Consider the following 114,006-nt stretch of genomic DNA (forward strand, 5'->3'; position numbering starts at 1 on the left):
GAGGCGGGCGCTCCCCCGTCGACCCGAGTCAGTCATTGGGACTGAGATCAGTCGCGTCACAGCAGATATACGTCGCAAACCTCTATCGAGAGTGGATAGATCGGCCGCTCTCGAGAGGTGTGAGGCCGGGCTCCAGGCGGTCGCCCGGAGGCTGATCACGGAAAGTCCGATCCATGAAACGTCTTATCGACGTGTAAGCCGTCACGGTGCCGGCATGGCCGCCCCCGGTCATCCGGATCGCGAACACTCCGTCGCGCGGTCGAGCGCCGACCCTCGGTCTGCTTCTTGCCCGTGGCTGATCGAACGGACCCACCACGTCTGACGCACTCGGAGATCCTCGATGAGCCGATCCCTGCATACGGATGAGGAGATCGCCCTTCTTCTGGACGAGGCCGCGGGCGGCGTACCGATCGTCGCGATCTGCGCGAGCGCCGGTATCTCAGTCGGCACCTTCTATCGGTGGCGACGCCGCCTCGGTGGGCTCAAGCCTGCAGGCGTGGCCCGGCTCGACCGGGTCGAGCAGGAGAACGTCGCCCTGCGGGCCGAGGTGCAGCGCTTGCGCGCGGCGATGACGGTTCAACCGTGGCGAGGCGAGGCGGCCCGCCCTGGCATCTCCCCGCGCACAGCCTCGCGCCAGAGGCCCCATTATCGTGGTGGCGAGACCTGCATCGGCCGCTTCGCCTTCGTGCGAACCGCCACCTAGGGGCGTTACCGGGTTCGCGCGTCACTGTACCGGCGGGAACCTGCATGGGAACGCGCCCCGACCGTTGCCGGGAGGGCGCGCCCGATGGCGTCACGTCCCGGAGAGGGCCGTCTTGGGCATCAGCATGTGCACGCCCTTGTTGCCGTCCACCGTCTGGGTAATCCGCAAGTTCCCGGCGAGCGAGCACAGCATGTAGGCTTGATTGCGGGTGAGACCGGTGCGGGCGCAGACCAGGCGAACCATCTCCCGCACGGCTTGCCGCATGGCCTCGTCCAGGCTCTCGTGAAGGCCGATCGACATCAGGTCGGTGGGGGTCTCGGCGAAGGGCCATGCGCCCGGGATGTCCTTGCGTACGGTGAGCCGGAACGTGCCGGTCAGCCCCGTTTCCAGGGCCGTGATGCAGACCTCGCCGTCGCCCTGCACGCCATGCCCGTCGCCCGCGTAGAAGCCGCCGCCTCGGTTGAAGACCGGCAGATACAGGCTCGTGCCGACTCGCATCTCCTTGTTGTCCATGTTGCCGCCGAAGGCGCGCGGCACCGGCGAGCCGACACGGCCCCAGACGGCGGGTGGGGCGGTGCCCAGGATGCCGAAGAACGGGTCCAGGGGCAGCTCCGTCCCCCAGGGCAAACGGCAGATCCCACGGGCGGTGTCGATGTCGGCGTGGATCGTCTCGTAGTCGGTGAACTCGTCCGGCAGGGTGCCGAGCAGCGGCAGGATCGACACGAAGCCCCAGTCCAGGCGGAACTTCAGGTCGAGGATGTCGACCTGCAACATGTCGCCCGGCTCGGCGCCGGTCACATGGACCGGCCCAGTCACGAAATGCGGGCCCCCGCCGGGCTTCAGCGTCTCCAGGGCGTGGAGCAGGTCGGCCGGCACCCGGGCCGGGTCGGGATGGAGCGACTCGCGCCCTCCGGCCGGGTGCGAGTGAAGGGTGACGGTGTCGCCGGACTCGACCGTCAGCACGGGTGGTAGGGCGGCGTCGAAATAGCCGAGCACCATGGTCTCGGGGGTGGCGGGGATTTCGTGATGGGCGGGCACGGGATCTCCTGGGCTGTTCGTCAGACCGCGATGTGACGGGTGAGGGTCTCGTGGTTCAGCGTCGCGGGTTCGCCGCGCGCGACGACGCTGCCCCGGGACAGAACCACCACGGCGTCGGCGACCCGCAGCGCGAAATCGAGATACTGCTCCACGAGCAGCACGGTGATCCGACCCTTGAGCCCGGCGATCACCGTCTCGATGGCAGCGACGACGGAGGGCTGGATGCCCTCCGTCGGCTCGTCGAGCAGAAGGGCGCGAGGCCGCGTCGCGAGCGCCCTGGCGATGGCGAGCTGCTGCTGCTGGCCGCCCGAGAGATTGCCCCCCGGACGCTGCCACAGCCCGCGAAGCGCCGGGAACAGGGCGACCGCCTCGTCGACCGCGTCGGTCCGTTCGAGGCCGTGGGCACGAGCCGCCACGCGCAGGTTTTCGGCGACGGTCAGGTCGGGAAAGATCTCGCGCCCCTGCGGCACGTAGGCGAGCCCTGCCCGGGCGCGCCGGTCCGCGGACAGGCGCGTCAGCTCCACGTCGTCGAGGGCGACCCGACCCCGGCTCACCGGGATCAGGCCGGTGAGGCAGCGCAAGAGCGTGGTCTTACCGGCGCCATTGCGGCCGAGCACGGCTAGGCACGCCCCCGGCTCGACCGCGATGCCGACCCCGCGCAGCACCTGCGCGCTGCCGTAATGCTGATCGAGCCCCTCGATGGCGAGGCGTGCGGGTGCGGTGACGTGCGTCATCGGCCGAGGAAAACCTCGATCACGCGGGCATCCTCCCGGGCGCCCTGCATGCTGCCTTCGTAGAGCGTGCGGCCCTCGTGCAGCACCGTCACCCGGTCGGCGATGGCCTCGACGAAAGCCATGTCGTGCTCGATCACGAGGATCGCCCGGTCCGGCCGGCGCAAGCCCCGGATGAGCGCGGCGGTCTGGGCGGTCTCCGAATCGGAAAGCCCCGCCACGGGCTCGTCGAGCAGGAGAAGCGCGGGCTCGGCGGCCAGCACCATGCCGATCTCCAGCCATTGCTTCTCGCCATGCGCGAGGCTGCCGGCCGGCACGTCGGCCCGTGGCGCGAGGGCGATCTCTCCGAGGACGGTGGCGATGCGCGCCGGCCGGTCGCGGGGGCGGAGGGCAGGACCGCAGCCGATCTCGAGGTTCTCGCGCACGGTGAGCGCCGGGAAGACGCTGGGCTTCTGGAACTTCCGCCGCACGCCGGCCCGGGCGATCTCGGCCTCCGAGCGCTTCGTCAGGTCGATATCGTCGCCGAGCATCACCCGGCCGGAGACCGGCTTGGTGACGCCCGAGATGACGTCGAGCAGCGTGGTCTTGCCGGCGCCGTTCGGGCCGATCACGGCCCGCACCTCGCCGGGATCGACCGCGAGGGAGACGTGATCGAGCGCGGTGAAGCGGCCGAAGGCGACCGTCAGGGCATCCACGACGAGGGCGCTCATCGGGTTGCCCGCAGCCAGCTGGGGCGCAGGCGCCATCCGACGAGGTCGAGCAGCCCGTTCGGCAGGACCAGCACGACGAGCAGCACCAGCCCCGACAGGATGAAGGGCCATGCCTCCGGCATCGCGGCGCTCAGCCAGAACTTCAGGCCGTTGACGAGGACCGCGCCGATCACCGCCCCGCCGAGCCGCCCGAGGCCGCCGATGGCCACCCAGACGGCGATCTCGATCGAAAGATCGGGCGCCAGCACCCGCGGGTTGATGATGCCGACCTGCGGCACGTACAGGATGCCCGCCAGCGCGCCGATCATGGCCGAGAGGCACCAGATCCCGAGCTTGAGCCGCGTCGTGCTGTAGCCCAGGGTACGCAGCCGGGTTTCGTCGTCGCGACAGGCGAGCATCCGCCGCCCCACCGCGCTGCCGACGAGGAGCCGCGTGCCCGCGAGCACGGCCGCCAGGGTCAGGAGCGCGGCGACCGCCAGCCCGGTCACGACGGCCGGCGAGCCCGTCGGCCAGCCGAACAGCAGCGGGAAGCCGGTCATTCCGTTGTTGCCGCCGAGCCCGGTATCGTTGCGGTACATCAGCAGCATCGCGACGTAGACGAGCGCTTGGCTGATGATCGAGAAGTAGACGCCGTTGACCCGCGAGCGGAACGAGGCGAACCCGAACACGAAGGCCACGAAACCGGCGAGGCCCAGAGCGAGGACGAAGGCGTAGGGGGCTTGGTCGAGGCCCGCCCAGTAGGCCGGCAGGCTCTTCCAGCCCATGAACTGCACGAAGTCCGGCAGCACGCCGGTCTCCGCGACGCCATGGGCCAGCAGATGCATGGCGCAGACATAGCCGCCGATGGCGAAGAACAGGCCGTGCCCGAGGCTGAGGATCCCGAGATAGCCCCAGACAAGATCGAGGGCGACGGCGAGGATCGCGAAGGCGGCGAGCTGGCCCAGGGCGTTGACGAGGTACGGGGCGGGTGGCGCGACGAGGAGCCCTGCCGCGGCCGCGAGGCAGAGCCCAACGAGGACCGCGACCAGGGGATCGCGCACGCGGCGTCGCGCTGGGCCGGCCGCCGAAGCCGCGGCAGTCAGCGTCGCGCCGCTCATCGCCGCCGCCTGACCGCGAATAGACCCTCGGGCCGGCGCTGCAGGAACAGGATGATGCCGACGAGGACGATGACCTTGGCGGCGACCGCCCCCGAGATCGGCTCGATCAGCACGTTGGCGCCGCCGACGCCGAGAGCCGCCACCACGGTCCCGGCGAGACTGCCGACACCGCCCAGAACCACGACCATGAAGCTATCGACGATGAAGCCGGAGCCCATGCCGGGATTGACGCTGTAGATCGGGCAGAGCGCCACCCCGGCGAGGCCCGCCAGGCCCGAGCCCAGCCCGAAGGCGAGGCGGTCGACCCGGCGCGTCGGAAGGCCGAGGCAGGCGGCCATGTCGCGGTTCTGGGTCACCGCGCGGATGTCGAGACCGAGCGGGGTGCGGCGAAGGATCAGCAGGGTCAGCGCCAGAGTGGCCACCGCGAAGCCGATGGCGAAGAGGCGGTTCCAGGTCATGACGAAGTCGGCGTAGAGCGGGACCCCGCCGCTGACGTAAGCCGGCATCACGAATTGCAGGTTCTGGGTGCCGACCGTGATCCGCACGAGGTTCACGAGGAACAGGCTTACCGCCCAGGTGGCGAGGAGGCTCATCAGCGGGCGTCGGTAGAGATGGCGCAGGATCAGCGCCTCGACCGCGATTCCCACACCTGCGACCGCGACGAAGGCCACCGGGATGGCGGCGAACAGATAGAGGTCGGTGAAGCCGGGGGCGAGCCGGCGGAACACCTCCTGCACGCCGTAGGTCGCGTAGGCGCCGAGCATGATGAATTCGCCCTGGGCGAGGTTGATCACGCCCATGAGCCCGAAGATGATCGCGAGACCCGCCGCTGCCATGAACAGGATGCTGGCGAAGCTCAACCCATTGTAGACGACTGCGAGACCGCCCCCGATCGTCACTGCCCGGGAGGCCTGCGCGAGGCCCTCGTCCAGGGCCGCCCGGAAGCTCGGATCGGAAACGTAGGCAGGATCGCTTTTCAGCGCCGCGAGGCGCGCCAGGGCGGCCCCGGACGGGTTTGCGGCCACGGCCGCGATTGCCCCCCGCCGCCGGGCCGGATCGGCCGAGGAGAGGGCCGCCGCCTGGGCCAGGCCGGCGATCGTGCCTTTCAGCGCAGGGTCGGTCTCCGCGTCGCGTGCGCGGTCGAGCACGGATGCCGGAACGGTGGCGATGCGCCGTTCCAGGACGGCAAGGCCGGCGGCGCGGCCGGCCGGATGCGGGTCGGTCAGCAGCGCGACGGTACCGCGTGCCGTCTCGACGGCGGCGCGCTGGCGAAGGCCGAGGACCGGTGCGCGGGCTTCCGCCGGGCAAGCGAGACGGCGCTCGGCCAGCGTCCTGAGGAGATCTCCGGCGAATACGAGATCGGCCGCCGGCAGATCGCCAGCCGCCTGGACGAGGGCCTCGGTCCCACGGATCTGCGCTGGGCCGTCGCCGCAGAGATCCGCCGCGAAGGCCCTCCGGTCGAAGGGGGCGGCCACGGTCGGGAGAACCGAGATCAACAGGCACCCGAGCGCGAGGAGCGTGCGGACCGAGGATCGTTCGGGATCAGCCATAGGGGCTGAACGGAACCGGTTTCGGGGCGTCCGGGGATTGCCAGAGGACGTCGAAGCCGCGCTTCTCGTTGACCGAGCCGATGAAGACGCCGCGGGACACGTAGTTGTTCTCGCCCGTCATGGTCAGCGTGTAGCCGGACGGATCATCGAAGCTCAGGCCCGCGAAGGACTTGCGCACCTCCGGCACCGCGAAGGAGCCGGCCTTGGCGGCGGCGCGCGCCCAGAGATGGACGCTGTCGTAGGCCGAGACCATCGGATCGATCACCGTGTCGGCGCTGAACGGGACATTCTTGGCCTTCACGTAGGACGCCCAATCGGCGAGAAACTTCGTGTTCCGGTCGCCCTTGGCGGCCTGGAGATAGGCCCAGCAATTCAGGTGGCCGACGAGCTTGGCGGTATCGAGCCCCTCGAGATCCGCTTCCACCATGTCGAGGCCGAGGATCGGCACATCGGTGGCGCTGATCCCCTGATTGGCGAACTCGCGCAGGAAATCCGGGATCGAGGACCCGACCACGGTGAGCACCACGATCGGCTGGCCGCCCGGCTGGCTCGCGAAGCTGCGGACTTGGTTCACCAGCGTCTGGAAGTTCGAGAAGCCGAAGGGCACGTACTCTTCGCGCCACGCGCTCTCCGGGATGCCCTTGCTCTTCCAGTAGCCCTTCAACTGCTTGTTGATCGTGCGGGGCCAGACGTAGTCCGAGCCGATCATGAAGAACCGCTTCGCGCCGACCCCTTCCGACCCCATCAGGTAATCGACGGCGGGCAGCACGGAACTCGCGGGCGGCGAGTTCACGTAGACGACGCTCTTGGAATTCTCGTCGCCCTCGAAGTGGAGGGGGTAGAACAGCAGCCCGTCGTTTTGCTCGACGACCGGCAGCACCGACTTGCGCGAGACCGAGGTCCAGCAGCCGAACAGGGCCGCGACTTTCTCCTGCTGGAGCATCTGCCGGCCGATCTGGGCGTAGAGCGGCCAGTCCGAGGCGGGATCGGAGGTCAGCACCTCGATCTGGCGGCCGTTGACGCCGCCGCGTCCGTTGATCTCGTCGGCCGCCATGCGGACCACGTGGTTCAGCCGGCCCTCGAGGTTGGCCATCGTGCCGGAGGACGAGAACAGGCAGCCGAGCTTCACGGTGTCAGCCGCGAAGGCGGGCCGGATGAGAGCCGGCGCCGCCAGCAACGCTGCCGTGCCAACGAAGCTGCGCCGCGTGAGATGCGTCATGGACCCCGGAGCTCCGATGGATAGCGGCCGGATTGTCGGCCCACCTCCGCGCGGCGGGAAGGCTAAAGAGGCTGCAAGCCAGCGATGGCGTTGCGCATTTTGGCAGCACTTGCGTGAATCGCGGGCGCTATTCGACCGCGAACGTCAAAATTGCCATCACGGATGTAGTGTCCCCGAAAACCCTCATCTCGGCGCATCGTTCGGTCGACGACGGTGCGCAGGCAAGACGTTGCCGCGCGCCATGCTCGACCTGAAGTGCGGATGGAGCACTCATCCCGACGCCACGGCCGTTGCGAAATCTTTCGGAATGACGATCCCGCCGCCTGTCAGTGCAAGTCCGCGCACGGCGCATGCAGAGAGTGGCTTGAGCGTCCGGAATGGGCAGAGTTTGTCGAAAAACACGGACGGCGCACCTCGAGCGTTATCCGAAGCGGAGCATGGGCGAGATTCTGTCTCCCAGCGGTTGTGCGATCCCGCTTCCGCAATATGTTCTGTGTAATCCGACAGCAGGATCTTCTCCGGACAGCGCTCTTCGTGGCGCTGCCGCGACCGCATCCCGAGTTTTTCAATGAAATCGGCGCCAGGCGGCCACATCGACAGGTGCCTCGAACGCAGTGTGATTCACCGGGAGCCGATGGCCCGCCGGGGTACGGACGATCTGCGGGGGCCGATCAGCCGCGATCGCCGGCGGAAGCACTCTGGGATCAATGGACAGATCGCCTTTCGTGTCCGGATGAATCGCCGCAGCACCTTCAGCCGCCGGACCGCTGTCGGCAAGATCCGCCAAAGATTGCCCGACGTCGGGCGCGAATGCCGAGACATGGATGTCCGTCGTCAGATGATGTGAGACGGTTCGAGGCGCTCAGGAACGGGGCCTCTGGTCCACCTGGGTGGCCGCCAGGCAGCGTGCCGTGGTGGCGCGAGCGGCGGCCCATGAGGGTCTGGCCTTTGATTTGCGCCCGGTCCTGCAGGATGGCCTCCCCCGCGACCGCGGAAGACGTCGGCGGGAGTGAGGTCGCCCGGGCTCTCGCGAGACCGAGCGTGGGGGCCGTGCTCGACGAAGGCCGCGACCCGCGCCTCCAACTCGCCGCGCAGGCCCTCCAGCACGATGCGGGTCTTCTCCTCGGCCGAGAACTGCCGACGCGTGGCGCGGCGAAGGTCCTCGACCGCCGCGTCTGTCGGCTTTCCGCCGGCCCGGACGACCGTTTCATCTTCGCTCCTGGGCCTACGATGAACCCAGCCATCCTCCGTTCGTGAAGACCCTTGATCTGTCACGGGCGTCCTGACGGCGGACACGTCCTCGTCGCGCGCCTTCAGGAGGCGCGCATCCGAGACTTCCATGCCGTCGAAGCGCGCGCGCCATGTGTGGGCGGCCTCGTAGAGGATCCGTTTATCGGGTCCTGATCGAGATCCTTCGTCAAGTATTCAGCAGCAAGATCCCTCATTTTCCACACTATCGGAATCCCAGGCCACGGCCCAGGCCGTCGCCGGCCCCGGCCGCTTGTCCGGATCTACGAGGGAAGATTCGACTTCATGGAATGTCCGGCGGTGGAAGAGCCGGAGCCTTGCCTCGCCTCGAAGGGCTCAGCCCGGGATGGTCGAGCGTGCCGCCTTCAGCAGTTCGTCGGCCAGCGCCTCGTCGTCGACGCCCCGTGCCAGCACCACAGCCCCGACCATGGTCGACAGCGCGATCAGGGCGCGCTGCCTGCGGCGCTCCTTCGACGCTCTGGGCAGCCTGTCCGCGATGAGGTCCGCGAGCCCCCTGACTCCCTGCGTGAACCGCGCGCGCAGGGCGCTTCCGGGCGGCTCACGCCCGACGTCGTTCACCAGTGCCGCGACGGGGCAGCCTCTTCCCGGCATCCGGACGTGCCCCAGAGAGAGGTAGTTCTCGATGAAGGCGTCGAGGTTCGCGCGATACTCGTTGCTGATCGCGGCGTCGAACGCCTCCGCGGCGAGCGCATCCTTGTTGGCGAACTGACCGTAGAAGCCGCCATGGGTCAGGCCGGCGGCCGCCATGATGTCGACGACGCCGATACCGTGCAGGCCGCGCTCCCGGAACAAGGCCGACGCGACCTCGACCACGCGCTGGCGATTCAGCTTCGCTTGCTCCTGCGAGACTCGTGGCATCGTACCGTCCTCCGCTCCGTCCTCTCACATAGATGCGCAATATCATTTATTGAAGGGCGGGTGACGCTCGGTTGCTCGAGGCCCGGCGGAAGGCGGCCTCGCGGTCGCGCCGCGGCCGCCGGTCAGGGCTGTCGACCGGCCCGCGCGAGGGGGCGAAGCGCGAGCCGGTCGATGCACCGCGCGCCCCAGACCCGAGCACGCGATAGCGGGGCATCGGTCGGGTTTGATGCCAAGGTTGATGCCAGGTCACGGCTCGGCCGGCACGGGCACGGGGCCGGATGCGATCTGCGTCGCGCGCGCGTCCCGCCTGACCCGGAACCAGAGGGCGTAGAGCGCCGGCAGGAACAGCAGCGTCAGCAGGGTCCCGACCCCGACGCCGCCGATCAGCACGTAGGCCAGCGCCCCCCAGAACACCGAGTGGGTGAGCGGGATGAAGGCGAGCATCGCGGCGGCGGCCGTCAGGATCACCGGTCGGGCCCGCCGCACCGTCGACTCGACGATGGCCTCGTAGTCCGACAGGCCGGCCGCGCGGTCGTGGTGGATCTGATCCACCAGGATCAGCGTGTTGCGCATCAGGATGCCCGACAGCGCGATCAGGCCGAGGATCGCGTTGAAGCCGAAGGGCTGGTGGAAGACGAGCAGCGTCGGGACTGCCCCGACGAGGCCGAGCGGCGCGGTGGCGAACACCATGATCATGGTGGTGAACGAGCGGACCTGCAGCATGATGACCGTGAGGGTCGCGATCAGCATCAGCGGGAAGACCGTCACCAGCGCCGTCATCGCCTTCTCGCTCTCCTCCACCGAGCCGGCCGTGTCGATGCGGTAGCCGGCCGGCAGCTTCGCCTTGATGGCCGCGAGTTCGGGAACGATCTGCGCGTGGATGTCCGGCGGCTGCTTGCCGTCGATCACGTCGCCCTGCACGCGGATGTAGGTCTCGCGGTTGTAGCGCTTGAGCACCGCGTCCTCGCTGCGGCTCTCCAGATGCGCGACCTGGGAGAGCGGCACCTGTCGGCCGTCCTGCGTGGCCAGTGTCAGGTCGCCGATGTCGCCGAGCGAGCGACGCTCGGGGCCGGGGCTGCGCAGGAGCACGTCCACGGACCGCAGGTTCTCGCGGACCTGCGTCGCCGGCGTCCCGTTGAGGTAGCTCTGCAATTGCTGGCCGACCTCCTTCGGGGTCAGGCCGATCAGGCGCAGGCGCTCCTGGTCGAGGGCGAGGTGCAGGGTCGGCGTCCTGTCGCCCCAGTCGAGGTGGACGAGGCGCATGTTGGGGTTGGCCATCATGACGTCGCGCACCTCCGCGGCGATGCCCCGGATGACGTTGAGGTCGGGCCCGACCACCCGGAAGGCGACGGGAAAGCGCACCGGCGGCCCGAACACGATCTGCAGGACCCGGACCCGTGCCTCCGGGAAGAGGCCCTCGTCCACGAGACGGCGCACCTTGCCGCGCAGCACGTCGCGGGCGCGGGCGTCGGCGGTCTGGACGACGATCTGCGCGAAGGCGGGATCGGGCAGCTCCGGGTCGAAGGACAGGACGAAGCGCGGCATGCCCTGGCCGATATAGCTCGTGATCTCGCCCGCCTCGGGCAGCGCGCGCACGGCCGCCTCGACCTTCCGGACGCTGGCCTCGGTGGTCGCGAAGGCGGAGCCGGTCGGCAGCGTCACCTCGACGATGAGTTCGGAACGCTCCGAGTTCGGGAAGAACTGCTTCTCGACCTTGCCCATGCCGGCTGCGGCCGACGCGAATAGCGCCACGGTAATGCCGGCGGCTATCCACTTGTGATCGACGGATAGGCGCACGACCCGGCGCAGGCGCTCGTAGTTCCGTGTGGCGTAGATCGCGGCGTGACCGCCCGCGACCGTCTTGATGTCGGGCAGGAGCTTGACGCCGAGATAGGGCGTGAACGTCACGGCCACGATCCACGAGACGATCAGCGAGAACGCCACCACCCAGAAGATGTTGCCGGCATACTCGCCCGCCGTGGAGGCGGCGAAGCCCACGGGCAGGAAGCCCGCGATGGTGACGAGCGTGCCGGTCAGCATCGGCGCGGCCGTGGCGCTCCAGGCATGGGTCGCCGCCGAAACCCGGTCGGCGCCCTCCTCCATGCGCACCACCATCATCTCGATGGCGATGATGGCGTCGTCGACGAGGAGGCCGAGCGAGATGATCAGGGCGCCGAGCGTGATGCGGTCGAAGTCGCGGCCGGTGATCATCATGACCACGAACACGGCCGAGAGGGTGAGCGGCACCGCCAGCGCCACCACGACGCCGACCCGGAAGCCCAGCGCCACGAGGCTGACGAAGATCACCACCGAGAGCGCGGTGAAGAACTTCACCATGAACTCGTGGATGGCGTCGTCGATGACCTTCGCCTGGTCGGTGATCTTCGTGAAGGTGATGCCGGTCGGGAGGTCGCGATGGATCGCGACCTCCTCGGCGTTCAGCGCCTCGCCCAGGCTGAGTCCGTTGAAGCCCGGCTTCATCACGAGGCCCAGCACCAGGGCCGGCGCGCCGTCGTTGCGGATCGCGAAGGTCTTCGGGTCCTCGTAGCCGCGTCTGACCGCGGCGATGTCGCCCAGCTTGAGGCTGCGGTCGCCGACCGCCACCGGGAGGTCGCGGATCGCGTCGAGGCCGTCGATGGCGCCGTCGAGGCGCAGGTACACCCGCGGGCCGTCGGCCTCGACGAAGCCGGCCGGCGTCACGTCGTTCTGGTTGGCCAGCGCCGCCAGGAGCTGCTGGCCGGTGATGCCCAGCGTCGCGAGGCGCTGGTAGGACACCTCGACGAAGATCTTCTGCGCCTGCTCGCCGAGGGTGTTGATCTTCTCGACGCCGGGCACGCGCAGCAGCCGCTGGCGCAGCTCCTCCGCGCGGAGCACGAGGTGCCGGTGCGGCAGCCCCTGGGCCTGGAGCGCGTAGAGGGCGAAGTAGACGTCCGAGAACTCGTCGTTGAACAGCGGCCCGAGCACGCCGCGCGGCAGGCCGGAGGCCTGGTCGGAGAGCTTCTTGCGCGCCTGGTAGAATTCCGACTGGAGCTTGGCCGGCGGCATGCTGTCCCGGAAGAAGACCTTCATCAGCATCAGGCCGGGGCGGACGGTCGTCTCGACCCGGTCGTAGTAGGCGAGTTCCTGGAGGCGCTTCTCCAGCGGGTCGGCGACCTGTCGCTGCATCTCGTCGGTGGTCGCGCCGGGCCAGGCGGCCGAGACCGCCATGGTCTTGACCGTGAAGGTCGGGTCCTCGGCGCGCCCGAGCTTCTCGAAGGCGAAGATCCCGGCCGCGGTGACGGCGAGCAGGAGGAACAGCGTGACGGCGCGCTCGCGCACCGCCAGGGCCGAGAGGTTGAAACCGGAGGCGCTCATCGGCCGGCCTCCACGACGCTGGCGTTGGCCTGACGGACCTTCTCGCCGGCCTTCAGCAGATGGGCGCCGAGCGCGACGATCCGGTCACCGGGCATCAGGCCGGAGGCGACCTCCGCGCTCTCCTCCGACAGGCGCGCGATGGTGACGGGTTGCGCCGCGACGGTCTGGGTCTCGGCGTCGTAGCGCCAGACGGCCGAGCCGCCGCCCTGGTCGAACAGGGCCCCCAGGGGGACGGAGACCGAAGCCAGCGCCTGAGCCCGCACAGGGGTCAGCTGGAGTGTCACCGTCGCCCCGAGGGGCGCGGTCTCGCCCCCGCCCGACAGGATGTAGCGGGCGCGGTAGGTGCGGGTCGCCGGATCGGCCGTGGCCGACAATTCCCGGAGCTTGGCCGGGTAGGTGGTCTCGCCCTCGGCGTAGAGGGTCGCCGACGCCGTGCCCTTCGCGCGTTGCCGGCTCCCCTCCGGCAGGAACACCTCCGCCTCGCGCGCGCCGTCGCGGGCGAGCTTCACCACCGTCTGCCCGGCGGCGACGACTTGGCCCGGCTCGGTCGGCACCTCCATCACGACGCCGTCGGCATCGGCCTGAAGCTCGGAATAGCCGGCCTGATTGGCGATCTGGCTCGCCTGCGCCTCGGCGTTGGCGAACTGGGCGATGGCCGCGTCGGCGGCCGCCTTGTTCTGGTCGTAGGTCTGCTTCGAGGTCCAGCCGTCGCCGACGAGCTTGCGGCTGCGCTCCTCGTCGGCCCTGGCCTTGATCATCTGCGCGCGGGCCGCCTCGACCGAGGCGCGGGCCGCGTTGAGCGCCAGGGTGAAGTCGGTCCGGTCGAGACGCATCAGAGGCTGGCCGAGGCGCACGTGGTCGCCCGGGTCGACCAAGCGCTCGAAGATCTTGCCGCCGACCCGGAAGCCGAGGTTGCTCTCGGTGCGCGCCCGGATCACGCCGGTGTAGCGCGCCACCGCCGCCGCGGCGGGCGCGACCGCGACGGTCTGGACCAGCGGCGGCTCCGGCGTGACGGCGGTCTCGGCCGGCGAGCATGCCGCGAGCGCCAAGCCGGCGAACCCGATCACCCATCGCGCATCCATGGCCGTAACTCCGTCGCCAGCTGGTCGTCGTAAAAATTACGAACATCATTTATTATCGCGTGTCCGCACGGTCAATGGTGTCCGCGCCGCTCGCTTCGCGGGCGGGCGTCGGTGACGGCCAGACGGCGTGCGGCCGTTGGCGGAAGTTTGCCGGCGGGTTCATGTGACCGGCCGGCTTCGCACTCCGCCGACGGTGAGGATCCGCGCGCTTCACGGGCCCGAGCGGGCGCGCCGCTCTCGACCGGAGGCGTCCGGCAGCCCGCCGCCCGTGCGGCTCGCTCGAGACATCCTCGGGTACGGTTCGAGACCAACGCTGGCCCGGGTCGGGCGACGCGCGCGACGGCGACAGCCGGCATCTCAGGACCATGCCTGACGCCGCGCTCGATGAAGCCGATCTCGCCCGCTTTCTCGGTGCCTTCTACAGCCGCGTGCCCGGCGATGCGTTGATCGGATCCGTGTTCGCGGCCGCGATCTCCGACCCGGACTGGCCGCGGCACATGCGGACCGTTCAGGCGTTCCGGTCTCCGGTCTCTCTCAAGTCAGTCCGGTACACGGGCAATCCGTTCGGCAAACATCTCGCGCTGGGCAGTCTCCAGCCCGAGACCTTCGCGCGGTAACTCGGCCTGTTCGAGGAAACAGCCGCCTCGGATTCGATCCATGATAGCTCAGTGCATCAGTGTTCAGCTTTCAGGTGAACCGATCCGCCCTCAACTTGGCCCGAGCCGCGTGAGCGGCCTCGAAGGGACGGCACGGGTCGAGTGGGAACTTGGCCGCCCGCACCGGCTGCGCGAGCGGCAATTGTGATGGCGGCCTCATAGGTTGGCGACCAACCCTGCCTTCAGGTTTACTGTTGAGGCGTCGGTCCGTCCTGGGGGGTAATGGCCGGCGGTCCACGCCCGTCTGAAGCTCGCCCCCCCCCTCAGCAGTTCGGGCGGGCGTGGATGGCCAGGCATGCAGCCGAAGCAGGTAATCTGCAGGTGCGGCCCGCGAATCTGTTCGTGCCGGCCTCGTCCGGTCGTCCACGTCCGCCCGCAGATTTGCCCCTCTCAGCTGTCGAGGGCGGGCGTGGATGCTCACGGCCAAGGTGACACCGAATTTAATCGCGCTTCAGTCCAGGCCGACCATAAGTTGACCCGTCGGCCAAGGCTGACGCTCCACACCCGACCTGAGCGTGCCCCTCAAGCTGCTGGGCCGGGTGTGGATGCGCCTCGAAGCGGGAGCCGTTTCGCATTTCGCGCTCCTGACTCCGGAACCATCGATCGGCGACGCTGCTTCGTGAGACGTCACCGTTCGGGTGACCGCACGAGAGGAACGTCCCTTGCGCACATCAGTCATCACTGCGGCCCTGCTGGCCGCGTTCGGCGCTGCCGCTCTCACGACGCCCGCTTCGGCAGCCCCGCTCAGCCCGGCTCCCGCCGCGACTGTCGCCGGCGCCCAGGAGGGCATCACCAACGTTCGCTGGCATCCGATCCGCCGCATGCATCGCGCGGAACGTCGCTTTGTGCGTCGCCACTTCCGCCATCGCAGGTAGAAGCCCGGCAACCTCACCGGAGGCCCGGCTGCGGGTGACGCCGCTGGGCCATTCTCTCGCGAGCTGACGCACATCGTCAACGCATTGCTGACAGCGTCGGCAGGCCCGCCCGTGCGGCCAAGGCTTCGGAGACCCGCCCCCGATCTCGTGAACCAGCGAGGATCGCGTCTGCGTCGATACTCAGCACCTCGTACCGAGCGAGATCGAAGCGGGCGAGGCGGAGCATCCGGACCGCGAGGAAGGCGTCCATCCGGCGCATGTCCTCGCCTCGCAGTGTGCCTCCACATCCGCGGCGTCCGATCCTCTTCCCACTCGAAGGTCAGTCCGCAGAGAGTTGCGCCGGGGAGTGCCCCGCCGGCCACGCCGCGGCGCGGGATCGGTGATAGACGGCATGCCCGGCGCGCCGCCCGCCAGCGGTACCGGCCCGGATTGGGGCTACCATCTGCACGCCAATTTCGGGCTTCCAGGGCGGCCACCCACCGACCACTGCGTACGAGAGGGCTGAGCCCACGATGCGAACTATCGTTTATGCCGATGGCGGTTGCGACCCGAACCCCGGACCGGGCGGTTGGGGCGTCGTCATCGCGGCCCCGGACGGCACGGTCGAGCTGTGCGGCGGAGAGCCCGGCACCACCACCAACAACCGGATGGAACTGACGGCGGCGATCAAGGGCCTCGAGCATTTCCCCGCCGGGGCCGCGATCGAGATGCGGTGCGACAGCCAGTACGTGGTCAAATCCGTGACCGAGTGGATGCGCGGCTGGAAGGCAAGGGGCTGGCGGTCGACCACAGGCGACGTGAAGAACGTCGATCTCATGAAGCGCCTCGACGAACTGAACGCGGCACGCGACGTGAAGTGGACCTGGGTGCGCGGGCATGCCGGCGACCGCCTCAACGAGCGCGCCGACGCGCTCGTCCACAGGGGCCGTCGCGAAGCGAAGCTCGGCAAGCTCGAGTCGCGCAGCAGTGCCGCGCCCGTACCGGCCCCGACCGCCGCGCCGGCGCCGTCGAGCCGGGGCGCCGACCTGCGCGTCGATCTCGCGCTCGGTCTCCAGATCGCTCGGGCCGCGAAGGCCGCGGGTGTCACGCCCGACGCGCTGGTCGACGACGCGATCCGCTTCTATCTCGAGATCGGGCCGAGCGAGGTCGCACGCCTGCGTTCGGGCCGAGCCGGCGTCAAGGCCGATCCTTGAACCCGAAGCGACTTGTCAAGGCACGACTTCGGGGTGCGCGTCCGGTGCGCGTGCCCTCCGCCGCGTCGGTCCGTTCACGGCGGATGGCGAGGCAGCCGACGTCCTCTCTACTTTCCCTACACGAGTCTGGACGCGGAAATTCGATCGCTTGCGGTTTTCTGGGCTTCAAGAATTTGATCGAACCAAATACTTGGTCGATACGTGAGCGTCGACGCCGATGCGCCCTACCGCATCTCACTGTATTTACGCTCGGAGAGCGTCCCCAGAGCGGTGGAAGGCCCTGGCTCATCGACTTCCAGCTGTCTAAGATGGCAGGAGGTTTGCGAAGAGGCTCCGTTAGCAGCTGTCCGCGGCTCTAGGAATCGACGCCCATGAAAATTGTTCGAGCGACAGATGGCGTTGTGCGGAAAATAGTTCATAGAATGCTCCAGTGGCCATCAAAGACAATACATCTCATATATTCGATAAGGGTCATAAAGAAAAATAGGGAAAAATTAAGATCCGCGCTCGTACGAGATCACAGCCAAAGATTGCCCTTGTTGACAGATGAAGAGCGTCCGTTAGGCCATCGCTTGGCTGAAGATGGCTTCTGTGTAGCCAATTATGTGATGTTCGAGTCTTTTAGGAGCACCGAATTTCAATTCGCGGCGGAAGAAATCTACGATTGCATAGAGGAAAGTTACTTCAAGACAGGCGATAATCTAGACATCATCAGGTTGCTCCGCGCGTATCCCTCTCTGTTGAGTCAGTTCAAGGCCGTTTTTCGGGCGGGACTGGATGCCAGGCTGCTCAAAATTGTCGAGTCCTACCTGAAGCTTCCGGTCGCTTACGGGGGGGTCGATATATTCTTCACCATCGCTGACGGGTCGGAGAGAGGGGCCCGGACGTGGCACAAGGACAGTGAGGATAATCCAATGGTAAAGGTTGCTGTCTATCTCAACGATGTTGATGACAGCGACGGACCTCTAGAGATACTGCATCTGCAGCATCTTTCCGCAGCGTCGAGGAACAAGAGCGGGTTTTTTCACAATCAGCTGATAAAACTACAGGAGGACGGCGAGATCAAATTCGATATCACGTCCTTTACAGGCATGAAGGGCACAGTGATACTTTGTGATACATTCAAGTATTTCCACAGGGGTAAGCCGGCCACAGGGCGGAATCGCAGGGCGCTCTTCTTCAACTATTATGCACAGAAACCCTTGACACCGTATTTCTGCCCGAACCCGCCATTCTCGATCGACAAGATGGAAGATCTGGTTTCGGACTTGTCCCCGGAACAGCGGGCCGCGGCTTTGTGGCGCGAAAACCTGACCGGCATCGACAAGATGGTCACGAAAAGAAGGCCGTACCTCAATATGTGAGGTATCGAGCGAGCCGTAGGTCCGCTCTCGATCACTTCATTTCCGGCACGAAGTCGCGGTTCGTGTCCCGCGTTGCGGGACGGTCGAGGCATGGCAGCGTTCGGTAGTTGCTCGCGTAGCCAGAGCGAGGCGAAGACGCGGCGTCCCTTCCGGGTGGTCTTCCACCCGGCCACGTCCGCCGCGCAGCGCGGCAGGAGCGGGCATCGGCGAGGCACCCGTCGCGTTCGAGCCCCAACGGCCGGGGTGGGCGATCGCGGAGTGTGAGCGCCGGCACTGGATCTACGTGGCAGCCTCGCCGCGATGGCTGTCCCTGGACCTGTATCCGAACGTCCCGGCGCCGCGGCAGTCGCGCGGCTCGGGCACGTTCCGGCCATCGGCACTCAGGCGAGCGTTCGCCGCATCGATCTCTTCCCGGTTACGCTGCTCGAGGCCGCTGTGATGCGCCTTGAAATCTTCGGAATATGCGGACGAGCCGCGTATTCGCGCAAAGTCGATGAGAGCCGACGCCCTGTCCGGATCGTGGCGCAGGGCGGCGGACGACGACCCGGGCATGATGGAGCGCAAGGCCGAAGACGGTCTCGAACAGGGCCCGGTCGGCGGGCACGTCGATGCCGGTCTGATCGGTGCGCTCGGGCCGCCCGGACGAGCGACCGGGCTGCGTCTGATGCGCGCCCGCCCGTGAGTTCGGACGTGCGACAGCCCGTCAGTATCGCGCTCGCTCGGTGCTCGGTCGACATCCAGGCGCGCGGCTGGACGCCGGGGGGGCGCGAAGCCGCACTGAGCCTGGGCAAGCCGCGAGGAGACCGAAGCAGATCGGCAGCCCACTTCGATCACGTCCGCACGGCGCCCCGATGCCGCGTATCCGAACGCGCGGGCTCCTCAATGCGCCTGGACGGTCAGCCGATGGCCCAGAACAGCGGCAGCGCGCCCGCGAGGAACAGAGCTGACGAGACGAGCACGGCGAGGCGCTCGCGATGGTGCAGGACGAAGGCGTGAGGGCTGGCAAACATGGCAAGGCCGGATCGGGAGTGAGGTCACCACGCTCGCTCCTGAACCTTGACGGATCGAGGGCGCTTCGCGCTGTCCACAGGTGATGGCCGATCTCTGTCGCTGCCGCGCCACATCCTTTCGGATGTGCTCGGGCGCACCTCGCGGACGACGGATCTGGCATACCAACTTCGGCGGGCCGTCTTTCCCCCCTCGGCGGCCCGATCCGACGGCGCAGCGACCCCACGGGTCGCTGCGCCGTTGTCGTTGCGATGCGGCTCCGCGCGAGCGGCCCGGTCCGGGTCGCTGCCGCGCGGAGGCGTCTCGGCGGCGAACAGTCTGGCGGTCTCGGCTCCGCCCTTCGCGGCTATGGCCTCGTCGATCCCGGCTCGTAAGCCACGCTCCGAGTGCGGCGGGCGGGGGAGTCGGTAGCCGTACCTGGACGATCGACGCGATCGGGGCGTAGGCGGGGAAGAACCGGCCGAATGGGCGGATCGAAGAGGCGGGATTCTCGAGGGCTCCAGGATCGGGCATGCGACGCCGCGAGATCCGCGGCGGAACGGCCGTCGCGCGCTGTCAGGACCCGACGCGCCGCACGGCCTGCGCCTCGTCCCGGGCTTCCTGCGCCGAGGGCGTCCAGAGGATCGACCGGTCGACCGCGCGGATGTCGCGATGCCCGCACAGGGCCATCGTCATGTCGAGTTCCGTACGGATGATCTCCAGGGAGCGGGCGACGCCCGCCTGACCGTAGGCGCCGAGCCCGTAGAGGAAGGCGCGGCCGATGAACACGCCCTTCGCGCCCAGGGCGACGGCCTTCAGCACGTCCTGGCCCGAGCGGATCCCGCCGTCCATCAGCACCTCGATGCGCGTGCCGACGGCGTCCGCGATCCCGGGCAGCGCGGCGATGGAGGAGGGGGCGCCGTCGAGCTGCCGCCCGCCATGGTTCGAGACGATGAGCGCGTCGGCCCCGGTCGCGGCTGCCCTCTCGGCATCCTCCACGTCCAGGATGCCCTTCAGGATCAGAGGGCCCTGCCACCGTTCGCGGATCCGCCGCACGTCGTCCCAGTCCAGGCGCGGGTCGAACTGATCCGCCGTCCAGGCCGAGATGGAACGGGTATCGCGCACGCCGTCCACGTGCCCCACGATGTTGCGGAAAGTCCGGCGCTCGGTGCGCAGCATGGACCAGCACCAGCGCGGCTTGGTCAGGAGATCGAGGACGGTGCCCGGCGTCAGCCTCGGCGGGGCCGACAGTCCGTTGCGGATGTCCTTGTGGCGCTGCCCGAGGATCTGGAGATCCAGCGTCAGGACCAGGGCCGAGCAGCCCGCCGCCTTCGCGCGGTCGATGAGGCGGTCGTTGAAGCTGCGGTCGCGCATGAAGTACAGCTGAAACCAGAACGGCTTGCTGACATTCTCGGCGACGTCCTCGATGCTGCAGATGCTCATCGTCGACAGCGTGAACGGCACGCCCGCCGCTTCCGCCGCCCGCGCCGCCAGGATCTCGCCGTCGGCGTGCTGCATGCCCGTGAGCCCCGTCGGCGCCAGGGCGACCGGCATCGCGACGGCTTGGCCGGCCATCGTCGTGGCGAGGTTGCGGTCGGTCATGTCGACCGCGACGCGCTGGCGGAGCTTGATGCCGGCGAAATCGGTCTCGTTCGCGCGGTAGGTCGACTCCGTCCACGAACCGGAATCGCAGTAATCGTAGAACATCCGCGGCACGCGCCGCTTCGCGATCCGCCGCAGGTCCTCGACCGTCGTGATGATGGGCGCCATGGGAGGTTCGGCCTCGCGAATGGATGACGGGACCGGGCGCGGGGGAAGCGGGCACGCGCCTGCTGTCCCGTACGCCGCACGCGCTTCAGCTCGCGATGCCCCGTGTTCGAAGCTGGACGGTGCAACGGTTCGCTGGAAAACGAAAGCGCGTCCGGTCGGAATACTCCGTCGCGGCGGGACGAAGGGCAGGATGCACGGCCTGCTCAGCGAGTTCGAACGGTTCGTCCCGACGGGTCGCGAGGCCGCACGCGTCGCCACCATCGCGTTCATGAACGCCGGTCCCGCGCTCGGCGACCTGCCCGCATCGGAACACGGGCCGCGGGCGCCCGGACGTCCCGCGTGCCTGAGGCGCAGGGTGGCCCGCGCGCCCGCGACGGCGTCGTCCTGCGTCCGGCCTCCCACGGGCGAGCGTACAGCGATCTAGATAGCCCGTGACGCTGGTCCGCCTCGCAGAAGAGCGCCGGATCTCTGCCTGAAAGTACACAGTCCGGATCGCGCCTATTCGGGTCTCCGCGTTCCGGATGCGCATCGGGACAGCGTGTCTGCGAGCGGTGTCTCGCCGTGATCGTCTTCGATCTCGCCGCACCGCAGCGAAATCGGTCGAGTGACGATCCGAGAGCTTCTTCTCATCGAAACTGATCGGCGAAGGTTTGCAGGATAGACATCGGCGCGGGGAATAGGGACCATCGTTGCCAACGCCGGGCCCGAGCATCGGCGGTGGGACGGATACGCCGATGAGGACGACGCGCCGCGTTTTCTTGACGGGGACCGCATCCGCGGTCGCGGGCAGCCTGGTGCCGGGGGTGATCCGCTCGGCCTGCGCTCAGGGTGCCGGGGCAACAGTCCGGATCGGCATGGTGCTTCCGGTGACGGGGCCGGGCGCGGATGCCGGCCGCTACGCGCTCGCCGGCGCGAAGATCGCCCTGGAGGCGGTCAACAAGGCCGGCGGGGTGCTCGGCAAGCCCCTGGAGATCGTCACCGAGGACGATCAGACCACCAATCCCGGCGCGGTCTTCGCCTTCTCGAAACTGGCGTCCCAGGGCGACCTCGTCGGCTTCCTCGGCTCGATCCGCTCGACCCAGAACCACGCCATGGCGCCCGACATCCTGAAGACGGGTAAACCGGTCTGTTTCGGCGGCACCGACCCGGTTCTGACGCAGCTCGGCAATCCCTGGCTGTTCCGCTTCCGCCCCAACGACAGCTTCTCGGCCCGGGTGATCGCCGAGCACGGCGTCAACGGGCTGGGCAAGAAGAAGTGGGCGATCATCCACTCCACCGACGCCTTCGGGACCAGCGGTGCCAAGGCGCTGACCGAGAGCCTCGCCAAGGGCGGCGCCGCCGTCGCCCTCGACCAGGGCTACACCAACCAGAGCCAGGACTTCACGCCGGTCGTGCTGGCGATCCGGCAGTCGGGCGCCGACGTGATCGGCTCGTACTTCACCTTCGAGAACGATATCGGCATCTTCGCGCGGCAACTGCGCCAGCTCGGCGTCACCGCGCCCTGGGTCGGTTCGCCGTCGATCACCAACGTGACCGCCCTGAAGCTCGCCGGGCCGTCGCTCTACGGCACCTACGGCGTGGCCGACTACGCTGAGGAATCGAGCGACGCGGCCCGGGCCTTCGGCAAGGCCTACCGGGCCGCGATGAAGGTCGCCCCCGACAACCAGTCGTCCTGGACCTTCGACGCGGTCACGGTGCTGGCCAAGGCGATCAACACGGCGGGCAAGACCGACCCGCAGGCGATCCGCGAGGCCATCCTGGCGGTGCGCGGCCACGAGGGGGCCGAGGGGACCTACAACTTCGACAAGAGCGGCGACGGCCTGCACGGCTACAACGTCGTGCGCAACGACAAGGGCAACATCGTCTTCGACCGGCGGATCGACTTCTACCAAGGGTGAGCCGGCCGACGTGTTCGGGGCGCGTGAACGACATCCGGAGGAGGAGGCGAGAGTGCGGACCGCATGGACCTGATCCTGCAACTCCTCTTCACCGGGATCGGCATCGGCTCCGTCTACGCCCTGGTGGCGCTCGGCTTCGTGCTGATCTTCCGCGCCACCAACGTGGTGAACTTCGCGCAGGGCGAGTTCTCGATGGTGGCGGCCTTCCTGATGGTGGTCTTCGCGGTCGACCTCCAGTGGCCCTACTGGTTGTCACTTCTCCTGACCCTCGGCGGGATGGCGCTGCTCGGCGCCCTGTTCAATCTCGGCGTCTACTACCCGCTGCGGCACCGCAGCTACCTGCCGGTGATCATCTCGACCATCGGCGCCTCGATCTTCCTGGCGAACACGACGCTCGCCCTCTACGGGCCGCAGCCGCAGGTGCTCCCGCCCGTCTTCGAGACGCAAGGGTTCCTGCTCGGGCCGGTCTTCCTCGACAGCCAGTACCTGCTGATCATCGCGGTCACGGCGGCCCTGGTGGCGTTCCAGTACTGGTTCTTCGAGCACACTCTTGTCGGCAAGAAGCTCCAGGCGACGTCCCAGGACAAGGAGATGGCCGCCCTCCTGGGCATCCCGGTGGCCGGCATGATCATGCTGACCTTCGTGTACAGCGCCGTGCTCGGCGGCATCGCCGGCATCCTGGTGGCGCCGGTGCTGTTCGTGTCGATCCAGATGGGAGCCACGATTGCCCTCAAGGCCTTCGCGGCGACGATCATCGGCGGCTTCGGCGACGTCACCGGGGCGATCATCGGCGGCCTCGCCCTCGGCATCATCGAGACCTTCGGGGCGGCCTACATCTCGGTTCCCTACAAGGACGCCTTCGCGTTCCTGGTGCTGGTGGTCTTCCTGGTCGTGCGCCCGCAGGGCCTGTTCGGCGAGCGCGTGGCGGAGAAGGCATGAGCGGTCGCCCCTCCACGGTCACCGGCCCGGCCGCCGCGGCTCCAGCGCCCGCGCCGCGCCGCCTGCCTCTCGGAAGCCTCGCCTACGCGGCTCTGGTCGCCGCCCTGGTGACGCTCGCCGCGACGACGCCGCTCAGCGGCTACGCCCTCAACATCCTGATGCAGGCGGCGACCTACGCGATCGCGGTGATCGGGCTCACCGTGGTGCTCGGCCTGTGCGGGCAGATCAACCTCGCCCAGGCCGCCTTCTTCGGGATCGGTGCCTACGCGGTCGGGCTCGGCACGGTCGACGGGGGCCTGAACTTCTGGATCTGCCTCGTCACCGGCCTGGGTCTCGCGCTCCTCCTGGGCGCCGCGCTCGGCGCCTCGACGCTGCGGCTCGGCGGCCACTACCTCGCCATGGTGACGATCTCGTTCCAGCAGATCCTGACCCTGGTGCTGACCAACTGGATCCCGGTCACGCACGGTCCCGACGGGGTGCCGAACATCCGCCGCCCGACCCTGTTCGCCGACGGGCAGAGCTACCTCGCCCTCTGCGTGCTGGTGCTGGCCGTCGTCGGCTGGCTCGTCTGGCACATGCCGCGGACGCGGCTCGGGCGCGCCATGCGGGCGGTGCGCGACAACGAGCTCGCCGCGGGCGTGTCGGGCATCGACATCTACCGCACCAAGGTCGCGGCCTTCGCCCTCGGGGCGCTGCTGGCGGGGCTCGGCGGCGGGCTGTTCGCCGGCAGCTTCACCTATATCAGCCCGGACCAGTTCTCCTTCGCCGAGTCCATCGTCTTCCTGACGATGGCGCTGCTCGGCGGCGTCGGTTCGCCGGTCGGCGCCGTGATCGGCACCGCGCTGCTGATCCTGATCCCGGAATGGCTCCGCTTCCTCAAGGAGATCCCGGGGCTCTACCTCGCGATCTACGGGCTCGCGGTGATCCTGATCGTGGTGTTCATGCCCGACGGGATCTGGGGCTTCCTCGGCGACCAGGTCCGGCGGCTGCGCCGGGCCCGCCCGGCTCCGCCGCCCGTCGCCGAGCTGACCTTGAGCCAGGGCGAGGCCTCCGCGGCACCGATGCTGGAGGTGTCGGACCTGTCCAAACACTTCGGCGGCCTCAAGGCCGTGGACGCGGTGAGCTTCACGGTGGCGCGGGGCGGCATCCACGCGCTGATCGGCCCCAACGGCTCCGGCAAGACCACGACGCTGAACGTCCTCTCGGGCCTCTACAGCCCCACGGGCGGTACCGTGCGGCTGGCCGGGCGGGACGTCACGCGCCTCTCCCCGCACCGGCGGGCGGCGGCCGGGATCGGCCGCACCTTCCAGAACATCCGACTGTTCCGCTCCATGAGCGCCCTGGAGAACGTCGTCATCGGCGCCGAGCGCCCCAACAACCCGCTCGCCGCCCGAGACCGCGCGAGCCTGGAGGCCCGCGCACGGGCGGCGCTCGCCTTCGTGGGGCTGGATGGGCGGGCGCTGGAGCCGATCTCCGGCTTCTCGTACGGCCACCAGCGCTTGATCGAGATCGCGCGGGCACTGGCCGGCAACCCCGTGCTGCTGCTCCTCGACGAGCCCGCCGCGGGGCTCAACTCCAGCGAGAAGAACGCCCTGACGGTGCTCCTGCGCCGGATGGCCGCCAAGGGCCTGACCATCCTGATCATCGACCACGACATGACGCTGGTGAGCGACGTGGCGAGCCACATCACCGTGCTGAACTTCGGCCGCCGCATCGCCGACGGCGTCACCGCGACCGTGCTGCGCGAGCCCGCGGTGATCCAGGCCTATCTCGGCGAGGACGCCGCCGCCGGCCCTGCGGCGAGCCTTAAGACCGACCTCGCCCCGGTGTGACTCCCGCGATGACGACGCCCGCCACACCCCTTCTCGAGATCCGCGACCTCGTCGTCCGGTACGGGGAGATCGAGGCCGTGCGCGGCCTGTCCTTCTCGGTCGGGGCCGGAGAGGTGGTGACGCTGCTGGGCTCGAACGGCGCCGGCAAGTCGACGACGCTCAAGGCGATCTCCGGGCTGGTGCGGCCCGCCGCCGGCACGATCCTGCTGGAGGGGCGGCCGCTGGAAGGGCTGAAGCCCGAGGCGATCGTGCGGCTCGGTGTCGCCCACGTTCCGGAAGGGCGCCGGGTCTTCCCGGGGCTGACGGTGCGCGAGAACATCATGCTGGGCGCGTCCAACCGCTCCGGCCTCGGCAGGCGGGCGCTGCGCGACGAGGTCGAGGCGATGTTCGACCTCTTCCCGGACATTCGCCGCTTCGGCGACGCCCTGGGCTGGACGCTGTCGGGCGGCCAGCTCCAGATGGTCGCCCTCGCGCGCGGCCTGATGGCCAAGCCGCGGATCCTGCTGCTGGACGAGCCCTCTCTCGGACTGGCCCCGGTGATCGTCCAGGCGGTTTTCGCGATCATCGCCGAGGTGCGCCGCCGCGGGACCACCGTGCTGCTGGTGGAGCAGAATGCCCGGATGGGGCTCTCGGTGGCCGATCGTGGCTACGTTCTGGAGACCGGCCGGCTCGTCCTGCAGGGCGCGCCCGACGCCCTGTGGGCCAACGACGAGATCCGGTCGGCGTATCTCGGCGGCCGGACAAGGCCCGAACCCGCGGTCTGACCGTCCGGCGCCTCGGCGGCTTCGCGTCGCTGAGGTGTGGAAGGCCCCGTGGCCCGGGCGGGGCGCGACGGCAGAGCTGGACTGTGCGGTTTTGCCCCAAGCCGCCCGCCATCCGCGGGGGCGCTCCGGGACCTAGTTCCGCTCCTGTGAGCCTCTGCTCACGAGCCGGGAGCCGGTGCGCGGCCGAGTTTCCGACGCGAACTGCCCGGCTACGACCCGCGCGTGCATGTGCCGGTCCCCCGTCTCTCGAGGCTTCGACGATGCGTTTCCTTCCCGCTGGTGCATTCGCCCTCGTCGTCATGGCAACGCCCGCCTTCGCGCTGGACATCGGAGACACCATGCAAGCCTGGGCCGGAGCGTCGTCGACGGAGAAAGATGATCTGTTGCGTAGAATGGACGGCGCGCGCGGCGGGCGCGCATCACGTGACAGCGTGCGCTCTTGCCTCGACGACACGTCGCGGACCGCGGGCCACGCGAATTTGCCGATCTCGGAGGTGGCGAAGGCCTGCTCCGAGCAGGCCTCGCGAGAGAACATATAGGTCCGTCGCCGTAACGGAACCGTTGCCGATCGTCGCGACGCGGCGGCGGAGCCCGTCGCTGCCGTGACGATCCTCCGCGCCGAGCGACCCGTTCCAGAACCGGTGCATGTCAGCGGGTCACTGGCGGTTCTGTCGTGACCGCGGGGCCCGAGACGGCAGACAATCCGCCTGCCCCGGGCCGGCGCGCTCACGCGTCCTGCGCGGCGCGCGCGCGTGCGGGCAGCACCCAGTTCGGCCTGATGAAGTGGCAGGTGTAGCCGTCGGGACGCCGTTCCAGGTAATCCTGATGCTCCGGCTCCGCCTCCCAGAACGGACCGGCCGGCGCCAGCTCGGTCACGACCTTGCCCGGCCACAGGCCGGAAGCGTCGACGTCGGCGATGGTCACTTCCGCGACCCGACGCTGGTTGTCATCGGTGTAGAAGATGGCCGAACGATAGCTCGGGCCCCTGTCGTTGCCCTGGCGGTTCGGCGTCGTCGGGTCATGGATCTGGAAGAAGAACTCCAGCATGCGCCGGAAGCTCGTCCGAGCCGGGTCGTAGATGATCTCGATGGCCTCGGCATGGGTGCCGTGGTTGCGGTAGGTCGCGTTCGGCACGTCGCCGCCCGTGTAGCCGACGCGGGTCGACAGCACGCCCTCCTGACGCCGGATGAGGTCCTGCATGCCCCAGAAGCAACCACCGGCCAGCACCGCCCTCTCGGTTTCCATCTTCGCTCCTCCTGAGCCGCTTCACTGATCTCGCCAATATGGGGATCCCGAGGCGCTACGCCCTGCGACCTCGTAGCCTGGATCGATATCGCGGCACCTAGCAGACCCGCCTCGGTCGCGGCGTCAACCGCCCACACCGGCGCGTGGATGCGCGCGGGCTGCCAGGGAGAGACGTTCGCTGCCGAGCGAACGTCTCCGAGGCGGCCTCTCAGCTCCTCACGAGCGGCTTGCTGGCCTTGAAGTTCTTCCGCGCCGGCTCGGCCTTGCGGGGATCCGGCTTGTCGGCGAGGAGGCGCTTCACGCGCTCGTTGAAGTCCTCGGGCGTGACGCCCTGCGCTTTGCCGGTTTTGAGTTCGCGCGCCATTTCGGCCTCCGCGTCGTGGCCCAGAGCACGGGATTGCGCGGAGGGATCGCCCTCATATGGGCGCTCGTCGGCCGCGGCGCCACAGACTTGCGGCCCGGAGAGCCCTTCGCACCCGATGGACCGGCGGGCCGGGATGGGGTATGGTCGCGGCGAGGTTGATGACCGGTTCGTAATAACGCTTCAGGACCCGGGGGCGGTACCCGGCGCCTCCACCAGAAGCATCCTGCCCCGGATACCGCGCGGGGACCAGGGTGCGCGTCCGCCGTTGCGGGCTGCGCGCCGCCAGGGTGCTTCTGCTGGGGGTGAAACAGGTTCGACTGGGCGGTAAAGGGATCGCGAGTTCTGTCCTGCTTCGGCAGGATAAGATGCGGCTTTCGGTAAGGACTCGACCGGCTTGGCGCGGGCAACCCTCGTTCCGAGCACCTGGCCAAAACTCTAAATGCCAACGACAACGTCGGCATGGAGATGCGCCTCGCGGCGTAATCTTCCGGGGCGTGGGTACGCCTAGCAACAGAACCCGGGGCTTCGGCCTCGGGACCCGCCTTTATCGTCTGCCCTTCGCAGGTTCGGGTTCGCGGTCGGGCAGATCGGAGCGTTGCTCGAACGAGCGCGAGCCGGGCGGCGGTGGAGGCCGTCGCGGCCGCGGTCGGCGCGATGATGCGGCGCCTCGTGGGAGACGCTCTCGCCGAACCCGCGCGCGGCCGCGGTGCCGCCATTCCGGATATCGTCGCGGCTTGCGAGTTCGCCCATTGCGCCGGACTGTGCCGTGAGCGCCCCGGCGCTACACCCGAGATTCCGGACCTGCGGCGGACTTGGTTCGCCATGGAAAACGGCGAAGCGCTGCGCGCCGTGGCCGATCGCGCCAGCGCCGAAGCGACGCGTGATCGGGGTGCGCCGCGGAGGCGCCGGCCGCCGAGCCTGCGGACGATCATCGCACGGCGATGGCTGCCCGGAGAGCAGCGCACGGTCTCTGCGGGCGGATCTCGTCTCAAGGATGTTCGAACCGTGATCGTGGCATCGGGCGCTTCGCCGGCTGACGTGGCGGTGCGCGGCTGCCGGCGGCCCGGTCGCCCCAATCGTGAACGCATCCACGCTCGCCCGAAGCACCCACGCTCGCCCGAAGGCGGCTCGTGGGCCTTCACCTGGGTCGGTCGCCGCGGCGTCGGATGACCGGCGGCGGGCCGCGGGACCGATCTCGGATCTCGCGCGCCGCGCAGCGCGCGCCGGGACTGCTCTGCCGCCTCGTCCAACCTTCGGCCGATCTACGTTGTCGTCCCGTGTCGGAACGGCGACCTGCCCGGCTTCGCGGCGTAAAAACCGTGTCGCTCCGCGCGGTGCCGAACGCGGGGCTCTCGGTGGCGGCTCCATCGTAGGGCAGCCGGGTGTGGCGGAGGCCGAAGGCATCGCGGGCCGCGGGATAGGATGCGCGATGCGCGGGAACCTGCATCCGACGCAGCAGTTCAGCGCCGGCACGGGCCCGAACAGCCCGCAGCGGCCGTATCGAGCTTGGATCCCGTCAGGCTGTAGCCGAAGTTAATCGCACGGGATCTGAATTATAGTTCACTAATCGAGTTGCCTATTGGCGGATCAAAACATATAGTGCTGTATCGGCGGGGGAGCCAATGCCTGAAATGGCGGAGATCGGTGTCGCGCGCACATGCGGTGACCGACAGATTCGGTCCGCTCGCGGAGCGGCCGCGCGCAACGTGGCCATTATCCAGGCCGGCCTCGCCCGGATCGTCGAGGACGAGATCCTGCCGCGCTTGGCGCTCGCGCATCAGGCCGATCCGCCGCCGCAGCCATCGCCCCCGAAACCGCCGACGCCTGAACGCGTCGCCTCCCTCGCTCGAGCGTTGATGGAAGGCGAACCGCACGGCGAATGGGTCCGCGCCCTCCTGGAGGAGGGGGTCTCGTTGGATGCCCTGCTGCTTGACCTGTTTGCACCCGCGGCACGGCATTTGGGCGAGCTCTGGGAAGAAGATGCCGCGGATTTCCTCGACGTGGCGGTCGCGCTCGGTCGCCTCCAGAATCTGACGCGCGCTCTGTGTGCGGATCTGGAGGGCGTGGACGTGACGGCGAACGGTCGCCGCGTCCTGCTGATGCCCTGTCCCGGCGAGACCCATCTCTTCAGTCTCGCGCTCGTGGCGAGCTTCTTCCGCGAGGCGGGATGGGATGTGGTCCTGACCACAGGCGCGGACGAGGACCCCGCCAGCTTGGTCCGCGCCGAACAGTTCGATCTGGTCGGCATCTCTCTGTCTTGCGACATCCTCCTGCCCGTGATGGCGGTGTCCGTGGCGAAGTTGCGCGCCGCGTCGTGCAACCCGGACTTGCGCGTCATCGTCGGTGGACCGCTCTTCGTGCGGGCGCCTGACAGCGCCCGTCTGGTCGGCGCAGATGCCGTTGCCGCGGACGCGCAATCGGCGGTCGGGATCGCGGAGGCCACCCTGGCGCGATGACGCCATGCGGCCGAGTGCCCGATCCGGCGACTTGGCGCTGTGCGGATCTTGGCGTTGCGCGGATCTCTTCTCATCGGGACGGTGTTAGAATCGTCGCGGTCGAGAGGCAGAGATTCAGAATTTGCAGGCATTCGACGAGCAATTGGTGCACGAATTCGTCCGCGGCCTCGTACAGTCGGCCGTCGCACGCGGCCTCGATCCGACCCTTCGGCTCGAACAGTTTCGGGCATTGCAGCAAGCGGCCGTCGCCATGTCGCGAGATCCTGCCGTAGGTCGCACCAGCGAGCAGCTTATCCGGGCGATCGACTGCGCTCTCCACGACCTGGCTGCGGTGAAATCGTAGGCGGATCGGACGCGTCGCGCGGGTGCGAGCGCACGACCGCGGCAGTGCTGACTGCCTCCGCGCGGAGCGAAACCCGCGATCGACGATCCGTCCTGACTGTGGTCCGCGAGTCTCGCCGCGCGGGCCCTCCCCTCGACGATGGCGTCGGAGCACGGGCCTGACACGACGATGTTCGGCAATCCCGGCCAGCTCCGAAGTCTCATGGGAAGGTTGTCCCGGGATCGGGCGCCGCGACACGGCCTGCCCGCCGTTCTGGCGCAAGGTCTCGGTCCCGCGTCAGCGACCTGCGGGCGATCTTGTGCCGAGCGGCGCCGTCACGCGCCGGCCGGACGTCCTCCAGGCCAGCGCTGACCGGTCGTTGCGGATAACCTGCAAGTACCCTATCGGCCGCGATGATGCCCGACCGATCCCGCCGCACCATCTGGTCCGACAGCCTCATGGCCGAGGTCGGCGCGCGCCTCCCCCTCTTCGATGACCTTTCGCATGACGCGCTCCAGCGTCTCTCGGCCGAGGGCTTCGGGCGCGGATTGCTGACGGCGTCCCTGCGAGCCCGCCTGCGCAAGGCCGGCTTCCCGGATCTCGGTCATCTGGCCCGGTCTTCACCGATCGCGATCGCCGCGACCAGGAAGTTCGGCCCCATCCGCGTCGAGCGCGTCCGGCATTTCATCCTCGACGAACTGGCGCGCTGGCTCCCGGACGCGCGGGAGATTCACACCGCCGAGGCAACGCGGGAGCGGAGGCTCGTCCGGCTGCGCGGGCTGTCGGCCGGATGCCTGCCCCTCGGGGCGGATCAGATCGCGGCGCTCCGCTTCGAGGACGGATCCTGTGCGGACATGGCCACGTGTTCGCGTCTCGGGCTTCTGCGGACAGGCACCGTGACATCCGGTGAGGTGGACCACGTCGTCACGGCGCTCGCCCGTCTTGCTGGCGCGGCCGATCCGATCCCCTCGCACCCTCTGGATGATGCCGGGGCGGCACCGGCGGGCGACGCCGCGGCCGTGGCGGCCCGTCGTGCCGCTCTGCTGGCGGAGCGGGATCGCGAATGGGACGAGGCCGCACCGACCGCCAGCCGGCTTCGGAGATAACCCCTCGTCCGGATCCGGGATCGATCGCCGAGGCCGGATCCCGCCGGATTGCCGGTCGCCGCGCGCCCGGCTCAGATCGCGGCTCGGCCCGACGCGACCCTGCCTGGGCTCCTGACGCGGCGGCTCTCCACGGAAGACCCGGCGATCCGTCCGTCCCGATTCGAGCACGCGCTGCGAGCCCTTGCGCCGCCACCCAAGACAACCATCTAAAGACCATCCAATCGGATGGCCGGGGGATGGTGATATGGTCGGCAAGGTGCACGAACTGCGGCCGAAGCTGCCGGACAGCGAGAAGATCACGCTCAACCTCGGCTTCGTGGACCTCGGCCACATCGACCTGATGGTCCGCGACGGCTTCTACGCCAACCGCGCCGATTTCATCCGAACCGCCGTGCGCAATCAGATCGAGCGCCAGGGCGAGGCCGTCAGGCAATCTGTCAGCCGGAAGCAGCTGAGCCTCGGCCTGTCGCACTACACCAAGCAGGCGCTCGAGGCGGCGCGCGACGCGGGCGCACCGCTCCACATCCAAGTGCTCGGGCTGGCCAGTATCGCCCTCGACGTCACGCCGGAACTGGCCCGCGCCGCCATCGCCTCGGTCGAGGTGCTCGGCGCCTTCCAGGCCAGTCCCGCGGTCAAGGCGGCGCTCGCCGACCGGATGACCTGACGGCTGTCAGCCCGCCCCGCCCGCTCCCCACTCGATCAGGACCCGCCCGATGGATCGCGCCACGAAGACCGCCTTCCGACGCTTCGCGTTCCCGAAGCTCGACCCGGCCCGTGCCGCCCGCGCGTCGGAGGCGATGGCCAGGCTCCATGAGCGGCAGGCCGCCGCCTTCAAGCTGTGGTCGGAGGCGGGTCGGGGCGCGGCCGAGGCGGATGCGCCGACCGCGGACGCGGCCGACATCCTCGACATGGTCGCGCCCTCCGCACCCGGCGAAGCCTGGGTCGCGCCGGAGACGACCGCAGGCCGCTCGGACCGGCGCCCCCAGGCGGAGTTCGGAGGCGACATCGCAGGCAGCGTGATGCGCACCATCCAGGACGCGCTGGCGACGGCCGGCCTGGGCGCGGATCGCGACGGGCGGGACGTGGCGACGCCGGCTCCCGCGCGGCTTCCGGAAGGGGCACGCTTCGAGGCCCGCACATTCACCGGCGCGGCCGGGACCCGGAACTACAAGGTCTACGTACCGAGCGGCTACGCCGGCCAGGCGCTGCCCGTCGTGGTGATGCTGCACGGCTGCACGCAGAATCCCGATGACTTCGCCGCTGGCACGCGGATGAACGCGGTCGCCGAGGCGCGCGGCGTCCTCGTGGTTTATCCGGAGCAGCCGCGTTCGGCCAATATGCAGCGGTGCTGGAACTGGTACGAGCCCGGTGACCAGCAACGTGAGGGCGGCGAGCCTGCCCTGATCGCCGGCATCGTCCGGCAGGTGATCGCGGACTTCTCGGCCGATGACAGGCGCGTCTACGCCGCGGGCCTCTCGGCCGGCGGGGCCGCCGCCGCGATCCTGGCGATGACCTATCCCGACCTGTTCGCGGCGGTCGGCGTCCACTCCGGCCTGGCGTGCGGCTCGGCGCGGGACGTGCCGTCGGCCTTCGCGGCCATGAAGGGGGACGGCGCGCGCGCGACGGGGAAACGACACGCCGTGCCGCTGATCGTGTTCCACGGTGACCGCGACCGCACGGTGCACGCGGCCAACGGCGACCGCGTGGCCGCGCAGGGGCCGTCCGATCCGGACCTCCGCACATCCGTGACAGAGGGGCGGACACCGGATGGGATGGACTATACCCGCACCGTCCGGACGGACGCGTCCGGCCGCCCCATCGTGGAGCAGTGGGTCCTGCACGGCGCTGGGCACGCGTGGTCGGGCGGCAGCCCGGCCGGCACGTTCACCGACCCGCGCGGCCCGGACGCGAGCCAGGAGATGATCCGCTTCTTCCTGGAGCACGCGCGGGGGGCCGGTGCCAGACCCTGAGTGCTGCCGGTCTGTCGGCCGCACCGGCCCTGCCGGATCGCGCGACCGACGAGGGATCCGATCTCGCTGGGCGGGGGAGCGCGTTTCAGGTCCGGACTATCTTTGTCGGTCATCGAGGCGCAGAGTGTCGCCATCACCGGATCGGTTGATCCAGGCTCCGGTGACTGAGGGTTCATGCCCCCGCCTGCAACGGACAGGCGCGCGTGGCAGACCTCATCGAATGTCCCGCCGAGCCGCGCGCGCGACACGCGCGCCGCGGGGGCGGGCGGCTGATCGATCCGCTCACGGATCTGGATGCCGCGGGCTTGGCCCGGAATCTCGCGTCGCGGACCGTCGCGACATTCCGAGCCACTCGATCAAGCTGCGCCTCGAGGACCCGATACCGCAGTCGACTCGGCCCCCTGATCACCGATGGATGTGCGCATGACTGATCGCGAGACGTGCTTGGACGCGCTGGGAACGCTCATCGTCCGGGGGGACCCGGCCGAGCTCGCGGCCGCCCAAGATATCCTGCTGCGGTTCATCCTGCGCGAAGACGGTGCGGAGCGGCGAACAGCGGCCCTCGATGGGCTGCGCGCCGAACTCGCGTGCGAGACGCGGACCGGAGCCCGCTCCCGCGAGCAGCAGGCCTTCCACACGGTCCTCCTCGCGATGATCGAGCGGACCCGCGACATGGCGGGCGCGACGACGGTGTGAACGCCCGCGGAAGCGCGACGCGGTCCGTCGCGGCACGATTGTGCCGCGTGTCCCGTCAGATGCCGATGCTCGCCGCCCCGGCCGCGGCCGCCTGCGGAACGGTGGCGCCGTTCCGCAACGCCATCGCGATGGCGATCGACATGGTGTCGATGGCGAGCGCGCGATCTTGCCCGTAGTCGTAAGAGCTGCTTCTCCCGGAACTCAGCCGCGCGGAGTAGGCGTCGGGGAACGCCCGATCGATCCGCGTTCTGAGGAGCTGAGCGGCCGCGGCGTAGTTGGCTTCGAAATCGCGGCCCTTGCTCGCCGATGCCCCTTCGAAGGTGCCGGCTTCCTTTCGCCTGGCGATCGCATCGGAGCTGCGCTCCTGCGCGCTGCCAAGAAAAAACTGGATCGTTCTGGAGATCAGCCACCGGACGATGGTCATCGAAATCTCCTGGGGTGCTGGCGAATGCGTGCCTGTGCGGATGCATAGCACATCACGGCACGGCCTGAGCTTAAAAATACGGTTCCGGCGATTATTAATGTCCCCTGCATGCTGCGGCGGGATGCTGGCTGGGACAGAGGTGTCCGGCTTTCCCGGTCACGGGCGGGCCCGCCTCGGTCGCCCCGCACATCGATACGGGGACGCTCGGCGGCGCGCCCGCACGCGGGCCGAACCCCGCGCGCCCACCGAAGTCATCGCGCGTCCCGGCCCCGGCCGTGCCCGCACCGCCGTCGGTCACGGCGAAGACGATGGCGAAGACGATGGCGAAGAGATCTGCGGACCCGGATGCAGCAGGGTCGTGACGTGTTCGGTCGCTTGCCACACGGGCCAGGAGCCCTCGCGCACGAACATGGCGAACGCCTCGATCACGTCCGGCCGGTCGAAGGCGCGCACGCCCTCCGGTGCGCGCCCGACGATGCAGGTCGCATCCGCCGCATCGGCGGCGGGCGAGCGGCGATCCAGTGAGAACATCACGCCCGACCGATCGGGCCTGAGCGCGTCCGGCAGGGCGTCGATCTTGCGCCAGAGGCAGAACCACCGGGCGCAGGCCTCCGGGCGTTCGCTGTAGATCCCGCAGCCGGTTCCGGTGCTGTGCCCGCACACGGTTCCCGCCGGCTTGTCGAGGGCGGGAATCGCCAGAACACGGCAGCACATTGTGCAGGAACCGCATGACCGACCGGGGACGGTGCGCTCGGGGGGGCGCGGGGCGCCCCGGCTCGGGCCGCCTCGGGCTCGTGCTTCGCTTGCGATCGGTCTGTCCTCGCTTGCCGTCGTCCGGCGGGGATGATCCTGGTGAGGCGAGGGCGGTGCTGCGAAGCCGTCCGGTCGCTGCACGCCCGCCGACCCTCAGCGCCCTCCATACCGTGCCGACAGCCGCTGTTCACGTCCCCCGTCCAGGTTGGCCGCCGTGATCGCGCCGGCCGGGAGGGCGTCGGCGACGGGGGTGCGAAGCGGCTAACGATCCCGCAGGCGGCGGGTCAGGCGGCCGGGCGCCGCGCGTGCCGCCACGCCGCGATCGCGCTCCGTCGCGCCTCGAAAGCCACGCGCAATCGCGTTCCGGGTGCGCCCTGACGCTCCGCGCCGAAGCCGTGGCGCAGAACGGCATCGGGCCCGAACACCCGTCGCATCTCGGCACGCCAGAGGCGGTCCGCGACGGCGAGCGTGGTCTCGGTTTCCGCGAAGCGTTCGATGTCCATGGCAGACGTCCTCAGCTCATCGCTGCTGCCACAACGCGCGGTCCTGTCGGGAGGTCCCGCGCGGGCGTCATCCCGGCCGCGGTCGCAGGGCGGTTCCGGAAATCGGCGCGTCAGAGGGCCCGCGCGAGGCCCGCTTCCAGATGGAGGGCGCTGGCGGTCTGCTGAGAGAGGCGGACGCCCGTCGGCTCGACCTCCGCATCGGCCTTCACCGCGCGGCGCACGATGGCCAGTGCCTCGTCCTCCGAGGTTGTGATCGCGGCGTAGAACATGACCAATTGGCCCGACAGCTCCGCGTCGTCGGGCCGCGTCACCTTGAGAATGAAGGCCGTCTGATTGGGTTCGATCATCGCCGCGTCGGCCGAGTGGGTGTCCTTCGTCGTCGTCATGGATCGCAACAGCCTCGATCTGGGTCGGACCGGTCGACGTCCCGAGTCCGTTCAAGCGGACGTGAGCTCACCCTCCCGCACGGCGCGCTCGCCGCTCGCGGACTTGATGCGGTAAGTCGGCTCGCCGGACCGGTCGTCCGGCATCAGGCGGACGACCTCGAAGAGGCCGTCGACGGTGCTCTTACTGCCGGCGTAGCTGAGCCCCAGCTGCCGAACGTGCTGGCCGATCTTGAACTTGTGAGACATGGGTCGTCCTCCGGAGTGACAGCGCGCGGGCCGGGTTCGGGCTAGCGGCGTGCACGCGCCTTTCGGGCCGCGAACCGCGCGTCGCGGGCCGCCTTCTGTTCGGCAGCGCGGGCAACCTGCTGCTCCGCCATCTCGGCAGCCAGACGGTCGGACTCGGCCGCGGCGCGGGCCTGCGCGGCCTGGACCTCAGCCTCACGCTCGACCTCGGCGGCCAGACGCACGGCCTCCCGTTCGGTCGCCCGCAGGTCCCGGGCCTGGATGACCGCGCGCCGCGCGGCCTGCCGAGCGAGCACGGCCGGATCATCGGCCGCCGGGCGTGCCCGGAACCGGGCCAGGGTGGCCTGCCGCGCTCTGGCCGTCTCTGCGAGACGATCGACGAGGTGATCGGTTTTCAAAGGCTTCACGAACTCTCCGTAGGCGCACCGGGCGTCAGCCCGGGTGGCGAGACATGGATGAGGCATGGATGAAGCCGCTCCGCGGCAGGAGCGGCTTCGACGCGCATCGCGCGGGGACGCGCGAGGCTCAGGCGGCCTGAAGGCTGCCGGCCGACTGCTTGCCGGTCCGCCGGTCGGTCTCCATCTCGTAGGAGACCTTCTGGCCCTCGTTCAGGCCCTGCATGCCGGCGCGCTCGACGGCCGAGATGTGGACGAACACGTCCTTGCCGCCGTCATCCGGCTGGATGAAGCCGAAGCCCTTGGTGTCGTTGAACCATTTAACGGTGCCGATGGTCATAGGTATTCCATATCAGTGAAGGCAAATAGATAGGGCGGGCGCATGGATCGCACGCGCCCGGTCGCCGAATGTCGAAAATGGGAGAGATGCAGAACGCTCGCCCTGTTGAGGCGATACGGCCGGATACCTGGCCAAAAATCGATCTCACATCTGTAAGCCAACGGCGCATCGATGACAAGTATTTTAAAAAACTGCGCGTTTCACGCCGCGCTGTGCAGCAATAATTGATCCTGAAATTCTGCTCGGACTGCGCGCGAACGGCCCGGATGAACCGCCGCGTCCGCGTCCCTGCGCTCACGCGCCCGGTCGCCCGATTTCCGACAGTGCCGGCCGCCGCTCCCGCCCGACGAGGACGGGTGGCCGAGCGAGCGGAGCGGTCCCGCGGGCACGGCGCCGGCTTGAGCCCGCGATCCGCCCCGCGCGGTCTCCCCGGCGCGGATGCGGCGACGTGGACACCTGTCCGCGGGGCTGTGGGGCACTGTCTTTATCCGCACGCTATCCCAGCTTCGCGCGCCGGCCGTCGGGTTCGACGCGCCGTTCGACCCGGGAGCCCGCTCGCCGATGACTCAGGATCTGCCGGACTTTCCCCCCGAGGCGTTCGCCAAGCACGACCGTCGGCCAGATCCCGCGTTCTACGCGCAACCGCGCTTCGTGACCCATATCGACGACGCCGCGATCGCGGCAGTCACCGACCTCTACAGAGCGATCGTCCCGGCGGGCGGCGACATCCTCGATCTGATGTCGAGTTGGGTCAGTCACCTGCCGGACGAGATCACCTATGCCAGCATCACCGGTCACGGCCTGAACGCGGCCGAGCTCGCCGCCAACCCGCGCCTGACCCGGCATTTCGTGCAGGATCTCAACGCCGAGCCGCGCCTGCCGCTCGACACGGCCTGCGTCGACGCCGCGCTGATCTGCGTCTCGGTCCAGTATCTCCAGCGCCCCGTGGCCGTCCTGTCCGAGATCGCGCGCGTGCTGCGCCCCGGTGCGCCGGCGGTGATCAGCTTCTCGAACCGCTGCTTCCCGACCAAGGCGGTGGCCATCTGGAACGCCCTCGACGGCGCGGGCCACGCCCAGCTCGTCGGTCTGTACCTCCAGCGCGCCGGCTTCGCCCGCGTCGAGGGACGCGTCCTCAACCCCGTGGGAGGCCCCGGCGACCCCGTGACGGCGGTGATCGGCTGGACCGCCGCGACCTGAGGAGCCGGGGCGCAGCACCGGCCTCTCAGGCGAGGCCGCGTGCCGGGAACCAGTTGCCGTGGAAGCCGGGCGGGATCCGGTGTCCGAGGCGGACCCGCGCCACGGGAGGTGCGTCGAACGCGCGCGCGTCGAGGATCGCGAAGTCGGTCGTGTCGCGGGCGGTGTCGATGACGAGCCCGACGAGCCAGCCCTCGTCCTCGCCGGCCCCGGCATGCGCGGGCACGAAGACGAACTCACCCGGGACGTGATCGGGACCGAAATCGTGCACGTGCCGCGCGCCCGTCTCGAGGTCGTGCTTGTAGAGCCGCGTCGCACCGGCGAGCTGCGTGTTGCCGTTGGCGGGGACGCTGACCGTGTAGAGGTAGCGGTGGCGCTGCCCGAGGCGCCGCTCGTCGAGGCGGGGGAATTCCTGCGCCGCGGGGTCGATCACGCGCCGCTCGACCCGACCCGTCGACGGATCGATCGTCCAGCGTTCGAGCCGGCCCGGCGTGTCGAGCCCGCCCCCGGGCGAGGCGAACACCGTCCCGTAGGCGACGACATCGAGGATCACGCGCCCGTCCGCGGCGTCGTAGGCGTTGGCGGCGTGGAACACGAAGCAGGGCTCGACGGCGCACCAGACGATGTCGGCGTCGCTGCCGTGCCGGGGGAGGAGGCCCACCCGGGCCCCGTGGCCGGGGTTCCAGCGGAACGGGAAGCGGTACCCGGCGAGCAGGGCCCGGAACGAGAACGTGACGGGCAGGTCCAGCACGATCACGAAGCGGGCCGTGATCGCGCAGTCGTGGATGCAGGGGCCGTGGGCGACCGCGACCGGCACATCCCGCACGACCTGCCCGCCCGGTGCGAGAACGACGTGGCGCACGCGGTCCCAGACGCGGCCGTCATACGCGACGGCGTGAGTCTCGCCGGTCAGCGGATCGCGGTGCGGATGACCGGTGAAGGAGCCGGTGAGCGTCCCGTCGAACGGGTTGTAGCGCTGCTCCTCCAGCGTCCGCGAGAGCTCGACGGGGAAGCTGCCGGCCTCCACCACCGCGAAGATCCGGCCGCCGATCTCGACGACGTTGGTGTTGACGGTGTCGTTGCCGCCCCGGCGCGGCCCGGGCGCCGCTGGCCGCCCGAGCGCCGCGGCGGCCTGGCGTGAGCCGATCCATCGGTTGCGATACCACCGCGCCCGGCCATCCTCGAGGGCGAGACCGTGCACCATGCCGTCGCCGAGGAACCAGTCGTGGCCCCGCGTCGCCGCTCGGACGGGGTTCGCCCCCATCTTGAGATAGAGGCCGTCGAGGCCGGGCGGGATCGCCCCGGTGACGGGCAGGTTCTCCAGCGTCAGCTCCGCGCGCATCGGTTCGTGGACGCCGACGACGAAGGGATTCACCGTGCCGGGCAGCCGCAGCCGGTTGCAGGCCGCCAGCAGGCCGACGCCGATCTCGGCGGCCGCGCGGAAGGCCGACTGGACTCGTTTCGGCATCGGGCGCGATTCCACGATCGGGCGGCGGGCAGGACGACATCGACGCGACGCCGGCCTTCCCCTGCCACCGAAGGAGGCCGCGCTCGCGTCTTCGCGCACCATACCCGAACGCGGGGACCGCGACGCGCTCGGCCGAACTCCGACGCTCGGCGCGGCCGCGTCCCGTCGATCAGGAGACCGGCATCTCGATCCGACAGCGCACGCCGTCCGCGCCGAGCCTGTAATCGACCGTGGCCTGGAGCGCGTAGGCCAGCGCCTCCTGGATCAGCTCCGTGCCGTAACCGCTGCGCGTCACCTGACCGGGATCGATGGTGACGCCGCCCTCCGTCCAGTCCAGGGCCAGGATCCGGCGGCCGCGCGAATCGAGAAGGATCGCCCAGGTGACGCGCAGCCGACCGGTCGCGTTCTGGAGCGCGCCGTACTTCACGGCGTTGGTGGTCAGCTCGTGGACGGCCAGGGCGAAGTTCTGCACCTGCCGCGCGGTCAGGTGTACCTCGGGGCCGGCGACGGTGATGCGGTCGGACGCGCCGTCCACGTAGGCGGCCAGTTCGGCCCGCACCAGCGCGCCGACCTCGACCGTGTCGCTGCCGTACTGGCTGAGCAGACCCTGCGCGCGGCTCAGCGCCAGCAGCCGCGCCTCGAACGCCTCGACCGGGCTGCCCTGCCGCAGCGTCCTGCCCGCCACGGCGCTGACGACACCGAGCAGGTTGCGCGTGCGGTGCTGCAGCTCGTTGATCAGCACCTCCTGCCGCGCCAGCAGCCTGTGGTGGTCCGTGACGTCGATGTTCACCCCGGACCATTTGCGGATCGACCCGTCCGGGTACGTGATCGGCACCGCGCGGACGTTCGACCACCGCCACGACGCGCTCGGGGCGTGCCACAGGCGGTACTCGTGATCGACCGCCGTCCGCGTCGCGACCGCCTGCCGCCACTTCGCCTCCGTGAGGGCCCGGTCATCGGGATGGATCGCGTGGACCCAGCCGCGCCCGAGCCACTCGTCCGGGCGCTGCCCGGTGAACGCGCGCCAGCCCGGGCTGTCGACCTCGATGACGCCCTCGGCCGACGCCTCCCAGCTGAACTGTCCGAACCCCTCGACCAGCCCGCGGAAGCGCTCCTCGCTCGCGCGCAGATCGTCCTCGGCCCGCTTGCGCGCGGTCACGTCGCTGGCGGCGCCGAACCATTCGCGGATCTCGCCGTCATCGTCGAGGAGCGGCACGGCCCGGGACAGCGCCCAGCCCAGGCTCCCGTCCGCCTGCCTGACGGGATGCTCCAGCTCGAACATCGTCTTGGATCGGATCGCCCGCCGGATCGCCTCGCGCAGGCGCGGCTGGTCGGCGGGATCGATGTAGGCGCTCAGCCAGTCGTCGTTCGGGGTGACGGTATCGGCCAGGAAGCCGCGACCCTCGAGGACGCGCAGCTCGCTCCAGTCCGGGCTCATGCGATAGATGACATCCGCACTGGCGGTGACGAAGGCGCGGAACCGCTCCTCGCTGGCGCGCAGCCGATCTTCGGCCCGCTTGCGCTGGAGGATGTCCTTGAAGAGGACCGCCACCTGCCGCCGTTCCGGCGCCCCGATCGGGAAGGCGTAGACCTCGTACCAGCGCCCGAGCGCGTCGGCGCGGTCCTCGAAGCGCTCGGGTTTGCCGGTGCGCACGATCCGGCCGTAGGTCTCGAACCAGTGCGGCTCGAGGTCGGGCGCCAGCGCCCGGATGGTCTGCCCGACCGCGTCGCGGAGGCCGGTCTGCTGCTCGAAGGCCGCGTTCACCGACAGGAAGCGGTAGTCGACCGCCTGCCCGGCCCCGTCGAACAGGACCTCGATGGTGCAGAACCCCTCGTCGATGGCGTCGAAGAGGTCGCGGTACCGGGCCTCGCTGGTCCGCAGCTTGGCCTCGGCGCGCAGGCGTTCACCGATCTCGAGGCCGGTCATGTGCACCGCCATCACCTGCCCCTCCGCGTCGCGCACGGGCATCAGGAGCGCGTCGAAGACGTCCTCCGCGGCCCCTCCGACGCGGGCGGCCAGAGGTTGCCCGGCCACCTGTACGGCCTCGCCCGCGAAGGCGCGCGCGTAGAAGGCCGCGACCGTCGCCCACCCCGCCGGGAAGGTCCGCGCCAGCGGCCGGCCGAGCCCCGCCGGGTGCCGGTCGCCGTAGAGCCGCGCGGCGGCATCGTTGTAGATCAGGAGGCGCTCGGGTCCGCAGACGAGGGACGCGACCAGCGGGCTGCCGAGCACCTGCTCGACCATGACCCTGAGGCGCTCCGGCCAGCGGGCGGACGCCCCCAGCGGCGTCTGTTCCCAAGCGAAGTCGCGGATGCGCGCGGCCATCTCGCCGCCGCCCTGTGGCCATGCCGACACTGATACACCGCCTCGGTGACGTCACGCGCCAGCATGTCCGCTCGCGGCGCGCGCAGCAATGATGGCGCTTCACCGGACGACGACTTCGACACGCCGCCGAGCGATGACACGAGCGATGACAGCATCCGCGGGAGCCGAGCGGTCTTCAGGAGCCGCGCCGGCGGCCGCGGGCGACGGGTGCGGACGCCGTCCGGCGACACCGCGCCGGTGACGGCCCGGCCGCTCCGGCGGAAGCTGGCCCGCGCCCTCAGGCCGTCGCGGGTCGCGCGAGCCCCAGCTGCTCCTCCACGCACCGACGCATCACGAACTTCTGGATCTTTCCGGAAACCGTCATCGGGAAGGCGTCGACGAACTGGATGTATTTCGGGATCTTCTGGCGCGCGATCTGCCCCTCGCAGAACGCGCGCACCGCCGACTCCGACAGAGTCTCACCGTCGCGCAGCCTGATCCAGGCGCACAGCTCCTCCCCGTATTTCGGGTCCGAGACCCCGAAGACCTGGACGTCCTGGATCTGCGGATGCCGGAAGAGGAACTCCTCGATCTCGCGCGGATAGATGTTCTCGCCGCCGCGTATGACCATGTCTTTGATCCGGCCGACGATGTTGCAGTACCCCTCCGCGTCCAGTGTCGCGAGGTCGCCGGTGTGCATCCATCCGGCGGCGTCGAGGACCTCCGCGGTCCGCTCCGCGTCCGCCCAGTAGCCGAGCATGACCGAGTAGCCGCGCGTGCACAGCTCGCCGCGCTCGCCCCGCGGGGTCACGCGTCCCTCGGAATCCACGATCTTGACCTCGAGATGCGGGTGGATCCGGCCGACGGTCGTGACGCGCCGCTCCAGCGGGTCGTCGCTGGAGCTCTGGAAGCTCACCGGGCTGGTCTCGGTCATGCCGTACGCGATGGTGACGTCGCGCATGTTCATCTGCTCAACGACCCGGCGCATCACCGCGATCGGGCACGGCGCGCCCGCCATGATCCCGGTGCGCAGGGAGCGGAGATCGAACTGCGCGAAATCGGGATGGTCGAGCTCGGCGATGAACATGGTCGGCACGCCGTAGAGCGCGGTGCAGCGCTCGGCCTGCACGGTCGCCAGCGTCGCGCGCGGATCGAAGCCCTCGCCCGGAAAGACCATGGCGCAGCCGTGGGTCAGGGCCGCGAGATTGCCCATCACCATGCCGAAGCAATGGTAGAGCGGCACCGGGATGCAGATCCGATCCTCGGCGGTCAGCCGCATCGCGCGGCCGACGAAGTGGCCGTTGTTGAGGATGTTGTGGTGGGTCAGCGTCACGCCCTTCGGGGCGCCCGTCGTGCCGCTGGTGAACTGGATGTTGGCCGCGTCGTCGAACTGCATCACGTCGGCGAGGTCGTGCAGCGCGGCCGTGCCGGCCGCGTCGCCCCGGGCCGCGACGGCGTCGAAGGCGATCGCGCCCGGGGCCGGCGGTCCGCCGATCTGGATCACCGCGCGCAGGTGCGGCAGACGCGCGGCGGAGAGCCGGCCCGGCTCGGAGGCGGCGAGTTCGGGGGCCAGGGTGTTGAGCATCCCGAGATAGTCGCTGTCCTTGAACGCCGTCGCCGTCACGAGGGCGGCGCAGCCGACCGCGTTGAGCGCGAATTCCAGTTCCGTCAGCCGGTAGGCCGGATTGATCGTCACCAGGATCAGCCCCGCCCGGGCGGCGGCGAACTGGGTCAGCACCCACTCGGCGCGGTTGAGCGACCAGATCCCGATGCGGTCTCCGCGCCGGAGGCCGAGGGCGAGCAGGCCGACCGCGACGGCGTCGGCGCGGTCCCTCAGCTCGCGCCACGTCCAGCGCGCATCCTGCGCGGGCGCGACCAGCGCCACGCGATCCGGCCACNGAACCCGATCCCATCTCGAACTCGGCCGTTAAACACGCCAGCGCCCATGGTACTGTGTCTCAAGACACGGGAGAGTCGGTCGCCGCCAGACCCGCACATCGCAAGCAACAGCCCCTCACCACGTACACCGATCCGGCCCCCGGACATACCGCCCAAGCTCACCAGAGCCGGCGCATCCGGGCCAGCCGCACACACTTGCGGATCATCCGCACACACTTGGCGCGGGGTGGAGCAGCCCGGTAGCTCGTCAGGCTCATAACCTGAAGGTCACAGGTTCAAATCCTGTCCCCGCAACCAAAGTCAGTTGAAAAAGCCGGTCTGCACCATGCGGGCCGGCTTTTAGGAGGCGCCGCCCTGGGTCGCTTCGCTGCGCTCGCGATGACGGAGCGAGCCGGTTCGACCGATGCGTTCGACCGGGAACGGTATCGGCTTCACCGCGCCCCGCCGCTCCGCCGGCTCCGGCGCTCGGCCTTGCGGGTCGCGGTCTCGCGCAGGTGCTGCTCGATGGCGTCGTTGGCCCGCCCGCGCATGTGGCGGATGGCGTCCACGTCGTCGAAGGTCTCGGGGAAGCGCCGGGACAGCCACAGATAGGCGCTGGCGAGCTTCACGGTCCGCTCCTGGTAGTCGAGCGCGCCCGCGAGATTGCCGCGCAGGGCCGGGACCGTGAGGCCGGCGGCGCGCGCCTGGCACCAGCGCTCCAGCAGCCCCATGGCGATCTCGTCGCGCCGGTCGATCGGGCAGACCGAGAAGGCGAACTTCTCCTCGATCGGCAGCCGCGCCCGGTCGACCGTCCGGGCGACGTCCAGCACCTCCTCCAGGGCCGAGGGCTGGAACGGCGAGCCCGCGTAGAAGGTCGCCCGCGCGAAGTGGGTCAGCACCTCGTGCAGGCTGTGCGTGCGCATCTCCTCGGCCACCGAGCGGATCGCCCCGAGATCCGGGCGGACGTAGAAGCGCGTGTCGGCCGCAGGCGCCGTCGGGGCGCCCGAGAGGGCGGTGCGGATCGGCTCGGCGGCGTACGGGTCGGTCGCCGCCACGTAGCCGACATCCTGGTGGCCGTAGCGGCCGGCCCGGCCGGCGATCTGCCGGATCTCCGAATGGGTCAGCGCCCGCTCGGCGGTCCCGTCCCACTTGCGCACCGCCGAGAACACGATCCGCTTCAGCGGCCCGAGATTGAGCCCCATGCCGATCGCGTCGGTGGTCACCAGCACGTCGGCCTCGCCGGAGCGGAAGCGCGCGGCCTCGGCCCGGCGGACCTCCGGCGACAGGGCGCCGTAGATCGTCGCGACCCGGTGGCCCCGGGCGACGAGGATCTCGCGGTTCTCGTGCACGGCCCGGCGGGAGAAGGCCACGACCGCGTCGCCGGCCTCGACCTTCTCCAGCGGCACCGGCTCCTCCAGCAGCAGGAGCGGCGACTTGCGGGTGAAAGGGATCACCTCCAGGGACTCGTCGGCGGCCTCTGCGGCGCGGCGGACATACGACAGGGCGTCGTCGGAGCCGCAGACGATCACGGTCCTGGCGGCGACGCCGAACAGCGCGTTGGTCCAGGCCCAGCCGCGGTCGGGGTCCGACAGCATCTGGATCTCGTCGATCACCGCCACGTCGATCGGACGGGTCAGGTCGGCGGTCTCGATGGTGCGGGCGGTGTGGGTCGGGGCGGCCGCGCCCAGCACCTCCTCGCCGGTGATCATGCCGGCGCGCAGGCCCCGCTCGCGCAGGGTCTCGTAATTCTCCAGCGCCAGCAGCCGGAGCGGCGCGAGGTAGGCGCCCGTCCCGGCCGCGGTCAGGTGCTGCAGGGCCGCGTAGGTCTTGCCGGAATTGGTCGGCCCCATGTGGAACACGATCTTCCGGTCGAGGCGCCGGGCGGCGGTGAACCGCTCGATATAGGCGCCGAAGCCGACCTGATCGCGCAGCCGCTGCAGGCGCGAGCCCTCGCGCGCCACCGCCTTGGCGTGGCGGCGGACGGGGGTGAGCGTGTCGTTGAGGCCGCGGGCGAGCTTCGGGCCGTAGGTGAACACGCGGGACCGGAGGGAGCGGTCCATGTGGGCGATGTAGGCGGCGGCGTCCGCCCCGACCTCGCGCAGGTCGACGAGGAGCTGCGCCCGCAGCCGGTCGACCGGCTTGTGCAGGGCGCGGGTCGCCTGCAGGGCCGTGCGCGCCACGGCCTCGCGCAGGGCCTCCAGGCGGTGGGCCGGGTCGTTCCGGGCGGCCATGCGGGCGAGGATCTCGGCCGCCTCCGGCTCCGGGGCGATGTCGAGCCGCAGGTCCAGGCGGCCGTTGTCGAGGAGCGGGATCTCGGTCCGGATCAGCCAGGTGATCCGGTGGTCCTTGGTGACCACGGCCCGGAGGTTGGGGATCGCCGTCCGGATCGCCGGGATGCCGGTCTCCGCGAAGGCCCGGGCGGCCCGCATCTCGCGGAGCGCGCGGGCGACGCGCTCGTCCTCCACCTCGGCGCCGTAATCGGGCAGGTCGAGATGGGCGAGCAGCCGGTCGAGGTCGACCGCGTCGGGGGACAGGCCGAGGCGGCCTACGGATTCGATCAGGCTCTCGATCGTCGGGCGGAGACGCTTGCGCGCCATGCGGTCACCTTCGGCAGAAGCGTCCGACGCCAACCCCGGTGCGGTCGGGGGCGTTCCGGATCCGATCCATGCGCCGAACTGCGTTCGGGCGCTACGGCGACATCGTCTTGGCGAGCGCAGCGAAGCAATCCGGTCGGCGCTGTGCTGACCGAGGGCGCGCTGCCCTGGGTCGCTTCGCTGCGCTCGCGAAGACGGGATCTCACGGCTGCCGGGCCGCCTCGGCGAGCCAGCCGCAGAAGGCCCGCACCGCCGGATCCTCCACCCGGGGGTCCGGGACGTAGGTGTAGTAGCTCCGCGCTGGCAGGGCGGGGCCCGCGAAGGGCAGGGTCAGGCGGCCGGCCGCGACGTCGTCGGCGATCAGCCGCTCCGGCCCCATGGCGACGCCGAGCCCGTCCAGGGCGGCCTGGAGGGTCAGGTAGAAGTGCTCCAGCGTCACCGTGGCCCGCGGCGCCAGGTCCGGGACACCCGCCGCCCGCAGCCAGTCGGGCCAGACCCGCGGCAGCGTCGCGGCGTGCAGCAGCGTGTGCTGCCGGAGATCCTCCGGGACCCGGAGCGGCAGCCGCCGCAGCAGGTCCGGGCTGCAGACCGGGATGCGCCGCTCGGACAGGAACGGCTCCGCGCGGTGGCCGGGGCGGCTGTCCGGCCCGCCCCGGATCGCCACGTCGAACGGCTCCGCCAGGCCGGCGAGGGGCACGTTCGAGGTCGTCAGCCGCACCTCGATCGACGGGTTGGCCCGCTGGAAACCCGACAGGCGCGGGATCAGCCAGCGCAGGGTGAAGGTGGCGAGCGCGTTCACGTGCAGCAGCCGCGGCCGGCCGCGCTCGGCCTGACGGGCGGTGGCCAGGGCGATGCGGTCGAGGGCGGCGCCGATCTCGGTGGCGTAGGCCGTGCCGGCCTCGGTCAGGACCACGCGCCGGTTGTGGCGCTCGAACAGCGGCAGCCCGAGCCAGCCCTCCAGCATCTGGACGTGCCGGCTGACCGCCCCGTGGGTGACCCGCAGCTCGTCCGCGGCGCGGGTGAAGCTCCCGTGCCGCGCGGCCGCCTCGAAGGCTTTCACGGCGTTGAGCGGCGGCAGGCGACGGTGCACGGGTCAGGTTTCCTCACGCGAGCGTCAGCTTAAGTCGTTTGTCAGCTCCGGGCCAGGGCGCCATCCTGGCGTCGCACCACGAAGGATGGCTGGATGTCCGTCGCGTCCGATCTGACCGCGTCTCCCGAACCCATGTCCCTGTCGGACGCCCGGCGCACGCTGGTGGCCACCGGCGTGAACCACGCCCTGCACGACGGCTACACGGACCTGATCTACGTGCTGCTGCCGGTCTGGCAGGCGGAGTTCGGCCTCGACTACGTCGCCCTGGCGTTCCTGCGCTCGCTCTACAACGGCGCCCTGGCGGCGCTGCAGATGCCGGCGAGCCGCCTCGCCCAGGCCTGGGGTGCCCGCACCGTGCTGGTGCTCGGCACCGTGCTCAGCGCGGCCGGCCACGCGATCGCCGGGGCCTCGGGCGGCCTCGTCGGGCTCGGGATCGGGCTCCTGCTCGGCGGCGCCGGCAGCAGCACCCAGCACCCCCTGGCGTCCGCGGTGATCGCCCGGGCCTACGGGCCCGGCGCCCGCGGCCCACTCGGCACCTACAATTTCACCGGCGATCTCGGGAAGGCGGCGGTCCCGCCCCTGGTCGGCCTGCTGCTGACCCTGACGGGCTGGCGGCACGCGCTCTGGGTGATCGCCGGCGCCGGGATCGCGGTCGCGCTCGCGGTCGCGCACCTGCTGCCGCGTGAGCCGGCGTCACGCAGCGGCGGTACGGCGGCGCGTCCGGCGCCCCATCCGTCCGCGACCGGGCCGGGGCGCGGCACGGGCTTCCGCCTGCTCGTCGCCATCGGCATGCTCGACAACGCCGCGCGGCCGGCCTTCCTGCTCTACCTGCCGTTCCTGCTGCAGGAGAAGGGCGCGGCCCTGACCACGGTCGGCCTCGCGCTGTCGCTGGTCTTCGTCGGCGGCGCGCTCGGCAAGGCGGTCTGCGGGCGCCTCGGGGACCGTCTCGGCGTGACCCGGACCGTGATCCTCACCGAGACCGGGACGGCGCTGGCGATCCTGGCGGTGATCGCGCTGCCGCTGGCCCCCGGGCTGATCCTGCTGCCGCTGCTCGGCGTGATGCTGAACGGCACCTCGTCGGTGCTCTACGGGACCGTCCCGGAACTGGCCCCGGGCGGCCGGGTCGAGCGGGCCTTCGCGGTGTTCTACACCTGGACGCTCGGCGGCAGCGCGCTGGCGGCGCCGCTGCTCTACGGCCGGCTCGGCGACGCGGCCGGCCCGCACTGGGCGGCCGTGGCGGCNGGGCGGCCGTGGCGGCGGCCGGGACGGCGCTCGCCGTGGTGCCGCTGATGCTGGCCCTGGCGCCGCGCCTCAGGGCGGCGCACCGGCAGCGGGCCTGAGGCGCGCCGTCCGCTCGGATCACCCGTCATCGCGCGCGCAGCGAAGCGACCTGGGGCAGCGGGACTTCTCGGCAGCGCGACGCCACCCTGGGTTGCTTCGCTCCGCTCGCGAGGACGTTCGCGTCAGGCGCTTCCGAGGGTGCTGACCCGGACGGCCTCCGACCGGCCGTCCACCGCCACGTCCCGGATCTCCGCCGGCGCCACGCGGGCCGCCGCGTAGACCGCCTCCGACACCACGGCCACGCAGCCGAGGACCTTGGTCAGGCCCTGGAGCCGGGCCGCGACGTTGACGGTGTCGCCGAGCGCGGTGAACCGGGCGTCGGTGGCGTCCCCCATCTCGCCGACGATCGCCGGGCCGGCATGCACGCCGATCCCGTACCGGAGGGTGTGCTCCAAATCGGCCGCCAGGAGCCCGTTCAGGGTGTCGACCGACTCGGCGATGAGGTCGATCGCCTTCAGGGCCTCCCGGGCGGCCGCCTCGGCCTCCGTCTCCAACCCGAACAGGGCCAGCAGGCCGTCGCCGAGGAACTGGTTGGTCGAGCCGCCGGCCTCCCGGACGGCGTCGCCGACCGCGCCGAGGAAGCGGTTGATGATGAACACCGTGTCGTAGGGCAGGCGCTCCTCGGCGAGCCGCGTCGAGCCGCGCAGGTCGACGAACATCGCCACGATGAAGCGCTCCTCGCCGGACTGCGCCCGGTCGAGCAGGTCGGCTTGGCGCATACGCGGCTGCGGCGGCAGCAGCGGCACCACGGCCATGTCGGTCTCGGGCCGGAACTGGCAGGCGAGGCGCACCCCGGGACCGGCCGCGATGCGCTCCAGCACCGCCCGCTCGGTGCGGCCGGGCGCCGGCGCCCCGTCGCTGCCGTCCGTCACCCGGATCCGGCAGGTCGAGCACCGGCCGCGGCCGCCGCAGACGCTGGCATGGGGGATCCGGTTGCGCCGGCTCGCTTCCAGCACGCTCGTGCCGCGGGGCACCCGCACCACCCGCCCGTCCGGGTAGCTGAGACGGATCGTGCCGCGCTTGATCTCGGCGAGCGTCCGCGCGCCGCGGGCCGCGATCACGGCCGCCACGAGGCCCGCGTAGGTCCCGAGCAGCCCGTCCCGGATGGCGGCGAGCCGCGCCACTTGGTCGGGCAGCCCGACATGGACCGGCTGGAGCGCCGCGGCGCGCCACGCCGGATCCTGCGCCAGGGTCAGGACCATCCGGCCGCCCTGCGCGAAGCCCAGCAGCGCCAGCACCGGCACCAGCACCGCGAGCGCCAGCAGCCAGGGCGCCGTGCGGTCGAAGCCGGGCTTCAGCCGCAGCCAGAAATACAGGCCCATGCAGCCGTGTACCCAGGCGACGACCAGGACCGTCACCTGCATCAGGCCGAGGGTCGGCGAGGCGATCCAGAAGGCGTAGAGTTCCTGCGCGTAGCCCTTGTCGAGCCCCTCGGTGACGAAGGAGACCCGGGTCGCCACGATGTGGCTGATGAGCAGCGGCGGGATCAGCAGGCCGGAGACCAGCTGCAGGGCCTCGGACGGCCGCCAGTGGAAGAAGCGGGCCGCGTAGAGGGCCTGGAGCCCGAGCAGCAGGTGCACCACCAGGGCGCCGTAGAGCGCCGTCAGGCCGGCGGGGTTGAGCCAGACGGCCGTCACGAGGTCGAGGCCGTCCTCCATGGCGTCGAGGGAGACGTTGCCCAGGGCGTGGTTCAGCAGGTGCGTCAGCACGTAGCCGAACAGGATCAGGCCGCTGGCCAGCCGGAGACGCCGCAGGTTCAGGCGCAGGCGCGCGGCCCGCGGGGCCGACCGGGGTTGCGCGCCCGACTCGGCGGACCGGAGCGTCGCGATCGAGGCTGTGCGCACCATGCTGGAGGTCCGAGGGGATCGGTTCAGGGGCCGCCATTCACGGGCCCCTCGTACCAGCAAGACTTCCGCGGCGTCCGATTTATTTCTAATCGCCCGCGATCCGCGGGATCCCGGCGACGCCGATCGCGCGGGCCGCCCGCGCCGGAGACCCGATGCTGGACACCTTCTTCGCCCGCGGCGCCGCCGCGGTGGCCTCCGACCTGATCGGCGCCCGCCTGTTCGTCGGCGCGGCCGGCGGGATCATCGTCGAGACGGAGGCCTACGACAGCACCGATCCGGCCTCCCACAGCTTCCGCGGCCCGACCCGGCGCAACGCCAGCATGTTCGGCCCGCCGGCCCACGCCTACGTGTACCGCTCCTACGGGATGCACTGGTGCCTGAACCTCGTCTGCGAGCCCGGCAGCGCCGTGCTGCTCCGGGCCCTCGCGCCGACCGAGGGGCTGCCCGCCATGCGGGCGCGCCGCGGCCTGGAGGATCCGCGCCTCCTCTGCGCCGGCCCCGGCCGCCTCTGCCAAGCCCTCGGCGTCACGGACGCGCTGGACGGGGCGCCCCTCGCGCGGGCGCCGTTCCGGTTCGAGCCCCGCGATGCGGGCGATTCCGGGGCCGTCGCGGTGGTGAGCGACCGGCGCATCGGCATCACCCGCGGCGCCGAGACGCCGTGGCGCTTCCTGCTCGCCGGCTCCCGGTTCGTGAGCCGGCCGGCGCGGAAGGCCGCCGGGTGAGGGCGCCCGCCGCGCGTGCGGGTCGGGGAGCCTTCGCAGCGGGTGCTCCCTCGGCTAGGACAGCGGGGCACGCAGCCCTCCGGGCGCCTGCGGCGAGCCCGGGGGGACCATGGCGGCCAGGGATGAAGCGACGTGGCGGGTCGGCGTCCTGTTCTCCCGCAGCGGGGTGAGCGGCATCACCGAGACCGAGCACTTCCTCGGCACCGCCCTGGCGATCGAGGAGATCAACCGGGCCGGGGGCGTGCTCGGGCGGCCGATCGAGCCGATCTGCTACGACCCCGCCGGCGACACCGACGCCTACCGCACCCTGGCCCGGCGGATGCTCGCCGAGGACGGGGTCGAGGTGGTGTTCGGCTGCTCGCTCTCGGCGAGCCGGAAGTCGGTCATGTCCACCGTGGAGCGGCACAACGGCCTGCTCTGGTACCCGTCGATCTACGAGGGCTTCGAGTACTCGGAGAACATCATCTACACCGGGGCGACCCTCAACCAGAACGTCTTCGCCCTGGCCGACTACCTGCTGCAGGAGCACGGCAACCGGATCTTCCTGATCGGGTCCGACTACATCTACCCGCGGGAATCGAACCGGGTCATGCGCGACCTGATCGAGGCGAAGGGCGGGGCCATCGTGGGCGAGCTGTACGCGGCCCTCGACGCGGACGACGCGGCCCACGCCGCCATGATCGCGGCGATCCGCGACGCCGCTCCGGACGCGGTCTTCTCCACCGTGGTCGGGCGCGGCGCCGAGCGGCTCTACCGCGCCTACGCGGATTCCGGCATCGACCGCGCCCGCTGCCCGATCGCCAGCCTGACCCTGGCGGAGGGCCAGATCCGCGCGATCGGCCCCGAGCACTGCACCGGCCACGTCCTGGCGGCGCCCTATTTCGGGGCGCTGCCCGGCGAGGAGAACCGGCGCTTCGTCGCCGCCTTCCAGGCCCGGTTCGGGGCCGAGCGCCCCACCAGCATGTGGTCGGAGACCGCCTACGCGCAGGTCCACCTCTTCGCCCGGGCGCTCGCGGAGGCCGGCACCCTCGACGCCGAGCGCCTCGGCGCGGCGGCCCTGCGCCAGCGCCTCGCGGCGCCNCCCTGCGCCAGCGCCTCGCGGCGCCGGAGGGCGAGCTCGCCTTCGACGGCGAGACGCGCCACATCTGGCTCACGCCCGGCATCGGCGTCGCCCGCGCGGACGGGCAGTTCGACGTGGTCTGGCGGGCGCGGCGGCCGGTGCGGCCCGACCCGTACCTCGCGTGGTCCCGGTTCGAGACGAACTGGCTGGAGGAGGGGCTCGCCGCGTGACCGGCCCCGCCCGCAAGATCCTGGACGACCTGCGGCGCGCCCGCGCCCTCGTCATCCATCCCCGGGACGAGGAGGGCGCCGCGCTGCTGGAGCAGCTCCGCCGCCTCGGCTGCGCGGTCTCCCTGGCGTGGCCGCCGCCCGCCGCCCTGCCGGCCGACATCGACACGCTGTTCATCCAGCTCGACGACGCCCAGGTGATGCACCTGCTGCCGTCGATCGAGGCGATCGAGCCGGCGGTCATCGCCATCGTGGCCTACGAGAGCCCGACCTCGCTGAAGGCGATCGCCGACGTCAACGCCCACGGCGTGCTCAACAAGCCGCTCCACCCGCGGGGCGTGCTCACCCAGTTCGCCCTGGCCCGCTACCGGCGCGGCTACGAGGGGCGGCTGACCAGCAAGATCAACCGGCTGGAGGAGACCATGAAGGGCCGCCGCACCGTCGAGAAGGCGGTCCGGCTGCTCGTGGACCTGAACCGGATCGACGAGGACGCCGCCTACAAGATGCTCCGCGACCGGGCCACCGCCGCCCGGGTGCCGATGGCGAGCGTGGCCGAGAGCGTGGTCTCGGCCCACGAGGCGATGAGCGGTCTCGGCCTGCGCATCGCGTTGGCGGAAAAGACCTGATCGCAGCAGCCTGCCGCATTTATGGTCTTGCGGTCCGGAGTGCGGCGCGTATCGTAGTCTTACCGGGCAAGGTTGCCCCGCAGCAGCAGTGCTGCACGACATCACGGCTTTGAAGCCTCTGGTTCGCGGACGATCTTGTCTGCGCCCAGGGGCTTTTTGCGTTTTGGAGCTTTCATGGTCCAAGCGAACGATCCCGCGCGCCCGCCGATCCGGGTCTCCTGCATCCAGTGCGAGCCGGAATTCGGCGCGGTGGCGGCGAATCTGGCGCGAGCCTCCGACCGCGTCCGCGCGGCCGCCGCCGAGGGCGGCCGGCTGATCGTGCTGCCGGAACTCGCCAGCACCGGCTACGTGTTCGAATCCGCCGCGGAGGCCGCCGCCCTGGCCGAGCCGGTGCCGGACGGACCGACGACCCGCGCCTGGGCGGCGCTCGCCGCGGAACTCGGCGTGCACATCGTGGCGGGGATCGCCGAATCCGCCGGCGACGTCCTCTACAACGCCGCCGTGATCGTCGGGCCGGAGGGCTATATCGGCACCTACCGCAAGGCGCATCTCTGGGACCGGGAGAACGTGTTCTTCGCCAGGGGCGATCTCGGCTTCCCGGTCTTCGACACCGCGCTCGGCAAGGTCGGCGTCGCGATCTGCTACGACGGCTGGTTCCCCGAGACCTTCCGGCAGCTCGCGCTCGCCGGCGCCGAGATCGTCTGCATCCCGACCAACTGGGTGCCGATGCCCGACCAGCCCGCGGGCGAGGCCGCCATGGCCAACACCCTGCACCGGGCCGCCGCCCACTCGAACGGGATCTTCATCGCCTGCGCCGACCGGGTCGGGATCGAGCGCGGCCAGCCCTTCGAGGGGCAGAGCCTGATCATCGGCCCCAAGGGCTGGCCGCTCGCCGGCCCGGCGAGCCGGGACCGCACCGAGACGGTCTCGGCGCTGGTCGACCTCGCGGAGGCCGGCCGCAAGGACCTCAACGCGTTCAACTCGCTCCTGCGCGACCGCCGCGCCGACATCTACGGCTGAGTCCGCTTCGCACCGTCGTCATCCAAGGAGTTCGTTCATGGTGAAATGGTCCCTCGTCGGCGCCGCGGCGCTCGCCCTCGCCGCCGCACAGGCCGCCACGGCCGCGCAGGCCGCCGACGGCAAGCCGATCGTCATCGGCATCCCGATCGGCCTGTCGGGCGCCAACAGCGTCGTCGCCCCCTCGGTGGTGCAGTCGGCCGAGCTGGCCGTGGAGGAGATCAACGCCAAGGGCGGCGTGCTCGGCCGCAAGCTCGTCCTGGAGGTGGCCGACGACGCCTCCGGGGCGGCCGGCGCCCAGAAGGCCTTCGACAGCCTGATCTACCAGAAGAAGGTCGACGTCCTGATCTCCATGGAGACGAGTGCGGCCCGCAACGCCGGCCTGCCCGCCGTCACAAAGGGCCGGGTGCCGTACATCTACACCTCGTTCTACGAGGGCCATTCCTGCAACAAGAACATGTTCGTGGATGCCTGGGTACCCGAGCAGCAGGTGCCGCCGGTGGTGGACGCCTTCAAGGCGAAGGGCGCCAAGACCTACTTCCTGATCGGCAGCGACTACGCCTTCGGCCGCGGCATGCTGGGCTTCGCCAAGAGCTACGTCGAGAAGACCGGCGGCAAGGTGGTCGGCGAGGAGTACCTGCCGATGGACGGCAGCGACTGGACGGCGATCATCTCCAAGCTGAAGGAGGCCAAGCCCGACGCGCTGATCACCTCGACCGCGGGCGGCGCGCCGAACGTGACGCTGACCAAGCAGCTGCGCGGCGCGGGCGTGTCGCTGCCCTTCGCCAACCTCGCGCTGGACGAGGGCACCGCCAAGAGCATGGGCGCCGACGCCGAGGGCGTCTACCTCTCGGCCTCCTACGTCACCGGGATCGACAGCCCGGAGAACAAGGCCTTCCTGGCGGCGATGCAGAAGAAGTTCGGCGCCGAGCTGCGCACCCCGAACGACCTCTCGGTGCCGGAATACGAGGCGATCTACCTCTACAAGGCCGCCGTCGAGAAGGCCGGCGGGACCGAGACCGCCAAGGTGCTCGAGGCGCTGCCGAGCGTGAGCTTCACCGGGCCGCGCGGCACGATCGCCATGAACAAGCAGCACCACGCGCCGCTGACGATGTACCTCGGCCAGATCCAGAAGGACGGCACCGTGAAGGTCGCCGGCACCTTCAAGGACGTCGATCCCGGCGCGCAGTGCCCGAAGCTGCAGTAAGAAGGGGCGGGGCCGGGGGATCCGAAGATCTCCATCGCCCGTCGAGGCTGCCGGATCCACGCTGCTGTCCCCGCTGCGCGGCTGCGAGACGAAGCGCGGGTCCCCTCTCCCGGACGGGAGAGGGGGCAGGTCGCGTCCTGCCACCACCGCCGGTGTCCACCGGAGATCCGTGATCACCGTAGCCTCCGCGGGGCAGGGGGCGCGTCGCCACCCGCCGCGCCCTCTGCCGTTCCCGCGCACCCGGAAACCCCGATGCTGCTGACCCTCGACATCCTGACCACGGCGGCGATCCTGTTCATCGTCTCGATCGGCCTCCTGGCGATCTTCGGCGTGCTCAAGATCATCAACTTCGCCCACGGGGCGTGGCTGACGGTCGGCGCCTACTGCGCGGTGGTGACCGCCCGGCTCGGGCTCAATCCATGGCTGGCCCTGCCGCTCGCCTTCATCGTCGGCGCGGCGCTCGGCGGGCTCGCCGAGCACTTCATCATCCGCCCGCTCTACCGGCGGCCCCTCGACGCGATCCTCGCCACCTGGGGGCTCGGCATCGTGGTCGGCCAGCTCATCACGCTGGCCTTCGGCCGGGACGTTCAGCTCACCCCGAACCTCTACGCCGGGACCGTCGAGGTCCTCGGCGTCGACTACTCGGCCTACCGCCTCGTGGCGCTCGGCATCGCGCTGGCGATCGGCACGCTGTTCGCGCTCACCATCGAGCGGACCCGGCTCGGCCTCTCGGCCCGGGCGGTGATCATGAACGAGACCCTGGCGCGCAGCCTCGGCATCGACACGGGCCGCGTGCGCCTCGTCGTGTTCATGCTCGGCGCCGGCTTCGCGGGGCTCGCGGGCGTCCTGCTGACGCCGCTCACCAGCGTCGATCCGAACATGGGCGTCTCCTGGCTGATCGGCGCCTTCATGCTGGTGATGGTCGCCGACGCCTCGTACGTGGCGCTCGCGGCGGCCTGCCTCGTCTTCGGGGCCGCGCAGGTCCTGATCAGCACCTTCGTGAGCCCGATCCTGGGCAGCATCGCCGTCGCGGTGCTCGCCGCCCTCGTGCTGCGGATCAGCCCGAAAGGTTTCTCCCGTGCTTGAAACCCTGCCCGTCGCCGAGCGCGCCGCCGCGGCGCCCGGACGCCGCCTGTCCCGCGCCGCGCCCTTCGTGGTCGCGGCCCTGGCGGCGCTGGCCCTCTGGATCGCGCCGCTCTTCCTCGACACCTTCGCGGTCAACGTCCTGACCCGCTCCATGATCTACGCCGTGCTGGCCGTCACGGTGGACCTGCTCTGGGGCTTCGCGGGGATCCTGACCTTCGGGCAGGCGGCGTTCTTCGGCATCGGTGCCTACGCCACCGCGATGATCCTCGCCGCCTACGGGGCGACGCCGCTGGGAATCGCCGCGGCGGTCGCGGCGGCGCTGGTCGCGCCGGCCCTGCTCGGCCTCGCGGTCGGCTGGCTGTCCTTCTACCACCGCTCGACACCGCTCTACGCCTCGGTCATCTCGCTGGTCGTCCCGATCGTCGTGGTGCAGCTCATCTACTCGGGCGGGGAATGGACCGGTTCCAGCAGCGGCCTCGTCGGCTTCGACGTCCTGCCCTTCGAGATCGAGGGCTATTTCCGCCTCGCGGCGCTGTTCCTGATCGTCGTCACCCTGGCGGCCTGGATCCTAGTCCGGGCCGATGCCGGCCGCGCCCTCGTGGCGCTGCGGGACAACGAGGCGCGCTGCGCCTATCTCGGCCTCAACCCGCGGCGCCTGCAGATCCGCCTGACCGCGTCGCTCGCCGCCGTGGCGGGGCTCGCGGGCTTCCTGTTCGCCAACGCCTCGGGCGTCGTCGCGCCCGAGAATGCCGGCTTCCTGTTCGGCACCGAGCTGGTGATCTGGGTGGCGCTCGGCGGCCGCGGCACGCTGCTCGGCCCGGTGCTCGGCACCGTCGCCATCGACTACCTCGCGGCGAACCTGTCGGGCGACCTGCCGTTCCTCTGGCAGCTCCTCCTGGGCACGGCCTTCGTGGCCATCATCATCCTGCTGCCGGGCGGCCTCGCCGACCTCGTCGGCCGCCTGTGGCGGGCGCTGCCGGCGGGCCGGCGGGAGGCCGCGCCGAGGCCGCGCCGCCGCGCCTCGCCGCGCGGGCGGCCGGGTCGGAGCCGACCGGGACCGGGCTCCCGATCCTCAAGGTCGAGAACCTCGCCAAGGCCTACGGCGCCCTGACGGTTCTGGAGGGCATCGACCTGGAGATCCGGGCGGGCGAGCTCGTCAGCCTCGTCGGGCCCAACGGCGCCGGCAAGACCACGCTGATGCGCTGCCTCAGCGACGGCACCGAGCCGTTCAAGGGCGCGATCGCCATCGGCGGGACGCCGATCACCGGGCTGACGCCGAACCGGATCGTCGGCCTCGGGGTCGGGCGCAAGTTCCAGGTGGCGAGCGTGTTCGAGAGCCTGTCGGTGGCCGACTGCCTGCGACTCGCCCGGGCGTCCCGCGACGGCCTGAGCCCGGTCGGGCAGGCGGAGACGCTGGGCCTGCCGCAGCCGGCCCTCGACGTCCTGCGCATGACCGGCCTCGACCGCCTGCTGACCCGGCCGACGCGCCTCCTGTCGCACGGCCAGAAGCAGGCGCTGGAACTCGCCATGGTGGTCGCGCTGGAGCCGCGGCTGATCCTGCTCGACGAGCCCACCGCCGGCCTGACCAAGGCCGAGCGCACCACCATCGGGACCGTCCTCAAGGCGCTCACGGCCGAGGGCCGGATCGCCGCCGTGCTGGTCGAGCACGACCTCGACTTCGTGCGCGAGATCTCGTCCCGGATCGTGGTGCTGCACCAGGGCCGGCTGGTCCTGGACGGCACGGTCGAGGACGTCGTCGGCTCGGAACTGGTCCGGACCATCTATTCGGGAGGCGGCCATGGGTGAGGCAGCGCGGCGGGCAGCACGGCAGATCGCGCCGGCGGGGGCCGCCCTCGCCCTCGACCGGGTGTCGAGCGGCTACGGCGCCGTCTCCATCGTGAGGGACGTGTCCCTCTCGGTCGGGCCGGGGGAGATCGTGGCGCTGCTGGGCAAGAACGGCATGGGCAAGACCACCCTGCTCAAGACCGTCCTGGGGATGGTGGCCCTGCGCGGCGGCGCCGTCACGGTCGGGGGCCAGGCGCTCGCCGGCCTCACGCCGGCCAAGCTCAACGCGCTCGGCGTCGGCTACGCGCCGCAGGAGCAGCCCCTGTTCCAGGACCTGTCGATCCGCGACAACCTGCGCCTCGCGGTGCCCGCCGACCGGATGCTGCCGGAGGCGCTGGAGCGGCTGTTCGGCCACTTCCCGTTCCTGAAGGACCGGCTGGCCCAGCGGGCCGGCACCCTCTCGGGGGGCGAGCAGAAGATGCTGATCCTCGGGCGCGCCCTGATGCTGCGCCCGCGCCTCCTGCTGATCGACGAGATCTCCGAGGGCGTGCAGCCCTCGATGGTCGAGCGCCTGCGCGGCGTGCTCGAGGCCGAGCGGGCTTCGGGCGTGTCCATGCTGGTGGTGGAGCAGCACGTCGCCTTCGCGCTGGCGCTCGCCGACCGCTACGCGGTGCTCAAGCTCGGCGAGATCGTCGACAGCGGTCCCGCCCGGGTACCGGACGCGCAGGCGCGCGTCATCGATCACTTGGCGGTGTGAGGTCGGCCCGGATCCGCCACCGTCATCGCGAGCGCAGCGAAGCGACCCGGGGTCGCGCCACGCTCCCGGACGGAGCGCTGCTGGATGGCTTCGCTGCGCTCGCAGAGACGGTGGTGGATCGGGAGCAGGGAGGAGGAAGCCGTAAGCGCATGAGAGAACTCAACACCTTCTCGATCGCCGCCCGCTGCCCGCGGACCGGCCAGCTCGGCGTCGCGGTGGCGAGCGCCGTCCCGGCGGTGGGCGGGCTGTGCCCGTTCCTCAGGGCCGGGATCGGGGCCGTCACCACCCAGTCCTGGGTGAACCCCTACCTCGCCGCCCGCATCCTCGACGGGCTGGCCGGTGGGCAGGATCCCGACGCCGCGCTGGCGGCGGCGCTCGCCACCGACGACCGGCCGGACCTGCGCCAGCTCGGCCTCGTCGACGGGCAGGGGCGGGCCGCCGNCAGGGGCGGGCCGCCGCCTGGACCGGCGCCGGCTGCACGGCAGAGGGCGGCCACCGCACCGGGGCGGGCTTCGCCGTCCAGGGCAACATGCTCGCCGGGCCGGGCGTGATCGACGCCATGGCGGAGGCGTTCGCGGGGAGCGCCGCCCGGGATCTCGACGAGCGGCTGATGCGCGCCCTGGAGGCCGGCGACGCGGCCGGCGGCGACCGGCGCGGCAAGCAGTCGGCGGCGCTCACGATCGTCGCCGGCGAGGATTACCCGCTCCTCGACCTGCGGGTCGACGAGCACGCGGAGCCCGTCGCCGAGCTGCGCCGCGTCCTGGCGGTCGCCCGCCGTCAGCTCGTGCCGTTCGTGGCCGGCATGCCCCGGAAGGACGGCCCGGCCGGTGCCCTGCCGGACGACGTCGTGGCGATGCTGCTCAGGCCCCCCGCCGAGCGACCGGGCGCTGCCGGGGCTGCAGCCCCCGACCTGCTGCGCGACGTGATCGGCCTGCGCCAGGACCCTGCGCGAGTCGCGCACCTGCTGGCTCAGTTCGCGCCGGTGCTCGCCGAGATCGCGCGGCTGCGCGACCTCGACCTCGCGGACATCCACCCGCCGGTCGTGTTCGATCCGACGCTCCCCTACCGCCGGGTGCCCCATGACGACCGCCGCGACTGACGCCCTCTGGCAGGCGCCGATCACCGAGCTCGCGCGCCGGATCGCGGCGCGGGAAGTGTCGAGCGCCGAGCTCGTCGGCGCCTGCCTCGACCGGATCGCGCGGCTCGACGGTACCCTGAGCAGCTTCGTCCACCTCCCGGCCGCGGCCCTCGACGCCGCGCGCGCGGCCGATGCCGAGATCGCCCGGACGGGTCCGCGCGGCCCGCTCCACGGCATCCCGATCGCCGTCAAGGACAACTACACCACGGCCGACATGCCGACCCGGGCCGGCACGGCGGTGGAGGCCCTGACCTTCCCGGCGGCCGACAGCCACGCCGTGGCGCGGCTGCGGGCGGCCGGCGCGGTGATCCTCGGCAAGACGCGGATGCACGAATTCGCCTGGGGCATGGTCACGCCGCCGACCCGCAACCCCTGGGATCCGGACCGGGTGCCCGGCGGCTCCAGCGGCGGCTCCGGCGCGGCGGTCGCGGCGCGCCTCTGCCCGGCCGCCCTCGGCTCGGACACGGGCGGCTCGATCCGGATCCCGGCCGCCCTGTGCGGGATCGTCGGCCTCAAGCCGACCTACGGCCGGGTCGGCCGGTCGGGGATCGTGCCGCATTCCTGGTCCCTCGACCATGCCGGGCCGCTGACCCTGACGGTGGCTGATGCCGCCCTGATGCTGCAGGCGCTCGCCGGCCCGGATGCCGGCGATCCCGCGGCCAGCGCGGCGCCGGTTCCCGACTACACGGCCGGGCTCGACCGCCCGATCCGGGGCCTGCGGGTCGCGGTGATCCGCAACCACTTCTTCGACGCGGTCGACGACGACGTCGCCGACGCCGTCGAGGCGGCGCTCCGCTTCCTCGAAGACCGGGGCTGCGCGGTGCGCGACGTCGCGGTGCCGTCCCTGCGCCACGGCCTCGGCGCCATCTACGCCATCGAGCTCGCCTCCTCGACCGCCTACCACGACCGCAACCTCGCCCGGGGCCACGTGGCGGGCTTCGCCGCCGACGTCCGCGACCTCGTGGAGATGGGCCGGCTCGTGACCGGGCCGGACTACCTGCGGGCCGAGCGGGTGCGGGCCCTGATCATGGACGAGATGGCCGCCGTCCTGGCCGAGGCCGACGTGATCGTCGGGCCGGCCTCGCCGCTGACCGCGTGGCGGGCGGACGAGTCCGCGGTGACGCTCGGCGGGCGCGCCGAGAGCGTGCTGGCGGCCTCCTGGCGCCTGACCTACCCGTTCAACCTCGCGGGCCTGCCGGCACTCGCGCTGCCCTGCGGCTTCGACCGGCGCGGCCTGCCGATCAGCCTCCAGATCGCCGCCCGGCCCTTCGCCGAGGCCGAGATCCTGCGCGTCGCCCACCAGTACGAGCGGGCGCACGCGTGGTGGTCCCGGGTGCCGCCCCTGGCCGGCTGAGGCGCCGCCCCGGTCCCGCGCAGCTGTGCGGGACCGGGGCGGTCGATTGTACACAACCAATACCGTGCCGCATCGCGAATATCCGCGTGATCTACCGATCAATGCGCGTGGAACCCTTTCTCCGCCGCTGCCGTTGCTGGCTTCGATTGAAGTCAGGAGGCTATCTATGCGCACCATCATCCTCTCGGGCGCCCTGTTCGCGGCCCTGTGCGGCGCCGCGAGCGCCGAGGAGACCACCGTCATCCGCCGGGACGGGCCCGCCGTCGTCGACCACCGCGACACCGTGGTCGAGAAGCGCGAGGTCACCACCGGCAGCGTCGATTGCGGCTCCAAGACCGTCCACAAGGAGGACGGCATGGGCAACTCCAAGACCGTCCACAAGGAAGGCTGCAACTGATCCGCGGCGGACAGCGACGCCCTGACGACCCTGGAGATCTCAGCATGACCAACAAGCTACTTCTGTCGCTGGCGACGGCCGGCCTCCTCGCCCTCCCGGTGGCCGCCCAGGCGCAGGGCACCCTGCGGGGCGCGGCCGAGGGTGCGGCGGTCGGCGCCGATGCGGCCGGCCCGGTCCGGCCGCGAACTCGCGCACCCGGCTCCAGTGGCGCACGGCGAGGTGGAACCGCTCCATCACGAACAGGCCGAGGCGGATCGACGGCCCGAGCACGCCGAGCGCGCCGCGCTCGCGCTCGGCCATCGCGTCGAGGGAGCGGCCGACGCCGGCGTAGATCGGCAGGAAGCTCGTACAGCTGGGGCGGCCCGGTCCGGGTCGGCACCGTGCTGCCGGAGGACAGCGTCACCTACTACGACGTGCCCACCGAGTACCGGGTGCGGCCGGGCTACCGCTACACCGTCGTGAACGACCAGCCCGTCCTGGTCGATCGCGGCCACCGCATCGTCGAAGTCATCGACTGATCGGGTAGGCGCCGGGATCCCGGCGCTCCGCCAGGCAGGACGGCCCGTTCGGCATCGCCGGGCGGGCCGTCGCGCGTGTGCACTGCGCGGGGCGAGGGGACGAGAGATCGCGCGTCCCGCGGGGGCATGGGTCCGGCCATGAGTCCGGCCATGGGCTCGGGCGCCGGAGGCGGGGCGCGACGGACCCCCTCTCCCGGGCGGGAGAGGGCCGGGGTGAGGGACGAGAAGGATCAGGATCGAGCGCCCCGTCGCCGTTCAGCCGAGGTCGAGACTTTCTCGGTGAGGCCGCATCCCTCACCCTGTCCCTCTCCCGCACGGGAGAGGGGACCCGCGGCCGGTCCTGAAGCCGCTGCCGACACGGACGCGCGGATCCGCCGGCCCCGCCGCGGGCGCGCTGCCGGTCGCGGCGGGATCGGCCGCCGCCTCACCCCCGCGTGAGCACCAGTTCCGGCAGGTGCAGGGTGATCCGGTAGGCCGACGCGTCGTGGCTGCGCGTCACGCGCGCCTCGAGCTGGCGCAGGGACATCTCCACCAGCAGGGTGCCGAAGCCCCGGCCCGGCCGCGGCTCGGCCACGCGGGCCACGCGCTCGCACCAGTCCAGGACGAGCCCCTCCGCCTGCCGGTCCCAGGTGACCGACAGCGCGCCGTCGTCGGACCCGAGCGCGCCGTACTTCACCGAGTTCGTCGCCCACTCGTGCAGGATCATCGCCAGCGACGAGACGTGCCGCCAGTTGATCGCCACGAGGGGACCCTCGATCACCGTGGGGACGTGGTCGCGGTACGGGCGCAGGGTCGCGCCGATCAGGCCCGCGAGGTCGCTCATGCCCTGGCCGTCGGACGGGTCGGCCAGGGAATGCGCCCGCCCGAGGGCCGAGATGCGGTCGCGCATGTCGGTGGCGAAGACGCCGATCTCCCGGTGCGTGCGGGCGCCCGCCGAGATCATGCCGCCGATGATCGCGAACAGGTTCTTCACCCGGTGGTTCATCTCCCGCAGCATCAGGTCGCGGGTCTCGGCGAGCGCGTATTCGGGCGACACGTCGATGCAGACGCCGACGATCCGCTTCCGGTCGCCGCTCCGGGTCAGGCGCCCGTAGCTGCGGATGTGCCGCGGCGCGTGGTCGGCGGCGCGCACGCGGATGCGCGCCTCGAACTCGTCCAGCCCGTGCGCCGCCTGGGCGAGCGCCGCCTCGAAGCCGGGACGGTCCTCGGGCAGCACGCTGGCCGCCAGGGAGGCGGTCGGGTGCGGGGCGTCGGGCGCGAGGCCGAACATCGTGCCGGCGGTGCTGTCGACCACGACGGTCCCGGCATCGGGGCTGTACTCCCAGACGCCGATGCCCCCGGCCTTCACGGCCAGTTCCAGCCGCTCGCGCTCCGCGGCGAGCTGGCGCTCCAGCGACAGCGCCTCGGTGATGTCGGTGAGCACCAGGGTGGCGCCGTCGACGCTGCCGTTCTGCAGGCGGTAGGGCAGCACCCGCAGCGAGAGGGTGCGCTCCCCGTCCCGGGTGGCGACGCGCCGCTGGATCACCGAGCCGCCGGCGCAGACCTCCTGGGCGTCGTGCAGGTACTCGTGCCCGGCGAGCCGGCTCGACACGTCGGCCAGGGGGCGGCCGCGATCGCCCGGCTGCAGCGGGAAGATCGTGGTGGCCGACGTGGTGAAGCTGCGCACCTTCAACTCGCGGTCGAGCACCACGACGGCGAGGTCGGTGGATTCGAAGAAGTTGCGCAGGTCGGCATTGGCGATGGTGAGCTGCTCGACCTTGGTCTTCAGCTCGTCGTTGACCGTGGACAGCTCCTCGTTCGTCGACTGGAGCTCCTCGTTCATCGACATCATTTCTTCGTTGGAGCTCTTCAGCTCCTCGTTCGTCGTCTCCAGCTCCTCGACCGCCGAGCGCAGCTTGTAGCGCGTGCGCAGCAGCTCCTCTTCCAGCGCCTCGACGTGGTCGCCGCCGGCATCCATCTCGATCAGGTCGAGGTCGTCCGCCGCCCGGAAGGCGCCGGTGTCGCGCAGGACCAGGAGCATCGAGCCGTCGGGCAGGGGATCGCAGATCAGCTCCACCGGCTGGACGCCGTATTCCGAGCGGATCTCCACGTCGCGGACGACCACGCGCTTGCGCGCGTCGCGGGTCTGGCGGAGCAGCGGCCCGATCACGTCGCGCAGGCCCGGGCGCGCCAGGGTGATCGCGCTGGTGCCGCCGGTCCGGGTCACCGGGAAGTCGAAGTAGCGGCTCAGGCGCCCGTAGGCGGCGATGATGCCGCCATCCTCGTTGAGCACCATGCTGGGCGGGGCGTAGCGCTCCATGACGCGGCGCACCGCCACGGTCTCGTCGGCGATCGAGGGCTCGCCGCGCCGCTCCTCGCGGCCGCCGCGCCGGGTCTCGCCGCGCCGGGCGCTCCCGGGCAGGTCGATCGGGTATTGCGGCGCGCCCGGCGGACGCTCGAACAGGCGGGCGTGCTGGTCGATGACCGGGAACAGGTGCTCGAACCGGCTGACGCTCTCCGAGGGGCCGAGGAACAGGTAGCCCCCCGGCCGGACCGCGTAATGGAACAGCGGCACCACCGATTGCTGGAGGCGCTCGTCGAAATAGATCAGCAGGTTGCGGCAGGACAGGAGGTCGACCCGCGAGAAGGGCGGGTCCTTGACCAGGCTGTGGCTGGAGAAGCGGATCAGGTCGCGGATCTCGGCCGCGACGGTGAAGCGCTCGGCGTGCGGGACGATGTAGCGCTCCCGCATGTGGGCCGGGATGTCGGCGAGCGCGGCGGCCGGGTAGGTCGCCTCCCGGGCGATCTGGAGCATGCGCTCGTCGATGTCGGTGGCGAAGATCTGGACCGCCGGCGGCAGGCCGAGGCGGCGGGCGGCGTCGGCGAACAGCATGGCGATGCTGTAGGCCTCCTCGCCGCTGGAGCAGCCCGGGATCCAGACCCGGATGTCCTCCTCGGGGTCGCGGGTGCGCAGCAGCGGCTCCACCGCCCGCTCCCGCAGGATCTCGAACAGCTCGGCATCGCGGAAGAAGCGGGTGACGTTGATGAGGAGGTCGCGGAACAGCGCCTCGCACTCGGCCTTGTCGGCCCGGACGCGGCCGAGATAGGCCCGGGCGGAGTCGAGCCCGAGGACGTGCATGCGCCGCTCGACCCGCCGGACCAGGGTGGTCCGCTTGTAGCCGGAGAAGTCGTGGCCCACCGCCGCGCGGATGACCCGGCAGAGGTCGTCGATGTGGTCCGCGACGAGGCGGGCCTCGTCGTCGACGGCGTCGGTGCCCCGGCGGCGGAAGAAGCTCGTGAGGCAGTCCACGATCTCGCCCGGCGGCCGCACGAAGTCGACGAGGCTGGTCCCGACCGCCGAGAGCGGCATGCCGTCGTAGCGGGCGGTGTCGGGCTGCTGCACCACGCAGACGCCGCCGTGCTCCTTGATGGCGCGCAGGCCGGTCGTGCCGTCGGCCCCCGTGCCCGACAGGATCACGCAGGCGGCGTTGGCCTGCTGGTCGACCGCCAGCGACAGGAAGAAGTCGTCGATGGGCCGGCGCAGGCCCCGCGGCTGGACGAAGTGGGTGAGTTCGAGGACGCCGTTCTGGATGACGAGGCCGCGCCCCGGCGGGATGATGTAGACCTTGTCGCCCGCGATCCGCTCCCCGCCCTCGCACTGGAGCACCTCCAGCTCGGTCTGCCGGTCAAGGAGCTGCGCCAGCATGCTCTCGTGGTTGGGGTCGAGGTGCTGGACGATGACGAAGGCCATGCCGGTCGGCGGCCGGGCGCGCGCCAGCATCTCCCGCAGGGCCTCAAGCCCCCCCGCCGAGGCGCCGATGCCCACGACGGGGCCGGCGAAGGGCGGGGCGGTCACCGTGCCGGCGCCGTCCAGGACCTCCGAGGCCTCGCCTCCGGGGGCGTTAAGGAAATCCTGGTGCATCGAGATCCGCGAGCGTGAGCTTGGCCTGCGCGACCGTGGCGACCGTGTTGGCGATCGTCATCAGCGAGCCCTCGATGATGAGCCCACTCTCCGCAAGCGTCGGGGTCAGCCGGGACAGGGTCCGGCCGAGTTCGGCATCGTAGGCGGAAAGCAACTCGGGTTGCGAGCGGCTGACGTCGAATTGGGATGCGAAAAGGTAGCGCACCTCGCCCGACAGGGCCTTCAGTTTGGACATGTACAGTAGATTGACGAAGGGCTTCCCGTCCTTGCGGAAATTCAGGATCGGCGTGCGCACCGTGTCCTGCCGGTCGTTCTCCAGGAAGGCGTGGATCTTGGCCCGCGCCTCCCGGTTGTCGGCGTCGCGCTGGAGGAGGCGGCAATTGCGCCCGACGACCTCCGCGCCCGTGTAGCCGGTGAGCTGGTGGAACCGCTCGTTCACCAGGAGCAGGACGTTGTCGTCGCCCGCCGCGGCCAATGCCAGGGCGATGTGGGATTTCTCGAAGAAGGTCGTGAGTTCGGCCGGGATGGTCTGCGTGTGCACGGTAGATTCCCTGTCGCCTCCGTTCGGCACGGTCCTGCCGATCCTCTCCCAGGGCCGCCCGCCCGACGGGCCCCGTGCCGAGCACGCCCGCGATGGTGCCCGCGAGGACGCCCGCGAGGACGCCCTCATGGGCGCGCCGCCGCGGTATGGCAATGACGTCCGGGCCGGCGAACCCGTTCCGCGCGTCCCTGCGACGCCGTGTGCCTCCGGGGCACCAGCCGCCCGCGGCCTCCGGACCTCAGCCCTCGCCGCCGATGATGCCGCGGATGCGGGTGGCGAGCGCCTCCAGGGCGAAGGGCTTCGTCATCACCTGCATGCCGGGCCCGAGATGGCCGTGGTTGAGCGCGGCGTTCTCGGCGTAGCCGGTGATGAACAGGACCTTCAGGTCCGGGCGGTGCTGGCGGCCGGCATCGGCCATCTGGCGGCCGTTCATGCCGCCGGGCAGGCCGACATCGGTGATGAGCATGTCGATGCGCACGTCGGACTGGAGCACCTTCAGCCCCGAGGCGCCGTCCGCCGCCTCGATCGCCGCGTAGCCGAGATCCTCCAGCACCTCGGTCACCAGCATCCGCACGGTCGGCTCGTCGTCCACCACCAGGACCGTCTCGCCCTGCTCGGCGCGGGGCGCGTGGGCGAGGTCCGGCAGGCTCGCCTCGGCCTCCGCCTCGCCGAGATGGCGGGGCAGGTACAGGCAGACCATCGTGCCCTGGCCGACCTCCGAGTAGATCCGGACCTGCCCGCCCGACTGCTTGGCGAAGCCGTAGATCATCGACAGGCCGAGGCCCGTGCCCTCGCCCAGCGGCTTGGTGGTGAAGAACGGGTCGAAGGCCTTGGCGACCACGTCGGGGGTCATGCCGGTGCCGTTGTCCGAGACGCAGAGGGTCACGTACTGCCCCGGCTCCAGCTCGCGCTCCTGGGCGGCCCGGTGGTCGAGCCAGCGGTTGGCGGTCTCGATGACGATGCGCCCGCCCGCCGGCATCGCGTCCCGGGCGTTGATGCACAGGTTGAGCAGCGCGTTCTCGAGCTGGCTCGGGTCGACCAGCGTCGGCCACAGGCCGCCGGCCCCGACCGACTCGATCGCCACCGACGGGCCGACCGTGCGGCGGACGAGCTCCATCATGCCCTCGACCAGGCGGTTCGCGTCCGTCGGCTTCGGGTCGAGGGTCTGGCGGCGCGAGAAGGCCAGCAGGCGGTGGGTCAGGGCGGCGGCGCGCTTGGCCGCGCCCTGCGCCGCGCCGATGTAGCGGTCGAGGTCGCCGACCCGGCCCTGCAGCATCCGGGTCTGCATCAGCTCCAGCGAGCCGACGATGCCGGCCAGCATGTTGTTGAAGTCGTGGGCGAGCCCGCCGGTGAGCTGGCCGACCGCCTCCATCTTCTGCGACTGCCGCAGGGCCTCCTCGGCGCGCATCAGCTCGGCGGAGCGCTCGGCGACCCGCTGCTCCAGGGTCTCGTTGAGGCTGCGCAGCGCCGCGGTGACGCGGTCCCGCTCCGCCTCGACGGCGCGGCGCTCGTCCACGTCGATCAGGACCCCGGGGAAGCTCAGGGGCGTGCCGTCGGGCGCGTGGTCGACGCGGCCGTTGGCCTCCAGCCAGTAATAGTGCCCGTCGGCGCGGCGCACCCGGTACTGGTGCGCGTAGGCGCCGCCGCGGGCGACGGCCGCGTTGATCGCGGCCGCCAGACCGGGCTGGTCGTCCGGATGCACGGTCGCGACGATTTGGGCGAGGGGGATGCCGTCGCGGCCCAGCGCCGGGTCGAGGCCGAAGCTGCGGGCGAAGCCCTCGTCGACCGTGAACCGGTCGCTCGGCAGGTCCCAGTGCCACGTGCCGATGATGGCTCCGGCCGCGAGGGCGAGCTGCACGCGCTCGATGTTGGTCCGGGCGAGCGCCTCGCTGGCGCGCAGGGCGTCCTCCGCCTGCCGGCGCGCGGTGATGTCCCGGAACAGCACCGAGACCTGGCGCCGGCTCGCCGGCCCGATCCGGGCGGCCGAGACGTCGATGAAGCGGTCGGCCTGGGCGAAGAAGCGCTCGAATCGGATCGGGACGCCGGTCCGGAGCACGCCGCCGTAGAGTTCGAGCCAGGCCTCCGCGTCCTCGGCCGACACGAGGTCGCGCAGCGTCCGCCCGACGATGCCGGCGATGCCGGTGTGGCGCTCGTAGCCGGGATTGGCCTCGACGTGGACGTAGTCGCTCAGCGGGCCGTGCGGGCCGTCGAAGAACTCGATGATGCAGAAGCCGTCGTCGATGGCCTCGAACAGGGTGCGGTAGCGCTCCTCGCCGGCGCGCAGGGCGTCGCGGGCCTCGCGCTGCTCGGTGATGTCGCGCGCGACCCCGGAGAACCGCACCGGCCGCCCCGCGGCGTCGCGCTCGATCTCCCCCTGCCGCGCGATCCAGCGGATCTCGCCGGTATCCGGCCGCCGGATCCGGTAGACGACGTCCCGCGGGGCGTCGCCGCGGCGCCGGCTCGCCGCCGTCGAGACGAGGGCCCGGTCCTCCGGCAGGATCAGCGCCTCGACCAGCTCGGCCGGGTAGGTGTCGCGCGCCGGCAGGCCGTAGAGCCGGCAGAATTGCGGGGTCGGGTGCAGGAGCCCGTCCGCGACCCCCACGGTGAACAGGCCGATCCCGCCCGCCTCCTGCGCGCGCAGCAGGCGCGCCTCCGCCTCCCGGAGGGCCGAGCCGGCCCGGTCCGGGTCCGCGGGGGGCGGCGGGAGCGGCCGGGCGTCGCCGTCCCCCTCCGCGCTGACCGCCCGCGCCCGGAGTCCNCTCAGCGCCCGCGCGTCGCGACCGAGTCCCCCGTCGGCCGCGCGGGGCGGTCGGGGCGGGTCGCTGGGGCCGGGAGGGCGGGTGATACGGGCACGGGGCTGGCGCTGCGACAGGGTGGCGGGTCGTGGCGCCTTCTGCCGGAAACGGACCTGGGACGCTACGGGAACGGACCATAACGCGCGGAAACCGCTAAGGCTGCGTCGGCCGGCCCGAAGGCGACGAGACCGGCGGGCGCCCCCGGGCGATGGGGGCGCCCGCTACGGCTCGGCGAGGCGGCAGGTGGCGCCGCTCGCGCGGGGCCAGCCGTAGTAGATCGTCTCAGTTTGCACGTCGGCGAGGCCCACGACCTCCGGCACCGAGGCCTGCTGCGTGTCGAGCACCGCCCCGCCGGCCCCGGTGAACGTGCACAGGACGGTCACGTTCGTCGCCAGGTCCGGGCCGGTGTTGCGCAGGTTGACCATCGCCCGCTGCGGCTCGTGGGAGTCCGGCGGCGTGTGCAGCCGGGTCTCCCGCAGGACCAGGGCGGCGTCGGCCCGCGCCGGCGGGGCGAGCGCGACGATCAGGCCGGCAGCCAGGAAGGCACCGGCCCGCCGCGACGACTGCATCCTGCGCATGGTCGATCCATCCTATCATCGTGCCGGGCGACGGTGCCGGGTCTGGCGACACGGTCTCGGCTCCGGCACCCGTCTCGATCCAACTTGTAACCCGGGATCCGGGTTCGCCGTCAGGCGCCCCGTGCCGAACGCACCGCCGAGCCGAGCCGAGCCGAGCCGAGCCCGAGCGGAGCCGAGCCCGAGCGGATCCGGCCTCAGTTGCGCAGCGGCGCGGCGTCGATCTGCATCCGGTAGATCGTCGTCGGGAACTTGACCGCCGATGCGCCGCCGCCGCTCATCGCCGGCGTGCGGTTCATCTGCGCCGCCGGGATCCACAGGCCGCCCTGCTCGTCGATCCACATCGCGTCGACCCAGACGAGGCGCGGGTCCTGGACCAGCGTGCTCATCGTCCCGTCCGGCGCGATCTTGAGGATCCGCAGGCCGTCCGTGTCGCTCGCGTAGATGGTGCCGCCCGCGTCGATGGCGGTGCCGCCCGTCGCCACCGTGGCGGCGTGGAGCTTCACGTGCTTGGCGCGCTCGTCGTCGCTCACGGACGCGTCGTCGAGGTACCGGGTCTCGATGCTGTAGAGCGGCCCGGTGCACGCTTGGTAGTAGAAGGTCTTGCCGTCCGGCGAGACTTCCAGCTGGTCGGCGTGGATGAAGAGCAGCCTGTCCTTGTCGTCCCGGAGCACCCGGCCCTGGCCGGTCAGCGGGCGCTGCGCGATGGTCGACCAGTGGCCGTCGAGCACCCGCCGCAGGCCGCCGGTCTGGCGGTCGAGGACGATCAGCCCGGGCTGGCCGGCATCCGTCAGGTAGATGCGGCCGCCGTTGAACCGGAAATCGTCGATGAAGCTCTTCTCGGTGGTCGCCGCCTGCAGCGGGTAGACCCTGCGCACGGCGTTCGTGGCGAGGTCGATCTGCACGAGCTTCGGGCCGCCCGGCAGCGGCGCCGCGCCCATGCCGGGCGCGCCCTTGTCGACCACCCAGAGGTCCCCGTCCGGGCCGATGCGGATGGCGTTGACCGCCACGAAGGCCTTGGCCGGGTCGTCGCCCGTCTTCCAGGCGTTCCAGGCCGCGTCGGGGAACGGGACCGCCTTGCCGTCCCGCCACTCGCCGAGCTCGATCCCCTTGTCCTTGCTCTGCCGCTGGAACGGCGAGAACAGCCGGCCGTCCGAGGACCGGGTGATGCCGTTGAAGACGAGGTCGTCCGATTCCACCATCGGCTTGAGGGCGTCGGACCCGGCCGGCGCCTCGGCGGCGCGGCCGGGCGTGCCCAGGCCGACGGCCAGCAGGAGGGCGAGGAGCGTGGCGCGCATGGTGGGATTCCGGTCCGGCGGTGAAGCGTCTCGCCCGGTAAGCCCGCGGAACGCGCGGTGTTCCGGGCCGGTCCCATCGGCCGCAGTCGTGAGTCCGGCGCGAATCCGGCGCAGGCCGCGCAGGAGGCACCTGCGACGCTTCGCCGGGGCTGGATCCGGCCGAGATCAGAACATATAGTGAACGCAGGGTGAGCGCCGCGCGGGGCGGCCGAGGAGGAGCGAGGGATGGCCAAGTACCGGTTCCACTGCACCAACGGCCTCGAATGCGTGTTCGACGCCCGCGGCACCGAGGTCCGCGCGACGGCCCGCCTCGTCGACCGGGCCCGGAAGGTCGCCTCGGACGTGCGGCGCTCGTTGGCCAACCGCACCGACTGGGCCGAGTGGCGGGTGAGCGTGCACGACCTCTCGGGCCGGCGGGTCCTGGTGCAGCCCTTCGTGCAGCCCTTCGAGCACCCCTTCGAGCACCCCTTCGAGCACCCCTTCGAGAAGGCGTCGGGTCGCGCCAGGGCGGCCTAGATGGTGGCGCCGATCAAGACGGTCCGCCCGGGACCGGTCCCGGGCGCGACCGCCGCGGAGGCGGATCGGACGATCCGTCCCCTGAGCCTTGCCGAGTTCATCGGCCAGCGCGCGGCGCGGGCGAACATGCAGGTGTTCATCGAGGCGGCGAGGAAGACCGGCCAGGCGCTCGACCACGTGCTGTTCGTCGGGCCGCCGGGCCTGGGCAAGACCACGCTGGCGCAGATCGTGGCGCGCGAGCTGGGCGTGAACGTCCGCTCGACCTCCGGACCGGTGATCGCCAAGGCCGGGGATCTGGCCGCGCAGCTCACCAACCTGGAGGAGCGCGACGTCCTGTTCATCGACGAGATCCACCGGCTCAACCCGGCGGTCGAGGAGATCCTCTACCCGGCCATGGAGGATTACCAGCTCGACCTGATCATCGGCGAGGGCCCGGCGGCGCGCTCGGTCAAGATCGAGCTGCCGAAGTTCACCCTGGTGGGCGCCACGACGCGGGCGGGCCTGCTGACGACGCCGCTGCGCGACCGGTTCGGGATCCCGATCCGGCTGGAATTCTANCATGGAGGATTACCAGCTCGACCTGATCATCGGCGAGGGCCCGGCGGCGCGCTCGGTCAAGATCGAGCTGCCGAAGTTCACCCTGGTGGGCGCCACGACGCGGGCGGGCCTGCTGACGACGCCGCTGCGCGACCGGTTCGGGATCCCGATCCGGCTGGAATTCTACGAGATCGACGAGCTGGAGCAGATCGTGGCGCGCGGCGCGCGGGTGCTGGGCCTGGGCCTGTCGGCGGAGGGCGCCAACGAGATCGCCCGGCGGGCGCGGGGCACGCCGCGGATCGCGGGGCGGCTGCTGCGGCGGGTGCGGGACTTCGCGGTGGTGGCGGAGGCCGAGACGGTGACGCGGGCGATCGCCGACCGGGCACTGCAGCTCTTGGACGTGGACGGGGCGGGTCTCGACGTGATGGACCGCAAGTACCTGAGCCTGATCGCGCGCGCGTTCGGGGGCGGTCCTGTCGGCATCGAGACGATCGGGGCGGCTCTGTCGGAGCCCCGGGACGCGATCGAGGACATCATCGAGCCCTACCTGATCCAGCGCGGCTTCGTGCAGCGCACCCCCCGCGGACGCGTCCTCACCCGCCACGCCTACCGGCACCTGGGCCTGCCGGAGCCCGAGGCGGCCGCGGTCGCGGCCTGAGCGCCGGCCGAATTGCCGGATCCCGCGGCCGGCCCTAGCTTCCCTCCGCACGGCGGAGGCGCCCGCGATGATCGATCTCTACGCCTGGAACACCCCCAACGGCCGGAAGATCAGCGTGGCGCTGGAGGAGATGGCGCTGCCCTACCGGGTCATCCCGGTCGACATCACGCAGGGGGCGCAGCACGCGCCCGACTTCCTGGCGATCAGCCCGAACAACCGCATCCCCGCCATCGTCGACCCGGACGGGCCGGACGGGTCCCCGATCCCGGTGTTCGAGTCCGGGGCGATCCTGCTCTACCTCGCCGAGAAGACCGGCCGCTTCCTGCCCGAGGACCGGCGGCAGCGCGTCGCCGCCCTGGAATGGCTGATGTGGCAGATGGGCGGCTTCGGGCCGATGCCCGGTCAGGTCCACCACTTCCTGACCGTCGCGGAGGCCGACCGCGCCTACGGCCTCGCCCGCTACAGCAAGGAGACGCACCGGCTCTACGGCGTGCTGGACCGGCGCCTCGCGCAGGTCGCGTACGTCGCGGGACCGCTCTCGGTGGCGGATTTCGCGATCCTCGGCTGGGCGTGGCGCCACGAGCGCCATCAGGTCGACCTCGCCGACTACCCGCAGGTCCGGCGCTGGTACGACCGGATGATGGCGCGCCCCGCCGTGCAGCGGGGCTTCGCCGTCCCGCTGAGCTGAGGCGGGGCGCCCCTGGTCCGGCGCTTGCGACGCCGGGATCCACCGTTCGCGGAGTGACGATGAGGCGACGCACCTTCCTGGCCGCGGGGGCCGCGGCCCTGGCGGCCCCGTCCGTCGGGCGGGCGCAGGGCGCCCGGGTCCTGCGCATGGTCCCCCAGGCGAACGTCACCTCGATCGACCCGATCTGGACGACGGCGATCGTCACCCGCAACCACGCCTACGTGATCTACGACACGCTGTTCGGCCTCGACGCCGACCTGCGGCCGCAGCCGCAGATGGCGGCCGGCCTCAAGGTCGAGCAGGACGGGCGCCGGGTGACGATCCCCCTGCGCGCGGGCCTGCGCTTCCACGACGGCACGCCGGTCCTGGCACGGGACTGCGTCGCCAGCATCCGGCGCTGGGCGGCGCGCAACGGCTTCGGCCAGACCCTGATGGCCGCCACCGACGAGCTCGCCCACGACGGCGACACCGACATCGTGTTCCGCCTGAAGGCGCCGTTCCCGCTCCTGCCGCAGGCGCTGGCGAGCGTCAGCCAGCCGGCCTTCGTCATGCCCGAGCGGGTCGCCCGGACCGACCCGTACAAGCAGATCACCGACGCGACCGGCTCCGGGCCGTTCCGCTGGAAGGCCGACGAGTTCAACTCGGGCAGCCTGATGGTCTACGAGCGCCACCCCGGCTACGTGCCGGCGCCCGGCACGCCCAGCCTGACGGCCGGCGGCAAGGTCGCCCATTTCGACCGGATCGAGTGGCGGATCATCGCCGACGGCGCCACCGCCGCGGCGGCCCTGCAGAACGGCGAGATCGACTGGTACGAGCAGCCGCCGCCCGAACTCCAGCAACTGCTCGCCCGCAACCGCGACATCGTGGTGGAGGGCCTCGACCGGCTCACCAACCCGGCGATCCTGCGGATGAACCACCTGCAGCCGCCGTTCGACGACGTCGCGGTGCGCCGGGCGGTGCTGCCGGCGATCGTCCAGGGCGACTTCATGGCGGCGATCGCGGGCGACGATCCGGCCAATTTCAACGATCGCTGCGGGATCTTCACGCCCGACACGCCGATGGCGACGCAGGCCGGCCTGGACGTGCTCACCGGGCCGCGCAGCCTCGACGCCGCCCGGGCGGCGCTCAAGGCCGCGGGCTACGACGGCGCGAAGATCCGGCTGATCGGCCCCACCGACATCCTGGCCCCGTCGGCGCTGACCCAGGTCGCGGCCGACCTGCTCCCCCGGATCGGCTTCAACGTCGACCTGGCCCTGAGCGACTGGGGCACGGTGATCCAGCGGCGCGTCTCCCGCGAGCCCGTCGAGAAGGGCGGCTGGTCGGTGCTGCTCACCACCTTCTCGTCCTTCGACAACGCCGACCCCGCCGCCCTCCAGCCGCTCCGGGCCAACGGGCCGAACGCGTGGTTCGGCTGGCCGTCGGTGCCGCGGCTGGAGGCGCTGCGGACCGCGTGGTTCGCGGCCTCCGACGCGGAGGCGCGCCGGGCGATCTGCGCCGACATGCAGCGGATCGCCCTCGAGGAGGTCGTGTTCGTGCCGGTCGGCTCCTACCGCTCGATGACCTCCTACCGGCGCACCCTCACGGGCCGGCTCCCGGGATTCCCGATCCTCTGGAACCTCCGGCGCGCCTGAGGGCGCGGCTCCGGCCCGCGCCGGGGCCGCCTCAGGCCCTCCGGCGCACCGCGCCGGCCTCTGCCGCTGCCTCTGCTTCCGCTTCTGCCGCGCCCTCCCGCTCCAGCCGCTCCAGCAGGTCGGCGAGGGGCATCGGGCGGCCGATGTGGTAGCCCTGGGCGTAGCGGCTGCCGTGTCGCCGCGCCACGTCCAGCTGGGCCTGCGTCTCGATCCCCTCGACGATCCCGTCGAGGCCGAGGTTGCGGCACAGGTCCAGGATCGTGGAGACGAGGCTGCAGCCCCGGTCGGTGTCGATGTCGATGTCGGCCATGAAGCCGCGGTCGATCTTGATCTTGTCCAGCGGCAGGCGGTGGACGTAGCCCAGGCTGGAATAGCCGGTCCCGAAATCGTCGAGGGCGATCTTGATGCCGAGGCTGCGCAGGGTGGTGATGGCCGCCTTGGCGTGGTCGAAGTCGCGCATCAGGGCGGTCTCGGTCAGCTCGAGCGTCAGGCGGCGCGGGTCGAGGCCGCTGCCCCGCACCGCCGCCAGGATCGCCAGGACGGTCTCCGGCGCGGCGAGGTCGTGCGCGGAGAGGTTGAAGGACAGGCCGGTCCCGGGCGGCAGCCGCGCGCCGTCGGCGAGCGCCTTGCGCAGGAGCAGGAGCGTCACCGTGTGGATCATGCCGCAGCGCTCGGCCGCCGCGATGAACCGGTCCGGCGCGACGGGGCCCAGCGTCGGGCTCGTCCAGCGCGCCAGACCCTCCACGAAGGCGGTCCGCCCCGTCTGGAGGTCGAGGACCGGCTGGTAGTGCAGCACCATCTCGACGGCGAGATCCGCCGTCCGCAGGGCCGTCTCCACCGCCTGCTCGGCGCGGATCGCGTCCTTGTGCTCCTGCGAGAACAGGGTCGTGGCGCCGCGCCGCTGCTCCTTGGAGTGGTAGAGCGCGTAGTCGGCGCGGTCGAACAGGGCGTCGGCGTCGTGCGGGATCCGGCAGGGCAGGGCGAGCCCGCCCGAGCAGCCCGTGACGACGCGGATGTCGCCGATCCGGATCGGCTGCTGCAGCGCGGTGCAGACGCCGTCGCAGAAGGCGAGCGCCGCCGCGGCCGAACCCGGCGCGCGCAGGAGCACGCCGAACTCGTCGCCCCCCAGCCGCGTCACCACCACGTCGGCGCCCGCGAAGCCCGCGAGGCGGCGGCCGGCCTCCGCCAGCACCCGGTCGCCGACATTGTGCCCGTAGGTGTCGTTGATCGGCTTGAAGCGGTCGAGGTCGAAGATCGCCAGAGCGAAGGGCGTCTCGGTCGCCGCGGACGACCGGATCGCCTCGTCGAGCTTCTGGAAGAAGTAGCGCCGGTTGGGCAGGCCGGTCAGGCTGTCGGTCTGGGCGAGGCGCGCGTTCTCCTCCGAGAGCCGGCTCGCCACGGCCTGGGACGCCACGAGGTCGACGAAGGCCCGGTAGTTGGTGTTGAGGATGCGGACCATCACCGCCGTCACGAAGGCCGTGTTGGCGGCGATGGCCAGGAAGACGTCGTTCCCGCTGGTCACGCAGCAGAACAGGAACACGCTCATGACGATGCCGGTCACCAGGAAGGCCGCCACCGGCAGGTGCGTCAGGCAGAAGATGCAGGCGATCACCGTGACGGCCACGAAGATCGCCACGTGGCCCTGCTCGTAGGGGCCGCCGTACCGGTTCAGCACCATCGCCCAGACCACGAAGGCGGCCGAGAAGAAGACCGTGAGCGCCGTGGTCAACCGCAGGTGGCGGGCCGCCCGCGCCTCGCTGAACGTCTCGGGCCGCAGGCGCAGCCAGTGCGCCGCCCGCACCACGCACAGCGCGATCACGACGGCCGGGATGCCGAGCGTCAGGGCGGCGGGCGCCAGACCGTAATGGGTCAACGCGAGTGCGCCGGCATTGATCGAGAGAAGCCCGTAGAGGGTCGGGACCTGCTTCTGCAGCTCCGCGAGCTGACGCGTGGCGGTCAGTCCGCGGGCGGATGTGGTCCACGTCGCGATCAGTAACGAGAGCGGGTGTTTGGAACGGTTCATTGGAGCTGCAGCTGCGCAATTTCCGTATTACTATTTTTCTTTCATTAAAGAGACATTTAAATGGCGGCAGAGCAGGATGGTCCTCCGAGGCGTGGCCGCCAGCGCGCGCGAGCCTTTTCTCGACGATCTGCAGAAGACGCGCCCGCGATCGATCGAATTTTCGGAGGCATTCGCCCCGTCTTGACTGATTGAGGCTCCGAACTCTCTTGCCGCAATTGCTGTGGATTCATTTCAGGTCTTCGTCGACTTGTCCCGCCCGGGCCCGGCAGGGCCCGACCCGATGCCGGTCCGGGTCTCGACCGCGCCCCGCGCTCCGAAAGCCCGCCGGGACCTGCCGCCCGCCTGCCTGCCGATTGCCCGCCCGGCGCATCCCGGCGATGATCACCGCCGCGACGGGACTGCGGTCGGGAGGCTGGGGAGAGAGCGATGAGAACCCGTGACCGGTCCGTCCGGCTGGCGATCCTCGTCGGCGGCCTGTCCATGGCCGCCGGGCCCGGGCAGGCCGAGACGATCGACGTGACCTTCGCCTGCCCGGACGGACAGGCTCTGGCCGTCACGTTCGTGAACGCCGCGGGACCCGACAGGGCGGTCGTCCGGCCGGCGAACGGCGCCGCCGTCACCCTGCCCGTGCAGATCAGCGGGTCGGGGTACCGCTACGCCGACGCCACGCACGAGCTGCGGGGCAAGGGGCGGTCGGTCACGTGGACCGACGGGGCCGCCAAGCCCGTCACCTGCACCGACCCGGCACCGCCCGACGCCAGATCCCGCTAGGACACCGGGGGGCCGGGCAAGAGATCGGGACCGGCCCCGGGACCGGCGCCAGGACCGGCCCCGGACGCGGATGCCTCGGTTCCGGCCACGACTCTTGTCACGGCCCGGCCGGGGCCTGATGTTGGCCGCCGGCGAAGCGGAGCGGTGGTCCATGGCTGTCGTGCGGCGGATCGGCCTCGTGGTCTGTCCCGATTTCGATTTCATGGCCCTGGCGGTGACCTCGCCGTTCGTGCTGGCCAACAAGTACGCGGGCGCGCCGGTCTACGACGTCCGCCTGCTCGCCGAGCAGGGCGGCCGGGTGCGCGCGGGGCTGGGGCCCGACATCGCCACCGAGCCCCTCGGCGCGCCGGATGCCTTCGACACGATCCTGGTCGCGGCCGGGATCGGGCTCCCGGAGACGACGCCGGGCCTCGCCCGCTACCTCCGGGCGGCGGCCCGGGCGACGCGGCGGGTCGCGGGGCTGTGCATGGGGGCCTTCGTCCTGGCCGATGCCGGCCTGCTCGACGGGCGCCGCGCCACGACCCACTGGAACCACGCCTCCCAGTTCCGCGCGCGCTATCCCGCGACCCGGCTCGACATCGACAAGATCTACATCGCCGACGACAACCTCTGGACCTCGGCGGGCATGTCGGCGGCGATCGACCTCGCCGTCGCCATGGTGGAGCGCGATCTCGGCCGCGACATCGCCACCCGCGTCGCCCGCGGGCTGGTGATGGAGCGCCGCCGGGCCGGCGGTCAGGCGCAGCACTCGGCGCTGCTGGAGGTGGACGCGCCCACCGACCGGATCCAGAGCGTCCTCGCCCACGCGCGCCGGAACCTGCAGCTGCCGCTCACCACCGAGGACCTCGCCGCCGTGGCCTGCCTCAGCCCGCGCCAGTTCACCCGGCTGTTCCGGGCCGAGACCGGAACCTCGCCCGCCAAGGCCATCGAGACGCTGCGCGTCGAGGCCGCCAAGCTGATGCTGGAGGAGAGCCGCCTGCCCATCGAGGCGATCGCCCGGGAGGCCGGCTTCGCCAACCGCGAGCGGATGCGCCGCGCGTTCCTCCGGGTCCACGGCGCGGTGCCGCGGGTGATCCGCCGGGCGGCCGGGCCCCTCGCGGTCGCCTGAGCGCACCCGGCGACGGCCGGGCATGGCCGGATAAGGCCTGACATGGCCGGAAACGTGGCTTCTACGGCGTAGGCCGCCCTGCGCGGCGACCGTAAGCATGGCCGGGGGGCTCAGCCGATCCTCGGAGGCAAGCGGCCATGGTGAACCTGACGATCAACGGCCGGCCGCACGCGGTCGAGGCCGAGCCCGACACGCCGCTGCTCTTCGTCCTGCGCGACACGCTCGGGATGACCGGCACCAAGTACGGCTGCGGCATCGCCCAGTGCGGGGCCTGCACGGTGCTCCTCGACGGGCAGGCGACGCGCTCCTGCCAGGTGCCGCTGGAGAGCGTCGGCGATCAGGCCGTGACCACCATCGAGGCGATCGAGCAGGATTCCGTCGGCCGGAAGGTCGTCGAGGCCTGGGTCTCCGTGCAGGTGCCCCAGTGCGGCTACTGCCAGTCGGGTCAGGTCATGGCCGCCACGGCCCTCCTCAAGCAGACGCCCAAGCCCACCGAGTCCGAGATCGCCGAGGCGATGACCAACCTGTGCCGCTGCGGGACCTACAACGCCATCGCCGCCGCCGTGCGGCAGGCCGCCGCCTGAGGAGGCCGCCATGGACCAGCTCCGCGATCGCGCCCAGCATGACATGTCCCGCGTCGATCCCGGCCCCGGCGGCCAGACCGCCCGGCCGGCCCCCTCCCGCCGCGGCGTCCTCGCGGCGGCCGGCGGTGCCNGGGCGGAGGCGCAGGGCCCCGCGGAGGGCGCGGGCGCCCTGGCGCCCAAGCCCGGCACCCGGGTCGCGGCCTTCCTGGAGATCCACCCGGACGGGACCATCAAGCTGCTGAGCCCCTTCGTGGAGGGCGGCCAGGGCATCGCCACCGGCCTGGCGCAGATCGTCGGCGAGGAGCTCGACGTGCCGCCGTCCCGCTTCGTGGTGGAGTGCGCGCCGCCCGGTCCCGACTACGCCGTCGTCAACGGCATTCGCATGACCGGCGGCAGCTTCTCGACCCGGTCGAGCTACGACGTCATGCGGCGCCTCGGCGCCACCGCCCGCGACCTCATGATCCGCGCCGCCGCGGCCCGGCTCAAGGTCCGGGAGGGCGAACTCACCACCCGGGACGGGGTCGTGCTGCACGCGGCCTCGAACACGGCGCTCTCCTACGGCGCCCTGGCGTCCGACGCGCTGGCGCTGAGGCCGAACGAGGGCGTCGCCCTGCGCGACCCGCGGACCTTCCGCTACATCCGCCAGCCGGTCCCGCGGATCGACGTGCGGGACAAGTCGACCGGACGGGCGATCTACGCGATCGACCAGAAGGTCGACGGCATGCTCTACGCCGCCGTGCAGCACGCGCCGCGGCTCGGGACCGAGCCGGAGCGCCTGACGAACGAGGCCGAGGTCGGGGCGATGCCGGGCGTGCACGCGGTGCACCGCCTGCCGGGGGCCGTGGCGGTCACGGCCGACAGCTGGTGGCGCGCCCGCAAGGCCGTCGAGGCGCTGCAGGTGACGTGGTCGGCCGGCAAGGCCAGCGGCCTCGACACGGTGGCGGCCGACTTCTCCTCCGCCGGCATGCTCGCCGCGCTGAAGGCCTCGGCGGATCCGGGCCACGTCGCCGAGGCCGAGGGCGACGTGGACGGCGCCTTCGCCGAGGCCGCCAAGGTGGTCGAGGCGGAGTACGAGGCGCCCTACCTCGCCCATGCCCAGCTCGAGCCGCCCTCGGCGATCGCGCGCTTCAACGGCGACGGCACCCTCGACGTCTGGCTGCCGAACCAGATGCCGGAGGTGTTCCAGGCGGTGTCGGCCAAGGTCGCCGGGCTGGAGCCGGCCCGGGTCCGCATCCACTCGCCGATGCTCGGCGGCTTCTTCGGCCGGCACTTCACCTACGAGGCGGGCAACCCGTTCCCGCAGGCGATCCTGCTCGCCAAGGCGACCGGCCGGCCCGTGAAGGTGCTGTGGTCGCGCGAGGAGGAGTTCGCCCGCGACGCGGTCCGGCCCCTGAGCTTCAGCCGGTTCCGGGCGGCCCTCGACGCGGCGGGCCGGCCGACCGCCCTCACGGTGCGCACGGTCGGCGAGGGGCCGATCGGACGCTACTTCAGCATGATGATGCGGACGCCGGTCGACCCGTCCGCGGTCGAGGGTATCGTCGAGAAGCCCTACGCGGTGCCGAACCGGCGCATGACCTTCACGAAGGTCGCCCATCCGGTGAACATCGCGTTCTGGCGCTCCGTCGGCCACTCGATGAACGACGCGTTCTACGAGAGCTTCCTCGACGAGGTCGCGCAGGCCGGCGGGCAGGATCCCTTCGCGCTGCGCATGGCGCTCCTCAAGGACAGCGCCCGCCACCGCGCCCTGCTGACGGCGGTGGCCGAGATGTCGGGCGGCTGGCGGCGCGGCCCCTACCGCGCCGAGGGCGGCCTGCGCGCCCGCGGCGTCGCGATGGCCTCGCCGTTCGGGTCGGAGACCGCCACCGTCGCGGAGGTCTCCGTCGAGGGCGGTGAGGCCCGCGTGCACAACCTCTGGATCGCGTTCGACCCGGGCAGCATCGTCAACCCGGCGATCGTCAAGGCGCAGGTCGAGTCGGCGGCCGCGCTGGGCCTGTCCTCGGTCCTGTTCGAGCAGATCGTCTACCGGGACGGCGTGCGCCAGTCGCGGAACTACGACACCTACCCGGTCCTGCGCCGGGAGCACATGCCGGCCGTGCACGTGCGCATCGTCGAGAGCGGCGCGCCGATGGGCGGCGTCGGCGAGCCGGGGCTTCCGGGCGTGCCGCCCGCGGTGCTCAACGCCGTCGCGGCGCTGACCGGCCAGCGGATCCGCGCCCTGCCGATGGCCAACACCAAGCTCGGCGCCGCCTGAGCGCCCGGCAGCTCACGACGGGACGACCACGATGCCACAGGCTCACGGCAAGGCCCTGGTGACGGGCGCCTCCTCGGGGATCGGCGCGGAGTACGCCGCGCAGCTGGCGGCGCGGGGGCACGACCTCGTCCTCGTGGCGCGCGACGCGGCCCGGCTGTCGGGCCTCGCCGCGCGCCTCGGCGGGGAGGGCACCGCCCTGTTCCCCGGCGCCGCCGCGGCGGTCCGCGACCTCCGGGCGGCGGGCTACGCGCTGGCGGTCGTCACCAACAAGCCGGCCCGCGCCACCGGGCTGATCCTCGACGCGGTGGGGCTGGCGCCGCTGATCGACACGGTCGTGGGCGGCGACACGCTGCCCGAGCGCAAGCCCGATCCCGCGCCGCTGCGGGAGGCCCTGCGCCGCCTGCGGGTCGCGCCCGGGCGGGCCGTCATGGTCGGCGACATGCACCACGACATCGCGGCCGCCCGCGCCGCCGGCACCGCCGCCATCCTGGCCCGCTACGGCTACGGGCGCCCCGAAGACGCCGAGGCCGCCGACGCCGTCCTCGACGACATCGGCGGCCTGGGAAGGATGATCGGGGCGCTGCCCGCGGGCGGCGCCCCGGTTACCTAGCGGCTTCCCGCGAGGTCGAGGCGGGCGGGGGCGCCCGGCGCCCGGGCTTCCCGCTCGAGGATGGCGCGGGCGCTGTCCGCGAGGACGAGCCAGGCGCCGGCCATGAGCGTGACGTCCTTGAGGACGAGGCGGCCTGCGCCCGACAGGTAGGGGAAGCCGTGCTCGGCGTCGCCGAGCGCCGCCACCCAGGCCTCGGGGGTGGTCACGAGGAACGACAGGGTCACCACCGGCGTCAGGAAGGCCAGCACCGCCCCGGCGAGGCCCAGCCGCCGCGACGCCAGCCCGACGAGGACGAGCAGGCCGATCAGCAGCTCGACCGTGCCGAGGCCGCGGGAGAACGCGTAGGTGTGGTTGGCCGTCTGCCACGCGCGGGCGGCGAGATTCAGCTCGCCCTCGTGGGTGAGGTGCTGGGCGTACTGGTCGGGATGGGCGTAGAAGAACGCCATCACCGGGCTGTTGGCGACGAAGGGCGTGATGCTGTCGGCCTCGTAGGGCACGAACTTGAGCGCGCCGATCCAGAGGAAGATGACCGCGATGGCGACCCGCATGGCCTGGAGGCCGAGGCGGTTCGAGCCCGGCCCGGAGACGAGGCCGAGGACGCGACGAACCTGCGTGTTCATGGCACGATTCCTTGCTCAACCGGATGGGGGAGGGGGCTACGCCTCGGCGGAGGCCGCGAAGGCGTCGAGCGCGCGGGTCGCGTAGACGACCGCGGCACCGGCATTGAGGCTGGTGGCGACCCCGAGGGCCTCGGCCAGCTCGGCCTCGGTGGCGCCGAGCTTGCGGGCGGCGTCGGTGTGGACCGTGATACAGCCGTCGCAGCGCAGGGAGATCGCCACCGCCACCGCGATCAGCTCGCGGGTCTTGGCGTCGAGCTGGCCGGTCTTCTGGCCCGCCGTGCTGAGAGTGCCGTAGCCCCGCACCGTGTCGGGGCTGAGCTTGGCGAAGTGTCCGACGCCGGCGGTGACCTGCTGGCGGTAGGTGTTCCAATCGATCATGTGCATGACGACCTCCTTCGTGATGACGAGGAAGGTAATCAGGGCCGGCCGCGCCCTCGATGACCGCGCGGCGCAGGCTGATGACCGGGCGGATCAACCCGCCTGCGGGGGGCCTCCGGCTGCCGGGCCTGCCCGGGGCGGATCCCGTACTTGCGCAGGAACGCCCGGCTCAGGGCGGCCGCGGACTGGTAGCCGACCTCCGCGGCGAGACGGTCCAGCGCGACCGTCTCGGTGCGCAGGCGGTGATGGGCGAGCCCGAGCCGCAGGTCGGTGAGGAATTCCAGCGGCGCGACGCCCGCGGCGGCGCGGAAGGCGCGCACGAGGCTCGCCCGCGACGCGGCGGCCGTCGCGGCCAGTTCGTCCAGCGTCCAGGGATGCACCGGATCGCGCACCATCGCGAGCACCGCCCGGGCGGCGAGCGGCTGGCCCAGGAGGCGCAGCAATCCCTCGGCCGGGCCCGACGCCTCGAGATGCGCGCGCATCATCATCATGAACAGCGCGCTCGCGAGGTTCTCGGCGACCGCGACCGACCCGGCGCGGAGGTCGTTCAGCTCCGCGCGGATGCCCGCCAGCAGCGGCGCGAAGCGGGTGGCCAGGGGCTCGGCGCCGACGTTCAGGACGAGGAGGTCCGGCAGGGCGGTCACGATCAGGGTCTGGGGCGCCGCCTCGAAGGCCAGGCGGCCGCAGATCAGCTCGACGTCGGGCTCGGCCCCGACGGTGGTCTTGAACCGCAGGGTGTCCGCGTGGCGGACCGCGACGGGCAGGGGCGTCGCCGGCCGCGGCCCCGCGCCGTGGAACAGGTGCGCGTCGCCGCGCGGCAGGAGCAGGATGTCCCCGGCCGCGACCTGCAGGGGCGCGCTCCCGGGCCGCCGCAGCGTGGCGCGGCCGCGCGTGACGAGGTGGAAATAGGCCTGCCGCGCCGGCTCCGTCTCGTGCGCGGCGGCCCAGGCGCCGCCGAACCGGCAGACGTCGTCCAGGTGCGGCCGCACGCGCAGCAGCGGCGCGAGGCCGCTCAGCGGATCGTCGACCCCGGCGGCTCCGGGCGCGCCCGCGCGACGCCTGATCGGTCCGGCCATGCTCCCCCGCGCTCCGGAATGCCCCCGGGCCCGGCATAGGCGCACGCGGCGGCCTCGACCAGAGGTTGTTCGTCCGCCGCGGGATCAGCCCGCCGCGATGGCCCTCTCGACGAAGGCGGTCACGCCCGCGATGTAGCGCTGGATCGGGATCCCGCGCTTCCGGTGCTTGGCCCGCTTCACGTACCAGTCCTGCAGGAGCGGCTTGATCAGCGCGGCGGTGAGATCCACGTCGGCGACCGCGAAGACGCCCGCCGCCGCGCCGCGGGCCAGGACCTCGGCGAAGATGCGCTCCGTGGCGGCCTCGCTCGCCGTCGCCATCGTCCGCGCGGGGGCCGGGAAGCCCTTCGCCTCCATGAAGGCGAAGACGAACCAGGGCTGCATCGCCTCGGTCAGGCGGATATGGGTCTCGATCAGCCAGCGCAGATGCGCGGCCGGATCCGCCGCGAGCCCCGCCGGGGCCTGCCGCAGGACCGCCTCGGCCGTCTCGGCCACCTCGGTGAGGATCATCACCAGGAGCGTGTTCTTGTTGTCGAAGTACGAGTAGAGCCCGCCCATGCTGAGCCCCGAGGCCCGGGCGAGGTCGCGCAGGCTCGTCTCGTGGAAGCCCTGCCGGCTCGACAGCTTCAGCACCGCCTTGATGATCCGCGCGAGGTTGGCGACGGCGACGTGGTCCTTCCGGACGCGGATCCGGTCCCGGTGCCGCGCCAGGATCCGGGCGCAGATCGCCTCGGTCGCGTAGGCGTCTTTCGCCGGCAGGTGCGCCGGCAGGTGCGCCGGCAGGTCGGCCGGGGGGGCGTCTGCGGGGCTCATCGATCCATCGTCGCTCCGTCGTCGTCTCGTCGTCGCGCCCGCCCGCCGTGGCCATCACCGGGAGCGGCGCCCGCGGTCTAGCCCGTTGCCAGGCGCGAATCCAGGCGATAAAAAGCGAGCGCTCGCTCGATTTTTATCGCCTGCACCGACCCAGGAGGTGGGCCCGTGGATTTCACCATCTCCCCGCGCGTCGAGGATTACCGCGCGCGGATCGCGGCCTTCGTGGACGCGCACATCCTGCCGCTGGAGGCCGATCCGGCGGCCTATGACGGCCACGGCAACATCAGCCTCCCCGAGCTGGCCCGGCTGCGCGGCCTCGCCCGCGCCGAGGGCCTGTGGTGCCTGCAGCTGCGGCCCGAGACCGGCGGCGCCGGGCTCGACAAGGTCGGCATGGCGGTCTGCTACGAGGCCATGAACCGCTCGATCTTCGGGCCGGTCGTGTTCAACTCGGCCGCGCCCGACGACGGCAACATGATGGTGCTGGAGAAGGTCGCGACCCCGGACCAGAAGGCGCGCTGGCTCGCGCCGATCGTGGACGGGCGGGTCCGCTCGGCCTTCGCCATGACCGAGCCGCATCCCGGCGGCGGCTCCGATCCCGGCATGATCCAGACCCGGGCCGAGCGGCGGGGCGACGGCTACGTGGTCACCGGCCGCAAGTGGTACATCACCGGCGCCGAGGAGGCCGAGCACTTCATCCTGATGGCGCGCACCTCCGACGACGCGCGCAAAGGGCTGACCGCCTTCCTGTTCCACAGGGACCAGCCCGGCTGGCGGATCCTGCGCCGCATCCCGATCATGGGGCCGGAGGAGCACGGCGGCCATTGCGAGCTGCTGTTCGAGGGCCTGGAGATCCCGGCCGAGAACGTCCTGATGAATGAGGGCGACGGCCTGAAGCTCACCCAGATCCGCCTCGGGCCGGCGCGGCTGACCCACTGCATGCGCTGGCTCGGCCTGTCGAAGCGCTGCGTCGAGATCGCCCGGGCCTACGCGGCCGAGCGGCACGGCTTCGGGATCCGGCTGGCCGACCGGGAGAGCATCCAGCTGATGCTCGGCGACCTCGCCATGCGGATCGAGATCGGGCGCCTCCTGGTGATGAAGGCCGCCTGGGCCCTCGACCAGGGCAGCTTCGCCCGCAAGGAGGTGTCGATGGCCAAGGTGCACGTGGCCAACCTCCTGCACGCGGCCGCCGACACGGCGATCCAGATCAACGGCGCGCGGGGCTACTCCACCGACACGCCGCTCGAGTGGATCTACCGCTACGCCCGGCAGGCCCGCCTCGTGGACGGGGCCGACGAGGTCCACAAGATGGTCCTGAACCGCAACCTCGAGGCCGAGGGCGACGCCTTCTGGTCGTGGGGCGTCGGGGCCTGAGCGGGGCCGACACCGTCCGTCCGCCGCGCGGGGCGCGTCGGCAGGCCGAGTCAGACAGGGAAGCCGAGAGGAAGCCGAGAGTATGACCGAGGTCGTGATCACAGGCGCGGTGCGCACCGCGATCGGCACGTTCGGCGGCGCGCTGGCCGGCACGCCGCCCTCCGCCCTCGCCGCAAGCTGCGTCGCGGAGGCGCTGCGCCGCGCCGGGACCGCGCCCGAGGCGGTCGGCCACGTGGTCCTCGGCAACGTCATCCCGACCGAGCCCCGGGACGCCTACATCGCCCGCGTCGCGGCGATGGAGGGCGGGATTCCCGCGGAGGTGCCGGCCATGACGGTCAACCGCCTCTGCGGCAGCGGCCTGCAGGCGATCGTCTCGGCCGCGCAGTCCATCCTGCTCGGCGACGCCGAGACGGCCGTGGCCGGCGGCGCCGAGAGCATGAGCCGCGCGCCCCACCTCCTGACCACCGGGCGGACCGGGTCGCGCATGGGCGACGCGGTGCTCGTCGACTTCATGCTCGGCGCGCTGACCGATCCGTTCGGCAACGGCCACATGGGCGTCACCGCCGAGAACGTGGCCGCGCGCTACGACGTCCCCCGCGACGCGCAGGACGCCTTCGCGGCCGAGAGCCAGGCCCGCGCCGCGCGGGCGATCCGCGAGGGCCGGTTCCGGGAGCAGATCCTGCCGGTCGAGGTCCAGCGCCGGCGCGAGACGATGGCCTTCGACACCGACGAGCACCCGAAGGCCACGAGCGCCGAGGACCTCGCCAAGCTGCGCCCCGCCTTCTCCAAGACCGGCAGCGTCACGGCCGGCAACGCCTCGGGGCTGAACGACGGCGCCGCGGCCCTCGTCCTGTCGAGCGCCGCGCGGGCCGCGCGCGACGGCGCGACGCCCCTCGCCCGGATCGTCGGCTACGCCCACGCCGGCGTGGACCCCTCCGAGATGGGCATGGGCCCGGTGCCGGCGGTGCGGCGGCTGCTGGAGCGGACCGGCCTGCGGGCCGCGGATTTCGACGTCGTCGAGTCGAACGAGGCCTTCGCGGCGCAGGCCTGCGCGGTCTCCCGCGCCCTCGACCTCGATCCCGATCGGGTCAACCCGAACGGCGGCGCCATCGCCCTCGGCCACCCGATCGGCGCCACGGGGGCGATCATCACCGTGAAGGCCCTCTACGAGCTGGCCCGGACCGGCGGCCGCTACGGGCTCGTGACCATGTGCATCGGCGGCGGCCAGGGGATCGCCATGGCCCTCGAGCGCGTCCCGTGACGCGGTCCTGAGGCGCCATGCTGGACGCGGATCAGAGGACGGCGCTCTGCGCCTGGATCGGCCGGACCCTGGACGCCGGGTCGGTCGCGCTCGACGACGCGCGGCCGCTGACCGGCGGCTCGATCCAGGAGAACTGGATGCTGGCGTGCCGGGTCGACGGCGCGCCCCGGGGCTTCGTCCTGCGCAAGGACGCGGCCGCCACCATCGCGTCGAGCCGCTCGCGGGCGGAGGAGTTCCGGATCCTGCGCGCCGCCTTCGCGGCCGGGGTGCGGGTGCCGGAGCCGGTCGGCTTCTGCGCGGATCCGGCGGTGGTCGGGGCGCCCTTCGCGCTGATGGGCCTCGTCTCGGGGGTCGGCCTGGGACCGCGGGTGGTCAAGGACGCGAGCCTCGGCGGCGACCGCGCGGCCCTCGCCGAGCGGCTCGGGCATCGCCGGCCGAGCTGGTCGCGGCGCTCCGCGCCGGCCGGCGCGACGGGGACGCGGCGCTCCACGCCGCGCTGGTCGAGACGACGCGGATCGCCGCCGGCATCTGGAAGGCCCCGGGCTAGCGATCCCGGGCTCCAGATCCGGGCGTCAGTAGGTGCGGCCGGTGCCCCGGCGCCGGTCGTAGCGGCGCCCGAGATAGGCGACGAGCTTCGGCACGATGAAGGCCGTGAGAAGCTTGCGCAGCATCGGTGGAGCCTCCGTCAGCGGGCGCGGCGGACGAGCCAGCCCGCCGCGAAGGCGACGGCGGCCAGGCCCAGCAGAGTGTTGGTGCGGTTGGCGTCGGCCGTGCGGATCGCCTGCCGGCCGTGATCGGCGCCGCGGCGGCGCACGTCCCGGGCGCGGTCCCGAACCTCGTCGATCAGGTGGTCGGCCCGTCCGCGGGCGGCCTCGGCCAGATGGCGGCCGTCCTCGGCGAGATCGTCCGCGAGGTCCTCGGCGCGGTCGCGGGCGCGACCGTAGGCGTATTGCGCGCCGCCGGCCACTTGGTTCACCGCGCCGCGCACCTGGCGGGCCGGGTCGCCGGTCAGGCCGCCCAGGGCGGTCTGGGCGCGGCCCTTGAGGTGGCGGGACGCGCCGCGGATCTGGTCGCGGTTCATGCGATGTCTCCTGTGCGGGATGGACGAGGTCGGCGGCGCCGGACAGGCCCGCGCCGCCGGGCCCGGCTCAGCGCTTGCCGGTGATCTTGTCGGCGAGGGTCTTGGCGCCGTCCTTGACGTCGCCGACGGTCTTCTGCGCCTCGCCCTTCAGCTCCTGCGCCTTGCCCTCGGCCACCAGCCGGTCGTTGCCGGTCGCCTTGCCGGCCGCCTGCTTGACGTTGCCCACCGCCTCGTTGGCCAGGCCCTTCAGCTTGTCGGTCGTGCTGCTCATCGCGTGTGCTCCTGCTTCGCTGGTGAGGCCGGTCGTCCCGGCCGGGGGCGGCCCCCGCGTCCCGCGCGGGGGCCGGTGGAACGCTCAGACGCGCCGGGTCTCGTAGGCGCCGANCGGGTTGGCGTTGAAGGTGCGCTCGAACCGCTCCTCGGCCTCGAACTGGTCGGAGACGTCCTTGAGGATCAGCGCCAGGCAGCTCGGGTTGCCGTCGCGGTCCGTGGCCACGAGGCTGCGCAGCGAGTGCACGAAGTCCATGTCGGGCCTGTCGGCCCGGCGCACCTCGACCACGACGTCGTGGAAGCGCTCGCCGGCCACGACCCGCTCGATCGGGTACTGGTTCGGCGTGACGTGGTTGCGGTAGCGCAGGCGGAAGCGCTCGCGGTAGGCGTCGACGGTCGGGCCGAGCTCGTCGAGGGACCCGGCGCCGTGCATGGCGAGCGCGGCCTCGTTGGCGTACGCGATGGTCTGGTCGGGCTCGACCAGGATCACGCCCTCGCTCAACCCGGCGATGATCTGCCGGAGTTCGTGCCTGTCGATGCCCGCCGTCACGGCTTCTGCACCCCTTCGCGCGCTCACTGCCCTGTCGGCAGCGGGGCACAAACGGGTTGCGCGCAAGCCGGTTCCCTCATCTACGTTATTTTCCTGGTATACGCGCATCATTGACGCGGGCGTTTTGAGCCAGAGATTAGTGCTCACAACGCCGCGACGCCGTCTCAGCGCGATCTCGGCACCTTTTCCAGCAGACGTGGCCATGCCGAACGTGCAGGGTATCGATCGACCATTGCGGATGCCCGCGGAACACCGGAGCGTGATCTCCGATCCGGGCGCGCGATCCGCGGCGGATCTGGGGGAACATTTTTCAGAAGTTGTGGAAACTGAGGAAAATTCGCGTCTAAGGCACCTGCTCGGCCGGCTGTCGGAAGCCGCGGCCGCCTCCGAGACCGATGGTCAGGTCCCCGCCGGCTTCGGCACGGCGCTGCTCGACGCCGTGCCGGATCTGCGCCGCCGCGCGCGGACACTGGCCCGCGACGCCATCGCGGGCGACGTCCAGGGAGACGACCTCGTCCGTCTCACCCTCCTGAGGGCCTGGGAGCGGCGGGCGGAGTTCCGGCCCGGTACCGGCATGCCCGCGTGGCTCGACACGATCCTGCGCACCGCGCCCTTCAACGGCCGCGTCGCGTACCGCCTCGCCACGCCGGCTCCGGCCGACCGGTCGGCGGCGCTCCGCGCCGGGTCGACCCACGGGCGCGGCGCGGAACGGGTCCCGGACGGGCCTATCCCCTGNGCCCGGGCCTCCGGCACCGGCAGCGTCGCGTCCGCGTCGGCGAGGTTCAGGGCCGTCAGCACCCGCGCGCTCCCGTCGCCCAGCGCGAGCACGAGCTGCGCGTTGGCGAGGTGCAGCGTCCGCGCCCGCGCGCGGTGCAGCCCGGCCTGGCGCCGGCGGAGGGCGATCAGGTCCCGGTGCAGCCGGTAGATCGGCCAGCCATACGGGGCGAGATCCGCGGGCGTCGGCGGGAAGGCCGGCCGGATGGCGTCGTCGCCGCCGACCCGTTCCTCCTTCACGCCCCGGAACGCCTGCTCGTCGCCGGCGTAGATCGCGGGCGTCCCGCCGCAGGTCAGCAGGATCGCCAGCGCGTGCGGGAGGTGCCGCTCATCCGTGAGCCGGCTCGCGATCCGCGTCACGTCGTGGTTGCCCACGAAGGTCAGGGGCGCGAACCTGTCGAGATAGCCGTTGTGCCGGTCCAGGGCGTGGGCCAGCTCGAACAGGTTGCGATCGTTGAGGGCGCTCCAGATCGCCTTCCAGAGCTCGTACTGGGTCACCGCGTCCATGCCGGTGTCCTGCACGAGGCGGGCGTAGTCGCCGTGGATCACTTCGCCGACGATGTAGGCGTCCGGATGCGCGAGGCGGACCTGCCGCAGCACGCGCGCCCAGAAGCGCGGCGGCACCGCGTAGGCGGCGTCCAGCCGCCAGCCGTCGGCGCCCCGGGCGAGCCAGTGGCCCATGACGGCGGCGACGTGGTCGGCGACGCGCGGGTCGTCGTGGTTGAGCGCGACGAGCTGCCGGTGGCCCTCGAAGCAGGCGTAGTCCGGCTCGATGCCCGGGCCGGAGCCCCGCGGCCAGGACAGCCGGAACCAGCCGGCCTGTCCGGATTCAGGCCCGTGCCGCAGCACGTCCTGGAAGGCCGGGTGGGCCCGCCCGACATGGTTGAAGACGCCGTCGAGCAGGACGCGGAGGCCGCGGGCCCGGGCCGCCGCGACCAGCGCGTCGAAGTCGGCCTCGTCGCCCAGGCGCGGATCGATGCGGAAATGGTCGACCGTGTCGTAGCCGTGCGTGGAGGCCGCGAAGATCGGCCCCAGCGCCAGCCCGGAGGCGCCGAGCTCAACCGCGTAGTCGAGCCAGCCGTGCAGGTGGGCGAGCCGGTGCGCGACCGGCGCGGCCGGGTCGGCCTCGTCAGGGGCCCCGACGAAGCCGAGGGGGAAGACCTGCCACCAGACTGCCTGTTCGATCCAGGACGCCACCCGACCTCCGTCCGCCGCCAATCGGGACCGAACCCTGTCGCGCCGCGATGGTTGCAGGACCGGCGGCAGGTACAGTCGCAGAATCGCGGCCGATCCGGACGCGGCCTCGGCCGCCGGTTTCCGTGCCCCGACGAATCTGGGCTGTCGCGGCTTCGAACGCGGTGCGACGGTCCCCCTGCAGCCCGGATCGGGACGTGGGGGCGAGCGCGGTCACGGGCCGCGAGCGCATCGGGATTCGAGGTTGAGCAGGTCGCGGGGGGCGGAGGAAAGTCTCCGCGGACCGCGTCTAAGTCCCGGCCGAGACGGCGTTATCGCCGCGGCGCCGGGGCGCTGACGTGCCACCAGGAAAGCCTGGTGGAGCTGAGGGGACTGTAACCCGGCAGTCGATTAAATGCCTGTCAGGCCTCAAAGATGTTCCCTGCCAGGGGCTTGTCGGGATGAAGGGCGGGATGAACGTGGGATTTTCGGAGATCCGAATTTCATGTAACCCGACGCTTGTCGCTCCCATCCTCGCCTTGCGAGCGTTCCCAGCCCCGTCTCATCCGAGCCTTCGGGCTTGCGCCCGAGGAGTTGCCGCATGGTCGCCATGTGGCCTCGCGAGAATCGACTCCGGAAGATGCACGGCGTGGAAGGTCGGCTCCGGCGCGACCTCCTCTGCGCTCGTTTCGGCGTGCTGTTCCGACACCCGGGCACAGCCCGCCGAACGTGCCGAGCCTGCGGCGGACAATGAGGCGTGGGCCGCGCCCGGATGCGCGAATCGACTTGGCACCGCGAGGAGACCGGCCCAAGCTGTGTCCCCTGGCGCTACGGGCGTGGGGCAAGCTCCGAGATCGGGTGCTTGGCCCTCGGCGCCCTCGCGATGGCGAGGGTACCACCATGCTGCCTCGTCCAGCCGCTACGAGTCGACAGGACCTGTGGCCGGCCCCGTCTCAGGCTGCAAAACAGAAGCGCCTCAACTGGCCGACGCCCATACATTGGGTTCGATGGCTTGGCAATGCGGAGAAGATCCATTTTCATGGCTTCGCGATAAGAAAAGATGCGCTTATAGCCAAAATATTTCCAGCCTGGACCGTCATCCTGCCGGAACGGCAAAGGTCGAGCGAAGTTTCCTGTCCGCGCCGGCATCGTGCGCGGAGGTTGATCAATGACGACGAATCGCTTCGCCGGGTTGACCGAGAAAATGACCTTTGAAAATGTCAAGGAGCACCTCAAGAAGTCTCCCTTGGACTTGGCCCTTTACAGCGCCGGCATCGGCGCGGCAGGCTGGGCGATGGATGCGTACGGTGCCGAGAACGCGCTCGCGATCATCGGCGCGGGCACCGCGACCATCGGCCTGCCGCTGATCGCCGGCCTGTCGATCCGCTGGGCCTGCAACCGCGCGCGGGGCAGGCGAGCCCCCTTCGTCGGCGATGCCGAGTTCAGGTACCTTCGCCGGCTTCTCCAGACCGCCTGCAACGTCTTCGCGTGGTGTGCCTCCAAGCTGGGGCGCCCTGCCACCGCCGCCGTCGCCCTCCTGCTCGGGGCGATCATCGGGATGACGCCTGGCGAGGTCGTCAGGACCGCGAACTGGACGCCGATGGCCGAGTTCACAGTGGCCTACCCCCGGCCGGCCTGGCCATCGGCGACCGTCCACGTCAAGCCATTCAGCGACTACGGTCGGGGTGCGAAGGCGACGATCAACATGCCGCCGGACTATCGAATGGGCTGAGCTTTCGAGGATTGAGACGTCCGCCCACTCGGCCCGTTCCGGCCGGGCGGGCACTGGGCGGCAGCGCGATAGGTCGGGAGGGCGCAGGATGGGCAATTTTGAAACCGACGACGTCAAACGATGGACAAAGGAGATTGTGTCGGAGGTGGAGCCGGACAAAGTCTTCGTCGTGGACGAGACCTTCGGCATCGCCCCGGAAGATTGGCACAGGGCCGACTCGCAGGATGAGGGACGCTTCGATGGAGGGGCCGCGGCCTCGGACTTCGCCACCGTCGTGGTTCCGTTCATGCTCGGCTTCTTCGGGGATGTCGTCAAGGACGTGGTCAAGGATGCGGCCAAGGAGGCGATAGCCCCGCTTCTCGACAGGCTCCTGAAGCGCAAGGCCACCGGCGGCGAGGCAGCCCGCCTCAAGGAGGCCTTCGACGCGGAGATCGCCAAAAGCCGCTTCAATCCCGAGGAGAAGAAGGCGCTCCGAGAAGGATTCGAGACGCTCTTTGCCAAGGTACTGCCTGCCTCGGGCATCCCGGGCGACAAATGACCGAGCGACGGACAGACAACGAGCATCCGGTCCGGCTACTGCGGCGTTTCGGCGTGAGCGACACGCCGGCCGCGTTCGCGGTCGGCACCCTCCTCGTCCTCCAGTACGTGTTCATGCTCAAGCTCTGGGTAGGCTACCCTATCCAGGGCATGGGATTGCAGTTCCATCACAACGTCGTGGTCATGGGCATCACCCTCTCGGTCTTCGGATCACTCGTGATCGTGACCGCGTCGTTGAGGTTGTGGCGCGGAGGCGAGGCTGCGGCACGCAAGATCGAACGCGAGGCCGGGAACCAGGCCTTCGCCCCGATGAGGGCGCTCCTAGACAAGATATCGGCTCGCTCGACGTTGGAAGCGCACGAGCGGCCAAGCCTGTTCTGGAGCCCCAAGAACAAGAAGGCCCTGGAGGCCAGGGACAGGCCGGACAGGCGCACCTCCGTCGTCGTCGGCTTGGCGCGCCTCGGGACGCTCCGAGAGGATCCCGACCTGTTCGGGGCGCTCCTGGGGCACGAGATCTCCCACCTCGAACTCGCGGGTACGCGCGCGGAACAAACCGTTCGGCGCCTCGCCATGCTGCACCTGCGCGTCCTGGCCTGGCTCGTCGTCGTCTTCGCGCTGGTCCTCGCCTTCAGAGACAGGCGCGGCCTAGGCTCGACTCCCGCCCTGGGTGGATTCTCCCTCGTCCTTGATCCCCAGGCGTACCTGGACGTCTCCTCGCAGCTCGCAGCCCTCTTCCTCTCGGCGGCGGTCATCTTCGTCTACGCCTACTTCTTCGTGGTGCGGCGGGAGCACGGGCACGACTTCAGGGGCAGTCAGCTCGGCGCCACGGCCGCGCTCAGCGAGCGCGGCTTCGAGCTGCAGCCCACGAGCCTTCGGGGGCGCATCGGACGGGCGATCCGCGAGTTCAAGGCCCTGCATCCGACGGCAGCGCGACGAAGGGCGGTCGTTCGCCAGCGCGACTTCCTGCTCCTCTCGGCCATCATCTACCCGGCCATCGTATCCGCGACCCAGCCGCTGAGCCTACTCATGCTCGCGGGCTGGCGGACCTTCTTCGGCGTCGAGCGACAGATCTGGAACGCCTGGCTCACGCCCTTCACCGGGCTGCTGCTGTACCTCGTCCTCCGCGCGGATATCGCGAGGCTTGGAATGGGTCTGCTTCTTCGGCCGCGCAGGTACATCCTGCAGATCCCGGTCTACGCGACGGTCGCAGCCCTCTCGACGCAACTGCCCCGGTTCGTCCTAGAGTTCCTGTTCGGCATGCGGCAGGGCTTCCCGCTGAGCGAGATCATCAGGCGCTTCTGGGAAGGCTTCGTGACGGGTGGCAGCCGTGTGGCGCTCCTGATCGGGATAACGCTTCTCCTGCTCGCATACCTTTCGGCATTGCGGATCGCGGCCGTCGGCGAGGCGAGGGCCGATCGTTTGTCGTGGCTCGACGCGACGACAGGGGCCTGCGTGATCGTCGGGGCCTTCGCGATCTCCCTGCTCTCGACCGCCACGTCCGTGGTCGCCGCGATGATCCTGCTCGCCCCGTTCATCATCCTCCATGCAACCGTGTTCGGCTCCCTGCAGGGATGTCGCGCCTGCCGGTCCCGCCGGAGGATCGATGCCATCCTGCTCCGCACACGCTGCCCATGCGGCGAGGAGCGTCTGCCTCTGTCGAGGCGCTGGGTGGCGGAGGATTTCCGCGATCATCTCGACCCAGTTCCGAGCAACGGACAGGCGCTGCGCTCGAAGTGAGGAATCGGCGCCAGTTGCGGGTCGACCCGGCGGCGTTCGCGCGTCCGGTGGGATCACTCGGCCCTCGAGCACGCGCCAAGCCCGGCCCGACCACCGCCTTCGCTTGGCTGCCCGACGCCCGTGCCTGCGGCGTACCGGCCGTCGGGCGCTTCGCCGTCAGCCTCGATCAGGATGGGGCCGCCGTTCGCATCGGCCCTCGTCCTGCCCGGGGCAGCGGGCAGGACGAGGGCAGCTCAACTGTAGACCGGCTTCGCAGCAGCCCCCGAAACCGAAACGGCCCCTGGATGCAGCCATCGGAACCGGGAAGACGAGAGGTTCCCGATCGGCGCTAACCAGAACCCCGCCTCGGATCGAAGTTCTTTTGTTCTTTGAGGATGTTGGCGTCGCCCGTGGGATGGGCCCCGCTTCAAGGCCGGTCTTCAGAATATCGCACCGTGCAGTGACCAAGCGAGGGTGAACCTTCGAAAGAGCTCGCGGCCAGATCAGGCCGCGAGGGGCACGGGCGCCTCGATCCGGGCAGCCCCTTCGTGAGTCAGGGCGCGGACGATGCTGCCCATGACCGGTGCACAGACCCCGTTTCCCAGGATTTTCACCTGGTCCCGGCGGTTGCACTCGGCAGCGAACCTGAATGGGACGCTCCGTCCGCGTGCCGGCTTGCGGGCGGTCAGGCCCATCGCCCTGACGAGCTCCGGCACCTGCAGCATGCGTAGGGTGGGCTCGCCGTCCCTCCATTGCACCAGACCGAATCGGTCCAGCGTCGTGAGGGTGCGCAGGGGCCTGTCGAGCGACTGCCAGCCGCCCCCCTTGTCGGAGCCGTAATAGACGATGAGGAAATCGACGCCCGCGCCGAGCGCGTCGATGCCGGCCTGCACCCGCGCCAGGGTGTTGGCGGAACGGTTTGACGACCTGAGGGGGCCTGCCTTCCAGCCGTCAACGTCGAGAATGCTCCGGGCCGTCAGACCGACGGACTCGTGTTCCTCCGGCAGGTTCGGCGCGCGCTTCATGTCGCACACCACGAAAAGGCGCTTGCGCGCCTGCGGAACACCGAACGCGCTCGCGTCGAGAACGCGTGTCCGGGTGTGATAGCCGAGATCCTTGAGGCCGCCGATCAGGTGGTCGTAGCCGCTCCAGTGACGCCATGGCGCAACGTTCTCGAGAACGACCCAACGGGGCGCATCGCGTCCCATCTTCCGCAGGAACTCGACTGCGAACGACCCTGACCTGCGGCTGTCCTCGTCCCGGGGCCTGTTGCCCTTGGCGATGGAATGATTGGTGCACTCGGGCGACGCGATCAGCAGGTCGACCCGGCCGATGTCGCGCCCGAGGATGTCCGGGCCCGTCTGCATCGAGAGGCGACAGTTCCGAACGATGGCCTTGGGGAAGTTGCGCTTGAACGTCGACGCGGCCCTGTCCCACGCATCGACGCCTGCCACGATTTCGGCTCCGGCCATCCGGGCGCCCCAGCTGCTGAGCCCGCCGCCACAGAAAAGATCGACCGTTCGGATCACGCTGCATCCCTGCGAGCCACGCCGGATTCGGCGGCGACTCCGCCAGGCTGCCAGGTGGCGCGGCACGTTACAACCGCCCGCGATTCCGGCCGGGCGCGCGACCCGATTTTATGGTGATCTGTGATCCCCGGGCCGCAATGGCGTGCAGGCCCTGACTATGCGCCGGACGCACCTGTCGGCGTCAGCCTTGACCGCGTGCTCCCAGATGCGGAGCACCTTCCATCCGTCCGACCGCAGCGCCCGCCGGTTGCGGCGGTCGCGAGCGATGTTGGCGGCGATCTTGGTCTCCCACTTCTCGGACAGCTTGAGCCGCCACTCGCCGAAGTTGCGGCCGTGCCAGAAATCGCCGTCTACGAACACGGCGACGCGTGCGTCACGGATGACGAAGTCGGGTCGTCCCGGGAGGTCGCGGGCATGCATCTCGAAAGCCAGCCCGGTCATGGCGAGAGCCGTCTCGACCGCCAGTTCCGGCTTCGTTCCCTTGCCCCGGATGCGCGACATGACGGCGCTTCGCGTCTCGGGGCTCATGATGTCGCCCCTGTGCAGGCGCGCGGGCGCCATCGCTTTCAGGTTGTCCATTGAACGAATCCGAGGGACACTGCGCCCGAACGGCCGAGCTTCATTGGTGGCGTCGGCGAGCGCCGACCAGAGGATACGCCTTGGAAGAGGAAGAGGTTCGCGAACGGGTCGAGACGCGTGTCACGCTCGGTCACTTCATGGCGAACATGCTGCGCGCGGCAGGCACGGACAAGGCCGACGTCCAAGAGAATTTCGCCAGGCATCTCTGCGATACCGCCAGGCTGCTCGACGGCTTCCTGCGAAACGACAACCACATCCGAAGGATCGATTACGAGCCGTCCGGCTTCTGGCCGGAGCAGAAGGGCCGGCGCTTCGGGTTCGTGGATGGCGGCGTTGCCAACGTCGCGCTGCCCGGTGCGGCTCCGTTGGCCATCCGGGTCGGGGCCTACCTCGTTCGTCCGGGGATCGACGGGCAGGAACGGGAGGACTTCTCCGTCCAGATGCATTTCGTGGACGACCTCTACGATCCGAACCAGAACGTCTACGACGACCAGTTCGAGGACATAACGAAGCTCCGCGACGCTGCCCGCATCATCGCGGAAGCGGGAGCATGCCGGAACCTGCTCGAAACGACGGAGGTCGACGCCCTGCTCGTGCAGGGCCCGCTCATCAATCCCGTGTCGCCCTACGGCACGCCGGGCTTTCCGGCCTACACGGCCTCCGCCTCCGCCAGGCTTGCCGGAAGAAGGATCAGGAACGAGAAGGAGCGGCACTTCATCCCGCTCTATCGCGATATCCTGGAGAAGTGCCGCCTGAGCGGTCCTGTCGTCGCCGGCGTGGTGGAACGGGATGGCGGCGGTCGCCGCTTCATCAAGAACCTGCTCGACCGGATGATCTCATCCGGAAAGCTCGACAACGCCCGTCGCGTGAAGGTCGACAGGTTCCTGAAGGGCTATGGCCTCTCGGACACGCAGCTCCTCGACCTCATCCTCCGGGAAGGCGAGTACGTCGTGCCGATCCCGGTCAACCGGCAGGGTGACGCTGACGAGCAGAACAAGTGGCCGAACGAGTGGAAGGAAATCATCGGCCTCTTCCCGGCCGCCCTGACCTCCTTCATCAAGCCCTCCGAACGTGTGCAGCCCCTGCGTGTCGAGACGTTCGAGGGGACCCCGACGGCGGATCTCCTTTCGCTGGTGCTTCACACCAGCCGGCTCCTCCCCCGATACGGCTTCCCGGTCGGTCTCGACGTCGTGGACCGTTACGCCAAGGTGCCGGACTGGATGGGCCGGCAGATCGCCACCGGGCACAAGGTCAACCTTCTCCGCAAGGCGTTCGCGACGGACAACGACAAGGTCCGCGACTTCTCGATCAGGATGCTGTCCGCCACGGGGCGCGACTGGCTCTACCGACCCAAGATCTGACAGGCAGGAAAGCCGGATGGCCGACTGGATCAGCAGCAGGGACCGCCGCATCGGGACCGTCGTCGGCGACGCGTCGACCGATACCTACACCTTCATCCTCAAGAGTTTCGGTGCCAAGCTCGGCGATATCGTCGCGACGCCGACCGACGTGCCCGGGCCCGAGGGCGCGTACGGTGCCATCATCTGGGGGCGTGTCACGGCGATCAACCGGGTGAACCCGTTCTTCCCCGCCGAGGCTGCCCAGGAGCTCTCGGAACAGGACATCAACCTGCTGGACACGGTGCTGTCCACGACCCGCGACTACCTGCAGGCGGAGGTCCTGATCCTCGGCGCAACGAGGACCGCCGACGCGACCAACCTGCGGCTCTCTCCCGTCACCTACCCGGTGAAGCCTTCCGCCGGCGTCTTCACTCCGCCGGCCGAGGTGATCCGCGTGCTCCTGACGGGCGGCGATGACGGGCAGGTCAAGCTGCGCCTGGGAACGCTCATCGGGCGGCATGACGTGGAGGTCTCGCTCCAGGCCAACAAGATCGTGTCGAGGCACCTTGCCATCCTGGCGATGACGGGTGGCGGCAAGACGGTCGCCGCCCGTCGGGTGCTGAGGGAGCTGACCGCGATCCGCTACCCCGTCCTGATCCTCGATCCGCACGGGGACTACCTTGCCTTCTTCGAGAAGCAGAAGGAGCTCGGCGGCGTCGACGTCAGGCTGTTCTATCCGTCGATACGTGTCTACGCTCAGGACAGCAGCATCATCGAGGATCTCATCACCAAGATGGGACACAAGATGACCGACCCCCAGAAGGATTTCTTCCAGACGGTCATCGCCAATACAAGCTTCGAGAAAGGCATGTCGGCGGAGAAGTACATCGCCGATCTCATCGCCTCCTGCAACACGATGAAGGGCAACGGGGACAAGCTGCACCCCGGCACCGTCAATGCCGTCAGGCGGTCGCTCGACATGGTGCGACGGGCGCTCAACTCCATGCAGGCAAACAACAATCGCCTCATCGAGCTATTGAAACCGAAGGGCTACTCCTTCGCCGAACTCCCCGACCCGGAAACGGCCCCCGACGAGATCATCAGGCCCGGGCAGGTCTCGATCCTGTACCTCGCCGGGTTCGATCACCTGACGCAGTCGGCCATCGCATCCCTGGTCCTCGAGAACCTGTTCGCGCACCGAGCGAACCTGTCGGACCGGATCGCCCCGTTCATGACGGTGATCGAGGAGGCACACAATTTCGTGCCGGGCCGGCGCGAGGGCACGGAGGAGACCCCGTCGCTCGCGACCGTCCGGAAGGTCATAACCGAAGGGCGCAAGTTCGGCACCGGGCTGATGCTCATATCGCAGCGTCCGGCGCGGCTCGACGAGACGATCCTGTCCCAGTGCAACAGCTTCCTGGTCCTCCGCCTCGTCAATCCGAAGGACAAGAACTTCGTCCGCTCGGTCATGGAGAACCTGTCGGAGAGCGACGCCAACGTCCTGCAGTCCTTCGGGCCCGGGCAGGGCATCGTGTCCGGTCAGGCCGTGAGGTTCCCGCTGCTGGTCGAGATCGATTTCGACGAGGACCTCGTCAGCACGACCATCGGGGACGAGGACTTCGTTGGCCGCGCCAGGGAGTGGAAGGCGGACCCCGTAAGGACCGCCAACACATCGCTGGTCGACGCACTCCTTCCTGGCCATCCTCCCAGGAAGGCGAGGAAGAGTCTGCCCGACTACGAGTATGGATCCTCGGGCCGGAAGAAGTAGGTCGATCCGCGCGTGGTCGAACTCACGCCAGTTCGAGCACGCCCGCCCGGATCGCGCTGCGGGCGATCCGGGCGGCCTTGCTGGCCTGGGACACGGTCGGGTATCCCTTCCTCCAGCCCCTGTTCGCGAACTGGGCCATCGAGAGCGCGAAATTCTCGTCCCAGCCGGTAAAGCCGGGGGAGTCCTTCACCCACATCGATGCCTTGACCCAGTCCGCCCCCGTGAGCGCCCTGGTGACCGCAACGTCATCCTCCAGGTTCAGGCTCAGCTTCTGGCTCTTCGCGGGACCGTCTGCAGGTGACGGGGTCGGGCCGGGAGACCCGACCGACAGGCCCGCCTCAGGATCGACCTGACCGTCCGGGGCCGTCGACTTCCCGGGAGCCGCCTGCCGGTACTCCGGGAGGGTATCTGCTGGCCTTTCGAGCTCCAGACCCTGAACGTCCAGCCAGCAGTTCTCCTTCTTGAACCACTCTGTCGTGTGCTGTCCCGCGTTCAGCGTCATGCGCTCGTACACCTGCGGCGCCCACACCTTCAGCAGGTTCTGCAGCTCGTCGGAGACACCCTGGTTCTGCCAGACCCTTTCCAGGTCGATCAGGTCGCCGAGGCGGTGCGCGAGGTAGGAGGTCGTGTAGGCCTTGGCCATCGATCCGACACCGCCGCCGATACCGGCCGTCGTGACCGCCGCGCTCGCGGCACGGTACAGCAGCGCCATCGCGACGACGCCCCGGTAGAACGACTCGTCGACGGCCTCGATGGGCAGGCCGCCATCGGCCGACGAGATGATCTTCTTGAAGGCGTCGAAGTTCTTCTGCGCGCCTCTGCTGACGAGATGAGGGCTCCGGTTCCAGGCCATCCAGAAGCGTGCGAGGTCGGTCTTGCCGAATTTCTGGTCCTTCGGCACCTCGCGCCTGAATTCGGCCTTCCGCTTCGGCGTCGTGCCTTCGCGGTTCATCGCCGCCTGATAGGATCCACGCGTACGCTCGTAGAACCATCGGCTGGCCGTGCCGGGACACCAGACGTCGTACGAGAGCCGCTCCACCTTCCGATGCAGTTCCTCGTTCGCCTCCAGGTCGGCGGCCTGGATCGGGTTCTGCGTGTTGGCGTAGCGCGTGATCCGGGGCACGAACTCCCTCAGGTCGTCCCCGACGACCCTGGTCAGCTTGACCGAGACGGACACCCGGGACAGGTCGACGTCCCCCTGCTTCCGCGACGCCTCCCTGGCCTTGAAGATCGAACCCGTGGTCTGTGCGCCGTTCACGATCTGAAGCCCGACGATCCGGGAGATGCACGGCTGCCCGTGGACGAGCGACACCTCGATTTCCTGGGCGGTCGCCGTCAGGCCGTTGTTGTAGGCCAGGAACCGGTCGGGCTGCTCGCGGACCGTCCTGATGATGTCCTTGTTCACCTTGGTCTTGTTGTCGAGGTAGGAGCGGAGGTTGGTGTCGTACAGCCTGGGTCCATACCTCTTGAACAGCCAATGGATGGTCGTGCCTTCGAGGATCAGAAGGTAGCTCTTGTACGCGTGATCGCTTCCGGTCGCCTCGAGGCAGGGAACCGGCCGCCCGATCACCTCGTCGAAATCGATGACGATGTCCGACGCGCTCAAGGCGTCGCTGGAAAGCTTGTGGAGACGCTCCACGTCGTAGGTGTCGAACGCGACGTCGATGACGTCCCCGAGCCTGTCGACCTTCTTCTCGTCCCTGGCGTTGAGGCGGAGGTTCGTGACGAACACGATCCGCAGCTCGACGATGCGGTCGCTGTTGTCGGCGATATGCTCGACCAGTCCCCTGACCTCGGGGAAGGGCAGCAGGAGGTCCGGATCGTTGTATGCCTGCCGGAAGAAGCGGACTGCCTGCTCGACCCTGCTGCGGTAGTCGCTGACCGGAAGGGCCTTCTCGCCTGCCCCGTCCTCGTAGCGTGCGGTGAACAGCGTCAGCTGCCCGTCGGAACTCACCGGCAGGTAGCCCAGGACGGAGAGGGTGGTGTTCCTCACCTTGGCCCTGAACGGGCACCGGATCAGGTCCTCCGAATCGACGGCGTCCTCGCCGACATCGCTCGAAACACCGCCCTGGTCCTCAAGGTAGCCGATGCAGACCGAAAGCAGGTGGGCATCCAGAACGATGCCCTCGCCGGGCTCCTCCTCGGCGAGCTCGCGGACCTGCTCGCGCAGAACCTGGGCGAAGGCGCTGGCCTTCTCCTCCTCGATGGAAATCACGGGGACCGGTGTGTGGATAATCATTTTCGGGGGGACTTAGATTCGCAATTACAGGCTGTTTCGAAGGTTACCTACCGTCAAGCGCGGTGCAACCTGTGCGCCCACCGCCGCGCAATGCTTCAGTCGGGCCTGAGGCCGCGACATGGCTCGGCTTCAGGTGCTCAGAACTGGATTATGCCGGGTCGGGCCGAGTAGCCGCTCCAGCTCGCGGACAGCATGTTGATCAGCGGCTCCCTCATGCGGAAAAGCACTGCCGCATCGGTCATCTCGGGCAGCCCGAGGGAAGTGGTCCAGTGCCAGTTGATGACCAGCTTCCTGAGCTGCCCGGTACCGCTCTCATCGGCCACCTCGTACGCCGGGGTTACCAGCGAGGCACCGTGCCTCCGCACCCTCAACCCCGCACCGTCGTCCTTCAGACTCCCCGGCACCTCGACGGCCAGGACCGCCGGCCTGAGCGTGCCGCGGCTCTGCGCCTGATCACAGACAGCCCTCGTGCCCAGCAGGACCCACCTGCAATCCGTCAGGTCGGTATTCACGGGAGAAGTGCCCTCGCCCCTTTCGCCGGCCCGCAGGAATTCTCCCGAAAGCTGCTCTGGCGTGATGCCTGCCTTGCGCGAAAACCATCCCAGCGTTCCTCCCGCCAACTGGAAGGCAACACCGCGGTCGCCCGCGGACATCACCCCTGACCCGGGCATGGCGATATGGCTCAAGGCATTCAGCTTCGGGCCCGGGTCGGGGACCAGCTTCGGAAGGCCTCCGCCCAGGCTCATCGCGCTCGCCCACGCGTCCGTCTCGGCCTCGTTGGCCGCTTGGTGCACCAGCCGGTCGTAGAGGATCGGGGTGAGAGCCTCGCTGATGGCTCCCCGACGGTCGGAGGCGACGTTCCTCTTCCCCACCGCCGCGCCAGCGATGTGCGTCAGAAGGTACTCCAGGGTAGGGCCTGTCGAGCCCAGAAATCGATCCCGTCGCGGCAGGAGATCCATGAGCGAACAGATCACCTCGCCGGTCGCTCGCCTCGCAGCCGCCTCCCAGTGCATCAGCGCATCGATCTGGGGGTGAGTGCCGAGGATCTTCCGGATTTCCTCCGCCAAGAGGCTCCTTGCCGGCCTGTCAGCCGCTTCACCGTCCGTATTCGAGGATGTGAACTTCTCCTTGGCAAGCGATCCGCTTACGACGGGTGTTGGCAGTTCCTCAATCCCGGCAAAATGGGCCATAAGTTGTTCATGCTGATCCGACTTGCTTGTCCAGGTGATAAGCACGTACGGACCATTGTCTTTCGCCAGCACCTTCTCAAGAACCGTTGCGGCCGTCTCGAACATCGCCGTCCCGGAAGAAACACCAGGCAGGTAGTTTATATCCAGAAAGACAAGCCTTACGCCCTTTAGTGGGCCGCCAATATCCGGATTGGTTCCATCCACCTTTACGGGCAGGCATGCTGCGTCCAGCAAGCGAAGCGCGCCGACAATCTGAGCCAGTTCCGAGGCATTGTCGTCTACAGCAATAATAGTCGGTGGATGGATCATGCCTTTGGATCCGTGAACTGCATGGCGATGACAGCGCCGTCCATTCCTGAGGGCAATTCGACGTCGCCATGCTCAGGAAATATCAAGGCGCCGCCGCTGAGGGACATGGCCAGGGAGCCATAGTACAGACCCAGGCCCATCCCGCCCGGGCGGCGTGTGAAGAAGGGCTTCGTCAACACCTCTTGGATGTCCTCGAAGCCCGGCCCGTTGTCTGCCACCAGCAGGGCCTTTCCGCCCGGCAGGTCGTCGGTGACGGCGATGTGGATACGGCGGACGCGTGCCTCGTCGGTCCCGACATCAGGCCAGCGGACGCGAAGCCAGTAGATGGCGTTGTCGACCAGGTTGACGAGCACGTTCTGCAGCAGTGCGGACGAGCCCTTCACGACGAACGGCTCAGCCCCCGGAAGATCGTACGTTACGTGGACCTGGTGACGGGCAAACCGCCGCTTGTTGATTTCCGCCGTCTCCTGAACGAGAGCCCGGATATCCACGGTCCCGCGGTTCTTCTCCCGAAGAAGCCCTCCGACACTCTCGACAAGGCTGACGAGCCCGCGGGAGCGCTCCTCGAGAACCACCGTGCCCGCTCCACCCCTGACGGCCTCGTGGATCGAACGGACCCCGCGCTCGACCTCATGGATGATGATCGCGAGGTTGAGCCCCGACATCCCGGCCCGGAGCAGGAGATCGCGCATCTCCCTGTACTCCCGCTCGATCCGGTCGATGATGGGCACCAGCGTTCCGGTTCCCGCATTCGCTGCAACCGCTTCGCGGAGTTCCCGCAGGGGGCCTTCCACGGGAACCGCGGCAGACGATGTCTGTCCGCCGTCCAGCAGCTTCTTCAGGCGATCCTTGTCCAGGGAGCGCTCCACCTCGAACTTGTGGAGTATGGCTGTCACGAGTTCCTGGAACTGCTCGTAGACTGAAGTTTCGTCGAACCCCTCGCGGTTCGTCTTTTCCCGAAGCCCGGCGCTCTGCCCCACATCCAGGTTGACTGCGCCGATCACGATGTTTCGGCTCAGGCGCTGCGAGGGGCGATTCACCCGTCGGATGTCCAGCCTGAGCCAGTCGTCACTGGGCTCGCCGTAATTGTACACGCGAACGCCGTCCCGGTAGACGCGAACGCCTCCCTGGTGGTCGAGGAAGTCACGCACGAGGCTGTTCTGCGGAAGGAGAGCCAGGATCTTCCTGTCGCGGTCGTAGGCGACCAGACTCCCCTTTATTGGACCGATACCCTTCAGCATCTCCTCGGTGGCCACGGGCCGCTTGCGGCTGCCGGGAGGGCTTTCGAGCAACAGTTGGTCCCGCTTTTCCCCCACCGAGCGACTGGCGAGCCGCTTGGGGACGGGGGACCGGAACTGGTAGTTCCATTCGAATGCGCCGTCGAAGGTGAAATCGAATCGCCAGGGCGCCATCTCCAGCAGAGCGCGGACGTCCGGCATCTCGGCGATCCACTCCGGGTGATCCGGGATCTGCAGTTCCGCCTTGAAGGCATCCGACGTTTCGAAGGGCGAGCTGATGGCCGTGATCGAGCGATAGAGCTGGCGGGCCTCGCCCCGTCTCCACTGGGGCTTTCGCAACCTGCTGATCTCGATGCGGGTACCGTGCGGTTTCCGCCCCTTGGACTCGAGGAAGAAGCGAGGCGTGCGCGTTTTGATCTCGATGCGGGTCTCGTCGAGGTAGCGGACCCGCATCAGGTCGTCCCAGTCGATGGAAACGGTGTGTTCCTCGCCGCGCCCGCGCGGGCGGGTGACGAGCCTGATCCTCAGGCCGAGCTTGTGGACGGCGAAGCGTCCCACGCCCTTCTCGCCGAGCGGCAGTCGATTGAAGATCTCGGACCTGCGCCCCTGCTCGCGCTGCTCCTCCCTGTGGTTGCTCGCCGGCTCCAGCCAGATGTCGCGGATCGTGTCGATGCTCATGCCATCGCCGTCGTCGACCACGCGGATGACGGGATCGGGACTGTCCACATCGAGCAGGCGAACCGTCACCTTGGAGGCGTCGGCATCGTATGCATTCTTGACGAGCTCGAAGACGGCAAGCTGATCGCTGCCGATGAGCTGGTCACCCAGCAGTGCGAGAATGCGGGCACGGGCGCGAAAAGGCGCCGTCACGGGAGGTGTCGAGGCAGCTTCCATCAACCCAACGTCATGTCACGATGCACCATACGGCCACCCGGTGCGGCTCACCAGCCGGGAACCGTTCCAGGCTTGCAGGAAGAGCTCGACCGTCACCATTCCACACCCTGTCCGGGTCGGCCCGACACGTTGCACGCCGTCACGCCGAGGGTCGCTTCGAGGCCGCGGAACCGCGACCCCGAATTGCGGTGACAGGACCGCACCATCGCCACGGCCGGAAGCGCGGGCCCTGTCGGGAATCGCGCCCTGGGCAAATCGCGCAGCTTCCCCCACTCCTGCCCGGGGGACCGGCGCGGGCGGCACGCATGGCCGCGGGCTGCTCGCGCCAGCCTGCGAGCCCTTCCGCCGCAACTGGACGGATGGGCCCGAACGCTTCAGGCTCGAGCCGTCACGCCGAAGCCCGGGCCGGACACGCGCGCGGCCCCGTCGGCGAGCATGGCGACGATGAGGAATGCATGGCGGTCATGAAGGTGTTCGCCGGCCCGCCTGGGACTGGCAAGACGTGGCGCGCGGCGCGCGAGGCGGTGCGGATCCTTCGTCCCGGGATTTCGGACGCCCAGGTGCAGGCGGTTCACCAGGCACTGGTGCGCGAGGGCCGAATCATCTGGGTCACCTTTCATCCCAGCTATTCCTACGAGGACTTCGTCGAGGGCTACCGACCGGTCGAAACCCAGACCGGCAACGTGATCTACAAGGTGGCCGAGGGCCCGTTCCTGCGCGCCTGCAGCGCGGCAAGCTCGGCCGTGAGCCCGAACCGTTTCACGGTAGGTCAGGACCTGGGACCATACCGGGTGACCCACGTCGAGGCGGGTGGGCTCGTGCTCGAGTCGACCGCGGTGCGGCGTCGGGACAGGGTGGCCGGAGTGGACGACCAGCCGCAGCAGGGCTTCGTGGACTTCTGGACGCTGCGCAAGTTCGCGGAGCACGAGCTCTCCGCATCCGACTTCCGCCTGCACGGCGGGAGGAACAATCGGCGGAAGCAGGTGTCGCGCCTGACCGGCCTGCCGACGACCGAGTTCACCAACGCGAGCCGACATGCGGCCGTATACGAGGCGCTGCAGCAGCAAGGCCTGCCGCTCACCTCGACCGACGTCGTTCTTGTCATAGACGAGATAAACCGGGCGGATCTCAGCCGGGTGTTCGGGGAGCTGATCACCCTGCTCGAGGCCGACAAGCGGGAGGGCGCGCCCGAGGAGCGACGCATCCAGCTCAGCTACTCGGGCAGGCCGCTCTCGGTGCCGTCGACACTGTCCATCGTCGGCACGATGAACACGGCCGATCGTTCGCTGTCGCGCATGGATTTGGCCCTGAGGCGGCGCTTCGACTTCGTCCTCGTCACGCCGGACCCGGCCCTCGTCCCGGATTCCTATGGGTCGATCGACGTGCGGGCATGGCTCACGGCACTCAATCGCCGCCTTGCCGCGATCAGCGGGACGGAGAACCTGATCGGCCACGCCGACTTCATGGCGGTCCGGCTGGACGAGCTGAGGTCTGAGGAGAAGCTGCCGCGCGGCGATGCAGGCCGGGTCGCCGCGGTCGCGCATGTGCTCCGCTATCGGACGCTTCCCTTTCTCGACGATGCCCTCAGGGGCGACCGGGCCCTCGTCGGTTTCGTGATGGGACGCGACCTGTTCATCGACGATCCGCTCGATGAGCTGGCTGACGAGCTCCGGGCTCTCGGCCGCCTGGAGCCCGAGCCGGTCGTCATGCCTGCCGGCTGGTGGGATCCGAAGTCCCCCGCCTGGGACGCGGACAGGTTCGCCCGGCTCCATCCGGCGGCGGCATGACCCGGCCGCGATCGCCCGTGCCGATCGTCAGGGCGCGAGAATACGGTCTGGTCGACCTGCCATCGGGATTCGATCGGGTCCGGACTGCCAGCCGGCTTGAGGCGGCCGGTCGGCGCGTGGGCCTCCGCCTGTTCGAGACGCGAGGCTCCTCCCTCTTCGCCACGGGCGTGGTAGGGGTCGTCGATATCGGCAACCTGATCGTCGAGATCCTGCCCAAGACCATTGGGTCAGGCAGCTCATCGGAAGGGGCCGCGTTCCTCTGCGAGCTTCTGCGCTTCCTGGGCACGGCGGGCATGCCGGCCACGGTCCCCGCTTCCATCGCGGATGCGGGCGGCGGCTTCCTCGAACTGATCCTCGACTGGGCCGTCCAGGACGCCGGGCGCAATCTCGCGGCCGGACTCCCGAGGCGGTATGTCGAGGTCGAGGACGTGACGGTGTCCGTCCGGGGCCGTATCGAGCTGGCGCGTCTCGCAAGCCGGCGGCCCGGAAGGGGGCTGGAGGTGACGGTCCGCCATGCCCCGTTGAGGACCGACAACATCGTGTCGCGCACCGTGCGATGGCTGATCGAGGAGATCGGACGGAGGACCCTGAGCCTGCGCACCCGGGCGCGCTGCGCGCGACTCGAGCGGATGCTCGGCGAGGTGGCGTCGGCCCCACCCAGGCGCGAGGCATTGGCCGACATCGTCCTGGGTCCCTTCGAGGAGCGCTGGCGTCCGCTTCTCCTGCTCGCCGCGACCTTGCTGGCGCAGGAGGAGCCCGATCCGACTCGGGCAGGTCGGCTCCCCGCCATCGCCGTTCTCTACCGGCTGCACGGCCTGTTCGAGGCGGCCGTCGGCCGCGTGCTCGCCCGCGGGTTGCGGGAGCTGGCGCTGGTTCCCGGTCGCCCGCGCCAGACCCTGCTCCGGTCCGACCGGGGGGATGCTGTGGCCCTCCACCCCGACTACCGACTGTGCCGGCCCGGGAACGCGGGCATCGTGGTCGTGGGGGACGCCAAGTGGAAGCGGGTCGTCCGCCCGGACGGCCGCGTCGACCTGCGGGAGGAAGACGTCTATCAGCTGACCGCCTACGCCGCGGGCCTGTCGGCGGAGGCCGCGTTCATGGTCTCGCCGCTGGACGACGCGGCGGCGCGGCTGATCGTGCGGCGCTACGAGATCGCCGGGCTGCGCCGCCCCCTTGTCGTCATGGGGGTGCATCTCCCGACCCTGATAGCCGATGCACCGGATGGCGAAACGCTGCGGCGCGAAGTGTGCACCGTGGTGGCCGGTCTGGTGCGACGTGCAGAAGAGGCGGCCACCTAGCCCCGTCGAAGTGCCGAGGCGGCGCGGCCGGCGGCCACGCGCCGGTGCAGCACGACGGCGACCCGTGCGGCGATCGCGTTGCTGATCATCGGCGGAACGGCGTTCCCGATCATCCGGAACGCCTCGGTCAGCGAGACGCCGCCGAAGGCGAACCAGTCGGGGAAGCTCTGGATGCGCGCCGCCTCGCGCACCGACAGCGTTCGCGGTGCCGACGGATGGACGTAGGCGTAGGTGTCCTTGGACATGTGGCTCGTCATGGTCTTGCATGGGCGTGTGGCATCAAGGCGCGCAAGCCAGTCGCCGTGGTTGCTCTCCCGCTTCGAGATGTAGGTGCCCTCTAGGAGATGGTGCGCCGTGCCGAGCCGCGAGCCGATCTGTTCGAGGAGGAGGCGAAGCGGAAGGGCGCCGTCGAGCCTCGACCTCAATTCGAGCAGTGTCCGGCGGTCAGGCAGGGTTGGGCCCGGTCCTGCCGATCCGGCACGCAGGCGCTCGAGCTCGTCTTCGGGCACATCGAGCAGCGCCTCGACGACGCCGTTCAGGAGCCGGCCCGTCTCGGCCAGATCGGCGCGGTAGTCCATCCAGCGCCGCCCTGGGCCCATGAGCGCGAACAGCGCCGCGTCGTCGGAGCGCGGCGCGCGGCAGACGTGCGCATCAACGGCGAGGGGGGGGAGCTTCGTGCCCGGGCGCGGCTGCCTCACCCACCGCGAGAACGCATGGGTGTCGGTGTCGCTCGGATCGAGCGCCTGCTGGATGTCCATCGCGGCACCCGTCTTCCCGTCGCCTCCGGCGATGCCCGGCATCGGCAGGCCGGCAAGCGCCAGCGCGAGCGGCGCTTCCTGGTCGCGCCTCAGCGCCAGGCAGGCGGCTGCCAGGCCGCTGGCGGACTGGCCATTGCGGTCGGTCAGCACGCCCGCCATGAAGTAGCGCTGGCGGGTCTGGGGCACGCCGTGCCGCGACGCGTCCACGATCTCCTGCGCGACCTCGTAGCGGGTCTCGCCGTGTGACGCCCGCTCGATCGCCTCCCTGAGCAGTTCCGTCGCCTTGAAGGCGGCGCCGTCCACGCGGACGACCGAGCGGAAGTGCGCGACGTTCTCGAACAGGAAGACGTCCGGCCTGAGCGCGCTCAGGACCGTGACGTACTGCTCGAACAGCCGATTGCGGGCATCGCCAGCCTCCATGTCGGGATGCGCCTGGATGCGTGCCTCGCGCAGGCTGCGGATCTTCCCGCGGCCGATGCGGCTGAAGCCCTGGCAGGGCGGCCCGCCGACCAGCACCGAAACGCGAGCCCGTTCGTAGAGATTGCGGAGTCCGGCCGCGAAGGGCTGATCGCGGAACAGGCGGTCACGGAGCCACTCTCGCCGGGCTCGCCACTCCGTCCAGACGCTGCGCACCTGCTGCATCACGCGGGTGGCGAGGAAGTCGCTGAAGGCTCCGACACGCCGGGCCGAGGCCGTCAACTGACCACGACCGTCGCCGTCCCGCCGTCCGGCCAGCAGCCCGACCTCCGCGTCCCATTCCGTTTCGGCCTGGGTCAGCCACTCGGGATCGGTTCGCTCTTTGCGCATGGAGGGTTGCGTCGAGCCCCGTTCCGGGGCCGGAGAGCTCCAGATGAGCGGTGGCAGGGTGGCGACCTTGCGCGACGGCCTGGGCAGTCGCAGCGCGTCGTGGAAGCGCATCACCGATGTCTGGTCGACCGCACGCGGGTTGAGCTCCGCAAGGGCGGCGGACCAGTCGGGTGTCGAGCGTATCGCGTTCAGTCGGTCGACATAGGCAGCATCGGTTCTGGCGATCTCGTCGAGGAACAGCGGGAAGGCGCCGTCATCGCACGACCGCAGGCCTGCCAGCAGCTCGGCGTCGTCAAGGACTTCGCCGGCATGCTGGAGGTAGAAGGCCAGGAACTCCGTCGCATTCAGGAACTCGGTGAGGTCGACGACCTTCCCGACCACCCGCTCGCCATGGCCGAGTGCCGCCGCGTTGCGGTTCAGGGTCGCGATGGGCGCGGGCTGGTTGTCGAGCGCCAGCACGGTGCGGAACTGGCGGCCACCTTCCAGCAGGTCGAAGCCGAGGCTCAGTCCACCGCAGCCGGAGAAGATGTCGACCACCAGCCGTGGGCTGGACGGAGGGGGAACGGGCTCATCTTCCGGCAGGCGCAGGTCGGGTTCCTGTCCTGCGACGGGGAGGACGAACACGTTGTCCGCGCGCCGGCGGCCCGCCAGCCATGCACGATACTTCTCCGCGGAGTCACTGCGTACGTGCTCGCCGGCGAGATGATCCTCCAGGGTGGTCCTCCCGACGCCGATCAGCGCGGCCGCGTCCTTGTGCGACAGCCGCTTCGACGCGATCGACGCGCGCACACGCTCCATGAGCGCGTCAGTGTCGATGCGGTCGCGTACCCCACTCGTCATGTCTCAGCCGCTGTTCGCACATCGACGACGCTTTCGTCCCGTTCCTCTTCGGGTTCCCGGGTTAACGAACCGGAACGGCGAACGGGCAGCCGTGCACACTGGCAGTGTGTAGCAAATTCGACTTGTGCCGGCAAGATCACATGGCATGCAGGCAGATCCATTCCTGACGGCGATCGGTGCGCAGATGCGGCGCGCGCGCATCGCACGAGGCTTCAGCCAGGAACAGCTCGCCGAGAGCGCCGGGATCCACCGCAACTATGTGGGCCTGATCGAGCGGGGAGAGCGCAACGTAAAGCTGAGCGTCGTGGTGGACGTCGCCGAGGCCCTCGACATCACGCTGGCGCAGCTGTTCGCGGACGTCCCCCGGCGTGCATCGCTTCCCCGATCGACCGAAAGCGCTCCGCTGGGAAGCGGTGCCGCCTGACGAGGTCCACGCATGGCTCTCCCGTAGCCTGGGTGAAGCACCTCCGATGAACAGCGGCCCCTGCCGCCGCGCAGGCCCGCACGCCGGTCGGCGACGGGCGCCTACCCGACGGGTCGGGATGCCCGCGCGAAATCACGCGTTCCTGACCCGGGTCCAGGCCGACAACCTGCCACTACGTGCCGGAGGATCCTCGATCGCGCCGAAGTGCCTGTTGCGGCGAGCGCGGCTTCGAGGGCGGCGGCCCACCGTATGGCAAGGCCCTGCGGACGAGGTCGGCCTCCGACACTGCGCCGAATGGGGCCGCGAAATCGGACGCCGTCTTGTCAGCGACGAATGGCGAGGCTGCGCCTACGGCTCCCAGCGTGTCTCGGTGGCGAGATACTCCCATATCACGGTCTTCACCGTTACGGCGTCGGACCAATCGATGGCATAGCGATACCGGCCCGGCTCGACAGTGATCCAGCCGCCAG

At 70.6% G+C, this 114,006-nt stretch carries 94 protein-coding genes, 1 tRNA gene, 1 rRNA gene, 1 other RNA gene and 10 pseudogenes (1 of these 107 cut by a window edge); 57 read left to right on the forward strand and 50 right to left on the reverse strand.

The features are described 5' to 3' along the window. Positions 1-340: 340 nt before the first annotated feature. The gene (locus MMR14E_RS18425; protein WP_331316250.1) at positions 341-703 is read left to right on the forward strand and encodes a transposase; all 363 of its coding nucleotides are present in this window, start codon (positions 341-343) and stop codon (positions 701-703) included. 90 nt (positions 704-793) lie between these two features. Here MMR14E_RS18425 and MMR14E_RS18430 read toward each other — a convergent pair whose 3' ends face one another. Genes MMR14E_RS18430 through urtB form a run of 5 tightly spaced genes read right to left on the reverse strand, consistent with a single transcriptional unit; the run spans position 794 to position 5,427 of the window. Then, positions 794-1,741, reverse strand: coding sequence for an acetamidase/formamidase family protein (locus tag MMR14E_RS18430; RefSeq protein ID WP_331316252.1), 948 nt, complete (start codon positions 1,739-1,741; stop codon positions 794-796). Positions 1,742-1,761: 20 nt separating this feature from the next. Next, positions 1,762-2,475, reverse strand: coding sequence for an urea ABC transporter ATP-binding subunit UrtE (gene urtE, locus MMR14E_RS18435; RefSeq protein WP_331316254.1), 714 nt, complete (start codon positions 2,473-2,475; stop codon positions 1,762-1,764). After that, positions 2,472-3,182 carry an ATP-binding cassette domain-containing protein gene (locus tag MMR14E_RS18440; protein WP_331316256.1) on the reverse strand — a complete coding sequence of 237 codons (711 nt, stop codon included), beginning with the start codon at positions 3,180-3,182 and terminating at the stop codon, positions 2,472-2,474. The genes urtE and MMR14E_RS18440 overlap by 4 nt, the downstream gene beginning before the upstream one ends. Further along, positions 3,179-4,279, reverse strand: coding sequence for an urea ABC transporter permease subunit UrtC (gene urtC, locus MMR14E_RS18445; protein WP_331316257.1), 1,101 nt, complete (start codon positions 4,277-4,279; stop codon positions 3,179-3,181). Before urtC ends, MMR14E_RS18440 begins: the two co-directional genes overlap by 4 nt. Continuing rightward, the gene (gene urtB, locus MMR14E_RS18450; protein WP_331316258.1) at positions 4,276-5,427 is read right to left on the reverse strand and encodes an urea ABC transporter permease subunit UrtB; all 1,152 of its coding nucleotides are present in this window, start codon (positions 5,425-5,427) and stop codon (positions 4,276-4,278) included. The genes urtC and urtB overlap by 4 nt, the downstream gene beginning before the upstream one ends. Positions 5,428-5,490: 63 nt before the next feature. Here urtB and MMR14E_RS18455 point away from each other — a divergent pair, with 63 nt between their 5' ends. Continuing rightward, positions 5,491-5,838: a hypothetical protein gene (locus tag MMR14E_RS18455; RefSeq protein ID WP_331316259.1), complete on the forward strand. Its 348-nt coding sequence runs from the start codon at positions 5,491-5,493 to the stop codon at positions 5,836-5,838. Here the strand turns inward: MMR14E_RS18455 and MMR14E_RS18460 are convergent. From MMR14E_RS18460 to MMR14E_RS18485, 6 genes and pseudogenes are all read right to left on the reverse strand, one after another. Beyond that, complete coding sequence (locus MMR14E_RS18460; protein WP_331316260.1) at positions 5,822-7,048, reverse strand: transporter substrate-binding protein; 1,227 nt, start codon at positions 7,046-7,048, stop codon at positions 5,822-5,824. The genes MMR14E_RS18455 and MMR14E_RS18460 overlap by 17 nt on opposite strands. Before the next feature lie 580 nt (positions 7,049-7,628). Beyond that, positions 7,629-7,874, reverse strand: a pseudogene (locus MMR14E_RS18465) (alpha/beta hydrolase); the annotation flags it as partial. 85 nt (positions 7,875-7,959) lie between these two features. Then, a pseudogene (locus tag MMR14E_RS18470) lies at positions 7,960-8,167 on the reverse strand (IS3 family transposase); the annotation flags it as partial. Between the two features lie 465 nt (positions 8,168-8,632). Further along, a complete protein-coding gene (locus tag MMR14E_RS18475; RefSeq protein ID WP_331316262.1) occupies positions 8,633-9,175 on the reverse strand; it encodes a TetR/AcrR family transcriptional regulator in 543 nt (180 codons plus the stop codon). A gap of 246 nt (positions 9,176-9,421) precedes the next feature. Beyond that, the gene (locus tag MMR14E_RS18480; RefSeq protein WP_331316264.1) at positions 9,422-12,529 is read right to left on the reverse strand and encodes an efflux RND transporter permease subunit; all 3,108 of its coding nucleotides are present in this window, start codon (positions 12,527-12,529) and stop codon (positions 9,422-9,424) included. Continuing rightward, on the reverse strand, positions 12,526-13,611 hold the full coding sequence (locus MMR14E_RS18485; RefSeq protein WP_331316265.1) for an efflux RND transporter periplasmic adaptor subunit: 1,086 nt from the start codon (positions 13,609-13,611) through the stop codon (positions 12,526-12,528). Before MMR14E_RS18485 ends, MMR14E_RS18480 begins: the two co-directional genes overlap by 4 nt. Positions 13,612-13,976: 365 nt before the next feature. Between MMR14E_RS18485 and MMR14E_RS18490 the strand changes: the two genes are divergently transcribed. Next, positions 13,977-14,228: a group III truncated hemoglobin gene (locus MMR14E_RS18490; RefSeq protein ID WP_331316267.1), complete on the forward strand. Its 252-nt coding sequence runs from the start codon at positions 13,977-13,979 to the stop codon at positions 14,226-14,228. A 990-nt stretch (positions 14,229-15,218) separates the two neighbouring features. Here MMR14E_RS18490 and MMR14E_RS18495 read toward each other — a convergent pair. Beyond that, on the reverse strand, positions 15,219-15,392 hold the full coding sequence (locus tag MMR14E_RS18495) for a hypothetical protein (RefSeq protein WP_331316269.1): 174 nt from the start codon (positions 15,390-15,392) through the stop codon (positions 15,219-15,221). A gap of 262 nt (positions 15,393-15,654) precedes the next feature. Here MMR14E_RS18495 and MMR14E_RS18500 point away from each other — a divergent pair, with 262 nt between their 5' ends. From MMR14E_RS18500 to MMR14E_RS18510, 3 genes are all read left to right on the forward strand, one after another. Then, positions 15,655-16,335 (forward strand): ribonuclease H, encoded by a 681-nt coding sequence (locus MMR14E_RS18500; RefSeq protein WP_331316271.1) that lies wholly within the window; start codon positions 15,655-15,657, stop codon positions 16,333-16,335. Positions 16,336-16,943: 608 nt separating this feature from the next. Further along, positions 16,944-17,699, forward strand: coding sequence for a hypothetical protein (locus MMR14E_RS18505; RefSeq protein ID WP_331316273.1), 756 nt, complete (start codon positions 16,944-16,946; stop codon positions 17,697-17,699). 445 nt (positions 17,700-18,144) lie between these two features. Further along, positions 18,145-18,381 (forward strand): hypothetical protein, encoded by a 237-nt coding sequence (locus tag MMR14E_RS18510; RefSeq protein WP_331316275.1) that lies wholly within the window; start codon positions 18,145-18,147, stop codon positions 18,379-18,381. 881 nt (positions 18,382-19,262) lie between these two features. Here MMR14E_RS18510 and MMR14E_RS18515 read toward each other — a convergent pair. Next, a complete protein-coding gene (locus MMR14E_RS18515) occupies positions 19,263-20,456 on the reverse strand; it encodes an alpha-hydroxy acid oxidase (protein ID WP_331316277.1) in 1,194 nt (397 codons plus the stop codon). A 734-nt stretch (positions 20,457-21,190) separates the two neighbouring features. Between MMR14E_RS18515 and MMR14E_RS18520 the strand changes: the two genes are divergently transcribed. The 5 genes from MMR14E_RS18520 to MMR14E_RS18540 all read left to right on the forward strand — a co-directional run bounded on the left by MMR14E_RS18520 (position 21,191) and on the right by MMR14E_RS18540 (position 26,428). Further along, positions 21,191-22,354: an ABC transporter substrate-binding protein gene (locus MMR14E_RS18520; protein WP_331316279.1), complete on the forward strand. Its 1,164-nt coding sequence runs from the start codon at positions 21,191-21,193 to the stop codon at positions 22,352-22,354. Between the two features lie 63 nt (positions 22,355-22,417). Further along, positions 22,418-23,293: a branched-chain amino acid ABC transporter permease gene (locus MMR14E_RS18525; RefSeq protein ID WP_012329745.1), complete on the forward strand. Its 876-nt coding sequence runs from the start codon at positions 22,418-22,420 to the stop codon at positions 23,291-23,293. Then, a complete protein-coding gene (locus MMR14E_RS18530) occupies positions 23,290-25,125 on the forward strand; it encodes a branched-chain amino acid ABC transporter ATP-binding protein/permease (protein WP_331316280.1) in 1,836 nt (611 codons plus the stop codon). Before MMR14E_RS18525 ends, MMR14E_RS18530 begins: the two co-directional genes overlap by 4 nt. Before the next feature lie 8 nt (positions 25,126-25,133). Next, the gene (locus tag MMR14E_RS18535; RefSeq protein ID WP_331316282.1) at positions 25,134-25,889 is read left to right on the forward strand and encodes an ABC transporter ATP-binding protein; all 756 of its coding nucleotides are present in this window, start codon (positions 25,134-25,136) and stop codon (positions 25,887-25,889) included. A 260-nt stretch (positions 25,890-26,149) separates the two neighbouring features. Continuing rightward, positions 26,150-26,428 (forward strand): hypothetical protein, encoded by a 279-nt coding sequence (locus tag MMR14E_RS18540; RefSeq protein WP_331316284.1) that lies wholly within the window; start codon positions 26,150-26,152, stop codon positions 26,426-26,428. 187 nt (positions 26,429-26,615) lie between these two features. Here the strand turns inward: MMR14E_RS18540 and msrA are convergent, their stop codons facing one another. Both msrA and MMR14E_RS18550 read right to left on the reverse strand, forming a co-directional pair. Then, positions 26,616-27,134, reverse strand: coding sequence for a peptide-methionine (S)-S-oxide reductase MsrA (gene msrA, locus MMR14E_RS18545; protein ID WP_331316285.1), 519 nt, complete (start codon positions 27,132-27,134; stop codon positions 26,616-26,618). 208 nt (positions 27,135-27,342) lie between these two features. Further along, positions 27,343-27,498 carry a hypothetical protein gene (locus MMR14E_RS18550; protein ID WP_012329749.1) on the reverse strand — a complete coding sequence of 52 codons (156 nt, stop codon included), beginning with the start codon at positions 27,496-27,498 and terminating at the stop codon, positions 27,343-27,345. Between the two features lie 143 nt (positions 27,499-27,641). On the opposite strand from MMR14E_RS18550, the gene ssrA reads away from it, so the two are divergent. The 3 genes from ssrA (at position 27,642) to MMR14E_RS18565 (ending at position 29,954) form a co-directional block, all read left to right on the forward strand. Beyond that, positions 27,642-28,014: a transfer-messenger RNA gene (gene ssrA, locus MMR14E_RS18555) on the forward strand. Positions 28,015-28,122: 108 nt separating this feature from the next. After that, positions 28,123-28,668: a hypothetical protein gene (locus MMR14E_RS18560; protein WP_331316286.1), complete on the forward strand. Its 546-nt coding sequence runs from the start codon at positions 28,123-28,125 to the stop codon at positions 28,666-28,668. 461 nt (positions 28,669-29,129) lie between these two features. After that, entirely contained in the window at positions 29,130-29,954 is an 825-nt protein-coding gene (locus tag MMR14E_RS18565; RefSeq protein ID WP_331316287.1) for a cobalamin B12-binding domain-containing protein, read from the forward strand. A 70-nt stretch (positions 29,955-30,024) separates the two neighbouring features. On the opposite strand, the gene MMR14E_RS18570 is transcribed toward MMR14E_RS18565, so the two are convergent. Then, positions 30,025-30,273 carry a hypothetical protein gene (locus MMR14E_RS18570; RefSeq protein WP_331316288.1) on the reverse strand — a complete coding sequence of 83 codons (249 nt, stop codon included), beginning with the start codon at positions 30,271-30,273 and terminating at the stop codon, positions 30,025-30,027. Between the two features lie 461 nt (positions 30,274-30,734). Here MMR14E_RS18570 and MMR14E_RS18575 point away from each other — a divergent pair, with 461 nt between their 5' ends. The 4 genes from MMR14E_RS18575 to MMR14E_RS18590 all read left to right on the forward strand — a co-directional run bounded on the left by MMR14E_RS18575 (position 30,735) and on the right by MMR14E_RS18590 (position 34,048). Continuing rightward, positions 30,735-31,382, forward strand: coding sequence for a hypothetical protein (locus MMR14E_RS18575; protein WP_331316290.1), 648 nt, complete (start codon positions 30,735-30,737; stop codon positions 31,380-31,382). Between the two features lie 244 nt (positions 31,383-31,626). Continuing rightward, positions 31,627-32,046, forward strand: a complete 420-nt coding sequence (locus MMR14E_RS18580) for a CopG family transcriptional regulator (RefSeq protein WP_331316291.1) — start codon at positions 31,627-31,629, stop codon at positions 32,044-32,046. Between the two features lie 49 nt (positions 32,047-32,095). Beyond that, positions 32,096-33,352: a PHB depolymerase family esterase gene (locus MMR14E_RS18585; RefSeq protein ID WP_331316293.1), complete on the forward strand. Its 1,257-nt coding sequence runs from the start codon at positions 32,096-32,098 to the stop codon at positions 33,350-33,352. Between the two features lie 411 nt (positions 33,353-33,763). Then, a complete protein-coding gene (locus MMR14E_RS18590; protein ID WP_331316294.1) occupies positions 33,764-34,048 on the forward strand; it encodes a hypothetical protein in 285 nt (94 codons plus the stop codon). A gap of 55 nt (positions 34,049-34,103) precedes the next feature. Here MMR14E_RS18590 and MMR14E_RS18595 read toward each other — a convergent pair whose 3' ends face one another. The 7 genes from MMR14E_RS18595 to MMR14E_RS18625 form a co-directional block, all read right to left on the reverse strand. Continuing rightward, on the reverse strand, positions 34,104-34,472 hold the full coding sequence (locus MMR14E_RS18595; RefSeq protein ID WP_331316296.1) for a hypothetical protein: 369 nt from the start codon (positions 34,470-34,472) through the stop codon (positions 34,104-34,106). Between the two features lie 294 nt (positions 34,473-34,766). After that, positions 34,767-35,006 (reverse strand): hypothetical protein, encoded by a 240-nt coding sequence (locus MMR14E_RS18600; protein WP_331316298.1) that lies wholly within the window; start codon positions 35,004-35,006, stop codon positions 34,767-34,769. Positions 35,007-35,509: 503 nt separating this feature from the next. After that, positions 35,510-35,728, reverse strand: a complete 219-nt coding sequence (locus tag MMR14E_RS18605; RefSeq protein WP_331316300.1) for a hypothetical protein — start codon at positions 35,726-35,728, stop codon at positions 35,510-35,512. A gap of 110 nt (positions 35,729-35,838) precedes the next feature. Then, positions 35,839-36,114, reverse strand: a complete 276-nt coding sequence (locus tag MMR14E_RS18610) for a hypothetical protein (protein WP_331316302.1) — start codon at positions 36,112-36,114, stop codon at positions 35,839-35,841. A 51-nt stretch (positions 36,115-36,165) separates the two neighbouring features. Further along, on the reverse strand, positions 36,166-36,360 hold the full coding sequence (locus tag MMR14E_RS18615; protein WP_331316304.1) for a hypothetical protein: 195 nt from the start codon (positions 36,358-36,360) through the stop codon (positions 36,166-36,168). Between the two features lie 41 nt (positions 36,361-36,401). After that, positions 36,402-36,755 carry a DUF6481 family protein gene (locus MMR14E_RS18620; protein WP_331316305.1) on the reverse strand — a complete coding sequence of 118 codons (354 nt, stop codon included), beginning with the start codon at positions 36,753-36,755 and terminating at the stop codon, positions 36,402-36,404. A gap of 127 nt (positions 36,756-36,882) precedes the next feature. Then, on the reverse strand, positions 36,883-37,092 hold the full coding sequence (locus MMR14E_RS18625; protein WP_012329763.1) for a cold-shock protein: 210 nt from the start codon (positions 37,090-37,092) through the stop codon (positions 36,883-36,885). 561 nt (positions 37,093-37,653) lie between these two features. On the opposite strand from MMR14E_RS18625, the gene MMR14E_RS18630 reads away from it, so the two are divergent. Further along, positions 37,654-38,289, forward strand: a complete 636-nt coding sequence (locus MMR14E_RS18630; RefSeq protein WP_331316309.1) for a class I SAM-dependent methyltransferase — start codon at positions 37,654-37,656, stop codon at positions 38,287-38,289. Between the two features lie 25 nt (positions 38,290-38,314). On the opposite strand, the gene MMR14E_RS18635 is transcribed toward MMR14E_RS18630, so the two are convergent. From MMR14E_RS18635 to MMR14E_RS18645, 3 genes are all read right to left on the reverse strand, one after another. Then, complete coding sequence (locus tag MMR14E_RS18635) at positions 38,315-39,754, reverse strand: carotenoid oxygenase family protein (protein WP_331316310.1); 1,440 nt, start codon at positions 39,752-39,754, stop codon at positions 38,315-38,317. A 169-nt stretch (positions 39,755-39,923) separates the two neighbouring features. After that, on the reverse strand, positions 39,924-42,077 hold the full coding sequence (locus MMR14E_RS18640) for a PAS domain-containing sensor histidine kinase (protein WP_331316311.1): 2,154 nt from the start codon (positions 42,075-42,077) through the stop codon (positions 39,924-39,926). A gap of 277 nt (positions 42,078-42,354) precedes the next feature. Next, on the reverse strand, positions 42,355-43,935 hold the full coding sequence (locus tag MMR14E_RS18645; RefSeq protein ID WP_331316449.1) for an AMP-binding protein: 1,581 nt from the start codon (positions 43,933-43,935) through the stop codon (positions 42,355-42,357). Here MMR14E_RS18645 and rrf point away from each other — a divergent pair. Together rrf and MMR14E_RS18655 are read left to right on the forward strand one after the other, a co-directional pair. After that, positions 43,924-44,046 (forward strand): 5S ribosomal RNA (gene rrf, locus MMR14E_RS18650). The genes MMR14E_RS18645 and rrf overlap by 12 nt on opposite strands. A gap of 129 nt (positions 44,047-44,175) precedes the next feature. Further along, positions 44,176-44,252: transfer RNA gene (locus MMR14E_RS18655), tRNA-Met, on the forward strand. 134 nt (positions 44,253-44,386) lie between these two features. Here the strand turns inward: MMR14E_RS18655 and MMR14E_RS18660 are convergent. Together MMR14E_RS18660 and gcvA are read right to left on the reverse strand one after the other, a co-directional pair. Then, entirely contained in the window at positions 44,387-46,531 is a 2,145-nt protein-coding gene (locus tag MMR14E_RS18660) for a helicase-related protein (RefSeq protein WP_331316313.1), read from the reverse strand. A gap of 199 nt (positions 46,532-46,730) precedes the next feature. Beyond that, the gene (gcvA, locus tag MMR14E_RS18665; protein WP_331316315.1) at positions 46,731-47,618 is read right to left on the reverse strand and encodes a transcriptional regulator GcvA; all 888 of its coding nucleotides are present in this window, start codon (positions 47,616-47,618) and stop codon (positions 46,731-46,733) included. 93 nt (positions 47,619-47,711) lie between these two features. Here gcvA and MMR14E_RS18670 point away from each other — a divergent pair, with 93 nt between their 5' ends. Continuing rightward, complete coding sequence (locus MMR14E_RS18670) at positions 47,712-48,908, forward strand: MFS transporter (protein WP_331316316.1); 1,197 nt, start codon at positions 47,712-47,714, stop codon at positions 48,906-48,908. Positions 48,909-49,081: 173 nt separating this feature from the next. On the opposite strand, the gene MMR14E_RS18675 is transcribed toward MMR14E_RS18670, so the two are convergent. Beyond that, the gene (locus tag MMR14E_RS18675; RefSeq protein ID WP_331316318.1) at positions 49,082-50,806 is read right to left on the reverse strand and encodes an adenylate/guanylate cyclase domain-containing protein; all 1,725 of its coding nucleotides are present in this window, start codon (positions 50,804-50,806) and stop codon (positions 49,082-49,084) included. A gap of 152 nt (positions 50,807-50,958) precedes the next feature. Here MMR14E_RS18675 and MMR14E_RS18680 point away from each other — a divergent pair, with 152 nt between their 5' ends. The 13 genes and pseudogenes from MMR14E_RS18680 (at position 50,959) to MMR14E_RS18745 (ending at position 62,700) form a co-directional block, all read left to right on the forward strand. After that, positions 50,959-51,528, forward strand: coding sequence for a DNA-3-methyladenine glycosylase (locus MMR14E_RS18680; RefSeq protein WP_331316319.1), 570 nt, complete (start codon positions 50,959-50,961; stop codon positions 51,526-51,528). Between the two features lie 109 nt (positions 51,529-51,637). Next, positions 51,638-52,818: pseudogene (locus tag MMR14E_RS18685) on the forward strand (transporter substrate-binding domain-containing protein). Beyond that, on the forward strand, positions 52,815-53,441 hold the full coding sequence (locus tag MMR14E_RS18690) for an ANTAR domain-containing response regulator (protein ID WP_331303682.1): 627 nt from the start codon (positions 52,815-52,817) through the stop codon (positions 53,439-53,441). The pseudogene MMR14E_RS18685 and the gene MMR14E_RS18690 overlap by 4 nt, the downstream one beginning before the upstream one ends. A 174-nt stretch (positions 53,442-53,615) precedes the next feature. Next, a complete protein-coding gene (locus tag MMR14E_RS18695) occupies positions 53,616-54,461 on the forward strand; it encodes a nitrilase family protein (protein ID WP_331316320.1) in 846 nt (281 codons plus the stop codon). Positions 54,462-54,498: 37 nt separating this feature from the next. Beyond that, complete coding sequence (locus MMR14E_RS18700) at positions 54,499-55,665, forward strand: substrate-binding protein (protein ID WP_331316321.1); 1,167 nt, start codon at positions 54,499-54,501, stop codon at positions 55,663-55,665. A gap of 252 nt (positions 55,666-55,917) precedes the next feature. Further along, positions 55,918-56,751 (forward strand): branched-chain amino acid ABC transporter permease, encoded by an 834-nt coding sequence (locus tag MMR14E_RS18705; protein WP_331316322.1) that lies wholly within the window; start codon positions 55,918-55,920, stop codon positions 56,749-56,751. A gap of 151 nt (positions 56,752-56,902) precedes the next feature. After that, a pseudogene (locus MMR14E_RS29305) lies at positions 56,903-58,557 on the forward strand (ABC transporter permease subunit). Next, positions 58,550-59,293: an ABC transporter ATP-binding protein gene (locus MMR14E_RS18720; protein ID WP_331316325.1), complete on the forward strand. Its 744-nt coding sequence runs from the start codon at positions 58,550-58,552 to the stop codon at positions 59,291-59,293. Before MMR14E_RS29305 ends, MMR14E_RS18720 begins: the two are co-directional and overlap by 8 nt. Before the next feature lie 149 nt (positions 59,294-59,442). Next, positions 59,443-59,625: pseudogene (locus MMR14E_RS18725) on the forward strand (DUF1028 domain-containing protein); the annotation flags it as partial. Further along, on the forward strand, positions 59,541-60,392 hold the full coding sequence (locus tag MMR14E_RS18730) for a DUF1028 domain-containing protein (protein WP_331316327.1): 852 nt from the start codon (positions 59,541-59,543) through the stop codon (positions 60,390-60,392). The pseudogene MMR14E_RS18725 and the gene MMR14E_RS18730, both read left to right, overlap by 85 nt. Then, positions 60,373-61,785, forward strand: a complete 1,413-nt coding sequence (locus MMR14E_RS18735) for an amidase (protein WP_331316329.1) — start codon at positions 60,373-60,375, stop codon at positions 61,783-61,785. The genes MMR14E_RS18730 and MMR14E_RS18735 overlap by 20 nt, the downstream gene beginning before the upstream one ends. 166 nt (positions 61,786-61,951) lie before the next feature. Continuing rightward, positions 61,952-62,182 (forward strand): hypothetical protein, encoded by a 231-nt coding sequence (locus MMR14E_RS18740; RefSeq protein ID WP_020096055.1) that lies wholly within the window; start codon positions 61,952-61,954, stop codon positions 62,180-62,182. Between the two features lie 44 nt (positions 62,183-62,226). Next, positions 62,227-62,700 carry a DUF1236 domain-containing protein gene (locus MMR14E_RS18745; RefSeq protein WP_331316330.1) on the forward strand — a complete coding sequence of 158 codons (474 nt, stop codon included), beginning with the start codon at positions 62,227-62,229 and terminating at the stop codon, positions 62,698-62,700. 424 nt (positions 62,701-63,124) lie between these two features. On the opposite strand, the gene MMR14E_RS18750 is transcribed toward MMR14E_RS18745, so the two are convergent. The 5 genes from MMR14E_RS18750 to MMR14E_RS18770 form a co-directional block, all read right to left on the reverse strand. Next, entirely contained in the window at positions 63,125-66,601 is a 3,477-nt protein-coding gene (locus tag MMR14E_RS18750; RefSeq protein ID WP_331316331.1) for a CheR family methyltransferase, read from the reverse strand. Next, positions 66,582-67,142, reverse strand: coding sequence for a PAS domain-containing protein (locus MMR14E_RS18755; protein WP_331316333.1), 561 nt, complete (start codon positions 67,140-67,142; stop codon positions 66,582-66,584). Before MMR14E_RS18755 ends, MMR14E_RS18750 begins: the two co-directional genes overlap by 20 nt. Before the next feature lie 238 nt (positions 67,143-67,380). Then, positions 67,381-69,744: a PAS domain-containing protein gene (locus MMR14E_RS18760; protein ID WP_419539370.1), complete on the reverse strand. Its 2,364-nt coding sequence runs from the start codon at positions 69,742-69,744 to the stop codon at positions 67,381-67,383. Positions 69,745-70,158: 414 nt separating this feature from the next. Next, a complete protein-coding gene (locus tag MMR14E_RS18765) occupies positions 70,159-70,515 on the reverse strand; it encodes a hypothetical protein (protein ID WP_331316335.1) in 357 nt (118 codons plus the stop codon). A 194-nt stretch (positions 70,516-70,709) separates the two neighbouring features. Then, positions 70,710-71,810 carry an SMP-30/gluconolactonase/LRE family protein gene (locus MMR14E_RS18770; protein ID WP_331316336.1) on the reverse strand — a complete coding sequence of 367 codons (1,101 nt, stop codon included), beginning with the start codon at positions 71,808-71,810 and terminating at the stop codon, positions 70,710-70,712. Positions 71,811-72,035: 225 nt separating this feature from the next. Here MMR14E_RS18770 and MMR14E_RS18775 point away from each other — a divergent pair, with 225 nt between their 5' ends. The 5 genes and pseudogenes from MMR14E_RS18775 to MMR14E_RS18790 all read left to right on the forward strand — a co-directional run bounded on the left by MMR14E_RS18775 (position 72,036) and on the right by MMR14E_RS18790 (position 75,840). Beyond that, entirely contained in the window at positions 72,036-72,326 is a 291-nt protein-coding gene (locus MMR14E_RS18775) for a DUF6894 family protein (protein WP_331316337.1), read from the forward strand. Further along, positions 72,327-72,869 (forward strand): annotated as a pseudogene (locus tag MMR14E_RS29310) (AAA family ATPase); the annotation flags it as partial. A 16-nt stretch (positions 72,870-72,885) separates the two neighbouring features. Further along, positions 72,886-73,521: pseudogene (ruvB, locus tag MMR14E_RS29315) on the forward strand (Holliday junction branch migration DNA helicase RuvB); the annotation flags it as partial. A gap of 67 nt (positions 73,522-73,588) precedes the next feature. After that, complete coding sequence (locus tag MMR14E_RS18785) at positions 73,589-74,209, forward strand: glutathione S-transferase N-terminal domain-containing protein (RefSeq protein WP_273560852.1); 621 nt, start codon at positions 73,589-73,591, stop codon at positions 74,207-74,209. A gap of 59 nt (positions 74,210-74,268) precedes the next feature. Next, complete coding sequence (locus MMR14E_RS18790; protein WP_331316339.1) at positions 74,269-75,840, forward strand: ABC transporter substrate-binding protein; 1,572 nt, start codon at positions 74,269-74,271, stop codon at positions 75,838-75,840. Between the two features lie 31 nt (positions 75,841-75,871). Here the strand turns inward: MMR14E_RS18790 and MMR14E_RS18795 are convergent, their stop codons facing one another. Next, positions 75,872-77,863 carry a putative bifunctional diguanylate cyclase/phosphodiesterase gene (locus tag MMR14E_RS18795; RefSeq protein WP_331316341.1) on the reverse strand — a complete coding sequence of 664 codons (1,992 nt, stop codon included), beginning with the start codon at positions 77,861-77,863 and terminating at the stop codon, positions 75,872-75,874. Positions 77,864-78,289: 426 nt separating this feature from the next. On the opposite strand from MMR14E_RS18795, the gene MMR14E_RS18800 reads away from it, so the two are divergent. The 5 genes from MMR14E_RS18800 (at position 78,290) to MMR14E_RS18820 (ending at position 83,187) form a co-directional block, all read left to right on the forward strand. Beyond that, positions 78,290-78,634, forward strand: coding sequence for an MliC family protein (locus MMR14E_RS18800; protein ID WP_331316342.1), 345 nt, complete (start codon positions 78,290-78,292; stop codon positions 78,632-78,634). 151 nt (positions 78,635-78,785) lie between these two features. Further along, positions 78,786-79,742: a GlxA family transcriptional regulator gene (locus MMR14E_RS18805; protein WP_331316343.1), complete on the forward strand. Its 957-nt coding sequence runs from the start codon at positions 78,786-78,788 to the stop codon at positions 79,740-79,742. 137 nt (positions 79,743-79,879) lie between these two features. Continuing rightward, positions 79,880-80,326 (forward strand): (2Fe-2S)-binding protein, encoded by a 447-nt coding sequence (locus tag MMR14E_RS18810; RefSeq protein WP_331316344.1) that lies wholly within the window; start codon positions 79,880-79,882, stop codon positions 80,324-80,326. 10 nt (positions 80,327-80,336) lie between these two features. After that, the gene (locus tag MMR14E_RS18815) at positions 80,337-82,577 is read left to right on the forward strand and encodes a xanthine dehydrogenase family protein molybdopterin-binding subunit (RefSeq protein WP_331316345.1); all 2,241 of its coding nucleotides are present in this window, start codon (positions 80,337-80,339) and stop codon (positions 82,575-82,577) included. Between the two features lie 31 nt (positions 82,578-82,608). Continuing rightward, on the forward strand, positions 82,609-83,187 hold the full coding sequence (locus MMR14E_RS18820) for an HAD-IA family hydrolase (protein WP_331316347.1): 579 nt from the start codon (positions 82,609-82,611) through the stop codon (positions 83,185-83,187). Here the strand turns inward: MMR14E_RS18820 and rclC are convergent. The 4 genes from rclC to MMR14E_RS18840 all read right to left on the reverse strand — a co-directional run bounded on the left by rclC (position 83,184) and on the right by MMR14E_RS18840 (position 86,071). Further along, a complete protein-coding gene (rclC, locus tag MMR14E_RS18825; protein WP_331316348.1) occupies positions 83,184-83,807 on the reverse strand; it encodes a reactive chlorine resistance membrane protein RclC in 624 nt (207 codons plus the stop codon). The two genes, MMR14E_RS18820 and rclC, sit on opposite strands and share 4 nt — an antisense overlap. A gap of 36 nt (positions 83,808-83,843) precedes the next feature. Continuing rightward, the gene (locus tag MMR14E_RS18830; RefSeq protein WP_331316350.1) at positions 83,844-84,191 is read right to left on the reverse strand and encodes a carboxymuconolactone decarboxylase family protein; all 348 of its coding nucleotides are present in this window, start codon (positions 84,189-84,191) and stop codon (positions 83,844-83,846) included. Between the two features lie 32 nt (positions 84,192-84,223). After that, complete coding sequence (locus MMR14E_RS18835) at positions 84,224-85,261, reverse strand: AraC family transcriptional regulator (protein WP_331316352.1); 1,038 nt, start codon at positions 85,259-85,261, stop codon at positions 84,224-84,226. Between the two features lie 84 nt (positions 85,262-85,345). Next, the gene (locus MMR14E_RS18840) at positions 85,346-86,071 is read right to left on the reverse strand and encodes a TetR/AcrR family transcriptional regulator (protein ID WP_331316354.1); all 726 of its coding nucleotides are present in this window, start codon (positions 86,069-86,071) and stop codon (positions 85,346-85,348) included. A gap of 165 nt (positions 86,072-86,236) precedes the next feature. Between MMR14E_RS18840 and MMR14E_RS18845 the strand changes: the two genes are divergently transcribed. The 3 genes and pseudogenes from MMR14E_RS18845 to MMR14E_RS18855 form a co-directional block, all read left to right on the forward strand. Beyond that, on the forward strand, positions 86,237-87,442 hold the full coding sequence (locus tag MMR14E_RS18845) for an acyl-CoA dehydrogenase family protein (protein ID WP_331316356.1): 1,206 nt from the start codon (positions 86,237-86,239) through the stop codon (positions 87,440-87,442). An 82-nt stretch (positions 87,443-87,524) separates the two neighbouring features. Beyond that, positions 87,525-88,703, forward strand: coding sequence for a beta-ketothiolase BktB (gene bktB / locus MMR14E_RS18850; protein ID WP_331316358.1), 1,179 nt, complete (start codon positions 87,525-87,527; stop codon positions 88,701-88,703). Positions 88,704-88,840: 137 nt separating this feature from the next. After that, a pseudogene (locus MMR14E_RS18855) lies at positions 88,841-89,023 on the forward strand (phosphotransferase family protein); the annotation flags it as partial. 365 nt (positions 89,024-89,388) lie between these two features. Here the strand turns inward: MMR14E_RS18855 and MMR14E_RS18860 are convergent. The 4 genes and pseudogenes from MMR14E_RS18860 to MMR14E_RS18875 all read right to left on the reverse strand — a co-directional run bounded on the left by MMR14E_RS18860 (position 89,389) and on the right by MMR14E_RS18875 (position 92,575). Next, on the reverse strand, positions 89,389-89,784 hold the full coding sequence (locus MMR14E_RS18860; RefSeq protein WP_331316359.1) for a CsbD family protein: 396 nt from the start codon (positions 89,782-89,784) through the stop codon (positions 89,389-89,391). Between the two features lie 67 nt (positions 89,785-89,851). Further along, on the reverse strand, positions 89,852-90,055 hold the full coding sequence (locus MMR14E_RS18865) for a CsbD family protein (RefSeq protein WP_331316360.1): 204 nt from the start codon (positions 90,053-90,055) through the stop codon (positions 89,852-89,854). A 93-nt stretch (positions 90,056-90,148) separates the two neighbouring features. Then, positions 90,149-90,604: pseudogene (locus MMR14E_RS18870) on the reverse strand (PAS domain-containing protein); the annotation flags it as partial. Between the two features lie 399 nt (positions 90,605-91,003). Further along, positions 91,004-92,575: an alpha-amylase family protein gene (locus tag MMR14E_RS18875; RefSeq protein ID WP_331316362.1), complete on the reverse strand. Its 1,572-nt coding sequence runs from the start codon at positions 92,573-92,575 to the stop codon at positions 91,004-91,006. A 1,144-nt stretch (positions 92,576-93,719) separates the two neighbouring features. On the opposite strand from MMR14E_RS18875, the gene MMR14E_RS18880 reads away from it, so the two are divergent. The 4 genes and pseudogenes from MMR14E_RS18880 to MMR14E_RS29320 all read left to right on the forward strand — a co-directional run. Further along, a complete protein-coding gene (locus MMR14E_RS18880) occupies positions 93,720-94,283 on the forward strand; it encodes a hypothetical protein (RefSeq protein WP_331316364.1) in 564 nt (187 codons plus the stop codon). A gap of 88 nt (positions 94,284-94,371) precedes the next feature. Then, positions 94,372-94,821 carry a hypothetical protein gene (locus MMR14E_RS18885; protein ID WP_331316365.1) on the forward strand — a complete coding sequence of 150 codons (450 nt, stop codon included), beginning with the start codon at positions 94,372-94,374 and terminating at the stop codon, positions 94,819-94,821. Positions 94,822-94,874: 53 nt separating this feature from the next. After that, positions 94,875-96,557, forward strand: a complete 1,683-nt coding sequence (locus tag MMR14E_RS18890; protein WP_331316367.1) for a hypothetical protein — start codon at positions 94,875-94,877, stop codon at positions 96,555-96,557. Positions 96,558-96,592: 35 nt separating this feature from the next. Further along, positions 96,593-96,889: pseudogene (locus MMR14E_RS29320) on the forward strand (hypothetical protein); the annotation flags it as partial. Positions 96,890-97,039: 150 nt separating this feature from the next. Here MMR14E_RS29320 and MMR14E_RS18900 read toward each other — a convergent pair. After that, positions 97,040-98,065 (reverse strand): DNA cytosine methyltransferase, encoded by a 1,026-nt coding sequence (locus tag MMR14E_RS18900; protein WP_331316369.1) that lies wholly within the window; start codon positions 98,063-98,065, stop codon positions 97,040-97,042. Between the two features lie 108 nt (positions 98,066-98,173). Beyond that, on the reverse strand, positions 98,174-98,644 hold the full coding sequence (locus tag MMR14E_RS18905) for a very short patch repair endonuclease (RefSeq protein WP_331316370.1): 471 nt from the start codon (positions 98,642-98,644) through the stop codon (positions 98,174-98,176). Here MMR14E_RS18905 and MMR14E_RS18910 point away from each other — a divergent pair. Beyond that, on the forward strand, positions 98,644-100,005 hold the full coding sequence (locus MMR14E_RS18910) for a DNA double-strand break repair nuclease NurA (RefSeq protein WP_331316371.1): 1,362 nt from the start codon (positions 98,644-98,646) through the stop codon (positions 100,003-100,005). The genes MMR14E_RS18905 and MMR14E_RS18910 overlap by 1 nt on opposite strands. 16 nt (positions 100,006-100,021) lie before the next feature. Then, the gene (locus MMR14E_RS18915; protein WP_331316373.1) at positions 100,022-101,752 is read left to right on the forward strand and encodes an ATP-binding protein; all 1,731 of its coding nucleotides are present in this window, start codon (positions 100,022-100,024) and stop codon (positions 101,750-101,752) included. A 22-nt stretch (positions 101,753-101,774) separates the two neighbouring features. Here the strand turns inward: MMR14E_RS18915 and MMR14E_RS18920 are convergent, their stop codons facing one another. From MMR14E_RS18920 to MMR14E_RS18930, 3 genes are all read right to left on the reverse strand, one after another. Next, positions 101,775-103,991, reverse strand: coding sequence for an AIPR family protein (locus MMR14E_RS18920; RefSeq protein WP_331316375.1), 2,217 nt, complete (start codon positions 103,989-103,991; stop codon positions 101,775-101,777). A gap of 137 nt (positions 103,992-104,128) precedes the next feature. Continuing rightward, positions 104,129-105,490 (reverse strand): hypothetical protein, encoded by a 1,362-nt coding sequence (locus MMR14E_RS18925; RefSeq protein WP_331316377.1) that lies wholly within the window; start codon positions 105,488-105,490, stop codon positions 104,129-104,131. After that, positions 105,487-107,622 (reverse strand): ATP-binding protein, encoded by a 2,136-nt coding sequence (locus MMR14E_RS18930; protein WP_331316379.1) that lies wholly within the window; start codon positions 107,620-107,622, stop codon positions 105,487-105,489. Before MMR14E_RS18930 ends, MMR14E_RS18925 begins: the two co-directional genes overlap by 4 nt. Positions 107,623-108,077: 455 nt before the next feature. Between MMR14E_RS18930 and MMR14E_RS18935 the strand changes: the two genes are divergently transcribed. Together MMR14E_RS18935 and MMR14E_RS18940 are read left to right on the forward strand one after the other, a co-directional pair. After that, entirely contained in the window at positions 108,078-109,409 is a 1,332-nt protein-coding gene (locus MMR14E_RS18935; RefSeq protein ID WP_331316381.1) for an McrB family protein, read from the forward strand. A 17-nt stretch (positions 109,410-109,426) separates the two neighbouring features. Further along, positions 109,427-110,707: a 5-methylcytosine restriction system specificity protein McrC gene (locus MMR14E_RS18940; protein WP_331316382.1), complete on the forward strand. Its 1,281-nt coding sequence runs from the start codon at positions 109,427-109,429 to the stop codon at positions 110,705-110,707. On the opposite strand, the gene MMR14E_RS18945 is transcribed toward MMR14E_RS18940, so the two are convergent. Further along, positions 110,704-113,112: a DNA cytosine methyltransferase gene (locus MMR14E_RS18945; protein ID WP_331316383.1), complete on the reverse strand. Its 2,409-nt coding sequence runs from the start codon at positions 113,110-113,112 to the stop codon at positions 110,704-110,706. The genes MMR14E_RS18940 and MMR14E_RS18945 overlap by 4 nt on opposite strands. Positions 113,113-113,257: 145 nt before the next feature. On the opposite strand from MMR14E_RS18945, the gene MMR14E_RS18950 reads away from it, so the two are divergent. Beyond that, the gene (locus MMR14E_RS18950; RefSeq protein ID WP_331316385.1) at positions 113,258-113,536 is read left to right on the forward strand and encodes a helix-turn-helix transcriptional regulator; all 279 of its coding nucleotides are present in this window, start codon (positions 113,258-113,260) and stop codon (positions 113,534-113,536) included. Between the two features lie 348 nt (positions 113,537-113,884). Here MMR14E_RS18950 and MMR14E_RS18955 read toward each other — a convergent pair whose 3' ends face one another. After that, on the reverse strand, positions 113,885-114,006 hold the 3' end of the coding sequence (locus MMR14E_RS18955) for a hypothetical protein (protein ID WP_331316387.1). The gene runs 646 nt beyond the window's last position; only the last 122 of its 768 coding nucleotides appear in the window; its start codon lies off the right edge, out of view; it ends in the stop codon at positions 113,885-113,887.

This window comes from Methylobacterium mesophilicum (genome assembly GCF_036441335.1).
Taxonomy (GTDB): domain Bacteria; phylum Pseudomonadota; class Alphaproteobacteria; order Rhizobiales; family Beijerinckiaceae; genus Methylobacterium; species Methylobacterium mesophilicum_B.

Bases quoted from the DNA above. Each gene is read 5' to 3' on its own strand.
- MMR14E_RS18425 (WP_331316250.1), top strand. From the start codon at position 341: ATGAGCCGATCCCTGCATACGGATGAGGAGATCGCCCTTCTTCTGGAC.
- urtE (WP_331316254.1), bottom strand. From the start codon at position 2,475: ATGACGCACGTCACCGCACCCGCACGCCTCGCCATCGAGGGGCTCGAT.
- MMR14E_RS18440 (WP_331316256.1), bottom strand. From the start codon at position 3,182: ATGAGCGCCCTCGTCGTGGATGCCCTGACGGTCGCCTTCGGCCGCTTC.
- urtC (WP_331316257.1), bottom strand. From the start codon at position 4,279: ATGAGCGGCGCGACGCTGACTGCCGCGGCTTCGGCGGCCGGCCCAGCG.
- MMR14E_RS18455 (WP_331316259.1), top strand. From the start codon at position 5,491: ATGCGGGTCGGTCAGCAGCGCGACGGTACCGCGTGCCGTCTCGACGGC.
- MMR14E_RS18460 (WP_331316260.1), bottom strand. From the start codon at position 7,048: ATGACGCATCTCACGCGGCGCAGCTTCGTTGGCACGGCAGCGTTGCTG.
- MMR14E_RS18475 (WP_331316262.1), bottom strand. From the start codon at position 9,175: ATGCCACGAGTCTCGCAGGAGCAAGCGAAGCTGAATCGCCAGCGCGTG.
- MMR14E_RS18480 (WP_331316264.1), bottom strand. From the start codon at position 12,529: ATGAGCGCCTCCGGTTTCAACCTCTCGGCCCTGGCGGTGCGCGAGCGC.
- MMR14E_RS18485 (WP_331316265.1), bottom strand. From the start codon at position 13,611: ATGGATGCGCGATGGGTGATCGGGTTCGCCGGCTTGGCGCTCGCGGCA.
- MMR14E_RS18490 (WP_331316267.1), top strand. From the start codon at position 13,977: ATGCCTGACGCCGCGCTCGATGAAGCCGATCTCGCCCGCTTTCTCGGT.
- MMR14E_RS18495 (WP_331316269.1), bottom strand. From the start codon at position 15,392: ATGGACGCCTTCCTCGCGGTCCGGATGCTCCGCCTCGCCCGCTTCGAT.
- MMR14E_RS18500 (WP_331316271.1), top strand. From the start codon at position 15,655: ATGCGAACTATCGTTTATGCCGATGGCGGTTGCGACCCGAACCCCGGA.
- MMR14E_RS18505 (WP_331316273.1), top strand. From the start codon at position 16,944: ATGTTCGAGTCTTTTAGGAGCACCGAATTTCAATTCGCGGCGGAAGAA.
- MMR14E_RS18515 (WP_331316277.1), bottom strand. From the start codon at position 20,456: ATGGCGCCCATCATCACGACGGTCGAGGACCTGCGGCGGATCGCGAAG.
- MMR14E_RS18520 (WP_331316279.1), top strand. From the start codon at position 21,191: ATGAGGACGACGCGCCGCGTTTTCTTGACGGGGACCGCATCCGCGGTC.
- MMR14E_RS18525 (WP_012329745.1), top strand. From the start codon at position 22,418: ATGGACCTGATCCTGCAACTCCTCTTCACCGGGATCGGCATCGGCTCC.
- MMR14E_RS18530 (WP_331316280.1), top strand. From the start codon at position 23,290: ATGAGCGGTCGCCCCTCCACGGTCACCGGCCCGGCCGCCGCGGCTCCA.
- MMR14E_RS18535 (WP_331316282.1), top strand. From the start codon at position 25,134: ATGACGACGCCCGCCACACCCCTTCTCGAGATCCGCGACCTCGTCGTC.
- MMR14E_RS18540 (WP_331316284.1), top strand. From the start codon at position 26,150: ATGCGTTTCCTTCCCGCTGGTGCATTCGCCCTCGTCGTCATGGCAACG.
- msrA (WP_331316285.1), bottom strand. From the start codon at position 27,134: ATGGAAACCGAGAGGGCGGTGCTGGCCGGTGGTTGCTTCTGGGGCATG.
- MMR14E_RS18550 (WP_012329749.1), bottom strand. From the start codon at position 27,498: ATGGCGCGCGAACTCAAAACCGGCAAAGCGCAGGGCGTCACGCCCGAG.
- MMR14E_RS18565 (WP_331316287.1), top strand. From the start codon at position 29,130: ATGGCGGAGATCGGTGTCGCGCGCACATGCGGTGACCGACAGATTCGG.
- MMR14E_RS18575 (WP_331316290.1), top strand. From the start codon at position 30,735: ATGGCCGAGGTCGGCGCGCGCCTCCCCCTCTTCGATGACCTTTCGCAT.
- MMR14E_RS18580 (WP_331316291.1), top strand. From the start codon at position 31,627: ATGGTCGGCAAGGTGCACGAACTGCGGCCGAAGCTGCCGGACAGCGAG.
- MMR14E_RS18585 (WP_331316293.1), top strand. From the start codon at position 32,096: ATGGATCGCGCCACGAAGACCGCCTTCCGACGCTTCGCGTTCCCGAAG.
- MMR14E_RS18590 (WP_331316294.1), top strand. From the start codon at position 33,764: ATGGATGTGCGCATGACTGATCGCGAGACGTGCTTGGACGCGCTGGGA.
- MMR14E_RS18595 (WP_331316296.1), bottom strand. From the start codon at position 34,472: ATGACCATCGTCCGGTGGCTGATCTCCAGAACGATCCAGTTTTTTCTT.
- MMR14E_RS18605 (WP_331316300.1), bottom strand. From the start codon at position 35,728: ATGGACATCGAACGCTTCGCGGAAACCGAGACCACGCTCGCCGTCGCG.
- MMR14E_RS18610 (WP_331316302.1), bottom strand. From the start codon at position 36,114: ATGACGACGACGAAGGACACCCACTCGGCCGACGCGGCGATGATCGAA.
- MMR14E_RS18615 (WP_331316304.1), bottom strand. From the start codon at position 36,360: ATGTCTCACAAGTTCAAGATCGGCCAGCACGTTCGGCAGCTGGGGCTC.
- MMR14E_RS18625 (WP_012329763.1), bottom strand. From the start codon at position 37,092: ATGACCATCGGCACCGTTAAATGGTTCAACGACACCAAGGGCTTCGGC.
- MMR14E_RS18630 (WP_331316309.1), top strand. From the start codon at position 37,654: ATGACTCAGGATCTGCCGGACTTTCCCCCCGAGGCGTTCGCCAAGCAC.
- MMR14E_RS18635 (WP_331316310.1), bottom strand. From the start codon at position 39,754: ATGCCGAAACGAGTCCAGTCGGCCTTCCGCGCGGCCGCCGAGATCGGC.
- MMR14E_RS18640 (WP_331316311.1), bottom strand. From the start codon at position 42,077: ATGGCCGCGCGCATCCGCGACTTCGCTTGGGAACAGACGCCGCTGGGG.
- MMR14E_RS18660 (WP_331316313.1), bottom strand. From the start codon at position 46,531: ATGGCGCGCAAGCGTCTCCGCCCGACGATCGAGAGCCTGATCGAATCC.
- MMR14E_RS18675 (WP_331316318.1), bottom strand. From the start codon at position 50,806: ATGGTGCGCACAGCCTCGATCGCGACGCTCCGGTCCGCCGAGTCGGGC.
- MMR14E_RS18680 (WP_331316319.1), top strand. From the start codon at position 50,959: ATGCTGGACACCTTCTTCGCCCGCGGCGCCGCCGCGGTGGCCTCCGAC.
- MMR14E_RS18695 (WP_331316320.1), top strand. From the start codon at position 53,616: ATGGTCCAAGCGAACGATCCCGCGCGCCCGCCGATCCGGGTCTCCTGC.
- MMR14E_RS18700 (WP_331316321.1), top strand. From the start codon at position 54,499: ATGGTGAAATGGTCCCTCGTCGGCGCCGCGGCGCTCGCCCTCGCCGCC.
- MMR14E_RS18705 (WP_331316322.1), top strand. From the start codon at position 55,918: ATGCTGCTGACCCTCGACATCCTGACCACGGCGGCGATCCTGTTCATC.
- MMR14E_RS18720 (WP_331316325.1), top strand. From the start codon at position 58,550: ATGGGTGAGGCAGCGCGGCGGGCAGCACGGCAGATCGCGCCGGCGGGG.
- MMR14E_RS18735 (WP_331316329.1), top strand. From the start codon at position 60,373: ATGACGACCGCCGCGACTGACGCCCTCTGGCAGGCGCCGATCACCGAG.
- MMR14E_RS18740 (WP_020096055.1), top strand. From the start codon at position 61,952: ATGCGCACCATCATCCTCTCGGGCGCCCTGTTCGCGGCCCTGTGCGGC.
- MMR14E_RS18745 (WP_331316330.1), top strand. From the start codon at position 62,227: ATGACCAACAAGCTACTTCTGTCGCTGGCGACGGCCGGCCTCCTCGCC.
- MMR14E_RS18750 (WP_331316331.1), bottom strand. From the start codon at position 66,601: ATGCACCAGGATTTCCTTAACGCCCCCGGAGGCGAGGCCTCGGAGGTC.
- MMR14E_RS18765 (WP_331316335.1), bottom strand. From the start codon at position 70,515: ATGCGCAGGATGCAGTCGTCGCGGCGGGCCGGTGCCTTCCTGGCTGCC.
- MMR14E_RS18770 (WP_331316336.1), bottom strand. From the start codon at position 71,810: ATGCGCGCCACGCTCCTCGCCCTCCTGCTGGCCGTCGGCCTGGGCACG.
- MMR14E_RS18775 (WP_331316337.1), top strand. From the start codon at position 72,036: ATGGCCAAGTACCGGTTCCACTGCACCAACGGCCTCGAATGCGTGTTC.
- MMR14E_RS18785 (WP_273560852.1), top strand. From the start codon at position 73,589: ATGATCGATCTCTACGCCTGGAACACCCCCAACGGCCGGAAGATCAGC.
- MMR14E_RS18790 (WP_331316339.1), top strand. From the start codon at position 74,269: ATGAGGCGACGCACCTTCCTGGCCGCGGGGGCCGCGGCCCTGGCGGCC.
- MMR14E_RS18795 (WP_331316341.1), bottom strand. From the start codon at position 77,863: ATGAACCGTTCCAAACACCCGCTCTCGTTACTGATCGCGACGTGGACC.
- MMR14E_RS18800 (WP_331316342.1), top strand. From the start codon at position 78,290: ATGAGAACCCGTGACCGGTCCGTCCGGCTGGCGATCCTCGTCGGCGGC.
- MMR14E_RS18805 (WP_331316343.1), top strand. From the start codon at position 78,786: ATGGCTGTCGTGCGGCGGATCGGCCTCGTGGTCTGTCCCGATTTCGAT.
- MMR14E_RS18810 (WP_331316344.1), top strand. From the start codon at position 79,880: ATGGTGAACCTGACGATCAACGGCCGGCCGCACGCGGTCGAGGCCGAG.
- MMR14E_RS18820 (WP_331316347.1), top strand. From the start codon at position 82,609: ATGCCACAGGCTCACGGCAAGGCCCTGGTGACGGGCGCCTCCTCGGGG.
- rclC (WP_331316348.1), bottom strand. From the start codon at position 83,807: ATGAACACGCAGGTTCGTCGCGTCCTCGGCCTCGTCTCCGGGCCGGGC.
- MMR14E_RS18830 (WP_331316350.1), bottom strand. From the start codon at position 84,191: ATGCACATGATCGATTGGAACACCTACCGCCAGCAGGTCACCGCCGGC.
- MMR14E_RS18835 (WP_331316352.1), bottom strand. From the start codon at position 85,261: ATGGCCGGACCGATCAGGCGTCGCGCGGGCGCGCCCGGAGCCGCCGGG.
- MMR14E_RS18840 (WP_331316354.1), bottom strand. From the start codon at position 86,071: ATGAGCCCCGCAGACGCCCCCCCGGCCGACCTGCCGGCGCACCTGCCG.
- bktB (WP_331316358.1), top strand. From the start codon at position 87,525: ATGACCGAGGTCGTGATCACAGGCGCGGTGCGCACCGCGATCGGCACG.
- MMR14E_RS18860 (WP_331316359.1), bottom strand. From the start codon at position 89,784: ATGAACCGCGACCAGATCCGCGGCGCGTCCCGCCACCTCAAGGGCCGC.
- MMR14E_RS18865 (WP_331316360.1), bottom strand. From the start codon at position 90,055: ATGAGCAGCACGACCGACAAGCTGAAGGGCCTGGCCAACGAGGCGGTG.
- MMR14E_RS18880 (WP_331316364.1), top strand. From the start codon at position 93,720: ATGACGACGAATCGCTTCGCCGGGTTGACCGAGAAAATGACCTTTGAA.
- MMR14E_RS18885 (WP_331316365.1), top strand. From the start codon at position 94,372: ATGGGCAATTTTGAAACCGACGACGTCAAACGATGGACAAAGGAGATT.
- MMR14E_RS18905 (WP_331316370.1), bottom strand. From the start codon at position 98,644: ATGGACAACCTGAAAGCGATGGCGCCCGCGCGCCTGCACAGGGGCGAC.
- MMR14E_RS18915 (WP_331316373.1), top strand. From the start codon at position 100,022: ATGGCCGACTGGATCAGCAGCAGGGACCGCCGCATCGGGACCGTCGTC.
- MMR14E_RS18920 (WP_331316375.1), bottom strand. From the start codon at position 103,991: ATGATTATCCACACACCGGTCCCCGTGATTTCCATCGAGGAGGAGAAG.
- MMR14E_RS18925 (WP_331316377.1), bottom strand. From the start codon at position 105,490: ATGATCCATCCACCGACTATTATTGCTGTAGACGACAATGCCTCGGAA.
- MMR14E_RS18930 (WP_331316379.1), bottom strand. From the start codon at position 107,622: ATGGAAGCTGCCTCGACACCTCCCGTGACGGCGCCTTTTCGCGCCCGT.
- MMR14E_RS18935 (WP_331316381.1), top strand. From the start codon at position 108,078: ATGGCGGTCATGAAGGTGTTCGCCGGCCCGCCTGGGACTGGCAAGACG.
- MMR14E_RS18945 (WP_331316383.1), bottom strand. From the start codon at position 113,112: ATGACGAGTGGGGTACGCGACCGCATCGACACTGACGCGCTCATGGAG.
- MMR14E_RS18950 (WP_331316385.1), top strand. From the start codon at position 113,258: ATGCAGGCAGATCCATTCCTGACGGCGATCGGTGCGCAGATGCGGCGC.